This window comes from Rhizobium sp. WSM4643, assembly GCF_025152745.1.
GTDB lineage: Bacteria > Pseudomonadota > Alphaproteobacteria > Rhizobiales > Rhizobiaceae > Rhizobium > Rhizobium leguminosarum_I.
In genome coordinates, this window is sequence record NZ_CP104042.1 from 1 (window position 1) to 112,252 (window position 112,252).

General features: G+C 60.1%; 111 protein-coding genes and 7 pseudogenes (1 of these 118 cut by a window edge). 73 read left to right on the plus strand and 45 right to left on the minus strand.

The window, feature by feature from the left end; genetic code table 11:
- The 3 genes from repA (at window position 1) to repC (ending at window position 3,621) form a co-directional block, all read left to right on the plus strand.
- Entirely contained in the window at window positions 1-1,212 is a 1,212-nt protein-coding gene (gene repA, locus N1937_RS26825) for a plasmid partitioning protein RepA (RefSeq protein ID WP_026158447.1), read from the plus strand.
- A complete protein-coding gene (gene repB, locus N1937_RS26830; protein ID WP_164000535.1) occupies window positions 1,209-2,252 on the plus strand; it encodes a plasmid partitioning protein RepB in 1,044 nt (347 codons plus the stop codon). Before repA ends, repB begins: the two co-directional genes overlap by 4 nt.
- Before the next feature lie 154 nt (window positions 2,253-2,406).
- On the plus strand, window positions 2,407-3,621 hold the full coding sequence (gene repC / locus N1937_RS26835; RefSeq protein WP_164000534.1) for a plasmid replication protein RepC: 1,215 nt from the start codon (window positions 2,407-2,409) through the stop codon (window positions 3,619-3,621).
- Window positions 3,622-4,162: 541 nt separating this feature from the next.
- On the opposite strand, the gene N1937_RS26840 is transcribed toward repC, so the two are convergent.
- From N1937_RS26840 to N1937_RS26850, 3 genes and pseudogenes are all read right to left on the minus strand, one after another.
- Complete coding sequence (locus N1937_RS26840; RefSeq protein WP_164000532.1) at window positions 4,163-4,789, minus strand: hypothetical protein; 627 nt, start codon at window positions 4,787-4,789, stop codon at window positions 4,163-4,165.
- Between the two features lie 342 nt (window positions 4,790-5,131).
- Window positions 5,132-5,458: an MBL fold metallo-hydrolase gene (locus tag N1937_RS26845; RefSeq protein ID WP_260060004.1), complete on the minus strand. Its 327-nt coding sequence runs from the start codon at window positions 5,456-5,458 to the stop codon at window positions 5,132-5,134.
- Window positions 5,459-5,545: 87 nt separating this feature from the next.
- Window positions 5,546-6,044, minus strand: a pseudogene (locus tag N1937_RS26850) (ProQ/FINO family protein).
- A 158-nt stretch (window positions 6,045-6,202) separates the two neighbouring features.
- Between N1937_RS26850 and N1937_RS26855 the strand changes: the two are divergent.
- The 13 genes from N1937_RS26855 to N1937_RS26915 all read left to right on the plus strand — a co-directional run bounded on the left by N1937_RS26855 (window position 6,203) and on the right by N1937_RS26915 (window position 20,615).
- The gene (locus tag N1937_RS26855) at window positions 6,203-6,556 is read left to right on the plus strand and encodes a hypothetical protein (RefSeq protein WP_164000529.1); all 354 of its coding nucleotides are present in this window, start codon (window positions 6,203-6,205) and stop codon (window positions 6,554-6,556) included.
- Entirely contained in the window at window positions 6,557-6,919 is a 363-nt protein-coding gene (locus N1937_RS26860; protein WP_260060005.1) for a hypothetical protein, read from the plus strand.
- Window positions 6,920-7,298: 379 nt separating this feature from the next.
- Window positions 7,299-9,428: a ParB/RepB/Spo0J family partition protein gene (locus N1937_RS26865; RefSeq protein WP_260060006.1), complete on the plus strand. Its 2,130-nt coding sequence runs from the start codon at window positions 7,299-7,301 to the stop codon at window positions 9,426-9,428.
- Between the two features lie 104 nt (window positions 9,429-9,532).
- Window positions 9,533-10,189, plus strand: coding sequence for a hypothetical protein (locus tag N1937_RS26870; RefSeq protein WP_260060008.1), 657 nt, complete (start codon window positions 9,533-9,535; stop codon window positions 10,187-10,189).
- A gap of 71 nt (window positions 10,190-10,260) precedes the next feature.
- Window positions 10,261-11,451, plus strand: coding sequence for a DUF932 domain-containing protein (locus N1937_RS26875; RefSeq protein ID WP_260060010.1), 1,191 nt, complete (start codon window positions 10,261-10,263; stop codon window positions 11,449-11,451).
- Between the two features lie 98 nt (window positions 11,452-11,549).
- Complete coding sequence (locus N1937_RS26880) at window positions 11,550-11,804, plus strand: DUF6117 family protein (RefSeq protein WP_011654502.1); 255 nt, start codon at window positions 11,550-11,552, stop codon at window positions 11,802-11,804.
- 129 nt (window positions 11,805-11,933) lie between these two features.
- A complete protein-coding gene (locus N1937_RS26885) occupies window positions 11,934-16,310 on the plus strand; it encodes a strawberry notch family protein (RefSeq protein WP_260060013.1) in 4,377 nt (1,458 codons plus the stop codon).
- A gap of 13 nt (window positions 16,311-16,323) precedes the next feature.
- Window positions 16,324-17,373 (plus strand): DUF7146 domain-containing protein, encoded by a 1,050-nt coding sequence (locus N1937_RS26890; protein WP_260060014.1) that lies wholly within the window; start codon window positions 16,324-16,326, stop codon window positions 17,371-17,373.
- 378 nt (window positions 17,374-17,751) lie between these two features.
- Window positions 17,752-18,693, plus strand: coding sequence for a DUF2493 domain-containing protein (locus N1937_RS26895; RefSeq protein ID WP_260060015.1), 942 nt, complete (start codon window positions 17,752-17,754; stop codon window positions 18,691-18,693).
- Between the two features lie 73 nt (window positions 18,694-18,766).
- A complete protein-coding gene (locus tag N1937_RS26900; protein ID WP_100773314.1) occupies window positions 18,767-19,027 on the plus strand; it encodes a type II toxin-antitoxin system prevent-host-death family antitoxin in 261 nt (86 codons plus the stop codon).
- Window positions 19,017-19,436 (plus strand): hypothetical protein, encoded by a 420-nt coding sequence (locus N1937_RS26905; protein WP_260060016.1) that lies wholly within the window; start codon window positions 19,017-19,019, stop codon window positions 19,434-19,436. The genes N1937_RS26900 and N1937_RS26905 overlap by 11 nt, the downstream gene beginning before the upstream one ends.
- Before the next feature lie 466 nt (window positions 19,437-19,902).
- A complete protein-coding gene (locus N1937_RS26910; protein WP_025398107.1) occupies window positions 19,903-20,226 on the plus strand; it encodes a DUF736 domain-containing protein in 324 nt (107 codons plus the stop codon).
- Between the two features lie 56 nt (window positions 20,227-20,282).
- Entirely contained in the window at window positions 20,283-20,615 is a 333-nt protein-coding gene (locus N1937_RS26915) for a hypothetical protein (protein WP_260060019.1), read from the plus strand.
- Between the two features lie 63 nt (window positions 20,616-20,678).
- Here the strand turns inward: N1937_RS26915 and N1937_RS26920 are convergent, their stop codons facing one another.
- A complete protein-coding gene (locus tag N1937_RS26920; RefSeq protein ID WP_260060020.1) occupies window positions 20,679-20,957 on the minus strand; it encodes an HU family DNA-binding protein in 279 nt (92 codons plus the stop codon).
- A 415-nt stretch (window positions 20,958-21,372) separates the two neighbouring features.
- On the opposite strand from N1937_RS26920, the gene N1937_RS26925 reads away from it, so the two are divergent.
- Complete coding sequence (locus tag N1937_RS26925) at window positions 21,373-21,537, plus strand: hypothetical protein (RefSeq protein ID WP_260060021.1); 165 nt, start codon at window positions 21,373-21,375, stop codon at window positions 21,535-21,537.
- A gap of 198 nt (window positions 21,538-21,735) precedes the next feature.
- Here N1937_RS26925 and N1937_RS26930 read toward each other — a convergent pair whose 3' ends face one another.
- Window positions 21,736-22,011, minus strand: a complete 276-nt coding sequence (locus N1937_RS26930) for a WGR domain-containing protein (RefSeq protein WP_100773305.1) — start codon at window positions 22,009-22,011, stop codon at window positions 21,736-21,738.
- A 506-nt stretch (window positions 22,012-22,517) separates the two neighbouring features.
- Between N1937_RS26930 and N1937_RS26935 the strand changes: the two genes are divergently transcribed.
- Window positions 22,518-23,003, plus strand: coding sequence for a hypothetical protein (locus N1937_RS26935; protein WP_260060022.1), 486 nt, complete (start codon window positions 22,518-22,520; stop codon window positions 23,001-23,003).
- Between the two features lie 1,068 nt (window positions 23,004-24,071).
- Here N1937_RS26935 and N1937_RS26940 read toward each other — a convergent pair.
- A pseudogene (locus N1937_RS26940) lies at window positions 24,072-24,182 on the minus strand (LysR family transcriptional regulator); the annotation flags it as partial.
- Between the two features lie 186 nt (window positions 24,183-24,368).
- Here N1937_RS26940 and N1937_RS31605 point away from each other — a divergent pair.
- Window positions 24,369-24,887 (plus strand): acyl-homoserine-lactone synthase, encoded by a 519-nt coding sequence (locus N1937_RS31605; RefSeq protein ID WP_441005678.1) that lies wholly within the window; start codon window positions 24,369-24,371, stop codon window positions 24,885-24,887.
- 3 nt (window positions 24,888-24,890) lie between these two features.
- Here the strand turns inward: N1937_RS31605 and N1937_RS26950 are convergent, their stop codons facing one another.
- On the minus strand, window positions 24,891-25,331 hold the full coding sequence (locus N1937_RS26950; protein WP_222387721.1) for an RbsD/FucU family protein: 441 nt from the start codon (window positions 25,329-25,331) through the stop codon (window positions 24,891-24,893).
- A gap of 198 nt (window positions 25,332-25,529) precedes the next feature.
- Here N1937_RS26950 and N1937_RS26955 point away from each other — a divergent pair, with 198 nt between their 5' ends.
- From N1937_RS26955 to N1937_RS26970, 4 genes are read left to right on the plus strand one after another with little or no spacing between them, the layout of a single operon-like run.
- Complete coding sequence (locus N1937_RS26955) at window positions 25,530-26,528, plus strand: LacI family DNA-binding transcriptional regulator (protein WP_222387720.1); 999 nt, start codon at window positions 25,530-25,532, stop codon at window positions 26,526-26,528.
- Complete coding sequence (locus tag N1937_RS26960) at window positions 26,525-28,042, plus strand: sugar ABC transporter ATP-binding protein (RefSeq protein WP_260060023.1); 1,518 nt, start codon at window positions 26,525-26,527, stop codon at window positions 28,040-28,042. The genes N1937_RS26955 and N1937_RS26960 overlap by 4 nt, the downstream gene beginning before the upstream one ends.
- Window positions 28,042-29,085, plus strand: a complete 1,044-nt coding sequence (locus N1937_RS26965) for an ABC transporter permease (protein WP_260060024.1) — start codon at window positions 28,042-28,044, stop codon at window positions 29,083-29,085. Before N1937_RS26960 ends, N1937_RS26965 begins: the two co-directional genes overlap by 1 nt.
- A 53-nt stretch (window positions 29,086-29,138) precedes the next feature.
- Window positions 29,139-30,128, plus strand: a complete 990-nt coding sequence (locus N1937_RS26970) for a substrate-binding domain-containing protein (RefSeq protein WP_260060251.1) — start codon at window positions 29,139-29,141, stop codon at window positions 30,126-30,128.
- 115 nt (window positions 30,129-30,243) lie between these two features.
- On the opposite strand, the gene N1937_RS26975 is transcribed toward N1937_RS26970, so the two are convergent.
- Window positions 30,244-30,636, minus strand: coding sequence for a hypothetical protein (locus N1937_RS26975; protein WP_260060025.1), 393 nt, complete (start codon window positions 30,634-30,636; stop codon window positions 30,244-30,246).
- A 55-nt stretch (window positions 30,637-30,691) separates the two neighbouring features.
- Between N1937_RS26975 and N1937_RS26980 the strand changes: the two genes are divergently transcribed.
- From N1937_RS26980 to N1937_RS26990, 3 genes are all read left to right on the plus strand, one after another.
- The gene (locus N1937_RS26980; RefSeq protein WP_222387715.1) at window positions 30,692-31,078 is read left to right on the plus strand and encodes a hypothetical protein; all 387 of its coding nucleotides are present in this window, start codon (window positions 30,692-30,694) and stop codon (window positions 31,076-31,078) included.
- Between the two features lie 423 nt (window positions 31,079-31,501).
- On the plus strand, window positions 31,502-32,068 hold the full coding sequence (locus N1937_RS26985) for a sugar transferase (RefSeq protein WP_222387714.1): 567 nt from the start codon (window positions 31,502-31,504) through the stop codon (window positions 32,066-32,068).
- Between the two features lie 123 nt (window positions 32,069-32,191).
- On the plus strand, window positions 32,192-34,207 hold the full coding sequence (locus N1937_RS26990) for a polysaccharide biosynthesis protein (protein ID WP_260060027.1): 2,016 nt from the start codon (window positions 32,192-32,194) through the stop codon (window positions 34,205-34,207).
- Between the two features lie 29 nt (window positions 34,208-34,236).
- Here N1937_RS26990 and N1937_RS26995 read toward each other — a convergent pair whose 3' ends face one another.
- From N1937_RS26995 to N1937_RS27005, 3 genes are all read right to left on the minus strand, one after another.
- Window positions 34,237-35,511, minus strand: a complete 1,275-nt coding sequence (locus N1937_RS26995; protein ID WP_260060028.1) for an O-antigen ligase family protein — start codon at window positions 35,509-35,511, stop codon at window positions 34,237-34,239.
- A 392-nt stretch (window positions 35,512-35,903) separates the two neighbouring features.
- Complete coding sequence (locus N1937_RS27000; RefSeq protein ID WP_222387711.1) at window positions 35,904-36,155, minus strand: hypothetical protein; 252 nt, start codon at window positions 36,153-36,155, stop codon at window positions 35,904-35,906.
- A 44-nt stretch (window positions 36,156-36,199) separates the two neighbouring features.
- Complete coding sequence (locus tag N1937_RS27005) at window positions 36,200-36,598, minus strand: DUF2934 domain-containing protein (RefSeq protein WP_222387710.1); 399 nt, start codon at window positions 36,596-36,598, stop codon at window positions 36,200-36,202.
- 225 nt (window positions 36,599-36,823) lie between these two features.
- Here N1937_RS27005 and N1937_RS27010 point away from each other — a divergent pair, with 225 nt between their 5' ends.
- Together N1937_RS27010 and uxuA are read left to right on the plus strand one after the other, a co-directional pair.
- Window positions 36,824-37,546, plus strand: a complete 723-nt coding sequence (locus N1937_RS27010; protein WP_222387709.1) for a GntR family transcriptional regulator — start codon at window positions 36,824-36,826, stop codon at window positions 37,544-37,546.
- A 41-nt stretch (window positions 37,547-37,587) separates the two neighbouring features.
- Window positions 37,588-38,775 (plus strand): mannonate dehydratase, encoded by a 1,188-nt coding sequence (gene uxuA, locus N1937_RS27015; protein ID WP_222387708.1) that lies wholly within the window; start codon window positions 37,588-37,590, stop codon window positions 38,773-38,775.
- A gap of 68 nt (window positions 38,776-38,843) precedes the next feature.
- Here uxuA and N1937_RS27020 read toward each other — a convergent pair whose 3' ends face one another.
- Window positions 38,844-39,491 (minus strand): TetR/AcrR family transcriptional regulator, encoded by a 648-nt coding sequence (locus N1937_RS27020; protein ID WP_162116613.1) that lies wholly within the window; start codon window positions 39,489-39,491, stop codon window positions 38,844-38,846.
- 136 nt (window positions 39,492-39,627) lie between these two features.
- Between N1937_RS27020 and N1937_RS27025 the strand changes: the two genes are divergently transcribed.
- Together N1937_RS27025 and N1937_RS27030 are read left to right on the plus strand one after the other, a co-directional pair.
- The gene (locus tag N1937_RS27025; protein ID WP_260060031.1) at window positions 39,628-40,812 is read left to right on the plus strand and encodes an HlyD family secretion protein; all 1,185 of its coding nucleotides are present in this window, start codon (window positions 39,628-39,630) and stop codon (window positions 40,810-40,812) included.
- 24 nt (window positions 40,813-40,836) lie between these two features.
- Window positions 40,837-42,426, plus strand: a complete 1,590-nt coding sequence (locus N1937_RS27030) for a DHA2 family efflux MFS transporter permease subunit (RefSeq protein ID WP_170256986.1) — start codon at window positions 40,837-40,839, stop codon at window positions 42,424-42,426.
- A 39-nt stretch (window positions 42,427-42,465) separates the two neighbouring features.
- On the opposite strand, the gene N1937_RS27035 is transcribed toward N1937_RS27030, so the two are convergent.
- Both N1937_RS27035 and N1937_RS27040 read right to left on the minus strand, forming a co-directional pair.
- Window positions 42,466-43,335 (minus strand): aldose 1-epimerase family protein, encoded by an 870-nt coding sequence (locus tag N1937_RS27035; protein ID WP_170256985.1) that lies wholly within the window; start codon window positions 43,333-43,335, stop codon window positions 42,466-42,468.
- Window positions 43,336-43,440: 105 nt separating this feature from the next.
- Window positions 43,441-43,770 (minus strand): DUF6665 family protein, encoded by a 330-nt coding sequence (locus N1937_RS27040; protein WP_032986043.1) that lies wholly within the window; start codon window positions 43,768-43,770, stop codon window positions 43,441-43,443.
- Window positions 43,771-43,974: 204 nt separating this feature from the next.
- Here N1937_RS27040 and N1937_RS27045 point away from each other — a divergent pair, with 204 nt between their 5' ends.
- The 4 genes and pseudogenes from N1937_RS27045 to N1937_RS27060 all read left to right on the plus strand — a co-directional run bounded on the left by N1937_RS27045 (window position 43,975) and on the right by N1937_RS27060 (window position 46,961).
- A complete protein-coding gene (locus tag N1937_RS27045; protein WP_170256984.1) occupies window positions 43,975-45,597 on the plus strand; it encodes an ABC-F family ATP-binding cassette domain-containing protein in 1,623 nt (540 codons plus the stop codon).
- 104 nt (window positions 45,598-45,701) lie between these two features.
- Window positions 45,702-45,959: pseudogene (locus N1937_RS27050) on the plus strand (VOC family protein); the annotation flags it as partial.
- 147 nt (window positions 45,960-46,106) lie between these two features.
- On the plus strand, window positions 46,107-46,697 hold the full coding sequence (locus N1937_RS27055) for a hypothetical protein (RefSeq protein WP_170256983.1): 591 nt from the start codon (window positions 46,107-46,109) through the stop codon (window positions 46,695-46,697).
- A gap of 99 nt (window positions 46,698-46,796) precedes the next feature.
- Window positions 46,797-46,961 (plus strand): DUF1328 domain-containing protein, encoded by a 165-nt coding sequence (locus N1937_RS27060; RefSeq protein ID WP_162116620.1) that lies wholly within the window; start codon window positions 46,797-46,799, stop codon window positions 46,959-46,961.
- A 77-nt stretch (window positions 46,962-47,038) separates the two neighbouring features.
- Here N1937_RS27060 and N1937_RS27065 read toward each other — a convergent pair whose 3' ends face one another.
- Window positions 47,039-47,398 (minus strand): EF-hand domain-containing protein, encoded by a 360-nt coding sequence (locus tag N1937_RS27065; RefSeq protein WP_170280648.1) that lies wholly within the window; start codon window positions 47,396-47,398, stop codon window positions 47,039-47,041.
- Between the two features lie 20 nt (window positions 47,399-47,418).
- On the minus strand, window positions 47,419-47,667 hold the full coding sequence (locus N1937_RS27070) for a hypothetical protein (RefSeq protein WP_170256981.1): 249 nt from the start codon (window positions 47,665-47,667) through the stop codon (window positions 47,419-47,421).
- A 589-nt stretch (window positions 47,668-48,256) separates the two neighbouring features.
- Here N1937_RS27070 and N1937_RS27075 point away from each other — a divergent pair.
- On the plus strand, window positions 48,257-48,778 hold the full coding sequence (locus tag N1937_RS27075) for a DUF992 domain-containing protein (RefSeq protein ID WP_017969341.1): 522 nt from the start codon (window positions 48,257-48,259) through the stop codon (window positions 48,776-48,778).
- Window positions 48,779-48,877: 99 nt separating this feature from the next.
- Window positions 48,878-48,976, plus strand: a pseudogene (locus N1937_RS27080) (GNAT family N-acetyltransferase); the annotation flags it as partial.
- Between the two features lie 56 nt (window positions 48,977-49,032).
- On the opposite strand, the gene N1937_RS27085 reads toward N1937_RS27080, so the two are convergent.
- The gene (locus N1937_RS27085) at window positions 49,033-49,803 is read right to left on the minus strand and encodes a hypothetical protein (protein ID WP_170280649.1); all 771 of its coding nucleotides are present in this window, start codon (window positions 49,801-49,803) and stop codon (window positions 49,033-49,035) included.
- Between the two features lie 189 nt (window positions 49,804-49,992).
- On the minus strand, window positions 49,993-50,922 hold the full coding sequence (locus N1937_RS27090; RefSeq protein ID WP_162116624.1) for a LysR family transcriptional regulator: 930 nt from the start codon (window positions 50,920-50,922) through the stop codon (window positions 49,993-49,995).
- Window positions 50,923-50,995: 73 nt separating this feature from the next.
- On the opposite strand from N1937_RS27090, the gene N1937_RS27095 reads away from it, so the two are divergent.
- From N1937_RS27095 to glpK, 10 genes are all read left to right on the plus strand, one after another.
- Entirely contained in the window at window positions 50,996-51,913 is a 918-nt protein-coding gene (locus N1937_RS27095; RefSeq protein WP_170280650.1) for a DMT family transporter, read from the plus strand.
- 97 nt (window positions 51,914-52,010) lie between these two features.
- The gene (locus N1937_RS27100; protein WP_017969345.1) at window positions 52,011-52,784 is read left to right on the plus strand and encodes a DeoR/GlpR family DNA-binding transcription regulator; all 774 of its coding nucleotides are present in this window, start codon (window positions 52,011-52,013) and stop codon (window positions 52,782-52,784) included.
- 122 nt (window positions 52,785-52,906) lie between these two features.
- Complete coding sequence (glpD, locus tag N1937_RS27105) at window positions 52,907-54,421, plus strand: glycerol-3-phosphate dehydrogenase (RefSeq protein WP_170280651.1); 1,515 nt, start codon at window positions 52,907-52,909, stop codon at window positions 54,419-54,421.
- A 41-nt stretch (window positions 54,422-54,462) separates the two neighbouring features.
- Window positions 54,463-55,542, plus strand: a complete 1,080-nt coding sequence (locus tag N1937_RS27110; RefSeq protein ID WP_170280652.1) for an ABC transporter ATP-binding protein — start codon at window positions 54,463-54,465, stop codon at window positions 55,540-55,542.
- A gap of 9 nt (window positions 55,543-55,551) precedes the next feature.
- Window positions 55,552-56,622: an ABC transporter ATP-binding protein gene (locus tag N1937_RS27115; protein ID WP_162116626.1), complete on the plus strand. Its 1,071-nt coding sequence runs from the start codon at window positions 55,552-55,554 to the stop codon at window positions 56,620-56,622.
- A gap of 2 nt (window positions 56,623-56,624) precedes the next feature.
- Window positions 56,625-57,491 (plus strand): carbohydrate ABC transporter permease, encoded by an 867-nt coding sequence (locus N1937_RS27120; protein WP_162116627.1) that lies wholly within the window; start codon window positions 56,625-56,627, stop codon window positions 57,489-57,491.
- Window position 57,492: 1 nt separating this feature from the next.
- Window positions 57,493-58,404: a carbohydrate ABC transporter permease gene (locus N1937_RS27125; protein ID WP_170280653.1), complete on the plus strand. Its 912-nt coding sequence runs from the start codon at window positions 57,493-57,495 to the stop codon at window positions 58,402-58,404.
- Entirely contained in the window at window positions 58,404-58,700 is a 297-nt protein-coding gene (locus tag N1937_RS27130) for a DUF2160 domain-containing protein (RefSeq protein ID WP_003552210.1), read from the plus strand. Before N1937_RS27125 ends, N1937_RS27130 begins: the two co-directional genes overlap by 1 nt.
- An 81-nt stretch (window positions 58,701-58,781) precedes the next feature.
- Window positions 58,782-60,506 (plus strand): ABC transporter substrate-binding protein, encoded by a 1,725-nt coding sequence (locus N1937_RS27135; RefSeq protein WP_162116629.1) that lies wholly within the window; start codon window positions 58,782-58,784, stop codon window positions 60,504-60,506.
- 150 nt (window positions 60,507-60,656) lie between these two features.
- A complete protein-coding gene (glpK, locus tag N1937_RS27140; RefSeq protein WP_170280654.1) occupies window positions 60,657-62,159 on the plus strand; it encodes a glycerol kinase GlpK in 1,503 nt (500 codons plus the stop codon).
- A 78-nt stretch (window positions 62,160-62,237) separates the two neighbouring features.
- On the opposite strand, the gene N1937_RS27145 is transcribed toward glpK, so the two are convergent.
- The gene (locus tag N1937_RS27145; protein ID WP_260060067.1) at window positions 62,238-63,164 is read right to left on the minus strand and encodes an alanine--tRNA ligase-related protein; all 927 of its coding nucleotides are present in this window, start codon (window positions 63,162-63,164) and stop codon (window positions 62,238-62,240) included.
- Between the two features lie 90 nt (window positions 63,165-63,254).
- Between N1937_RS27145 and N1937_RS27150 the strand changes: the two genes are divergently transcribed.
- Window positions 63,255-63,686 carry an antitoxin Xre-like helix-turn-helix domain-containing protein gene (locus tag N1937_RS27150; protein WP_170280656.1) on the plus strand — a complete coding sequence of 144 codons (432 nt, stop codon included), beginning with the start codon at window positions 63,255-63,257 and terminating at the stop codon, window positions 63,684-63,686.
- On the plus strand, window positions 63,683-64,165 hold the full coding sequence (locus tag N1937_RS27155; RefSeq protein ID WP_170280657.1) for an RES family NAD+ phosphorylase: 483 nt from the start codon (window positions 63,683-63,685) through the stop codon (window positions 64,163-64,165). The genes N1937_RS27150 and N1937_RS27155 overlap by 4 nt, the downstream gene beginning before the upstream one ends.
- Window positions 64,166-64,491: 326 nt before the next feature.
- Here the strand turns inward: N1937_RS27155 and N1937_RS27160 are convergent, their stop codons facing one another.
- The 7 genes from N1937_RS27160 to N1937_RS27190 all read right to left on the minus strand — a co-directional run bounded on the left by N1937_RS27160 (window position 64,492) and on the right by N1937_RS27190 (window position 70,226).
- On the minus strand, window positions 64,492-64,725 hold the full coding sequence (locus N1937_RS27160; RefSeq protein ID WP_260060068.1) for a hypothetical protein: 234 nt from the start codon (window positions 64,723-64,725) through the stop codon (window positions 64,492-64,494).
- A gap of 58 nt (window positions 64,726-64,783) precedes the next feature.
- On the minus strand, window positions 64,784-65,191 hold the full coding sequence (locus tag N1937_RS27165; protein ID WP_170280658.1) for a type II toxin-antitoxin system VapC family toxin: 408 nt from the start codon (window positions 65,189-65,191) through the stop codon (window positions 64,784-64,786).
- Entirely contained in the window at window positions 65,191-65,445 is a 255-nt protein-coding gene (locus N1937_RS27170) for a type II toxin-antitoxin system Phd/YefM family antitoxin (protein ID WP_011649626.1), read from the minus strand. Before N1937_RS27170 ends, N1937_RS27165 begins: the two co-directional genes overlap by 1 nt.
- 169 nt (window positions 65,446-65,614) lie before the next feature.
- Window positions 65,615-66,601, minus strand: coding sequence for a 4-hydroxythreonine-4-phosphate dehydrogenase PdxA (gene pdxA / locus N1937_RS27175; RefSeq protein WP_260060071.1), 987 nt, complete (start codon window positions 66,599-66,601; stop codon window positions 65,615-65,617).
- Between the two features lie 29 nt (window positions 66,602-66,630).
- The gene (locus N1937_RS27180) at window positions 66,631-67,764 is read right to left on the minus strand and encodes an iron-containing alcohol dehydrogenase (protein ID WP_260060072.1); all 1,134 of its coding nucleotides are present in this window, start codon (window positions 67,762-67,764) and stop codon (window positions 66,631-66,633) included.
- A gap of 357 nt (window positions 67,765-68,121) precedes the next feature.
- Window positions 68,122-69,309 (minus strand): sialidase family protein, encoded by a 1,188-nt coding sequence (locus N1937_RS27185; RefSeq protein ID WP_170280661.1) that lies wholly within the window; start codon window positions 69,307-69,309, stop codon window positions 68,122-68,124.
- A gap of 11 nt (window positions 69,310-69,320) precedes the next feature.
- Window positions 69,321-70,226, minus strand: coding sequence for a dihydrodipicolinate synthase family protein (locus tag N1937_RS27190; protein WP_170280662.1), 906 nt, complete (start codon window positions 70,224-70,226; stop codon window positions 69,321-69,323).
- A 322-nt stretch (window positions 70,227-70,548) separates the two neighbouring features.
- Here N1937_RS27190 and N1937_RS27195 point away from each other — a divergent pair, with 322 nt between their 5' ends.
- From N1937_RS27195 to N1937_RS27225, 7 genes are all read left to right on the plus strand, one after another.
- Window positions 70,549-72,183: an ABC transporter substrate-binding protein gene (locus N1937_RS27195; protein WP_170280663.1), complete on the plus strand. Its 1,635-nt coding sequence runs from the start codon at window positions 70,549-70,551 to the stop codon at window positions 72,181-72,183.
- A 130-nt stretch (window positions 72,184-72,313) separates the two neighbouring features.
- Complete coding sequence (locus tag N1937_RS27200) at window positions 72,314-73,270, plus strand: ABC transporter permease (protein WP_026154671.1); 957 nt, start codon at window positions 72,314-72,316, stop codon at window positions 73,268-73,270.
- A 2-nt stretch (window positions 73,271-73,272) separates the two neighbouring features.
- On the plus strand, window positions 73,273-74,229 hold the full coding sequence (locus N1937_RS27205; RefSeq protein WP_017969147.1) for an ABC transporter permease: 957 nt from the start codon (window positions 73,273-73,275) through the stop codon (window positions 74,227-74,229).
- Window positions 74,226-75,233 carry an ABC transporter ATP-binding protein gene (locus N1937_RS27210; protein WP_170280664.1) on the plus strand — a complete coding sequence of 336 codons (1,008 nt, stop codon included), beginning with the start codon at window positions 74,226-74,228 and terminating at the stop codon, window positions 75,231-75,233. The genes N1937_RS27205 and N1937_RS27210 overlap by 4 nt, the downstream gene beginning before the upstream one ends.
- Window positions 75,233-76,225: an ABC transporter ATP-binding protein gene (locus N1937_RS27215; RefSeq protein ID WP_222385988.1), complete on the plus strand. Its 993-nt coding sequence runs from the start codon at window positions 75,233-75,235 to the stop codon at window positions 76,223-76,225. Before N1937_RS27210 ends, N1937_RS27215 begins: the two co-directional genes overlap by 1 nt.
- Entirely contained in the window at window positions 76,222-77,286 is a 1,065-nt protein-coding gene (locus N1937_RS27220) for a four-carbon acid sugar kinase family protein (RefSeq protein WP_170280666.1), read from the plus strand. Before N1937_RS27215 ends, N1937_RS27220 begins: the two co-directional genes overlap by 4 nt.
- Before the next feature lie 24 nt (window positions 77,287-77,310).
- On the plus strand, window positions 77,311-78,075 hold the full coding sequence (locus tag N1937_RS27225; protein ID WP_260060075.1) for a FadR/GntR family transcriptional regulator: 765 nt from the start codon (window positions 77,311-77,313) through the stop codon (window positions 78,073-78,075).
- A 78-nt stretch (window positions 78,076-78,153) separates the two neighbouring features.
- On the opposite strand, the pseudogene N1937_RS31610 reads toward N1937_RS27225, so the two are convergent.
- Both N1937_RS31610 and N1937_RS27235 read right to left on the minus strand, forming a co-directional pair.
- Window positions 78,154-78,231: pseudogene (locus tag N1937_RS31610) on the minus strand (DUF421 domain-containing protein); the annotation flags it as partial.
- A pseudogene (locus N1937_RS27235) lies at window positions 78,229-79,348 on the minus strand (protein-L-isoaspartate(D-aspartate) O-methyltransferase); the annotation flags it as partial. The pseudogenes N1937_RS27235 and N1937_RS31610, both read right to left, overlap by 3 nt.
- A gap of 579 nt (window positions 79,349-79,927) precedes the next feature.
- Here N1937_RS27235 and N1937_RS27240 point away from each other — a divergent pair.
- Entirely contained in the window at window positions 79,928-80,809 is an 882-nt protein-coding gene (locus N1937_RS27240; protein WP_260060252.1) for an alpha/beta hydrolase, read from the plus strand.
- A 250-nt stretch (window positions 80,810-81,059) separates the two neighbouring features.
- Here the strand turns inward: N1937_RS27240 and N1937_RS27245 are convergent, their stop codons facing one another.
- The 10 genes from N1937_RS27245 to N1937_RS27290 form a co-directional block, all read right to left on the minus strand.
- Window positions 81,060-81,938, minus strand: coding sequence for a glycosyltransferase family 2 protein (locus N1937_RS27245; protein ID WP_260060081.1), 879 nt, complete (start codon window positions 81,936-81,938; stop codon window positions 81,060-81,062).
- 40 nt (window positions 81,939-81,978) lie between these two features.
- Window positions 81,979-82,728: a class I SAM-dependent methyltransferase gene (locus N1937_RS27250; RefSeq protein WP_260060083.1), complete on the minus strand. Its 750-nt coding sequence runs from the start codon at window positions 82,726-82,728 to the stop codon at window positions 81,979-81,981.
- Window positions 82,725-83,177 (minus strand): GNAT family N-acetyltransferase, encoded by a 453-nt coding sequence (locus tag N1937_RS27255; RefSeq protein WP_260060084.1) that lies wholly within the window; start codon window positions 83,175-83,177, stop codon window positions 82,725-82,727. The genes N1937_RS27250 and N1937_RS27255 overlap by 4 nt, the downstream gene beginning before the upstream one ends.
- A complete protein-coding gene (locus N1937_RS27260; protein ID WP_260060085.1) occupies window positions 83,174-84,145 on the minus strand; it encodes a hypothetical protein in 972 nt (323 codons plus the stop codon). The genes N1937_RS27255 and N1937_RS27260 overlap by 4 nt, the downstream gene beginning before the upstream one ends.
- Entirely contained in the window at window positions 84,142-85,110 is a 969-nt protein-coding gene (locus N1937_RS27265) for a glycosylase (RefSeq protein WP_260060087.1), read from the minus strand. Before N1937_RS27265 ends, N1937_RS27260 begins: the two co-directional genes overlap by 4 nt.
- A 69-nt stretch (window positions 85,111-85,179) precedes the next feature.
- Complete coding sequence (locus tag N1937_RS27270) at window positions 85,180-85,878, minus strand: WbqC family protein (RefSeq protein ID WP_260060089.1); 699 nt, start codon at window positions 85,876-85,878, stop codon at window positions 85,180-85,182.
- A 1-nt stretch (window position 85,879) separates the two neighbouring features.
- Entirely contained in the window at window positions 85,880-87,022 is a 1,143-nt protein-coding gene (locus N1937_RS27275; protein WP_260060091.1) for a DegT/DnrJ/EryC1/StrS family aminotransferase, read from the minus strand.
- 132 nt (window positions 87,023-87,154) lie between these two features.
- Complete coding sequence (locus tag N1937_RS27280; protein WP_260060093.1) at window positions 87,155-87,520, minus strand: hypothetical protein; 366 nt, start codon at window positions 87,518-87,520, stop codon at window positions 87,155-87,157.
- Between the two features lie 91 nt (window positions 87,521-87,611).
- The gene (locus N1937_RS27285; RefSeq protein ID WP_260060095.1) at window positions 87,612-88,514 is read right to left on the minus strand and encodes a proline iminopeptidase-family hydrolase; all 903 of its coding nucleotides are present in this window, start codon (window positions 88,512-88,514) and stop codon (window positions 87,612-87,614) included.
- 65 nt (window positions 88,515-88,579) lie between these two features.
- Window positions 88,580-89,377, minus strand: a complete 798-nt coding sequence (locus N1937_RS27290) for a helix-turn-helix transcriptional regulator (protein WP_026154676.1) — start codon at window positions 89,375-89,377, stop codon at window positions 88,580-88,582.
- Window positions 89,378-89,535: 158 nt separating this feature from the next.
- Between N1937_RS27290 and N1937_RS27295 the strand changes: the two genes are divergently transcribed.
- From N1937_RS27295 to N1937_RS27315, 5 genes are read left to right on the plus strand one after another with little or no spacing between them, the layout of a single operon-like run.
- The gene (locus tag N1937_RS27295) at window positions 89,536-90,426 is read left to right on the plus strand and encodes a proline iminopeptidase-family hydrolase (protein WP_260060097.1); all 891 of its coding nucleotides are present in this window, start codon (window positions 89,536-89,538) and stop codon (window positions 90,424-90,426) included.
- 51 nt (window positions 90,427-90,477) lie between these two features.
- The gene (locus N1937_RS27300; protein WP_017969169.1) at window positions 90,478-91,416 is read left to right on the plus strand and encodes an ABC transporter permease; all 939 of its coding nucleotides are present in this window, start codon (window positions 90,478-90,480) and stop codon (window positions 91,414-91,416) included.
- The gene (locus tag N1937_RS27305; protein ID WP_222386006.1) at window positions 91,413-92,264 is read left to right on the plus strand and encodes an ABC transporter permease; all 852 of its coding nucleotides are present in this window, start codon (window positions 91,413-91,415) and stop codon (window positions 92,262-92,264) included. The genes N1937_RS27300 and N1937_RS27305 overlap by 4 nt, the downstream gene beginning before the upstream one ends.
- Window positions 92,261-93,970 carry a dipeptide ABC transporter ATP-binding protein gene (locus tag N1937_RS27310; protein ID WP_260060100.1) on the plus strand — a complete coding sequence of 570 codons (1,710 nt, stop codon included), beginning with the start codon at window positions 92,261-92,263 and terminating at the stop codon, window positions 93,968-93,970. Before N1937_RS27305 ends, N1937_RS27310 begins: the two co-directional genes overlap by 4 nt.
- Window positions 93,971-93,989: 19 nt before the next feature.
- On the plus strand, window positions 93,990-95,504 hold the full coding sequence (locus N1937_RS27315; protein WP_222386008.1) for an ABC transporter substrate-binding protein: 1,515 nt from the start codon (window positions 93,990-93,992) through the stop codon (window positions 95,502-95,504).
- An 84-nt stretch (window positions 95,505-95,588) separates the two neighbouring features.
- On the opposite strand, the gene yghU is transcribed toward N1937_RS27315, so the two are convergent.
- Entirely contained in the window at window positions 95,589-96,464 is an 876-nt protein-coding gene (yghU, locus tag N1937_RS27320; RefSeq protein WP_260060102.1) for a glutathione-dependent disulfide-bond oxidoreductase, read from the minus strand.
- Window positions 96,465-96,678: 214 nt separating this feature from the next.
- Between yghU and N1937_RS27325 the strand changes: the two genes are divergently transcribed.
- Both N1937_RS27325 and N1937_RS27330 read left to right on the plus strand, forming a co-directional pair.
- Entirely contained in the window at window positions 96,679-96,927 is a 249-nt protein-coding gene (locus N1937_RS27325; RefSeq protein WP_017969174.1) for a type II toxin-antitoxin system ParD family antitoxin, read from the plus strand.
- Window positions 96,924-97,214, plus strand: a complete 291-nt coding sequence (locus tag N1937_RS27330) for a type II toxin-antitoxin system RelE/ParE family toxin (protein WP_017969175.1) — start codon at window positions 96,924-96,926, stop codon at window positions 97,212-97,214. The genes N1937_RS27325 and N1937_RS27330 overlap by 4 nt, the downstream gene beginning before the upstream one ends.
- A gap of 11 nt (window positions 97,215-97,225) precedes the next feature.
- Here N1937_RS27330 and N1937_RS27335 read toward each other — a convergent pair whose 3' ends face one another.
- Window positions 97,226-98,077, minus strand: a complete 852-nt coding sequence (locus tag N1937_RS27335) for an NAD(P)-dependent oxidoreductase (protein ID WP_260060105.1) — start codon at window positions 98,075-98,077, stop codon at window positions 97,226-97,228.
- Between the two features lie 199 nt (window positions 98,078-98,276).
- Between N1937_RS27335 and N1937_RS27340 the strand changes: the two genes are divergently transcribed.
- The 3 genes from N1937_RS27340 to N1937_RS27350 all read left to right on the plus strand — a co-directional run bounded on the left by N1937_RS27340 (window position 98,277) and on the right by N1937_RS27350 (window position 100,102).
- A complete protein-coding gene (locus tag N1937_RS27340) occupies window positions 98,277-98,744 on the plus strand; it encodes a universal stress protein (RefSeq protein ID WP_260060107.1) in 468 nt (155 codons plus the stop codon).
- A 117-nt stretch (window positions 98,745-98,861) separates the two neighbouring features.
- Entirely contained in the window at window positions 98,862-99,776 is a 915-nt protein-coding gene (locus N1937_RS27345; protein WP_260060109.1) for a J domain-containing protein, read from the plus strand.
- A gap of 2 nt (window positions 99,777-99,778) precedes the next feature.
- The gene (locus N1937_RS27350) at window positions 99,779-100,102 is read left to right on the plus strand and encodes a chaperone modulator CbpM (RefSeq protein ID WP_260060111.1); all 324 of its coding nucleotides are present in this window, start codon (window positions 99,779-99,781) and stop codon (window positions 100,100-100,102) included.
- A 14-nt stretch (window positions 100,103-100,116) separates the two neighbouring features.
- Here the strand turns inward: N1937_RS27350 and N1937_RS27355 are convergent, their stop codons facing one another.
- Genes N1937_RS27355 through N1937_RS27365 form a run of 3 tightly spaced genes read right to left on the minus strand, consistent with a single transcriptional unit; the run spans window position 100,117 to window position 102,289 of the window.
- Window positions 100,117-101,046 carry a phosphatidate cytidylyltransferase gene (locus N1937_RS27355; RefSeq protein WP_260060113.1) on the minus strand — a complete coding sequence of 310 codons (930 nt, stop codon included), beginning with the start codon at window positions 101,044-101,046 and terminating at the stop codon, window positions 100,117-100,119.
- Window positions 101,043-101,663: a lysophospholipid acyltransferase family protein gene (locus N1937_RS27360; RefSeq protein ID WP_260060114.1), complete on the minus strand. Its 621-nt coding sequence runs from the start codon at window positions 101,661-101,663 to the stop codon at window positions 101,043-101,045. The genes N1937_RS27355 and N1937_RS27360 overlap by 4 nt, the downstream gene beginning before the upstream one ends.
- Complete coding sequence (locus tag N1937_RS27365; protein ID WP_260060253.1) at window positions 101,660-102,289, minus strand: CDP-alcohol phosphatidyltransferase family protein; 630 nt, start codon at window positions 102,287-102,289, stop codon at window positions 101,660-101,662. The genes N1937_RS27360 and N1937_RS27365 overlap by 4 nt, the downstream gene beginning before the upstream one ends.
- Window positions 102,290-102,497: 208 nt before the next feature.
- On the opposite strand from N1937_RS27365, the gene N1937_RS27370 reads away from it, so the two are divergent.
- From N1937_RS27370 to N1937_RS27395, 6 genes are read left to right on the plus strand one after another with little or no spacing between them, the layout of a single operon-like run.
- Complete coding sequence (locus N1937_RS27370) at window positions 102,498-103,484, plus strand: BMP family protein (RefSeq protein ID WP_130705739.1); 987 nt, start codon at window positions 102,498-102,500, stop codon at window positions 103,482-103,484.
- 8 nt (window positions 103,485-103,492) lie between these two features.
- Window positions 103,493-104,905, plus strand: coding sequence for an amidase (locus N1937_RS27375; RefSeq protein WP_260060117.1), 1,413 nt, complete (start codon window positions 103,493-103,495; stop codon window positions 104,903-104,905).
- Window positions 104,902-106,434, plus strand: coding sequence for an ABC transporter ATP-binding protein (locus N1937_RS27380; protein WP_260060254.1), 1,533 nt, complete (start codon window positions 104,902-104,904; stop codon window positions 106,432-106,434). The genes N1937_RS27375 and N1937_RS27380 overlap by 4 nt, the downstream gene beginning before the upstream one ends.
- The gene (locus N1937_RS27385) at window positions 106,424-107,473 is read left to right on the plus strand and encodes an ABC transporter permease (protein WP_260060118.1); all 1,050 of its coding nucleotides are present in this window, start codon (window positions 106,424-106,426) and stop codon (window positions 107,471-107,473) included. Before N1937_RS27380 ends, N1937_RS27385 begins: the two co-directional genes overlap by 11 nt.
- On the plus strand, window positions 107,470-108,414 hold the full coding sequence (locus tag N1937_RS27390) for an ABC transporter permease (protein WP_260060119.1): 945 nt from the start codon (window positions 107,470-107,472) through the stop codon (window positions 108,412-108,414). The genes N1937_RS27385 and N1937_RS27390 overlap by 4 nt, the downstream gene beginning before the upstream one ends.
- A 25-nt stretch (window positions 108,415-108,439) precedes the next feature.
- The gene (locus N1937_RS27395; RefSeq protein ID WP_260060121.1) at window positions 108,440-109,729 is read left to right on the plus strand and encodes an amidohydrolase family protein; all 1,290 of its coding nucleotides are present in this window, start codon (window positions 108,440-108,442) and stop codon (window positions 109,727-109,729) included.
- 61 nt (window positions 109,730-109,790) lie between these two features.
- Here N1937_RS27395 and N1937_RS27400 read toward each other — a convergent pair whose 3' ends face one another.
- Complete coding sequence (locus N1937_RS27400; protein ID WP_260060123.1) at window positions 109,791-110,489, minus strand: ribonuclease activity regulator RraA; 699 nt, start codon at window positions 110,487-110,489, stop codon at window positions 109,791-109,793.
- A gap of 27 nt (window positions 110,490-110,516) precedes the next feature.
- Window positions 110,517-111,302: an SDR family oxidoreductase gene (locus tag N1937_RS27405; protein WP_260060125.1), complete on the minus strand. Its 786-nt coding sequence runs from the start codon at window positions 111,300-111,302 to the stop codon at window positions 110,517-110,519.
- Between the two features lie 95 nt (window positions 111,303-111,397).
- Here N1937_RS27405 and N1937_RS27410 point away from each other — a divergent pair.
- Window positions 111,398-112,252: pseudogene (locus N1937_RS27410) on the plus strand (LysR family transcriptional regulator); it runs 17 nt beyond the window's last position.

Below are 112,252 nucleotides of genomic sequence, written 5' to 3' on the forward strand. Positions count from 1 at the left end.
ATGCCCAAAATCGCTGCAAAATTACCGCCAAAAGATGAAGACCTGATGGGGTTGATTGAGCGCCATTCTCGTTCCTTGTCGGCGCAACTGCAAGAGCATCAGCTCGCGACCTTTCCCCCTACGGCGGAAAAGGGCATCCGCACGTTTCAGCCAGCGGAGGCAGCAAAGCTGGTCGGCGTGAAAGAAGTATATCTGCGCCAGCTCGCAAACGAGCTCGAAGGTCTCCAGGTCAGCACCAGTCCGACCGGGCGCCGGTCGTATTCCGTTGAGGACATGCACAAGATCCGCAAGCACCTCGACCAGGTGGGCCGTGGCAATCGCCGCTATCTTCCACACCGCCGCGACGATGAAGCGTTGCAGGTTATCTCGGTCATGAATTTCAAGGGCGGGTCCGGCAAAACCACGACTGCCGCTCATCTGGCCCAGTATCTCGCGCTTCGCGGCTACCGGGTGCTCGCTATCGATCTTGACCCGCAGGCGAGCCTGTCCACACTCTTTGGCAACCAGCCAGAAACCGATGTCGGCGTAAACGAGACGCTTTATGGTGCGATTCGATACGACGACGCTCGCCCAATGGCCGAGATTGTTCGCGCGACCTACATTCCTGATCTTCATCTGATACCCGGCAACCTCGAACTTATGGAGTTCGAACACGATACGCCGCGGGCGCTGATGAAGCGGAAGATCGGCGATACCATGTTCTTCCACCGGATCAGCGAGGTGCTTGACCAGGTGGCACCCAATTACGACGTTGTGGTGATCGACTGCCCGCCACAACTAGGCTACCTCACCCTCTCCGCCCTGACCGCAGCCACCTCGGTTCTGATCACCGTGCATCCGCAGATGCTCGACGTCATGTCGATGAATCAGTTTCTGTCGATGACATCGGATCTGCTCCGGGAGATCTCATCGCACGGTGCACGCTTCGACTATAACTGGATGCGCTATCTCGTGACGCGGTTCGAGCCGAGTGATGGGCCACAGAACCAGATGGTCGGGTATCTCAGGGCGATTTTCGGAGAAAATGTTCTAAACTTCCCGATGCTGAAGACAACGGCCGTTTCCGATGCCGGTCTCACGAACCAGACCCTTTTCGAGGTGGAAAGAGGCCAATTCACCCGGGCCACTTATGATCGCGCGCTTGAGGCGATGAACAACGTCAACGACGAGATCGAGTCGCTAATCAAGAAAGCATGGGGAAGAAAGTCATGAGCAGGAAGGACATCCTCCGCACCCCCAAGCCAACCGCCGCCGTCGCGGCGCCGGTTGAAAGACCGATTAAGAGCCGAAGCATTCTTCCGCTCATGGGCTCCCCACCAACGGAAGGAGCGACACCGGCATCATCGCGTCTCACTAGCCAGGTTGGCGGTGCTTTCGCAGAAGGTAAGGCGAGGTTTGAGCGCGCCGAAGAAATCGAAAAACGCCTGGCTGAGGGCCAAACCATCATCGAACTCGATACGGATACGGTCGATCCATCTTTCGTTCAAGACCGCATGCCCGGTGATATTGCCGGTCTTGTTGAAGCGATCCGCGAACAAGGCCAGCAGATCCCTATTCTGGTGCGCCCTCACCCCGAGGCACCGGGGCGCTATCAAGTCGCATTTGGGCACCGTCGTTTGCGCGCAGTCTCGGAACTCAACCTGCCCGTCAAGGCGGTTGTCAGGGAACTTACAGACGAGCAGCTCGTAATTGCCCAAGGTCAGGAGAACAATGAACGCCAGGACCTGACATTCATAGAAAAGGCGCGGTTCGCCTCCCGGCTGACCGAGCAATTTTCACGAGATGTCGTGATGGCAGCATTGTCCGTCTACAAAAGCGATCTCTCGAACATGCTGTCGGTGGTGACCCGCATCCCCACGGAAATTGTCGACGCAATCGGCTCGGCGCCCGGGATTGGCTTGAAAAGTTGGGTGGCTCTCGCCGAGCTTCTCACGCGCGACGATGACCTTGAACAGGCTTCGACTTTCCTGCGATCGGCCGAGGCGAAAGCCCTGCCCTCGCCCGACCGGTTCAAGTCGCTCGTCGCCAGCCTCAAACCTACACCAACCAAGCGCGGACTACCGGATCTCCTGACAACGCCCACGGGGCTACGTTTGGCCCAGGTAACGAAGAGCAAAACCAAGTTGGACCTGTCGATCGATCGGCGCGAGATGCCAGATTTCGCCGCCTTTGTCCTGGAGCGTTTGCCAGCGCTCTTCGAGGAGCATCGCTCCAGGAACACTACTCAAGACCAGTTGAACAACGGAGATTAAGCGGAAAAAGAAAAAGGCCCCCAAAACGTCGCCGTCGTGGAAACCTCTTTCAGATCTAAGCAACCTGAGAATCGCACTTCCACGGATATTCGTCAAGAGTCTTGGCACCGATTTGGTGAGCCGATTTCTTTTGCCTTTTGAAAGGTGAAAGAGCATGCAAACAGGAAGTGTGACGACGCCCTTTGGGCGGCGGTCTATGACGCTTGCTCTCGTGAAGCGACAGGTCGCTACAAGAGAGATTAAGGCGGGAAAGTCGGTCGAAAAGTGGAAGGTCTTCCGGGACGCTTCAGAGGCTAGGGAAGCGCTCGGCCTGCAGTCGAGCAGCCTTGCTGTGCTCGACGCGCTGCTAAGTTTCTACCCGGAGAACGAATTGCGCCAGGAGGCACAGTTGGTGGTGTTTCCATCGAACGCACAATTGATTCTGCGCGCCCATGGCATGGCCGGAGCAACACTTCGCCGTCATCTTGCATTGCTGGTGGAATCCGGGCTGATCGTTCGGAAGGACAGCGCGAACGGCAAACGCTTCGCGCGCAAGAACAATGCTGGTGAAATCGAGAATGCCTTCGGCTTCGATCTCTCACCAATGCTCGCCCGATCCGAAGAATTGGCTCTCATCGCGCAGAAAGTCGTTGCCGCGCGTTCCGCATTCCGGAAAGCCAAGGAGAACCTGACGATCTGCCGCCGTGACGTTCGCAAGCTGATTTCGGCAGCAATGGAGGAGGGTGCCGAGGGCGACTGGCTAACCACTGAAGCGATCTATGTTGAACTCGTTGCCCGTCTTCCCCGGTCCCCGACCATGGAAGACGTAGCGGGTGTTCTGGACGAAATGGAGCTTCTTCGCGACGAGATCATCAATCGATTGGAAGATCAGCAGAATTCACAATTTAGTAGCACCAATGATGCTCAATTTGAGCAGCACATACAGAGTTCAAATCCCGAATCCATCTATGAATTTGAACCTAGCTCTGAAAAAGAGCAGGGCGTGAAGCCGAGCAAACCCGACAAGCCAAAGGTCGAGCCGCTGAAGGCTTTCTCTCTTGGTGTGGTGCTGAAGGCCTGTCAGCAGTTGGCTGACTATGGACCGGGCGGAGCTGTCGGTAGCTGGCGTGATCTTATGTCGGCAGCGGTCGTGGTGAGATCGATGCTGGGAATCAGCCCATCTGCTTACCAAGATGCGTGCGAGGTCATGGGGCCGGAAAATGCCGCGGTGGCAGTCGGTTGCATTCTTGAGCGCGCAAATCTGATCAATTCCCCAGGTGGATATCTGCGGGATCTCACGCGGCGAGCCGAGCGGGATGAGTTTTCTCTCGGTCCGGTAATCATGGCGCTGCTCCGCAACAGTGTTGGCAGGCTGCCTCAAGCAGTTTAGATCGCGGTTAGTTGCGACTAACCGCGCTAAGGGACTGAAATAAAAGGTGTTTCTGAATTGCTTGGCGTTTCCCTCGTCTAACCTGCGAATTTCGCGGTTTGGCAGCGAAGTTCGTTCTGCTGCAGTACAGGCATCGCTGACGGGAGCTTATTGGCCGTTAGTCCCGACTAACCGCCTCAAGCGACTGAAATCAGATCGGTTTTCACAGATGTTGACCAACGGTCTTCGCCGCCAGGTTCTTCGAGTTGAGCGGCGCGCCGGCAATGAGTCCCTGGGTTTTCGAGAGGGTCTTGGATCCCCAGGTGCTGCGTACTTCTGAGTTGCGTCGGATGCCGCCTCAAGGTCATCGGGTTCATAAGCGATCATCCTGCGTGTCCACGAACGCGTCGCACGATCGGCTGGCGGGCGCGGATCAACCCTACGCACCCGCCACCGGGTCGTTCCTCACGGTCTTAACACATGCTCAAAGCTGCTCGCCCGGCGAGAAAGAGGGAAGAAGAGTGGCCAGTGCCGTTTGGAGCATAGCCTTACCGTCGGCCGCCTAAGCCAGGCTGCGTTCGCAAGTGACTGAGAAACGACTTAAGCGTTCATCGTCGATGACTCGGGTACGAATACCCCGCAGTTCCACCGCGCCGAGCGTCTCTCTCAGGCGAGAGACGCGGTTTTGGGCTTCGAGGGTCGTAGCAAGCGCGAACCGCAATCCTCGGAACCCAAGGATGTCTGGATGAAAATTGTTCGCCCAGCCATGACGTGGCAATGTCATGACCGCAATCCGGTCACTAATGCCATCAGTTGACCAGAGGAAGCGGCCGTAGGGTGGTTCTTCCAGCGAGGAGCACCACTGCCGGGACGGATCTGTGTGCCTTGAAGTTGCGACTACCCGTTGAGATAACGGCCCAGAGTAAAGTGACATCGAAATCGCATTGTGTCCTCCGGCGAAATGCCGGTTGTAGATTTCGACCAGCCGCTTCGCACTTTCGATAGACCGTAGGTGCTGAAGCAGCGATTTGAAGAGCTTTGCCTCTTCATTTCCCCGGAAACCAAGCGCCTTCTTGATGTCCCTAAGAAATCGCTTTCGGGCCAGATCGTCGAATCCAATCGCCGTGCGCCATGCGTCACCTGTAAAGGCTTGCCACTCCAGTTGGAGATACGAACCGGATGCAGCCACAAACGCACCGCTTTGCGTCTCTCGTGCTGTCGGATCCGAGGAGTGAGCTTTCCAGCGATCAGCCCATGTGGCGCACGCATGTAAGTCGCCAGTCTGTTTGCCGATGAGCCTTTGGACGAGGCGTCATCAAGTCGTATTCGGTGTCCAGCGGACGAATCGTCGATCGGACCGTCGGGTTCTGCGCCACGGGGAGGAGGGACATCGTCGGGCCTGCCCGGCTGAAGGAATATGACTCGCTCTACACCTCTCCCGAGCCACCAGGCTACAGGGTTCTCAAAGTAGTCGAGTGAAGATCGGGAGGCCGCACCGCGGTCGAAATCGGAAAGAACGAAAGCAGGCGCTCTACAACATCCAGGAAGGAACGATGACCGTCTTCGCTGGCGCCATTGCCTGCAGACGATCGATGCCGTTGATGTGATCAGCATGGAGATGTGAAACAAAAAGCACGTCCGTCTTTCCGTCGCATGCTGCCCGGTAGAGCGACATTTCACTGTTGAAAGCGTCGCTTCGTTCCGAGCCGCAGTCATAGACATAGGAAAAGCTTGCGACGGGGCGCTCATTGGCAGAGCGCACGCCGTCGGGCGACCCCTCGACAGTCGAGATAAATCCGGAGTGAAAGCCGCCATGGCCGACCGGGTGCTGGGTACGTGTAATTTTTGCGTGTTGCATCTACGTCCGGTTTTTTTGGGTGAAGATCCTCGTTGGCAGTCGAGGGTCTATCGTTTGAGAAGCGATTGGGGTGGTGGCGACGTCGGCTCAAGACGAGATGGACGAGGTGTGCTGCATTTTTCCGCGGCCGAGAAGGCTCGCACGGATCTGCTCTGATTTTGTCGCGCCTGACGTCGAGGAAGGGGAGGGTGAAGACGGCTCTGAGTTTCGCTAACCGCCAATTGCCTTTTGCTTCAAACCTAGAAAACGGTTCTGCGCCGTCATGCGATCATCCTCGCTCAGGGCTTCCAGCGGCCTACCGTCCAGATCATGGCGAACGGAATTGGGCTGGGCGCTCGCGAAATAATATCGCTTGGAGTGGACAAAGGCAGCAACCGCGCGGCGCAACGTCGTCATGCCAACACCGGGTTTCAAAAGCGGGCGAATTTCCTTAAAGAGCCCGACGGCAAAGGGTCGGATAGGATCGCCTGGCCTTACCGGCAGGATCCCGATCGGGCATACTAGCAAAACGTTTATGGCGTCTGCTTTCTGGATGTCGATCTCCGAAGCTACTCGGGCCGCGGCTGACTGTCCAAGGTTTTGTCATAGGTTCCAACCCAATCTTTTCTTTCCCTGCGAGGCTGGGATCTACATCGTCTAAGCTGTTCTTGTTCCAGAAATGCATATTGCGGCAGCCGATCTCAAGGCCCGACTGCGCTTCATACGTCTGTTTGGTACAGAACAGTCTGCGCATGAGCTATGGAAATGCTCGCCCTCGTCTCCGCGGGAGTGGCGGCCCTTGGCAGAATCCTCTATATTGCAAACATGAGCGACGAACAGACCATATCGAAATCCACCAAGTCGGCCGTTGAGAAGGTCCTCCGTGATCGCCTCGGCCAAGCAGGGTTTTCTGGCGCCGACATTCGGGCCGATCGAGACAGCGATGGCGATCCGATCCTGCTCGTCGACGTGAATTATGCCTATTCGGACAAGCCGATCAGTTCGAAACTCACTTACGGTCTTTCGACTGAGGTGCGAAAGGCTTTGAGCGCCCTTGGAGAGACGCGGTTTCCGCATATTCGGCATCATTTCGACGAACAGCAGAAGATCGCAAGCTAAGTGTCGAATGATTTAATCGCCACCGCTCGGCGGCTCGCCAAGGCCAGCCCCAAGCGTCCACGCCAGTCCGACCTCAAACGTGGTGTCAGTACAGCTTACTCTGCGCTGTTTCATGCGCTGGCTCGCGATTGTGCCGATCTACTGGTGGGGACAGGCGATACGCGCAGTGAGCCGGCATGGGCGCAAGTCTATCGGACTCTCGAGCACGGTGTCGCGAAAAATTCCTGCAAAGCAGCGGCAAGCCGCGGCTTTCCAGGCAATATCGTCTCATTCGCCGATACGTTTGTCATCCTGCAGGAAGAACGTCATCGCGCCGATTACGACCGCTTGCGCGTTATGTGCGGGCAGAAGTCCTCGTTCTAATCGACAACTGTGAGCAGGCAATCAGAGATCTTGCATCGGCGCCGCGATCGGATCGCAAGGCATTCGCGGTATGGGTTCTGCTCCAGAAAAAAAGATAACGCCCTCTCTTGGAGTTGGCGGCAGAACAAATCAAGAACAAAAATAGTTTTCGAACATGAGGTCTGTGTGCAACGCTCAGCCTGGCTGCGCCAGTCGTACCCGAAGGGTTTAATCCCTGGCCCAGTATTGCCGGCTCCAGGGCGCAAGGGAGGCTTCGCTTGCCGAAGAGACGGTGGGACATGGTGGGGAGGCGATAGAGGGAGAGGAGGGAAGGGGAAAGCTGTGACGGATTGAGAGGGTTGGAGAGAGGCTCCGCCCGGTTCGTCATGGAGAAACCGACATGGCCCAGGCCATTCAGAAAATCACCCTCAGCGCAGCCCGGGATATTCCCTTCAACAAGCTGGTGCTCAGCCAGCAGAACGTCCGCAAGATCAAGGCAGGCGTCTCGATCGAGGACCTGGCGGAAGACATCGCCCATCGCGGGCTGCTCACCAGCCTCAACGTCCGCCCCGAACTCGACGACGATGGCAACGAGACGGGAAGTTATCGGATTCCGGCCGGCGGGCGCCGTTATCGCGCCCTTGAGCGCCTTGTCGCGCAGAAGCGATTGGCCAAAACCGCCGGCGTTCCCTGCATCGTCAGCAAAGGCGAAACCCTCGAAGTCGAGGACTCGCTCGCCGAAAACGTCCAACGCGTCAGCCTTCATCCGCTCGATCAGTTCCGCGCCTTCCAGACCTTGCGCGAGCAGGGGCTTGGCGAAGAGGAGATCGCCGCGCGCTTCTTCGTTTCGGTCGCGACGGTCAGGCAGCGGCTTCGGTTGGCATCCGTCTCACCGCGGCTTCTCGATCTTTATGCCGAGGATGAGATGACGCTCGAACAGATCATGGCGTTCTCAATCACCAACGACCACGTTCGCCAGGAGCAGGTCTGGGACACGATCTCGCGCTCCCATAGCCGCGAGCCCTATTACATCCGCCGGCTACTGACAGAAACCGCGATCCGCGCCAACGACCGCCGCGCCGTCTATGTCGGCATCGAAGCCTACGAGGCCGCAGGCGGTGTGACGATGCGCGATCTGTTCGACCAGGATCAGGGTGGCTGGCTGCAGGATCCGGCGCTGCTCGAGCAGCTTGTGATGGAAAAGCTCAAGACTGACGCCGAGGCGATCCAGGTGAGCGAAGGCTGGAAATGGGTCGAAGCCGCGTTCGATTTCCCCTATGGCCACACATCCGGCCTGCGCCGCTTCTACGGCGAGCAGGCCGAAATGACTGAAGATGAACTGGCCCGCTATGACGCCACCCGCGCCGAATACGACAAGCTCGATGCAGAGTATGCGGAGGCAAACGAATACTCGGAAGCGACCGAACAGAAGCTCGAGGAACTCGGCAGCGAACTCGACCGGCTCAACGACCGGCCATTCGTCTTCGATCCTCAGGATATTGCTCGCGGCGGTGTCTTCGTGTCGCTCGGCGCCAGTGGCGAGATCAAGATCGAACGAGGCTTCGTGCGTCCCGAGGACGAGCAGCAGGCTGAGGCCGATCCGTCGACTGATGGCGGCGACGGTCGTGCCGATCATGGCAGTGCTCTTACGGTAACCGGCGCGGCCGGCGGCGAGGACACCCAACCGGACGACGAGGACGAAACGATCAAGCCGCTTCCCGACCGCCTGGTTCTCGATCTGACGGCGGCGCGCACCGTCGCGCTGCGCAATGCATTGGCAAACAATCCTGTCATCGCCTTTATCGGCGTGCTGCATGCCTTCGTCCTGAAGACCTTCTACGTCTATGGTTCCGATTCGTGCCTGGAGGTGACGCTGCAAAGCGCTCGCTTCAGCCAGACGCCCGGCCTCGGCGATACGGTCTGGGCGAAGGAGATCGATCAAAGGCAGGAAGGCTGGGGCCAGGATTTGCCCAAGGATCCGAACGATCTCTGGGATTTCCTGATCAAGCTCGATGAGGTCAGCCGGCAGGCCCTGTTTGCGCATTGCGCCTCGTTGTCGGTCAACGCGGTGATCGAACCCTGGAACAAGCGGACCCGGGCGATCGCCCACGCCGAGCAACTGGCCCGCTCCATCGGTTTCGACATGGTGGAAGCCGGTTGGACGTCGACCGCCGACAACTATCTCGGCCGTGTCACAAAAGCGCACATCCTGCAGGCGGTTCGTGAGGCAAAGGGGGACCAAGCAACGGAGCTGATCGGCCATCTCAAGAAAACCGACATGGCCCGCGAGGCCGAGCGGCTGATGACAGGCTGCGGCTGGTTGCCTGAACCCCTTCGCATGACGATCGGGGAAGGCACGATCGAAAGCGACGCTATCGCAGATAGTGCCGTCCAGCCCGATGAGGTTGAGCCTGTATTCGAAGCTTCAGACCTGCCGGCCTTCCTGCTCGACGAGCCGGAAACGTCGGACGACGACACCGGCGATACGGAGAGGGGAATCGACGGCGAGCATCTCGCTGCCGCCGAATAGTGTCACGAGCATCACATCAGCCTGACCCGATCGCATTTGCGGTCGGGTCTGCTTTCCCAATAGCCCGGCCATCGCGCCGGGCTTTTCCGTTTCAGGAGGCCCCTATGCCTGACTTCACCATCGAGACCACCTATCACCTGCCGGTCTTCCGGCATCGCACCTATGAAGCTGACACGCTGGACGAGGCGTGCCGTGCTGCCATCGAAGATGACAGTTGGGATATTGCCGAGAAGGACGTCGATTCTTCGGGCGCAATTCATATCACCGGCATCTGGGACGGTGCACATGCGGCCTATGCGGGGCCGCCGCTCCAGATCCCCCAGCAATTCGACGAACCTGTCCAGCGCCGGGCGCGTCATTTCGAGATCCTGCTCGGACTGTTGAAGATCCTGTTCGATGACATCCGTGCGGCCCGGCCACCGTCGCTCGATTGGCTCGCCCGATCCGCGTGGGCGATTGCCCGAGGAGAAGCCATTCTCGCCGGAGACCCGGATCCTGAAGAGCCGGTCGACCCACCAAAGCCTTCCCACGTGCTGGTCAGGCTGCAGGAGGATCGCGTGCGCGACGCTATCAGGGCGGTGCTCGAAATAGATCCGAGCTTCGAAGCTCTTCCGCCCGAGGCGGTGACCGACGACGAGGTCCACGTCGCGTGCCTGTCTATCGCCACCACGATGGACTTTTCCGACGTGGTCGGAAACGCCGAATTTCAGGCGGCGCTCTTGGCAATCCGGTCGGCGCACCGCCGGCTGGCTTCCGATTGACCCTCTTCCCAACATCCTTCCCAACCTCGCCCGGCCATCGCGCCGGGTTTCCGCTTTTAAGGAGACAGCTTATGACCACTCTCACCTCCAACAACCCGTCCGCCCGTTCCGCCTTCAAGGTCGATATCTCCCGCGGCGAACGGATCGGCCGCGTTTCGTCGGAATGGTTTTCGCGCCCCGACGATGAACGCTTCCTGTCGCTGAGCGATCTCTACGACACCGTCCGGTCCCGCGCCGAGCGCGCCCATGCCCGCACCATCGAAAGCGCTGCGATCCGCGTCGAAGCAACGCGCGACAATGCGGAGCGGCTTGAGCTTCTCGTTCCCGGTCAGCGTCAAGCGATCGCACCGACCCACTGGAGCTACGGCCAGCTTTGCAGTCTCATTGGCGCACCCGCCACCTATATGCGGCAACTGCCGGCGCCGCTTGCGGCGATCAACCTGCAGCATGGCCTGCTCAACCATCGTGCCGAGCTCGTCAAGACGCTTGAGATGGATGACGGCCGGCTGGAACTGCGCGCAGTGACCGGACCGGAATACGGTCGGATCTGGGATCATGAACTGGTCTCGTCGGTTATGAAGATCGCCGGCAACGGGACCGGCGACACGATGTGGAAAGTACCAGGTGTTCTCGACTGGGCGACGATGACCCACAATCCCTTCGTCGACATCACCAAGGACACGACCACCCTTTATGCCAGTGATCGAGACGTCTTCCTGTTCCTGGTCGACGACACCCATCCGATCGAAGCCGGACGCCTGCCGAACGGTGAGCCCGACCTCTATTTCCGCGGCTTCTACGCCTGGAATTCGGAAGTTGGATCGAAGACGCTCGGCATCGCCTCCTTCTATCTGCGAGCGGTCTGCGCCAACCGCAATCTCTGGGGCACGGAGAATTTCGAGGAAATCACCATCCGCCACTCGAAGTTCGCCGCCCAGCGCTTTGCGCATGAGGCGGCGCCTGCGTTGACGAGTTTCGCCAATTCGTCACCGGCGCCGTTCATCGCCGGCGTCAGGGCGGCGCGCGAGCGGATCGTCGCGCGCGAGGACGACGACCGCGAAACCTTCCTGCGCCGGCGCGGCTTTTCGAAAGGCGAGACCGGCAAGGTGATCGAGATGGTGCTGTCGGAGGAGGGACGGCCACCGGAGTCAGTCTTCGATTTCGTGCAGGGCATCACCGCGCTGGCGCGCACCAAGACCAATCAGGAGACGCGTCTCGAACTCGAAGGCAAAGCGAAGAAGTTGCTCGAGAGTGCCTCCTGACGCGCCTCGAGACAGATCAAAACTAACCTCAACATCAACATCACCATCACCGTCAGCCCGGCCGCCGTGTCGGGCATTTTCTTTCATGGAGAACTGCAATGGCTATCCCCGATCATGCCAGCACGAATTTCGATACGCTGTTGCGCGCAGCAGCCGACGGCAATCTGGCGCTCATGGAGTGTCTCGACGCGGTGACGCGCGAGCCGCGTTACGTGCTCTGCGCCGTCGGCCGCACTGACGGCGAATACGTCTTTACGCCATTCGGCCATCTCGCCGATGGCAATCCTTACGATGCCTATCTGCCGCCCGATCCCGATGATCCGACTGGCTTGCTCGTAAGCCCGGCGACCTAGACGCTGACGATAACCGGCGGTTTAAGCCGGCGATCCCCGATCCTGCCCTGGCAGCCCAATTTCGTTCCTCCGCCCTTCGGCAGGACGCTGGGTTCCCCTGTTCTTTCCTCACTCTTGGAGCATCCTTCGATGAATATCATCTCGCATCCGCAAATCGTTTCCAGCTCTCCACGTCTTGAGACCAAAACCGGCGCTGACGCACTTATGAATGCTGGCGGTCGGATCACGCCGCTGCTGGAGCAAGGTAGAGTCCTCGGCACAGCTGACCTGCGGCAGATCATGACCGAGGTTTTCGGCGGCAGCGACGCCGAGGGCGTCTGGCTCTGGAAGGAGGCCTATGAGGCGACCGAGATCGCCCAGGTGCTGTTTCTGCGCAAATTCCGCGCGATCGTATCCGGAACCCAGTCGCCCCAAGCGACGCTCGCGATGCTGACGAAAGTGGCAAACCTCATGCCGACCCATACACGCCGATCCGAGGAGAGCCAGGCATTACAGCAATTCTCGACCCCGATCCCGCTTGCCTACGTCGCATCTCGTGCTGCCGCCATCACGGCCGATGACGTGGTTCTTGAACCGTCGGCTGGAACCGGCCTCCTGGCGATCTTTGCGGAGCTCGCAGGCGCTCGCTTGGCGCTCAACGAATATGCGGTGGTCCGGCACTCGCTGCTGGGGCCGCTCTTCGCCGGCGTTTCGGTCTCCCAACACGATGCCGCGCATATCGACGATTACCTCGACCGATCCATTCGGCCGACCGTGGTGCTGATGAACCCGCCTTTCTCAGCGGGCGTTCAAGTCGAAGGTCGAGTGGCTGATGCCGCCTGGCGGCATCTGGCCTCCGCATTCGCGCGGCTTGCTCCCGGTGGGCGGTTGGTCGCGATCACCGGCGCGAGCCTTTCTCCCGACAGTCCCGCCTGGCGGGACGCTTTCGTACGGCTGCAGGAGAAGGGTACGGTCCTGTTCACCGCGGCGATCGGCGGGAGCATCTACACGCGTCATGGAACGACGATGGAAACGCGCCTGATCGTGATCGACAAGATCCCGGCGATCGATCATTCGAAGCTGGTGACGTCGAAGGGTACAGCGCACGATTTGGAAAGACTGCTCACCTGGATCACCGGCCTTCCACCCCGCGCGTCCGCGGCGGCGTCGAACTCCATCGGTAGCCTACGCTCGGAGACGATGCGACCAGCAGCGGTTGCCGCACCGTTGCATCGCCCTGCGGTCGGCGGGCAGGCGAAGCCTTTACCAATGGCCCGCCCTGTACCCCTCGATGACGAGATCATCGAACTCTCCTACGAGCTGCGGGGCGCTCAGCCGAAGGATGAGGCAAACGCTGCCGACGGCATATACGAGACCTACCGGCTGCAATCGATCCACATCCCCGACGCAAAGCCCCATCCTGATACGCTGGTCGAATCGGTTGCTATGGCCTCGGTCGCACCGCCGAAGCCGAGCTATCGCCCGTACCTGCCGAAGCGCATCGTCACCAGCGGCGATCTTTCCGACGCCCAGCTCGAAAGCGTCGTCTATGCCGGCGAAGCCCATTCCGGTTACCTCGCTGGCCACTGGAGCGTCGATGCCTCCTTCGACAATCCCAAGGCCGTCGCACCCGACACGGAGCATGCCGTTCGTTTTCGCCGCGGATGGTTTCTCGGCGATGGCACGGGCGCGGGAAAAGGCCGCCAGGCTGCCGGTATCATTCTCGACAACTGGCTCAAGGGCCGCCGTCGCCACGTCTGGATTTCCAAGTCAGACAAGCTGACCGAGGACGCGCAACGCGACTGGAGCGCGTTGGGCCAAGAAAAGCTGCTGGTCACACCCCTGTCTCGCTTCCGGCAGGGCAAGCCAATCAACCTGAAAGAAGGCATCCTCTTCACCACCTTTGCGACGCTGCGCAGTGATGAGCGCGAGGGCAAGCGATCACGGGTTCAGCAGATCGTCGACTGGCTCGGCGCCGACTTCGATGGTGTCATCGTCTTCGATGAAGGCCACGCCATGGCCAATGCCGCCGGCGGCAAGACCGAGCGCGGCGACAGGTCAGCGTCACAGCAGGGCAGGGCGGGACTTCGCCTGCAACGCGCGCTTCCGGATGCCCGTATCGTCTACGTCTCGGCGACCGGCGCAACAGACGTCGAATCCCTTGCCTATGCCGAGCGCCTCGGTCTCTGGGGCAGCAGCGACTTTCCCTTTCCCACACGCTCCGAGTTCATTGCCGCGATCGAAGATGGCGGTGTCGCTGCCATGGAAGTTCTCGCAAGAGACCTGAAGGCGATGGGCCTCTACGCATCGCGGTCGCTCTCCTTCGAAGGCGTTGAATACGAAATCCTCGAGCACGAGCTGACCGAGGAACAGGTTCGCATCTACGACTCCTATGCTGAGGCCTTCCAGGTCATCCATAATCATCTCGACGCAGCCATGGAGGCATCCGGTATAACCGGCAAATCCGGGACATTGAACAAAAACGCTAAGGCCGCCGCACGCTCGGCCTTCGAAAGCTCGAAGCAGCGCTTCTTCAATCATCTTCTGACCTCGATGAAGACGCCGGCCCTTCTCAAGGCGACCGCTGCAGATCTGAAAGAGGGTCACGCTGCGATCGTCCAGCTCGTCTCGACGGGCGCGGCTTTGACCGAGCGCCGGCTGGCACAGATCCCGACCGAGGAATGGGGCGATCTGCAGGTCGACGTCACGCCGCGGGAATATGTCATCGACTACCTGATGCACTCCTTCCCGGTGCAGCTCTTCGAAGAATTCTCCGACGCCGAGGGCAATCTCAGTTCCCGTCCCGTCCATGACGCAAACGGGAACCCGGTGATCTGCCGGGAGGCCGAACGCCGACGCGACGAGCTGGTCGAAACTTTGGGCAGCCTGCCGGCGATCCCGACGGCGCTCGACCAGATCGTCCAGCACTTCGGAACCAGCCAGGTCGCCGAGATCACCGGCCGCTCGCGTCGCATCGTCCGCCGTGAGGACAGCACGTCCATCGCCCGCTATGCGGTGCAGAACCGGCCGGGCAGCGCCAATCTCGACGAGGCCCGCGCCTTCATGGACGACGAGAAAGGCATTCTCGTCTTCAGCGATGCGGGCGGGACCGGGAGATCGTATCATGCCGACCTCGCCGCCAAGAACCAGCGCCTGCGTCTTCACAACCTTCTGGAAGCCGGCTGGCGCGCCGACGTGGCGATCCAGGGGCTTGGCCGCAGTCACCGGACCAATCAGAAACAGCCGCCGCGCTTCCGGATGATTGCTACCAACGTCAAGGCGGAGAGGCGGTTCTTGTCGACCATCGCCCGGCGTCTCGACACGCTTGGCGCCATCACCCGTGGCCAGCGTCAGACCGGCGGGCAGGGCATGTTTCGCAGCGAGGACAATCTCGAATCCCAATATGCCCGCGACGCGCTGCGGCAATTCTACGGACTGCTGTATGCCGGCAGGATCGAAGGCTGCTCGCTGGACAAGTTTGAGAGCATTACTGGTTTGTCGCTCACCTCGGAGGAGGGCGGACTGAAGGATGAACTGCCGCCGATCCAGACATTCCTCAATCGGATGCTGGCACTGACCATCACCATGCAGAACCTGCTGTTCGAGGCCTTCGAGCAGCTGCTGGCCGCCCGCATCGAGGGGGCGATCGCCGCCGGCATCTATGACAAAGGCCTGGAGACGATCACCGCCGACAGCATGACAATCGCCGACCGGCGGCTGATCTACACGCATCCGGTAACCGGCGCGCAGTCGCACCTGTTGACCATCGAGCGCAGGGATCGCAATGCACCGATGTGGCTCAAGAACGTTCAGAGTCTCGTGACGCAGGATCCGCGCGCCAAGCTGATGATCAACGGCAAGTCGGGCCGGCCGGCGGTGATGGTCCCGACCCGCTCGATCATGCTGGACGATGGCTCGGTCCAGCCGCGCGTGTCGCTGATCCGGCCGATGGACGAGCTCCGCTTCGAAGTCCGCCAACTCGAAGAGACGAATTGGGAGGAGGCTGACGAGCAGGCTTTCGTCCTCGCCTGGAATACCGAAGTCGCTTCCGTGCCGGAATTCTCGACCTCGACGATGCACATCGTCAGCGGGTTGTTGCTGCCGATCTGGAAACTGCTGCCACAGGATTTCTGCCGGGTGCGGCGTCTGCAGACCGATGACGGCGAGCGGATCGTCGGCCGCGTCATTGCTCCGGATCGGCTCGCTGGCCTTTGCCGCAACTTCGGGATCGATCAGACGCAAGTGCTGAGCGGCGACCAAGCCTGGGCGGCGCTGGTCGACGGATCCTCGATTATCGGTCTTGCCGGTGACATGACGCTCCGCCGCGTGCGGGTGATGAACGAGTACCGCGTCGAACTGACCGGCTTTACCGAGGGCATGCGCGACTGGCTGCGGTCGATCGGCCTGTTCTCCGAGATGATCAATTGGAAGCTGCGCTTCTTCGTGCCGCTGACAGATGAGGGTGCAGAAATTCTGTCGAAGCTGGTTCAGCGCCATCGCCTCGTCGACATCGCACGCCGGTCATGATGGAGGCCTGCCCATGCTCTCCGCCTCCGATCTGGCGGTCCGTCTCGCGCAAGACGCGGAGGCGGTCTGCCGTCACTACCTCTCCGCTGGCCGCCGCGCCGGCAACTACTGGCTCGTCGGCGATGTCGCCAACAACAAGGGCCGGTCGCTCTACGTGCATCTGGCCGGCCCGCGTGCTGGCCGGTGGACGGATGCGGCGACCGGTCAGTTCGGTGACCTGCTCGATCTCGTCCGCGAGACCTGTGGCCTCGTGGACTTCCGGGACGTTGCCGAGGAGGCGCGTCATTTTCTCAGTCTGCCACAACCCGAACCGGTGTCGGACGTCAGGGGCGACGTCGGTGATGCCTCTCCGGTCGAGCGGCCGGCGACGGAGCAGGCACGACGGCTGTTTCGAATGACGCAGCCGTTGGCGGGTACGCTCGCCGATATCTATCTGCGCGAGCGTGGCATCTTGCGGGCGTCGACCCACGCGGCGCTGCGCTTCCACCCGTCATGCTACTATCGCAATTTCATGACTGGCCGGACGACGAGCTATCCGGCCCTGATCGCAGCCGTCACCGACGACGCCGGAGTGATCACCGGCGTGCACCGCACCTATTTGTCCCCGGGGCTCGACCCGAGCGGAGTCGGCAAGGCCAAGCTGGACGATCCCCGCCGCGCGCTCGGCGGACTGCTCGGTAATGGCGTCCGTTTCCGCTTTTCGGTCAATGCGTCCGCGCCTGTCCTGGTGGCAGGTGAGGGCCTCGAAACCATGCTGTCCCTCTCACACGTGATGCCCGGCATGCCGATGGTCGCGGCCCTGACTGCTAATCACCTCGCGGCTTTCAACGTCCCGCCCGAATGCCGGCGCCTCTACATCGCCGCCGACGCGGATGCGGCCGGCCGGCATGGGATCGAGGGATTGAGCCGCAGGGCGCAGGAATGCGGGATCCTGCCGTTGGTGCTGTCGCCGGAACTCGGCGACTTCAACGAGGATCTGCGCTGGCTGGGTCCGGACCAGATGACCGCAAGTCTGCGGCTTCAACTCACTCCGGAAGATGCGGTGACCTTCCTGCCCCGATGAGCCTTGCCGGAAGGCGCAGGAGGGCGGGACGCAGGCGGCGTGGGGAGAGGACGGTCCGTGGTGCCGGCTCCCCGTGTGGATACGCGCCCGCGGGCCTGCCGAGAGGCGACCCTTACCACGGGGGCCTCCGGGCCTTCAGCGGGTCGGTTGGGTTTCTTCCCCTGCCGGGCCATTTCCGCGCATCGGCTCTTCCGAAAACCGATTCCCACTTTTCGGCCGATGCGATGGCCCGTCATTCCTCGCGGATCAAGAAACCCTTCCTCCGCCGCCCGGCGCTTCGCTGGGCCGCTGCGCTTCGCTCGCGGTTCCGGCCTCGGCCCGCGTGACCGGGTTCGCCGTCAGGCCGCGAGAGGCGCGGCCCACGAAACGGAGACCACTATGGACCTGATCCTTTTCCCCGACGACGGCTTCGAGCCCCATCACGCGTCCTCTCCGACCGACCGCTTCATCTACGAGATGCAGGTCTTCGGCTATCGCCCCTTCCAGGACGAGCCCGACCCGCGGCCATTGCCGGAGGAACCGCAGGTCCAGTCATCGATCATCGCGATCTTCGAAGCCTTCGCCGAGATGCTCGGCGATACCCGGCTGGAGCCCGATCTCGAAGACCTGTTCTGGTCGATCCCCAATCTCTTCCATCGCGCCGGCGAGCGCATTCAGCGCGAGCTCGACCGCAACGAGGAGGCACAGCTCACCGGCCAGCGCGAGCAGGACGGCTCGGAGGTGAAGAGTGTCGAACTTGAGCGCCTCATTGCCGAGGGCATCACGCTCTTGGAGCGCCGCAACGCATTCGAGTTCATGCGCGACTACGCGGCCGACTTGTTCGAGGCGCAGACCGGTTCGTCCTGGCGACCGCGCACCGGATCCAAGGTAAATCATGCGAACATGACGGCGGCGATGATCGACAGCCGTGACTTCCTCTCGGCCAGACGCCGCGCCGAGACCGAGGTGCTAATCCCGGCCGGCACCAAGATCGCTTTCGCCGGTGGCATGGACTATAACGATCATGAGCGGATCTGGGCCAAGCTCGATCAGGCGCATGCGAAGTATCCTGACATGGTATTGCTGCACGGTGGCGCGCCGAAGGGTGCAGAACGCATCGCCGCCTGCTGGGCTGAAGCCCGCCGGGTGACGCAGATCACCTTCAAGCCCAACTGGACGAAGCACGCCAAGGCAGCGCCCTTCCGCCGCAATGACGATATGCTGTCGGTCATGCCCTCCGGATTGATCGTCTTTCCCGGAAACGGCATCACAGGCAATCTCGCCGACAAGGCACGCCGGCTCGGCATTTCGGTCTGGCAGGCATCAGGAGACGGCGCGTGAGCGCCGCTTTCCTGAATATATGGAAAACATGGAGAAGATGGATTATATGGAAACTGAAGTGGAGATGATAGCGATGAAGCAATTCACGACAGGTGACTTGAATAAACAAATCGGCGATATCACCGACGCGGCGAGCCGCGAGCCGGTGATGCTCACCCGGCACAAGAAGCCGCGTTTCGTGCTGATGAGCTACGAGCACTATGAGCGCATGCGCACCGGCGGCGATCCGCGCCGGGCCCATCATATCTCGGAGATGCCCGCCGAGCATGCAGAACTGTTCGACGAGGCGCTCGATAAGTTGGCGCGCGGCGAAGGCTACGACGATGAGCCGTGAATTCCACCCCGGCGAGGTCATCTCCTATCCCTACCTATGGTCCTGGCAGCAGCAGCGCGGGGAAACCGAGGGCCGTAAGCAGCGCCCCGTCTGCGTCGTGATCGCCATCCGCAATGCCGCCGACGGAAACACGCACCTTGCCCTTCTCGCCATCACCACCCAACCGCCGCAGACGGGCCGGATCGCTCTGGAGATCCCGGAGATCGAGCGCAAGCGTGCGGGCTTAAGCGATCTGAAGCAGTGCTGGATCATGGTCGACGAATACAACTACGATATCGTCGAGCGCTCCTGGTACATTGAGCCCGATCAGGACATCCTCGGCCGCTTCAGCAAGTCCTTCATGGTGAAGATCGCCAGACTGTTTGCCGAGGCGCGCGGCCGAACCGGCCGGGTCAACCGCCTCGACTGAGACTTGCCGCATCCCCGCCGGGCGGTGGGGCGACATCCCTTGAAATCACGTCTGTCACTCGATTGCGCTCTGCAGAACTGCAGTCGCGTCACGGAAGACCGAGGATTCGGGCCTCACGCCACCGAAGGCCATCTTTGACGATGAGGATGGGATCGGGACTGTGCCGATCTCTCGCGATGTGCCCGACTGGTTGACGGCCAGCGTGTGTTGACCCGAACACCACCAACGCATGTCACGAGCGCGGCACTCCGCGCGGCAGCAAACGGGCGCCACGGCGAGGTCTCCTGACGACGTCGCAATCAAGGACCATTCCCGTTCTTTATGTCGCCTTTCTAAGGGACCGGCCGCGATTAGCGTCAACCCCGCAAGGGGGTTTCCCTTCGCTACGCTGCGGTGACGCCTGCGGCGCAGCCCCTTCTTCGGGCGCCATCGGGAATGGTCCCGATGCAACGAAGGAGACAATCCCATGGCTACCACGATCGCAACCCTCACCGAAAAGACCGACGGCACTCTCGAAGGCGTCTTCGCCACCATCCGGGTCAACGCCCCAATCGCCCTCGTCCCGAACGCCAGCAAGGCGAGCGAAGAAGCCCCGGACTACCGCATCATCCATCGCAAGACGGGCTTTGAGATCGGCGCGGCCTGGAACCGCATCTCCCGCCAGACCGGCGAGGAATACATCTCTACGAAGCTCGAAGCGCCCGAGATCGGCGTGATCTTCGGCAACGTCGCCCCGGCGCCCGGCGGCGAGCCCGGCAAGAAGGTCATCCTCTGGAACAGCCCTGCCTGAACCGGACCGCCGGCCCCGAAATCGGGGCCGGCCTCCCCGTTCCAAAGGAGGCCGCCATGAGCCGCTACACAATTACCGTCACCAGGACCGCATCCCGCCACTCCGACCCGGATGCCATTATCGGCTACGACCGCCCGCTTCAGACGTTCTTCCTCCAGGCATTTCCGGACGCAGGTGGCGAGGATCTTGAACTCTGGCTTGGCACAGACATGGGGGAGTTCGAAACACTGTCGCAACTGCGTACCGCAGCAATCGCACGCGGTTTCGACTTCATACCCTTGGCATCCGGCATTCTTCACAAGCTGCTGGACGACCATGCCCGCGAAGCGCATGACGCGGTCAGCGACACGATCATCCAGGATCTTCTCAACGGAACATCCGCCCTCTGACGCAAACCCAAAACGAAAATAGCCCGCCACGGCGCCGGGCTATTTTTTGCTTGGCTGACAAGATTACTTGTTCAGCGCATCCTTCAATGCCTTCGCCGGCGTAAAGGCTAGCTTTCTGGCCGCGGCAACCTTGATCGTCGCGCCGGTCGACGGGTTACGAGCCTCGCGCTCCGGCGTTTCCTTCACCTTGAACTTGCCGAAGCCGGGGAGGGAGGTCTCGTTGCCAGCCACCGCGGCTTCGGTGATGGACGCGATCACCGCTTCGACGATCGCCTTTCCCTGGGCCTTGGTGAGGCTGTGTTCGCCGGCGATCTTGTCGGCGATTTCATTCGTGGTGGTCATGTCAATTCTCCGCATCAACGTTAATGCGAGAATCCCTGACAGGGGATCAAAGCGCTGTCATCGACGCACCGCGTCAAGATCAACGATTTGCCCATTTTTCCACAACTACCAAGGACTTTGAGGCATCTCCGTGGGTCTGCATGGTGGATCCGCAAGCGGGCATCGAGCCCGCTTGCGGATCTCTGGTGCCATACCTGAGGAAATGTCTGCTCAGTCCCTCCGAGGGTGTCATGGGGGCATGACGGCCTCAAGGACGAGCGGTGCCCCCAATTTTGCCTCCGCTCCGGTTCCCTGCACTCCGACAAAATCGGCACCCCCACTCGCCGCCGCTGGCGGTCGCGTTCCGCGATCCCTGACCCCGCCACGCCCCCCATGACCGCGCGCGTCGTCTTTCACAAACGTCAAGGAGACGACGATGGTTCTGGAACAACACATTGAAGAGCTTCGCCTCGAACTGCGCGAAGCAATCGACCCCGTCGAGCGCCGCGAGATCGAAATCGAACTGGAGCTGGCTCGCGCCGAGCTGGCGGTGATCACCGCAGAGCAGGAGGGCGCAATTGACGCCGAGCCACCCTTCTGAGGGTGGCTTTCGCCATGTCGCCTGGCCTGACGCGCCGGATCGACCGGCGCTTCAGGCCAGCTTCGCTCGCCATCGGCAGGTGCCAGAACTTGCGGAGGCTCTTGCGGGAAGGGCGGAAGCGATGGGATACCCCAACTCCTGTTTCGCTCCCATGCCATCGACATGATGATGGCATCCGCCTCCACGGCACTTCCTTCGCTATCGATCACCCGATGCATCTTGCCGTATATGCGGTTTCGGCCTGTATCCGCGTGACCGTCTCTTTCGCAAAAGTTGGAGGAAGAGCCTGACCGCCTCTTCCTCCCGCGCGAAATGATGCTCCCGCCTTTGACCTCTTGCGCCGATACGACCCCATCGACGGATGAGACAGGCCTCGCCGAACAGGTTGGGCTCGATCGACATGGCATAGTAGCGGGCCATGTTTTTCGAAGCGTCGGTGCGTTCGACATAGAGCTGGTAGCGTTGCGCAATCATGGCACGGAGAATCGAGCAAGGCGGTCTCGGCGTCCAACGACATATTTGAATCGGTCGGTCTCGATTGATTCATGGCGGTGATGGGTTGTCGGCGGATGATCCGGGCGAGCCGCCTGCGGCGGACGGTGCTATTCGCCGTCGCTCACGGAGCCCGCAAAACGGTCTCCGCCCATTCGGGTCACGCCCCTCTCGCGGTTGTCGCATCGGCGGCGGGAATGTTTCACGCCGACGGCCGATGATAGGCTGCATGGCCGGCTGCGCTCGGCAAACGGACACGGCGCCTGGCGGCGCCGTGGTCTATCTCTCTCTGACGTCCCATTGTGCACCCGCCACTCCGGCGTCAAGGACTGCGCGGCCCCTCCAATTTTCAGTCGCCGTCCCTTCGGGCCATCACCAGAAAATCGGTTCCTCCGCTTGCCGCCGCTGGCGGTCGCGGTCTGCGATCCCTGACCCCTCGCGGCTACGGTGCGGGCTCCTTTCGTCAGAGACAGAAAGGAGACACTACAATGTCCGATGACTGGTACTACGTCCATCAGCTCGCAGTGCTTGCGGGCTTCAGGCTCACCCTGCTTGCAAATCGCATGAGTTGCGAGGATGAATTCCTATTGGAACTGAATGACAGGCTCATCGAAGGACTGGCATGTGCAATTGCGCGGGTGCAATCCATCACGGCACTGGAGCGCCAGCTTGCCAACGAGCCCGACGAGGGAGGCCTCGCCGCTTTCCAGCTTCACGGCGAAGAGGAGTGCTTTGCGCGTTTCCGGATCACCTTGCTCGACGAGCTCGAAATGGACTTCGACACCCACGAGTACCGTGTGAACCGCGGCGAATGGCACTATGCGCTTTCTGCTGACTGCGACGGCGTCAAGATTAACTATCCGAGGCTTGTCGCCCTCACCGACGCCGAGTTGGGCACGCTCGCCCCGATCGTCCGCGCCATCCGGAGCGAGGTGGGCATCGGTATCAATGTCGCACGCGCCGTCTACGATTGATGCGCCGGTGAGAGACGGACGTGTCCGTCTCTCACCTCTTCCGCTGGTTTGACCGCTTGCGGGCGTCGAGCCTGCGCGCGGTCTTGAGGGGAGAGACTTGCCGCCTCTCCCCTCAATCTCCCCTCAATCTCCCCTCTCCCTGCGGTGCGGGTCGAGACCCGCCCGGCCTTTAGGGCCGGTCAAGCGGACGCTGCCGCGACTTCCCCAAACAAGACGGAGAGGACGTGCACCTTGCGCTGCGCCCTCATGCTTCGGGCATCCGCTCCAGGTGCACGTCCTCTCCTGCGGTGCGCTCGCCGTCTCATCGTTCGCCTGCCATCGATGCCCGCTCCCTTCGGTCACGGACTTCCCGGCAGCTCACGACGACGGCTCGCTTCAGCATCTCAACCAACCGGGCTGGCCACCGCGCTGTTCCTCCGGCGCGGATCATAGGCCACGAGCCTGTGATCGCTGTTGCTTTGTCTGACGACTCGAAACCGCATGGCGCGTCGGGCACGGTGGCCAGCCCGGTTGGTTGAGAGATGGCAGGATAGGCTAACGGTATACCGTTAGCCGTTTCGCCCGAGGGGCGATTGCCGAGACGGGTAATGCCCGAATCCCTCCCCGCTTATTCGCAAGTGGAGGGTCTTCCCGGGTATGGACTTGGTAGAGGTCGTTCGGCGGCAGAAAGAGGCACCTCCTCACGGCGCCACCTTGAATCGCTGGTCGGTGAATCGGCGGACGGGCAATTCCCCCGCTTCGCCAATCGGTCAATGAGAGATCCGGCGTTCTCGCGTTTCGGCGGTTGGGCTGGTCGGTGGAGCAGCGAATAGGTTCGTCAGCGATTGTGCGACTGGCATAATAGGCGAGGGAGTGCTTCGCCAACTCCGCGCATCGGCGAACCGGCGATCGCGTTTATTACTCATCGACGATTTCGGCGAATAGGTGGTTGAGCAAATCGGCGTTTTGCAGATTGGGAGTATGAACCGATAGGTGATTTCGCGAATCCGAAGTTCGGCGATTGCGCTGATGAGCGATCTTGCGAATGAACGTCGAGGCTGCTTTTAGCGGGGAGGCTCTTACCTGCCATTTGCCAACGTAAGCCGCCAGTCCATCGGGCATTCCGTTGGCAACCGTCTGCTTGAGAAATTGCAGGAAAGCTGTCAGCCGAGCGCTGAGCAGACGTCGCGACGGATAGAGCGCCGACGCACGCCGAGAATCTCGAGTCGGCCCGACTTGTCCGGCTGACCCACCCAGCACCTGCCGATCGGCTGGAATAGGCGGGGATACCAACGCTCGGATCAATTCTGTTACCTGCAAAAGGTAGGGGCCTTTTTGTGAAAGTTGGGAGCTCCCAACTTCTTCCTGACAACGCTTCGAACGACTGTGCCAGATGACCGGGAATTGCCACGCGTCCAGCGTGGTACTGCCAGCCATCGCCCGTCTTTGCGGACCGGCCCGCCTGGAAGGCCTCCAGATCCCGGCTGCGCGCGGCGGCTACCGACCGTCAGCCCTACCATGCAAGAACGCGTCTTCCCCCAACTTCTTTTGACGTGGCGGCTCAACGCACATCTGTCCATGATCGAAACTTCGCGCTTATGCGTTGATGCGGCGTGTCCAGTGAAGTCGGGGGAGGTTGGCTTTATACGACGTGACGTTCGGTATGTTTGCAGCGCGCCGGCTGGGCGCTACAGGGCCGTGGCTACCGATCATGATCAACTAAACGGTGAGAGTGGTGGGTCACCGCATACGATTTCGAGCGCGTCCGGCTACAGGCTTACCATTCCGCATCAGCCCCCATCGACAGCATGCGGCATAGGCAGACTGCCGCGATGTTGCCAACGCAGCAAGTCGATCACTGGGAATGCGACCCCCGTAAGGGCGTTCGGCAAGAAGAAGACCTGACCATCATACCACGCCCTTCTTAAGGATGAAGTTCCCATAGGCGCGCGATTCAGCCGTCTGGATGACTGCAAATGATCGCATCGCGATGGGATAGTATGCAAACCTCTCGACAGGTTGGCTCGCTATCGAACGCCCCTCTGCCTCACTGCAAACCGCGAGGACGTCTTTGTGTACGTCCAGCAACTCGCCTGGCGCATCGACGGCCTCCATGTGCATCAGAGGCGTTTTGATGAACGTGTCCAAGGGCATCATCTGAAGGATCCCGCGGACTGCAGTCGGTGCATCGACGCCCTCCAAGATGAGAAGCTTTCCGCTCGTGGTTTGGGTCGCCACACGAAAACCGGAGAAGTTTCGATCTACGATTGCCAGTTCGTCGCCATGACCCATGGAGGCCATGACCCACAACACGTCGGCCGTAATAAACGGCGGCACACCCTTCAGCATGGCATCTCCCTCCCAAGAGATTTCACCGACAAGAAGGATGAACGATTAGCAGAAAAAAGCGATTGCGCAAACGTTTCGATGGCGCTAGCGTGACGACATAGCGGATCCTGGGAGAGCCTCTGGAGGTTGGAATTCCGCTTGGGAGGATAGATTGAAAAACGTGTTTGTTGCGCTGCTGGCGAGAGCTGGAGTGCGCTCATGACAACTATTTCCGAGGTGGCAAAGGCGGCTGGGGTCTCAGTCTCCACGGTTTCGCACGTTCTCAATAAGACGCGCTACGTCTCACCCGAGAAGGTCAAGCTCGTCATCGAGTCCGTGGAGGCAATCGGATACATCCCCAATACAGTCGCTCGCTCGCTCAAACTGTCATCGACAGGCACTGTCGGCCTCGCGATTTCCGCGATTTCGAATCCTTACTTCAGTGACATCATCTGCGCGATTGAGGCCGAGTGTTCCAAACGAGGCTTAATCGCGTTCCTCTGTGACACGCAGGATGATCCGATCCGGGAGCTGGAACTGATCCAGCATCTGCATCAGCGCCGCGTCGACGGGATTATACTTGCGCCTTCGGGCGATCCTAAAAAGGCGCTGGACTATCTCATCCGGTCCGACCTTCCCTGTGTGCTTGTTGACAGGCTGTCGGACAACCGTTTCGACCAAGTCGGGACGGATAACGTCGCCGCAATACGAATGCTCGTCGATCATCTCGTCACGCTGCATCATCGGCGGGTTGGGATCATTCTCGGTCAGCCCGGCTTTGCGACGACTGTGGAGCGCGCAAAGGCCTTCCGCACAGCGATGACGGAGAAGGGAATAGAGGTAGAGGATAATTTAATCAGCGACGGCAATCGCAGCACCGCCGACGCCACCGCTTCGACGCACCGTTTGCTGGGGCTGAAGGAGCCGCCGACAGCGATTCTTGCTTCGAACAATCTGGCGATGATCGGGGCTATGAGAGCTATCCGAGAGCGGAAGCTGCGTGTTCCCGCGGACATTTCTGTCCTTGGGATCGATGATTTCGAATGGGCAGATTATTTCGAACCGCGCCTGACGCTGATGGCCCAGCCTTGCGATGAGATTGGCAGGAAGGCGGCGGACTTGCTGATCGAGCGGATCGGCAACAAGCGCCGCCCCCACGAGACCATTCGACTGTCGCCAGTTTTGCGAGTGCGTGAATCGTGTGGAGAAGCAGCATGAGCCACGTCGTTCTTTCAGCGAAAGGTGCCGTCAAGCGCTTCGGCGGCGTCCAGGCGCTTCGCGGCGTGGATTTCGACCTAAAGGTTGGCGAAATCCATGCGCTGCTTGGTGAAAACGGTGCAGGAAAATCGACGCTGATAAACCTGCTGTCCGGTGTGAATACGCCGGACGAGGGAGAGATCTTCATCGACGGCAAACCGGCGCGATTTCACAGCCCGCGTGATGCACAAGCAGCCGGGATCGCAACGATCTTCCAGGAGCTGGACCTCGTTCCGAGCCTGACCGTGGCTGCCAATCTCTTCCTCGGGCGCGAACTTGTCCATCGGCACGGCATGCTCGATGGGAAGGCCATGCTGCAAGAGGCGCGTAAAAGACTAGAAGCGATCGACCGATCTATCGATCCCGCCCAGTTCGTGAGTGAGCTTTCCATCGGCCAGCGCCAGGTCGTCGCCATCGTCAAGGCGCTTTCCTACGCATCGAGAGCCCTCATCATGGATGAGCCGACGGCTGCCTTGACTGTTGGCGAAGTGGATCGACTATTCGACATCATGCGTGGCCTGGCAGCGTCGGGCGTTGGCATCGTCTATATCTCGCACCGCCTTGAGGAAGTGCCGCAGATCGCTCATCGCGTTACGGTCATGCGCGACGGCAAGGTGGCTGGCGTCACCAAACCAGATGCGCCGCAGGCCGAACTGGTGCAGCTTCTCGTTGGACGTCCTTTGAACGAGCTTTATCCCCGCCGCGCACCGAGTGTTGGTGACGTGCTCCTGCGGATGCGACAGGCTTCCTTCCGCCCGTACCGCGTGTCACCCGGGTGGCAGGCGCCAATCAAAGTCGATCTGGATGTTCGGCGTGGCGAAATCGTCGGGCTCGCCGGCGTTATGGGGGCGGGTCGAACCGAGCTTTTGAGCGCTCTATACGGAACAGGCGTGCCCGGCCAATGGCACGGGGACATTACGATTGGTGGCAGGCCGACCAGGCTTAAATCGATCGCGGCTGCTCGCAGGGCAGGACTGGCATTTGTAACTGATGACCGGCGTGGGGCCGGTCTCATGTTGCGTATGTCTGTAGGTCTCAATCTGGTGATGTCGATCATCCGCTGGATATCACCAAAGGGCTTGCTGTCGGCGCGGCGCCAGGAGGATGCGATCAAGAGCTCTTTCGGCCAATTCGACATTCGTCCAAAGAATCCCGGCATCGCGGTCGGGGCACTCTCTGGGGGCAATCAGCAGAAGGTCGTCCTCGCAAAGGAAGTGCTGGGCAATCCGCGCTTGTTGCTTCTCGACGAGCCGACACGTGGCGTCGACGTCGGCGCAAAGGGAGAAATCTATGCCCGCTTGCGCAAGCTGGCTTCAGAGGGATTGGGCATTCTTGTCGCTTCTAGCGAGATGCCCGAACTGATCGGCCTATGCGATCGCATAGTGGTTTTGCGCAACGGCAGCAGCGTTGCTGAGTTTTCTGGCGGCGTCGACGAACACGAAGTCCTGGCGGCCGCCAACGGGAGGGAGGCCTGATGTCCGAACAGCAAATCGCATCCAATCCAGCGGTTCAGCCCGCCAAGCGGATTGATCCGCTCGCGGTGTTGGTCCGCTTCCAGAGCTTGATCGGCCTTATACTCGTTTTCGCTGGAGGCATCATTTTCTCACCGCGTCGGCACGGTGTCATTCTGTTCATTCAACCCGACAACATCGCAAACATCGTCCGCGCGGTGTCCGAAACTGGCATCATTGCGATCGGAATGACGTTCGTGATCATCACCGCCGGGATTGATCTCTCGGTTGGGGCCACACTTGGTCTTGCGAGCGTCGTAACGGCAACATTGATGGTCTCAGGCGGTTTTGGGCTGGTCACGACGGTGCTGGCAGTGCTGCTGATGGGCACTTGTTTCGGGTTGGTCCAGGGAGCGATCTCAAGCAAGTTTCGGCTTGAAGCGTTTATCGTCACTCTTGCCGGCTTGCAGGCAGCCCGGGGGCTTGCACTCGTTGTGTCGGACAATCAGTACATCAATATTTCCTATGGTGATGGTCCTGGGCTTGCTCCACCCATCTTTGCCATTCTCGGCGGTCGGCTATTCGGTAACGTCGTTCCCGTCGCCACGATCGTCTTCTTGATCTTTGCCTGCATCGCCACGCTCGCGCTGAACACGACGAGGTTCGGCCGTTACGTCTATGCCGTCGGCGGCAACGAGCGCGCAGCCCGCATCTCAGGTGTTCCGGTCTCGGCAATCAAGATCGCCGTTTACGCCATTACCGGCTTTGCATCCGCACTTGCTGGCATCGTCCATGCCGGACAATTCAATTTTGGGAGCGCCAATGATGGGACCGGATATGAATTGACGGCCATCGCGGCTGTCGTCATCGGAGGAACCAGCCTGTTTGGCGGGTCGGGTTCAATGGTCGGAACAATCGCCGGTACGATCATGCTCGGCGCTTTGGCCAATATACTGCAACTGAACAACATCACGCCCGCCATGCAGTTGCTTGCGACAGCGGCAATTATCGTTCTGGCGGCAGTCCTTCAATCCCTCGTTCGTCGCCGCGAAGGATTGGGCAGGTAGTGTGGCGGCATCACCCGGAGGGTGGATCCGGGATCAATGTGGAGGAGAAAGTAATGACACAGAATGCACTTCGAATGTGGCATGCCGGGCGCATGGCACTCCTGGCCGGCTCATGCCTTGCTATTGCCAGCGTGGCTCACGCTGCCGATCCGCTCGTGAAGGCTTGTGCCAAGGATGGCGAGTTCGTCATCGGCTTCTCGCAGGCCAACAATGCGGAGCCCTACCGCCAGCACGTCAACGATGAACTACAGGCCGCCGCCAAGGCAGTCCCGCAGTTCACACTGCAGATCGCTGACGGCGCGGGCAACGTCAACACTCAGACATCGCAAGTCGACAATTTCATCACCCAAAAGGTTGACCTTCTGTTGATCTCGCCTTTCGAGGCGGCTCCGCTTACGCCCGCCGTCAAGCGGGCAATGGATGCGGGTATCCCGGTCGTCGAACTTGACCGCAAGACGAACGGTGAGGCTGGCAAGGACTATACAGCCTTCATCGGAGGAGATAACTACAAAATCGCGTTGGCCGCCGGCGAATATACGAGCAAGACGCTTCTGCCGGACGGCGGCGAGGCAGCCGTACTGCAGGGCCTGCCGAGTTCCACACCGGCCGTCGAACGGCTGAATGGCTTCAAGGATGGCGTGAAATCCAATTCCAAGATCCAGATCGTGGCAGAACAAGCGGCAGACTGGTTGCCGGATAAAGCACAGACCGCGTTCGCTGCGATGCTGCAGGCTCATCCCGATATCAAGATGGTCTATGCCAGCAACGATATGATGGCGGCGGGTGCGCTGCTTGCCGCGAAAGGTGCCGGCAAGAGCGTGAAGATCATCGGCACTGATGGCTTGCCAGGTCCGGCAGGCGGGATCGAGGCAGTCGCAAAGGGCGACTGGTCCGCTACCTTCACATATCCGACAGGAGCCAAGGAGGCGGTCGATATGGCTAAGTCGATATTGCTGGACTGCGCATCGTCGGTGCCAGCAACAGTAACGGTCGATACCACCGCCATCACGCCCGATAATGCGAAGCAGATGATGGGTAAGTAAAGCTCCAGACTCAACCCGGCCAGACGCGACTGTCCAGCCGGGTTGAACCATACCAATTGGCTGGCGTGCCCGAACTCCTTCGCCGAGCGCATTCTTAAATAGCAGAAGACCCGCTTCAAGGCGCTATCGTGCTCGCGGCTGTATTGTTCAAAGAGTTTTTGACCTCTTCTGTTACAATGCCGGCGGCGTCCGACGCAAATCTGGCATTGATAGTCAGGGTTTTCCCAACCTCTTTCGCGTAATCGAAAGCCGCATCGCGGCAATAGTCGCTTATTACATCGAAGGTATCATTGGTCTTTTGCGCTGCGATGATGTCGTCCATCAGCTTGATGTCGCGTTGAAAACGGTGCTGAAGAAACGATAGACCTTCCACTTGATAGCGAAGCAATGCTTTCGCGATGCTTGTCGGCATCTTCAAGGCGGAATCGGCCAGTTTGTTGCTGTCGCTCAACGCCGGGAATAAAGCTGGCGGAAAGTCGAACCCCGATTTTGACGCTTGTTTTTGCACGGCCTGTCTCCTTATTGCGTGAGATATTGTTTGATGCGCTGCAAAGGCGCGGATGATGGCAGCCGCGATGATAGCGGCGGAGCCAATTGGGAGCGCTCCGGCGGGGCTCGCAGCGATATTGCTGCACGCCCCGATAGCCAACGGCCGCCAAAGGCTGTCTAACGCAAGTTACGCGTGGTTGCGGCTCACTGACTTCCAAGAGACTTCCTTATGCATTGCTTCGGAAACTTGCATAGTTCTATCGTCCGTTGAACGGATGGAAGCTTATCGCGCCGAAATGAAAATCACTTTGATCGAGGTCAAAAGACCGTTCATCGACGCAATCGGCGCCTACATGATTATCGCGCCAGCTGCGTGCGAGTATTCGCTGTGCATCCTTTGCAAGGCGAGCTTGGTCGGGCTTTATCATGAAACCCTGTTCGCCGTTGATGAGATTTGGTGAGCCGCGATCCATTGCCCTGAAGAATGCGAAGAAAATGTAAAACGAAAATGTGACGACGCCCTTCGGGCGGCGGCCGATGACACTTGGAAGCTTGGCTAGCCGGACGTCTGCCCGCAAAGTCGTGCACGGCCGACAAGTTCACAAGCTATCGTGCCCTGTGCGAGGCCAAGCGGCTGCTCGGCGCATCACCGACCCGAGCGCTGGCCATCTTGGCATGACTTGTTGAACTTTTATCCCACGGGAGAGCTCTCCGAGGAAACGGGCTTGTGGTGTTCCCTTCCAATGCACCGGTCGATAATCGACCAAGCCGGCACATGATAAAACGCCGTGCCCTACAGTTGACGCGAAACGCTTTTTGACGATACGGCAAACGACGGCGGCGAATGCCGTATGGTCGATCGATGGGCGGAAGAACTTCGGAATATGGATTTGAAACGGGCGATGGATTTCTTCTTGGCCTTGATCGCGTCGGTGATCCTGCTTGTGCCAATCCTTATCGTCGCTCTTTGTGTTCGCCTTACCTCGCGGGGACCGATTCTTTATTGGTCAAAACGTGTCGGCCGTTTCAATCAGATCTTCCTGATGCCGAAATTTCGCAGCATGCGCGTCGACACACCAACGGTTGCCACACATTTGCTCGAAAACCCGGATCGGTTTCTGACACCCATCGGCTCGTTCCTGCGCAAATCCAGCCTCGACGAACTGCCGCAGCTCTGGTGCATTCTCGAAGGGAAGATGAGTTTCGTCGGCCCGCGGCCGGCACTCTACAATCAATATGATCTGATAGAGCTGCGGACGGCCCATGGTGTCGACAAGCTGTTGCCTGGACTGACGGGATGGGCGCAGATCAACGGACGTGACGAATTGCCGATTCCGGAGAAGGTAAAATTCGATATCGAATATCTCGAACGTCGCTCCTTCGGCTTCGACATACGCATCCTGTTTAGGACTGCCGAGAAGGTCATCCGCCGTAAGGGAATAAGGCATTAAGTTACCTACTTCTGATAGATAAGCGGCGCGGGAGACCTTACTTTCCGATTATTTCAGTTGCGCTCGTTGCAGAAAATGACAAGAAGGTGGTTGTCTGATTGATCCGCGAGACGCTGGTAAACAATGCCCGAAAATACCCCCACTGAGACGCCGCGCTCAGGATGGTTCTTAATGCCGATGCAAGCGCTCGTCGCCCCTCTGCTGGCGATGCCGCGGGTTGCCAAACGTGCTCTGGCTTTGCTGGTGGATTCCAGCTTTTGTGTTCTGACGATCTGGCTGGCCTATTGTTTCCGCCTGAACGAATGGACGGTGCTGACCGGCGTGCAGTGGCTGCCGGTCTTCGTTTCGCTCTGTATGGCACTTCCCATCTTCATAGTCATGGGCATGTATCGGGCGATCTTCCGTTATGCCAATATGGCTGCTTTCATTACCGTTCTAAAGGCCATTGCGATCTACGGCGTCGCCTTCATGACGATATTTACCGCCCTCAGCGTTCCCGGCGTTCCCAGAACCGTCGGCATCCTCCAGCCCTTCCTTCTGTTGATTGCGATCGGCCTGTCGCGATTGGGTATCCGCTACTGGCTCGGCGATGCTTACCAGCGGATCCTTCACAAGAATATGCTCGCCAAGGTGCTGATCTATGGGGCAGGAACGGCCGGGCGGCAACTCGCCGGTGCCTTGATCAACAGTGCGGAACTCAATGTCGTCGGCTATCTGGATGATGATCCGCGTCTCAAGGGCGGGGTCATGGGTGGTTTGCCGATCTACGACCCCTCGGATCTTCCGGTGCTTGCCGAATCTCTCGGCGTGCACAACGTGCTGCTTGCTCTTCCATCAGCAACGCGGCAGCGTCGCAATGAAATCCTGGAGCATATCCGCAAAGCCAGGGTGAATGTTCGCACATTGCCCGATCTCACGGCCCTGGCTCAGGGGCGTGTCACCGTCTCCGACATCCGCGAGCTCGAGATCGAAGATCTGCTGGGAAGAGAAGCGGTCGCGCCGCGCCAGGAGCTACTCGACAAGTCGATGGGCAACAAGGTGGTGATGGTCACCGGTGCTGGCGGCTCGATCGGCGGCGAGTTATGTCGTCAGATTTTGCGCACCGGGCCTTCCAGCCTGATCCTCATCGATCAGAATGAGTTTGCGCTTTATAATATTCATGCCGAATTGCAGAAGCTGGCCGAGCTGTACAGACATGAAAATCTGCAGATCGTCCCAATCCTCTGTTCCGTCCGCGATCAGGATCGCATGGAACATGTCATGCAGAACTGGCGACCTCAGACGCTCTATCATGCCGCCGCTTACAAACATGTGCCGCTTGTCGAACACAATGCCGTGGAAGGTATCAAGAACAATGTCATGGGTACGCTGGTCACGGCGCGCGCAGCGATTAAATGCGGCGTTTCGAATTTCGTGCTGATCAGCACAGACAAGGCCGTGCGTCCGACAAATGTGATGGGCGCCAGCAAGAGGCTGGCAGAGATGCTTCTGCAGGCGCTCGCAGCAGAACCGACGACCGACAGAATGCGAACGAATTTTTCCATGGTCCGCTTCGGAAACGTCCTCGGCTCCTCCGGATCCGTCGTGCCGCTTTTCCGCCAGCAGATCAAGGAAGGCGGCCCCGTTACGCTGACACATCCCGATATAACCCGCTATTTCATGACCATTTCGGAGGCCTCGCAGCTCGTCATCCAGGCCGGCGCCATGGCTGACGGCGGCGATGTTTTCCTGCTCGACATGGGCGAGCCCGTTCGCATCGCAGATCTCGCCCGCAAGATGGTCGAGCTTTCCGGATTGACGGTCCGCGACGAGAACAATCTCGAAGGGGATATCGAGCTTTCCGTTACAGGTCTTAGGCCCGGCGAGAAGCTTTACGAAGAACTGTTGATCGGGGATAATCCTGAAACAACCGAACATCCTCGGATCATGAAGGCGCGTGAGGATTTCTTGTCCTGGCCGGAGCTGTCGAAAAGGCTGAACTCGCTCAACGCCGCACTGGACCGGAACGATATGATCGCTGCACGCGCAACGTTGGCGGAGCTTGTTTCCGGCTATTCGTCAACGGGTGAGGTCTCGGATATGGCTTTCGCCGGCGCCGAGCCAATACGTCTGCCTCAGACAATTCAAAGAACGCTGTAAGGGTCTGCAGGCTCAAGGGATGCTGGACGTCAGCTCCGAACGACGGGCGCAAAGCACGTGCTGCCGCGATCCACACAAATAAGGGCGACCATGTAAGCGAAGATCGGATCCAAGGCTTTCTGATTGAACATGATGCCAAAGCTGCCCGTTATGACGTAGCTGCTGACAAGCAGAAGAGCGAGTGCAATCGCTAAATCCCGGCCCGGTCCCGCTTCCTTTCTCCACGCGCCTATCAGGGGCGTCAGCAGCATCAGCGAAAGCGCTGCAATGCCGAAGACGCCGGCGTCGATTCCCGCGGTGAGGAAACCGTTGTGGACATGCGAGTAGGGCAGTTGCGGCCGTATGTTATCGGGCAGCTCTGCCAAAACCGAAGCCATCCGGTTTTGCGGACCATAACCCGTCAACGGGTCCTTACTGATTGCCGATAGTGCGCCTTTGTACAATGCGAACCGCGCACTGAGCGACGTGATCTCGCCGTCGGTGCGTTCGAGCGTCGTCAGATTTTCCTGCAGCGCCTGGATGCGATGGAGGATCTGGCCGCTGCCCAGGGCGATAAGTCCCGCCAACAGCAAGGAACTGGTAATAGCAAGGCTGCGCAAACTCAGATGGAAGCTATGTTTGCGGAAATACCAGAGAAAGATGACGATATGGACGGGAATGACCAGCCAGGCCGAACGTGTCCCCGAAAGCAGCACGCAGCCTAGGCCGGCGGCGTATCCCAATATTGCAATTCTTTGCTCCACGCTTCTGGGAGATTGAACGTTGAGAAGCGCGATGCCGCCGAAAAGAATGCCTATGACGCCTAGGAGTGCAGCGTTCGAAGTTCCAGCCTCTGCCCTTTCCATCAGAAACATGATCTGCAGGAGACTGAAAACAAAGGTGACGATCATGCCAATGCCCGCGCCGAGGATAAAGAGCGGCACGAGACTGCCATCGGGAGATTGGCGCATCCGCGGCAATATCAGCCAGGTTGAAAAAAAAGGCAGGAGCCGGAATATCCAGTCTAGTTCTTCGGAGTAAGGCGGATTGATGAAGATGCTGGCGATCATCACCAGCGGGTAGATCGACATGCCAATGGCAACCAGCCGGTCGGATCTCGACAGGTTCAAGGCGAGGCTGCCCGTGGCCAGACAGTAGGCGCCCCATACCATCGACGCGAGGAGGATGAAGGAGTTAAAGTTCGGCGAAAGCCCTGGAAGGATTGCAAAGGCAAAGACCGCAAGGCGGTTGTTTCGGTCGAGCGCGCTTCCGGTCTCATTCCCGGGATAAAGCACTGCCATCTTGAGTTGCCTAAGATAATTCACTTTGCCGGTCCTGACCGTATCGATGCTGCCTCGCTAAGGATCGTGATCACGGCTGTCAAGCGGTGATGAGGATGCAATCTGTGGCTTTATTCGACGTGGTATTCCAGCAACAGGCGTCCGGACAGACGTGGTTCTCGTCGATGAAGAGCGGCAAATGGAAAAGACGGTAAGAACGGCTTCAACGGAAAACACGCCTAAGGTGCGGGCTTGATTTGAAGATTTGCTCGTCCAGCGGCCGACGAAAGCGTTTCGCGGGGGGAGAAGAAAGCAACATCCGGACCGTCAGAGCTACAGCGCCGCGCGTCTTTTCGAACGCACAAAGGACGACGTAGCAATTTGAATTATGCAGTAATCGAAGAACCGACGCAGGTTTTTTATCGAAGCGGCCGCCGTTATCGCCAAGATGGGCGTGTCGAACCTTCCGCCGATGATCGACCAAGGAGATAGCCAAACCCGAATGCGATAACGCCGGTGGCGAGCAGCAATGCGCTTGCGGTGCGCGGGTGCTCTCTGGCGCCGGAGGCGACGGCATAAGCCTCACGCTTCATCTCTTTGGCGGCCGACTTCGCGACTTTGGTCAATCCCTCTGGCTGCTCAGCGGGTGTGCCGGTGAATCCGGCGCTCAAATTCTGTTTGTCGGCCATGTCGGGAACCTTCTGCAAGAGGTCTGAATTGGCGCGCGGAAAGTTCAATCCTGTTCGCGCGTACCGGGGGAGGCTTCGCGTTGATCCGCATCCTCGAGATCCGTCTTGACGAGGAATGCATCGGTATGTTCGCGCGAGGCCTCTCGCAGTGCTGCGAGATTTGGAGGGTTGTCGGCTTCGCCCTGCTGCGCATCGAGTTCATGCTCGGCGAGAGTCCAGTGACGCCCGTGCTTGCCTTCCGGTCTTCCTTCTTTCTCCCACAGGGAGTACGCCCTTTTTCGGATCTCCTCGTCGCGGCTGGCTGCTGGCGACCCGCTCTGCCTATCGATTTGGTTTGCGGCTCGCCGAGCCATTTTCCGTCCGCCTGCGTCCGCGGGTGGGGCTTCCGGCCGGCCGCCGTCGGTCGTACCTTTGCTTGTCTTGCGTCGTGCCGAGTTTTTCATAAGGGTCTCCTTTAAATCTCAACCAACTCGGCCGATCTAAGTTCCAAACAAAGAATGCTTCGGCGCAAAAGATCGGGCTTCGAGGCTTGTGCCGTTCGCCCGCGCATTCGCGAAGTGCCGCCCCCTCCCAGATGCAGTCATACCGCAACAGTCTGCCGGACGTCTTGGCAAGGTGATAAAACTGATATACTAGTATGTCACGAAGTCTTAACGCGCCGGTATGTCATGCGCCAGGCATTAGAAACCAAAGTTTCGGCAGTCGCGACGTCGCAGGAAGTCGGGAGCAGGCTGCGCCGCATCACCACAGCCGGCGTCATCTACGATCGCCTCTATGCCGACATCGTGTCGCTGCGGATGCCGCCTGGCATGCTGCTGCAGGAAAAGCGGATCGCCGATGAATTCGGTGTCAGCCGCACGCCGGTGCGCGAGGCACTGCTCCGGCTTTCCGAAGGCGGACTGGTCGATATCTACCCGCAGTCGGGCACCGTTGTATCGCGGGTGCCGGTCTCGGCGATCCCCGAGGCGGTCGTCGTGCGCAAGGCGCTCGAAGGCACGACCGTCGAGACCGCGGCTCGGACTGCGACTGCCGCCGATATCGCCCGTCTCGATATTATCATTGCCCGCCAGCGGGGGTATGCTGCGACCGGCAATGCCTCTAGCTTCCATGAGGAGGATGAGGCTTTTCATGAGGCGATCGCGCAGATCTCAGGTTATCCCGGCATCTGGACAATCCTGAAGACGGTCAAGGTACAGATCGACCGGGCACGGCGGCTGACGCTGCCGGTGCTCGGGCGCATGGATAACGTCGTGCACGAACACATGATGATCCGCGATGCGCTCGCCGCCCACGATGCGGCGGCTGCACGCAGCGCGATGATCCATCACTTAAGCGCCGTCATTCCCGATGTCGACGAACTGCGCGCGCGTTACCCCGACTATTTCTGCTGACGGCAGGCAACACGAAACGAAAGACTTAGGGAAGGAAGAAGATGCGACAGGGTTGGAGATGGTTCGGACCGGAAGCGCCGGTGACGCTGGATGAAGTCCGCCAAACGGGCGCGACGAATATCGTCTCTTCGCTGCATCAGGTGCCGATCGGCAGGGCCTGGACGGAAAGGGAAGTGCGCGAACGCCAGTCCCTGATCGAGACGACGCCCGGCGACCGTTCCCCGCTCGTCTGGTCGGTGGTCGAGAGCATCCCGATCCCCGACGCCGTCAAGCGCAAGGGCGGGGAGGCGAAGGCCGAGATCGAGGCGTGGATCGCCAGTCTCGAAGCGGTCGCCGCCTGCGGCATTCCGATCGTCTGCTATAATTTTATGCCTGTCGTGGACTGGACTCGCACCGACCTCGATTTCGTGACGCCGACAGGCGCTACCGCCATGCGCTTCGATCATGAACGCTTCGCAGCCTTCGATCTCTTCATCCTGGAGCGGCCGGATGCGGCGCAGCACTATTCACAGGAGGACCGCGAACGGGCGCGTGTCGTTTTCGAGGCTATGTCGGACGAGGAGATCGCCGACATCACCCGTATCATCACCTCGGCTCTGCCGGGGTCGACCACCGAACCGCTGACCATTCCGGCCTTCCGGGAAAAGCTGGTCGCCTATAGCGGTATCGATGCCGCAAGATTGCGTCGGCACCTGATCGAATTCCTGGAGGCGGTGACGCCGGCTGCCGAAGCGCGCGGTGTCAAGCTGACATTGCATCCCGATGATCCGCCGCGCTCGCTGTTCGGCTTGCCGCGCATCGCCTCGACGGCCGATGATTATGCCGCGCTCTTCGATGCCGTGCCATCGGCGGCAAACGGCATGTGTTATTGCACCGGCAGCCTCGGCGTGCGTGCCGAGAACGACCTGCCGGCGATCGCCCGGCGTTTTGCTTCGCGCATCCACTTCGCCCATCTGCGCGCCACGACGCGCGAGGGCGATGGCCGGACGTTCCATGAAAGTGCGCATCTGGAAGGCGACGTCGACATGGTCGCCGTTCTCCGCGAACTGGTTGCAGAGGATCGCCGCCGCGGCGCGCAAAACACCATCGTCTTCCGCTCGGATCATGGCCATCGTATGCTCGACGATCTCGACAAGGTCGTCACGCCAGGTTACCCCGCCATCGGCCGCATGCGCGGCCTCGCCGAACTGCGCGGCATCCTGCATGCGCTCGGCGTGCCGCCGAACTGAGTGCCGCCCCGGTTCGCGGCGTTCGCCCTTTAGCGGAAATCATCGCGCTCTGAAGCCCGAGCGGTGCTTCAGAGCGCGCAACCTTTCAGGAATAGATCGGCGCACATCTTCGCCCGAGCCGCAATCGTCTCGATCTTCGGCGGTGGCTCCTGACGCAGCATCGCGGCACGCTGCGGCTCCATGATCATCATGCCGCGCAGCATGCCGCAGGCCGCATGCGGATCATCAAGCGCAATCAGTCCGCGATCGATCTGCTTGTGAAGCCAGTTCTCCATCAGTGTATTGGTTCTGACGACCGCCTTTTCATAGAAGGCGTTGGCGATCTCGGGAAATCGATCAGATTCGCTGATGACAAGCCGGGTCACGGTGATCGTATCGACTGACAGCGTCAGCATGCCATAGGCCATCAGCATGCGTTCCAACCCCTGCCTGAGATCGGCCACGGCGAGTGTGCCGGGGTCAAGCGCCAACAAAAAACGCTCCGTGCGCTCCGTGATCATCTCCGAAAAGAGATCTGCTTTCGTCGGAAACAGGCGGTAGAGCGTCTTGGTCGAAATCCCGGCCTCCTGCGCGATCGCAGCGATGCTCGCCGCGGCATAGCCGTTCTGGTGGAACTGCCTGTTCGCCGCCTCGATAATCACGCTTCTCGTATCCTCGTCGCAGCGGACTTGCGGGCGTCCTCGCGGCTTCTTCTCGATTTCGTGATTTTGGACCATTACGATTTTCCAAATTTTCATTGACATCCATTTTCTAATACATATTTTGGAAAACATCAAGTTTCCTAAATAGGATTTCACTCGAATTCAGAGGCCGCAGCCCAAGAGACGGCGACCCGTCATCCGGAGAGAGACAATGACCATCAAGAAGCTGCATGCCTTGAACAACAACGATGTCGTCGAAACTGTTGCCGAAGCTGTCCCGGCAAGCCTTGACGCCGGCAAGACGCCGCGCATCGCCGAGGCCGCCGCCCCTGTTGCCGAGGAAAAGCCCGCCCGCAAGCGCGGCGGCCGCTCCCTGCTTTTCGGCGCCACCGCTCTCGTGCTGATCGCCGCCGGCGCCTATTACGGCCATGATTACTGGACGGTCGGCCGCTTCCATGTCTCGACCGACGACGCCTATGTGAAGGCCGACAGCAGCACCATCGCCCCGAAGGTAACAGGCTATCTCGCCGAGGTGCTCGTCATGGACAACGAGACCGTCAAGGCCGGCCAGCCGCTCGCCCGCATCGACGACCGCGATTTCAAGGCAGCCCTCGATCAGGCCAAGGCCGACGTCGCCGCAGCCGAGGCCACCGTCAACGCCAAGCAGGCTTCGCTCGATATCCAGCAATCGACGATCGCCGCCGCCCGCGCGACCGTCGGCGTCGACCGCGCCAACGAGACCTTTGCCGAGCAGAACAACAAGCGTTATTCGAACCTTGCCACCAGCGGCTATGCCCCGGTCCAGACGGCGCAGCAGGCCGCCTCGCAAATCGCTGCCGCCCAGGCCACCATTGTCCGCGACACTGCCTCACTCGACGCCGCCGTCAAGCAGGTCGACCTGCTGAACGCAGAGCTTGCCCAGGCGAGGGCGGCCCTTGCGCGTAGCGAGGCCGTCCAGCACCAAGCCGAACTCAATCTCTCTTATGCGACGATATCAGCGCCCGTCGACGGCACCGTCGGCAACCGGACGCTGCGCGTCGGCCAATATGTCCAGGCCGGCACCCAGCTCATGTCGGTCGTGCCGATGACGGCTGCCTATGTCATCGCCAACTACAAGGAAACCCAGCTCACCGACGTCAAGGCCGGCCAGCCTGTCGATATCGAGGTCGATATGTTCCCGGGCCGCACCTATCACGGCCACGTCGACAGCCTCGCGCCGGCAAGCGGCCAGGAATTCGCCCTGCTGCCGCCCGATAACGCCACCGGCAACTTCACCAAGGTCGTCCAGCGCATTCCTGTGAAGATCGTGCTCGACCGCGACGCCGCTGAAAACGGCGACCTGCGCCCCGGCATGTCCGTCCAGCCTGATATCAATACCAAGAACGACCGCAGCTAGGCCGGGGGACGAGGAGTTCGTGTCATGTCCACCATCGCAGCAACAACCATCGCTGTCCCGCAGCCGAAAACCGGCGCCAGCACCAGGGAATGGATCGCCGTTCTCGCCGGCATGATCGGCGCCTTTATGGCGATCCTCAACATCCAGATCACCAATGCCTCGCTGCTCGACATCGAGGGCGGCATCGGAACGGGCGTCGACAACGGCGCCTGGATCTCGACCTCCTACCTGATCGGCGAGATCGTCGTCATTCCGCTGACAGCCTATTTCAGCAGCGTCTTCTCGTTCCGCCGCTATATCCTCGTCAACTCAGTCCTCTTCCCGCTGTTTTCGATTGGCTGTGCCTTCGCCCACGATCTCGGCACGATGATCGTGCTGCGCGGCCTGCAGGGTTTTGCCGGCGGCGTGCTGATCCCCATGGCCTTCACCATGGTGCTGACCAAGCTGCCGAAGCACCAGCAGCCGCTCGGCCTTGCAGCCTTCGCGCTCTCGGTCACCTTCGCACCGGCGATCGGCCCGACCATCGGCGGCTATCTCACCGAAAATTACGGCTGGCAGACGATCTTCTTCATCAACGCCATCCCGAGCGCCATCATGGCGGTCGCCCTTGCCCTGACGCTCGACAAGCAGCCGATGCGGCTCGGCCTGCTGAGGGAAGGCGACTGGGCGGGGATCATCAGCATGGCGATCGGCCTCTCGGCGCTGCAGACGGTGCTCGAAGAAGGCAACAAGGAGGACTGGTTCTCCTCGCCCTTCATCGTCAAGCTGAGCATCCTCGCCTTCGTTTTCCTCGTCGCCTTCATCTGGATCGAGCTGACGGTGGAAAAGCCGCTGGTCAAGCTGCGCCTGCTGAAGCAGCGCAACTTCGGCATTGGCGTTGCCGTCAACGTGCTGGTCGGCGTCGCCCTCTTCGGCACCGTCTATATCCTGCCGCAATATCTCGGCCAGGTGCAGCGCTACAATGCCGAGCAGATCGGCAATGTGCTGGCCTGGACCGGCCTGCCGCAGCTGCTTTTGATCCCGCTCGTGCCGATGATGATGAAGCGCTTCGATGCGCGTTACATCGGCTTTCTCGGCATCTCGATCTTTGCGATCAGCTGCTTCATGAACATCACGTTGTCGGCCGATACCGCAGGCGACCAGTTCTGGATTCCGAATATCATCCGCGCCATCGGCCAGGCCCTGGTGCTGACGCCGATCACCGCCATCACCACCGCCGGCATCGCCCCTTCGGATGCGGCCGCCGCCTCGGGCCTGACCAACATGCTGCGCAATCTCGGCGGCGCCGTCGGCACGGCAACGCTCGGAACGGTGCTGACCAAACGTGAGCAGTTCCACTCGAACATCATTGGCCAGTCGGTGACGCTCGGCCGTGACGAAGTTCGCACTCGTCTCGACCAATTGACAGGCTACTTCCTGCAGCATGGCGTTTCCGATCATGCCGTCGCCGCCCAGAAAGCCGTCGTGGCGCTTGGTCAGCTCGTCAAACGCCAGGCCCTCATCCTCGGCTTTGCCGATACCTTCGCCGTCATCGGAGTGGTTCTTGCCGTTGCAGCCGTCGCCCTGCTGCTCACCCAAAAACCGCGGGCCGGCGGTGGCGCCGGCGCCCACTGAGATGTCAGCGCGCTCGCCCGGCTTGCCGCCGAGCGCTCTCTATCGCGGAATTTCGACCGTAAAGGCAAAGCGGGCCACAGCACCCGGTGCCAGGATCGTGGTCGACGGTCTCTTCGATAGCTCGCTCGAAGCTCCCGCTTCCGCAGCCGTTCCATGCCAAGGCTCGACGCAGAGGAAGGGCGCCCCCGGCTTGGTCCATAGCGCAAGATTGGGCAGGTTATCGAAATGGAAGTGCATGGCCGGCCCGCCTTCGGCGCCATAAGTCAGGCCTTCGCCCGCACCATCAGGGAAAATCATCGCGTCCTGCTCGAACATCGAATGATCGAGCACCAGCCGGCCGGTATCGAACGGCGAGGGCAGGGGCGCGGGATTGATGAGACCGCCTCCCAGCCGCACCAGCGCCGGCTCGCCTTTATTGTCGAGCATGACGATATGGTCGCGGCCGGCAGCATCGGGCAATGGCCAGGCGAAGGCCGAATGGAAGCCGAGGCCGAAGGGCATCGGCTTCGGGTCGCGATTGGTGACCTCCGCCGTGACAGTCAACGCGCGGCCCTCGACCGCATGCACGACGGCCAGCTGAAATTCGAACGGATAGACCGCCCGCGTCGCCTCCGAGGCGGCCAGTTCGAACCGACACATCGTCTCGGTGGAGGCCGCAAGGGCGAATTCGCTGCGGCGGGCAAAGCCATGCTGGGCCATTGGATAGACCGCGCCGTCAATCGCGATCTTGTCATCAGGCGCCTTGCCGACGATCGGAAACAGGATAGGCGACCGCCCGGTCCAGAAGGCTGCGTCGCCGGTCCATAACCACGAGCGTCCGTCGCTTGATGTCAGCGCCTGCATCTCGGCGCCGAGAGAGGAGACATCGATGGTGAGATCCTGATTCCCGATCCGGATGGAGATTGGCATCGCGCTTCCTTTCGCATTGGTGCGGCACCAAGCCATACCGTTCCGAACGGGGGATTTCCACCCAGTAGAGGGGCGGGACGGCAGCCACACCAGCCGCTGCCCTCGTCATTTCCTGATCGCGCCCAATCTCGCGATCACTTCGTTCGGGATGCCGTAGCGCTGGATGGCGTCGCGGTTGTTCCGCAAGCCGCAAATCTCACGCTGGATGAAGAACGCCCAGACGGCGTCGGAGGCTTCGTTGAGAAGCCTCTCGCGGTCTTCGGCGCTCTGGCGGTCGGCAGCCCAGGCCTTCAGGGCGGCAAGGGCTGCCTCCACCTTTAGCCCGTGCCGTCCGAGCGAATCCGCGCGCGCCGACATCAACTCGTATTCGAGGACGTTGAAGCCGTTTCTATCCTGCTCGGATTGTCTGAAGGATTGCGGCGGACGAACGCTCATTGGCACAGGTCTCCGTTGGCGCGAGCCACAATATTAGCCAATCCGGCCCAAAATTAAAGAAGGTGAGCATGATGTCGTCCGAAAACCGCTCACTGTTTCAGCATCATGCTCCCGACATCGAGAGGGTGGGAAACAGGCCTATCCTGCCGTGTCAACGCGTGGCATAAGGGCGCCAAAATCTCTTTCCAGGCTCCCGCGCAAACCATGATCCGTATCGAAAATATCAGCAAGCAGCTCAGCCACCGCATCCTCTTCATCGAGGCGTCCGCAGCGCTCAACAGAGGTGAGAAGATCGGTCTCGTCGGCCCGAACGGCGCCGGCAAGACGACCGTCTTCCGGATGATCAACGGCGAGGAGCAGCCCGACGAGGGGCAGGTCTCCTGCGAGAAGGGCGTCACCATCGGCTATTTCAACCAGGATGTCGGCGAAATGGCCGGCCACAGCGCCGTTGCCGAGGTGATGAATGGTGCAGGTCCTGTCAGCATCGTTGCCGGGGAATTGCGCGAGCTCGAGGCGGCCATGGCCGATCCCGAACAGGCCGACAACATGGAGGAGATCATCGAGCGCTACGGCGAGGTGCAGGCGCGCTACGAGGAGCTGGATGGTTATGCGCTCGAGGGACGCGCCCGCGAAGTGCTCGCCGGCCTAAGCTTCAGCCAGGAGATGATGGACGGCGATGTCAGTGCGCTGTCGGGCGGCTGGAAGATGCGCGTGGCGCTCGCCCGCATTCTGCTGATGCGTCCCGACGTCATGCTGCTCGACGAGCCGAGCAACCATCTGGATCTGGAAAGCCTGATCTGGCTGGAAGAATTCCTGAAGGGCTACGAGGGCGCGCTGCTGATGACCTCGCACGACCGCGAGTTCATGAACCGTATCGTCACCAAGATCATCGAGATCGACGGCGGCACGCTGACGGCCTATTCCGGCGACTACGAATTCTACGAGCAGCAGCGGGCGCAGAACGAGAAGCAACAGCAGGCCCAGTTCGAACGCCAGCAGGCGATGCTCGCCAAGGAGATTAAGTTCATCGAGCGCTTCAAGGCACGCGCCTCGCATGCCTCGCAGGTGCAGAGCCGCGTGAAGAAACTCGAGAAGATTGACCGGGTGGAGCCGCCCAAGCGCCGTCAGATCGTTTCCTTCGAGTTCCAGCCGGCGCCGCGCTCCGGCGAGGACGTGGTCAACCTGAAGAATGTCCATAAGAAATACGGCAGCCGCAGCATCTATGAGGGTTTGGATTTCGTCGTGCGCCGCCGGGAACGCTGGTGCATCATGGGCATCAACGGCGCCGGCAAGTCGACGCTGCTGAAGCTGGTGACCGGCTCCACCGCGCCTGATCAGGGCAGCGTTGCACTGGGCGCCAGCGTCAAGATGGGTTATTTCGCCCAGCACGCCATGGACATATTGGACGGCGAGCGCACCGTGTTCCAGATGCTGGAGGACCAGTTTCCCCAGGCCGGGCAGGGGCCCTTGCGCGCGCTGGCCGGCTGCTTCGGGTTCTCCGGCGACGATGTCGAGAAGCGGTGCCGGGTCCTATCCGGTGGCGAGAAGGCGCGGCTGGTCATGGCGATCATGCTGTTCGATCCGCCGAACCTGCTCGTGCTCGACGAGCCGACGAACCATCTCGACCTCGACACCAAGGAAATGCTGATCAAGGCGCTGTCGCAATATGAGGGCACGATGCTGTTCGTCTCGCACGATCGGCATTTCCTGGCCGCACTCTCCAACCGGGTACTGGAGCTGACGCCCGAGGGCATCCATCAATATGGCGGCGGCTATACCGAATATGTGGCGCGCACCGGCCACGAGGCGCCCGGACTGCGAAGCTGACGATTTTCTTTGCGCGGCATGTCTAAACCGTCAGCGTCGGAACGACAAGCGAGAGCCGGCCAGCGATATCGGTTGGCCGCTCGAAGCAACTCGATGCAGCGCAGGCGCATCAACTGGTCGAGCCGGTCGCAGTGTCAGCGCTCGGTTCGGGCGTACGCTTGCTGCTGACGATCAAGGTCGATGACGTCGATGCGGTTTTTGCAGAACTGCGCAAACTCGGGGTCACGCTGCTCAACGGCCCGACCGATCGCCCATGGGGCCGCCGCACCGCGGCTTTTGCCGATCCGTCGGGCCATGTCTGGGAGGTCGCGCGGAATTGCGCCAAAGCATGTCGCGCAAAAGTGTGCAGCGGTTTGCGATAACGACATGCGCAAAAATAAAGATTTAAAGCGACGCACTTTAGACGGCTGTTGCAGTACTCTGATGCCACCTTCGTATTTTGCCGTCATCGGCCGTACGGGCAGGCGGCTTCTTCCACGCAAAGAACGGATTCGGCGGCTGTTGCCACGATGATGACCAAATTCCGTGGTGTTCGGAGGCCTCTTCATGCAATCGGGGACGGGCGCATCGGCATGGACTGGATCAATCGCTACATCGATCAGCCGCTACTGCACGGCGCGGCGGGTTTGCTGCGGAGTTGGCATATCCGCACGCGGCAACCGCCGGAGCTGCTGGAGCCGACGTGGAATCTCGTTGTGCTCTCCTTTCTCCTGATCGCGAGCGGGCAGGTCATGGCCGGCGAGACTTTCACGCTCAGTGCTGCCGCGCTGGTCATGCTGGCGCTGCCGTCCGCTCGAAAGCTGCTTTCGGCTGTGAAGGCAGGGCAAGGCGGTTACGGCGCCCGGGAATACAAGTCGCTAAGAGCGCGCGCCATCGCTAAACGTGAGGCGGAGTGGTCGGTGCGGATCATCGTCCTCTTCGCATCCGCCTGCCTTCCGTTCATCGCCCGCATCGACGATCCGGTGGGAGCCTATTTCATGCTGGGAGCCAGCATCTGGTTCGTCCTGACCGGGCCGCTCAAGGCCTATCTCGACGCAGCCGAACCTCCCGAGCCGAATGAAGGCGACCGGATGTACAGCGGCGTCTTTCAGGTCGGCTGAATGGAGCTGATGCGACGCTGCATGTCCCGGCCATCAGACGGACGGGAACCAAATGGGGCTGCCTTCGTTATCACCGCAGCAACGTACAAGGAGATTGCGATGCTTTATTACGCTCTCGTGTTTCTCGTCGTGGCCTTGATTGCCGGCGTCCTCGGATTTGGCGGCATCGCAGGGGCTTCAGCTTCCATTGCCCAGGTTCTGTTCTTCATTTTCCTGGTGCTGTTCGTCGTCTCGCTCGTTATGCAACTGATGAGAAGAACCTAGTGCGAACAAATCGAGCATGAAACCCGGCGAACATTGCCGGGTTTTTCTTCATTGCCACATCCGGTTTGAGGCCTCCGTCACTGAAGGTTTCCGTCCCGGTCGTGGTCGGCTGTCGCGAAATCCGCCATCACCCGCTGCATGAATTCGCTGCGGCTGATGCGGCCGTCGTGGTTCGCGTCGGTCAAAGTGAATTGCGCGGCCGTCAGAATCTGCACCGTCTCATCGGACTGCAGGCTGCCGTCCTTGTTTTTGTCGAGACTTCCGAAAGCCGTGCCCATGAAGGTCTCGTATTCCGATCGGTCGACGGTCTTGGTGGTATTCGTGTCAAGCCGATCCATCTGGCCCTGATACATCGATCCGGGCTGTTGCTGTTGTTGCGCCACTGCCCCAACGCATTGGCACAGTATGAATGTGGTCACCAAAGCCAAGGTCTTCATCGCTTGTTATCCCTCTCCAATTAGCGGCAAGCCAGACGGTTGCCGACGTAACCGCCGCCGCCGATGCCGGCGCCGATAGCAAGCACTTGCCCGGTTCCGGCGCCGATCGTGCTGCCGATCAAGCCGCCGACAATCGCGCCGCCGACGGTTCCCGCAATGCAGCCGAATTCGGAATTACGATCCGAGACGGCCTGCGACGTCGGCCCGGACTGGCAGGCGGAGACGGCAAGGCATCCCGCCAGTATGATATTTGTCCTGCTTATGCCCATCTTTCCCTCCCGATAGATTGCCCGCCATCTCCAATAGAGATCGGCGGGCGTACGATTGTCCGCCCCCCGCGAAAATATCGCCTGATTATATTTCTCAAATTCAAACTTAGTTTCTGTTCGAACAGAAGCATAATTCCGGAAAGCAAGCGGAAATTCTGCGGCAATGCCAAGACATCATGCCGTTTCCTCTCCAGTTACAGTGCCGCATGGAGAGTATCTTCAAATAGTACAGATATCTATATGGCATGGCAACCTGCGCGATCATCGATCGTCTACGCAAATAGGGGTGCCTGCGATGTGCATGCTACCGCTCGTTGAGAGTTGGCGGCGGTCGGGACCGTGCCTTTCCAGCAACCATCCCTGACAACATCGTGAAATAACCGGATAACGCGAAAAGATGCCTTCGAAATGTCCCAATGGGGCTGAACCGTAAGCGTGTTTGTCGCCTGCGCCCTCCCACGCGCTTTGACATGCGATGCGTAAATGATGCCGGTTCGGGATCGTTTTGCGGTTTCGTCCCTTATCTGTTGCCGAATCTGGTGGCGAGTAGCCGGGTATGCTCCCGTCACGATTTGAGAAGGAGAGACTTATGAAGAAAATTGTTGCGACGGCGTTTGCCGCGGTATCGTTGACGCTTGTCGGTGCGGGGGCGGTCAATGCCGCTGACCTCGTCACGAGGACATATGAAGAGCCGGATCTGCGCAATGGCGTGAAAATCGGCTACCTCACCTGCGATATTGGTGGCGGCACGGGTTACGTGCTCGGTTCCTCCAAAGAGGCTGACTGCATCTTCCAGTCGACCGTCGGCAACGAACTTTCGGATCGTTATACCGGCGAAGTGAGAAAGCTCGGCATCGACATTGGCTTCACCACGCGCAGCCGCCTGATCTGGGCCGTGTTCGCGCCGACGGCCGGCTATCACCGCGGATCGCTCGCCGGCCTCTATGTCGGCGCTACTGCCGAGGCGACGCTCGGCGCCGGTGTCGGCGCCAATCTCCTGGTTGGCGGCACCTCCGGTTCGATCCATCTGCAGACGGTCAGCCTGACCGGTCAGCTCGGCCTCAACGTTGCGGCCGGCAGTGCCTCGATGACGCTGACGGCAGCGAATTGATATGCCTTTTGGCGCCTCCCGCCGCATGGCGGCAAGGGGCGCCACCTCTTCTGAGGAGCGATTTCGCGCCCTCGCACGCCCAAGCCGGATCACGACATCATGGATATTCGAATAGCAACGCCCGACGAGGACGAGGTCTTGGTTGGGAATTGTCGGAAGATCGGGGATGGCTACGGCACGCCGCCCGAGCACTATAGAGGGCGTAGCATTGGTTTCACATCAAACTACGCTATTTGAGAGCAAATAGAGGACGCTTAGGAAGCGTCCTCAGATAGCCAAATCCTCAGTTTGCCGACTGACCTGAAGCCGAGCTTTGTCATTTCGTTTAATGCTGCGCCACTGTCATACCCGACCAGCGGCACATCGGGTGAAAAGGCGATAGTGGCCAACGAAATGGCATCTGGGAAAGCCTGCGGCGAACCAGTCAAGCTAAAGATATTGGAGATCCCTACAGCTTGGGGTGATCGATTTACGATGCAGCCCGCATCAAAACCATCGCCGGCCCATCGGCCGTAGATATGCATGTTGGGATCGGAAAGCAGCGCCGGTGTGAAGACGTTGGCATCGGTCGGGCTACCAGCCTCTTTCCAGGAATGTTCCCAGCGATCCAGTGCCGCCGCATCGCGAATGCGTGCCCAATCTTGAGGCGTACGCGCTGAAAGTCTGTGAGGTTCAGCCCAAATCCATGATGCGGAAAACAACAACTGGAATCCCTTGTTGACGAGATCCAGCCTGGAAAACCCGTCTTTGAAACCAGGTCGCCGTCCTAGTCGATCTGTCAGTCGACCGATTTCAATCAGCTGTTCCTCTGTTGCGTCCGGGTCGAGTGTCGTCATGTTGGAATAGTAGGGGGGCGCGATCGCATCGCTTGACCAAAATGCACTGGTCCGCTGATCAGGCAGTCCATGGGCACGGAACATCGCCTGATAAAGGTCTGCATTGTTCGCGGCACAAATGCGCGCTTTTTCTGCATCGGATCGCACTGTGTGTTTCAGGATATTGCTTCGCGAGGAGCTGCGGATCATAAGAAATCCTATTGCTCGGAGGTCTGACATCTAGCCGGTGCATTCGCGATAAACAGTTGAGCGGCCCCGACTCTCTTGCCATCGAGTGGCTGGCGCCATGGTTTCTTTCCCTTCGCCCGCGTAGCGGCATGCCGTCGTTTGTCTGCTCTGAGATCAACTGGTTCGATTAGCGCGGGCCGTCCGTTCCGCCTACGCTTTTACTCGACCGGGTGCGATAAAAGTAGCGATCGTCGCCTCGTCATGGCCAGCCTCGCGCAGAAAGCGGCTGGCGAATTCGATGGCAGGGCTTCTAAGCGCATCGTCCGGTCTAATCAGGTGAAAGGCCACATGGTAATCGAGTGTCCGCTCCGAGACGGCTACGACGCGCCCGGTGGCCAGCGCGGCATCCGACAGCGGCGGGCGCGCGAGCGCGATGCCGAGCCCCTGCGCACAGGCATCGATCACCAGATTGTAGTCCTCGAAGCGCCGGTCGTGGCCGCGCGGCGTGTAGTCGACACCCTCACGGGAGAGCCAGCGGCGCCAGCCTTCAATATTCGAATCATGCAGGATCGGCATCTCGAGCAGCGAAAGGGCATCGGAGCGCTGCCCGAGCCGGTCCGCCAGCATCGAGGCGGCGATCGGAAACGATTTCTCCTGCCAGAGCGGCAGGGCACGCACGCCGGCCCACGGCCCCTTGCCGCAGCGAATGGCGAGATCCGTGCCTTCGCCGAAATCCGCCAGCCGGTGTTCGAGCGTCAACTCGACATGCAGCTCGTTTCCTTCGAGCTTCGGCAGGCGCTGAAACAGCCATAGAGAGGCGACGGAGGGCGTCACCGAAAGGCGCACCACTGCTTTGTTGCGACGAGGCAGCCAGCGCTCGCCGCTATTGCCGAGCAGCGCGAGCGCTTCCTCCGCCCGCGCGAAGAACCGCATACCTTCCGGCGTCAGGCGCACGCCCCGAGCTTCGCGCGCAAACAGCCGTACGCCCATCCAGCGCTCCAGGCGCGAGACCTGCCGAGACACCGCGCCGTGGGTGATGCCGCTTTCCTCCGCCGCGGCCGAGAACGATCCGAGCCGGGCGGCACGGGCAAAGGTCTCGAGCGTATCGAGCGGCGGAAGCACTGGCGAGCTGTGAACCATACGCACATTTGATCATCGATTGCGATGCTTTTCAAGCACGCATCGATGGCCTAATCCACTGTTGCAGGAACATGTGGAGGCGAAAATGAGCATGGCGGCAAGCGCACCGATTTCGACGAAACAGCAAGGCGGGTTTGATCTGGTGGCCTTTGCGGCGATCCTCGTCACCATCCTCTTCTGGGCGTCCTCCTTCGTGGTGATCCGGATCTGCCTCGGACCGCTGACGCCGATCGAACTGGCGACAGCCCGCTATGTGGCAGCCGGTGTCATCGCGCTCGTCTATCTCGTTATCTACCGGCCGATGCCGGAAAAACGCGATTTCGTTCGTCTCTCCGTTGCCGCCGTGCTTTTCATTGCTGCCTATGCGGTTCTGCTGAACACCGGCGAGCAGACCGTTGCCGCTGGACCGGCGAGCTTCATCATTAACACCATGCCGGTCTTCACCGCCCTCATCGCCACATTCGCGCTCGGCGAGCGCTTCGGCCGCTGGGGCTGGGCGGGCACCGCGATTTCCTTCGGCGGCGTGGCGCTGATTGCAGTCGCCTCCGACGGTGGTTTCAAGCTCGATCCAAATGCGGTCCTCATCCTTGGCGCAGCGCTTTGCTCAGCGATCGCCAGCGTGTTGCAGAAGCCGCTGCTCGGGCGGCTGCCGGCGCTTGCCGTCACTGCCTGGATCCTGCTGATCGGTTCCGTGCCGCTGTTTCCGGCCGTTCCAGCGACGATCCAGGCGCTTGCCGCCGCACCGGCGAAGGTGAACTGGGGGGTTGCCTATCTCGTCATCTTCCCAACCGCGATCGGCTACCTCACTTGGGCGATTGCCCTGAAGCGGTTGACCGCCGCCCGCGCCTCGAATTTCCTCTACGGCGTTCCGCCGGTCGCCACGCTGATCGGGTTCGTCTGGCTGAGCGAAACACCGACCATGCTCGGCGCAATCGGCGGCGTCATGGCAATCTTCGGCGTGCTGGTCGTCAACGTGATGCGGAAGCGGTAGCGTCGAATTCGGGCCGGGAAGGCGGCCCGGCAACAGATAGGCATTGCGCTGCGGTTCGCTTTCTCTAAAACGAAAGCAGATCGAAAGGCGCGCGCTCATGTTCTTGACCGACCGGCAAATTGAAATCGTGGCGATTGCGAAATCGAGCGGCAGGGTTCTGGTGGAGGAGCTCGCCTCCCGCTTTTCGGTGACGCCCCAGACGATCCGCAAGGACCTGAACGATCTCTGCGATGCGCAGCTGCTGACGCGCATCCATGGCGGCGCCACATTCCCGAGTGGGACGGAGAATGTCAAATACGAAGCGCGCCGCCAGATCGCCGCTTCCGAGAAACAGGCGATCGGCATTGCGACGGTCGAGCTCATCCCGAGCGGCGCCTCGCTCTTCATCAACATCGGAACGACGACAGAGGCGGTGGGCGAGGCGCTCGCCAACCATCACGAGCTGATGGTGATCACCAACAATATAAACGTTGCCAATAGGTTGCGCCTTTTCCCGGCAATCGAGGTGGTAATCGCAGGCGGGGTCGTGCGCGGTTCGGACGGCGGGATCGTCGGCGAGGCGGCCGTCGATTTCATCCGCCAGTTCAAAGTCGACTACGCCGTGATCGGCGCGTCTGCGATCGACATCGACGGTGCGCTTCTTGACTACGATTTTCGCGAAGTGAAGGTCGCTCAGGCAATCATCGCCAATGCCCGACATGTCATTCTCGTTGCCGATTCGACGAAGTTTGAACGCACCGCACCCGTCAGGATCGGCCAGCTTTCCCAGGTTCATACCTTCATCACCGATCACTGTCCGGTGCCGTCGATCCGCAGTCTCTGCCTCGAAAACAATGTGAAGCTGATCGAAACCAACGGCAGATTTCGTTAGACAGACATCTCCCCACCAAACATTCGTTTGACATTCGTATCTCTTTCGTTTTAACTGATGTTGCTTTCGCAATTGCGCAAGTTTTGTGCGATGCGAAATTGGGAGTGGGCTCGGAGGGGATATTGGGCCGGGAGATTTACGACATATTCGTCATCGGCGGCGGCATCAACGGCTGCGGCATCGCGCGCGATGCCGTCGGGCGCGGCTATTCGGTGGCGCTGGCGGAAATGAACGATTTCGCCTCGGGTACCTCGTCGGGCGCCACCAAGCTGATCCATGGCGGCCTGCGTTATCTCGAGCATTACGAGTTCCGCCTGGTGCGAGAATCGCTGATGGAGCGCGAGATCCTCTGGGCGATGGCGCCGCACATCATCTGGCCTCTGCGTTTCGTGCTGCCCTACCACAAGGGCGGCATCCGGCCGGCCTGGCTGATCCGGCTCGGTCTCTTCCTTTACGACCATCTTGGCGGCCGCAAGCTGTTGCCACCGACATCGGTGCTTGACTTGCGCCGCGATCCGGCCGGAAAGCCGCTGAAGGCGCTGTTTTCCAAGGCCTTTGAATATTCCGACGGCTGGGTCGACGATGCCCGCATGGTGGTGCTGAACGCCCGCGATGCCGCCGACAAGGGCGCGACCATCATGCCGCGCACCAAGGTGGTGTCGGCAAGGCGCGAGAACGGTCTGTGGCATATCGAGACCACCGACGTGGTCACCAGCCGCAACGATAGCCATCAAGCTCGTATGCTGGTCAATGCCGCCGGCCCCTGGGTCGACCATGTCATACGTTCTGCTTTCGGCCAGAACGAAGCCCACCATGTCCGCCTCGTCCAGGGCAGCCATATCGTCGTGAAGAAGAAATTCGACGATCCGCGCGCCTATTTCTTCCAGAATCCCGACAACCGCATCATCTTCGCCATCCCCTATGAGGGCGACTTCACCCTGATCGGCACCACGGATCGCGACTACACCGCCGATCCCAAGGATGTCAGGATTTCGGAGGAGGAGACGGTCTATCTCTGCAATGCTGCGTCGGAATATTTCAAGGAGCCGGTCAGGCCGGAGGATATCGTCTGGACCTATTCGGCGGTCCGGCCACTTTATGACGACGGCGCCTCGAAAGCGCAGGAGGCGACGCGCGACTACGTGTTGAAGCTGGAGGGCGAAGGAAATGCCGCGCCGCTGCTCAACGTCTTCGGCGGCAAGCTCACCACCTATCGTCGGCTTTCCGAACATGCGCTGGAGAAGATCGGCGCTGCGATCGGCGTCAAGGGCGCCCCGTGGACGGCCAAAAGCCATCTGCCCGGCGGCGACTTCCCGGTCCGGGGTTACGATGCCGAGGTCGCCGATCTGAAACGGCGTTATCCGTTCCTCGCCGATCGGCACGCCCGCCGGCTGGTACGCCGCTACGGCACCAGGGCCAAGATGCTGCTCGGCGAAGCCCGCGGCCTCGACGATCTCGGACGGCTGTTCGGCGGCGATCTCTACGTGGCCGAGGTAACCTATCTGGTCGAATATGAATGGGCCCGGCACGCCGAAGACGTGCTGTGGAGGAGAACAAAGGATGGTCTGCGCCTTTCGAAGGAGCAGGCCCAGTCACTGGAGGAGTACATGGCTGCCATACCGGCGATGGTCGGATAGGCGGCGTGTGGTCCCCGCTGCGTGGAGGCACGGGAACAGGAATGCTGGAACTGCGGAAGGCCGCAAAGATGGTGGGAGGAGACTATCATATCCACCCAACCGATCTTGTTTTTGAAAGAGGAACGCTAAACGTTCTGCTTGGGCCGACCTTGTCGGGCAAGACCTCGTTGATGCGTCTGATGGCCGGCCTTGATCGGCCGACGACCGGTACGATCCATTTTGATGGCGCTGACGTGACGGGTATGCCTGTCCAGAAGCGCAACATCGCGATGGTCTACCAGCAGTTCATCAATTATCCGGCATTGACGGTCTACGAGAATATTGCCTCGCCGCTGCGGATTGCCGGCAAGGATGCCAAGACCATCGATCTGGAGGTGCGCAAGGCCGCCGAACTTCTGAAACTCGGGCCTTATCTCGATCGCACGCCGCTCAACCTCTCGGGCGGCCAGCAGCAGCGCACGGCGCTTGCCCGTGCACTCGTGAAGAATGCGAGCCTCGTTTTGATGGACGAGCCGCTTGCCAACCTCGACTACAAGCTGCGTGAGGAACTGCGGCAGGAATTGCCGCGCATCTTCGCGCAGTCCGGCGCAATCTTCGTTTATGCCACGACGGAACCCTCCGAAGCCTTGTTGCTGGGCGGCAATACGGCAGCGCTCAGTGAGGGCCGGATCACCCAGTTTGGCCCGACGGTCGAGGTCTATCGTCATCCACTCGATCTGACGACGGCGAAAACCTTTGCCGATCCGCCGCTGAATTTCATTGATCTGGTCAAATCGGAGGGCAACTTCCTGCGCGATGGCGTTTTGCTTTTTGCAGTGCCGCCGCATCTTCAGAATGTGCCGGACGGGCCGGCCACCATAGCGTTTCACCCGCATCATCTTGCACCAACTGCCCAGACGGCTGGTTCGGCGCGGATGACGGCAAGGACGCAGGTTTCGGAGATCACCGGGTCGGAAAGTTTCGTGCATCTGCAATTTGCCGACACCCGCTGGGTGATGCTTGCGCACGGCATCCACAATGTCGACCCGGACACGGATCTCTCCGTTTTCATCGATACGCGCCACCTGATGGCGTTCGGCGCGGACGGCCGGGCGATCACCATTGCCAGGCAGAGGGGCTAGGAGAAGATCATGGCACGTATCACCCTCGATCATATTCGACATGCCTATGGGCCGAACCCGAAGAGCGAGAAGGACTACGCTCTCAAGGAAGTGCACCACGAGTGGAACGACGGCGGCGCCTATGCGCTGCTCGGGCCTTCGGGCTGCGGAAAGACCTCGCTGCTCAATATCATTTCCGGCCTCATTCAGCCTTCAGAAGGGCGGATTCTCTTCGACGGGCAGGATGTTACGAACCTGCCGACGCAGCAGCGAAACATCGCGCAGGTATTCCAGTTTCCGGTCATCTACGACACGATGACGGTTTACGATAACCTGGCCTTTCCTCTGCGCAACCGCGGCGTGGCCGAGGCGGAAGTCGACCGGCGCGTCCGCGAGATCCTCGAGATGATTGATCTTGCCGGCTGGGCCAAGCGGCGGGCGCGCGGCTTGACTGCGGACCAAAAGCAGAAGATTTCGCTCGGCCGCGGACTCGTGCGCTCGGATGTGAACGCGATTCTCTTTGACGAGCCGCTCACTGTTATCGATCCGCATATGAAATGGGTGCTGCGATCGCAGCTGAAGCGGCTGCATAAGCAGTTCGGTTTTACCATGGTCTATGTCACGCATGACCAGACGGAGGCGCTGACCTTCGCCGACAAGGTCGTTGTGATGTACGACGGCGAGATCGTGCAGATCGGCACTCCGACCGAACTCTTCGAGCGTCCAAGCCATACCTTCGTCGGCTACTTCATCGGTTCGCCGGGCATGAACTTTATGCCGGCCAAGGTAGAGGGCAGTACGGTTCGGGTCGGCGAGCACGCGCTGTCGCTCGACTATGCGCCAAAGACTTCGTCGGCGTCCAAGGTAGAGCTTGGCATCCGGCCCGAATTTATCCGGGTCGGCCGCGAGGGTATGCCTGTGACGATCAGCAAGGTGGAAGATATCGGCCGGCAGAAGATCGTCCGCGCGCAATTTGCCGGCCAGCCAATCGCAGTCATCGTTCCTGAGGACGAGGAAATTCCGGCTGATCCCCGGGTGACCTTCGAGCCATCGGGCATCAGTATCTATGCCGACTCCTGGCGCGCCGGACCGGAGGCTTAATCATGGAAAAAACCTGGAACAACAAAGCCTGGTTTCTGGTTCTGCCGGTCCTCGTGCTGGTGGCTTTCTCGGCTGTCATTCCCTTGATGACGGTTGTGAACTATTCCGTTCAGGACACTTTCGGAAACAACCAGTTCTTCTGGAACGGAACGGACTGGTTTACCGAAATCCTGCATTCCGACCGATTCTGGGCCGCCCTGCAGCGAAACCTGATTTTTTCGTTGATCATTCTCGCTCTTGAGATCCCGCTCGGTATCTTCATTGCGCTCAACATGCCGAAATCAGGCATCGGCGTGCCGGTTTGCCTGGTTCTGATGGCGCTGCCGCTGTTGATCCCGTGGAACGTGGTCGGCACGATCTGGCAGGTGTTCGGCCGCAACGACATTGGTTTGTTCGGCTATTACGTCAATGCCATCGGCATCGATTACAACTATGTGCAGGATCCGCTCGACGCCTGGGTGACGGTCATCATCATGGATGTCTGGCACTGGACGAGCCTGGTCGTCTTGCTCTGCTATGCAGGCCTCGTTTCCATTCCGGATGCCTTCTATCAGGCAGCCAAGATCGACGGTGCCTCTCGTTGGGCTGTGTTCCGCTATATCCAGCTGCCAAAGATGAAGCGCGTTCTTCTGATCGCCGTACTGCTGCGTTTCATGGATAGTTTCATGATCTACACCGAGCCTTTTGTCGTCACTGGTGGCGGTCCCGGCAACGCGACCACTTTCCTGTCGATCGATCTGGTCAAGACCGCCCTCGGACAGTTTGACCTCGGCCCGGCCGCTGCCATGTCGCTGGTCTATTTCCTGATCATCCTGCTGCTTTCGTGGGTGTTCTACACCGTCATGACAAGCCACGACGCGGAGAATTGAAATGAGCGCCTCCAACGAAACGACAGCGAGCCGAAAAATCTCTGGCGTTACCAGTGTCGCAAGCGGGCTCTCCGCCGATGAAGTCAGCCGTCTGATGCGCCGGCGCGGCGAGGAATCGCGCTGGTGGTGGCTGGTTCCGACGATCTATATCATTGTGCTCCTGCTGCCGATCTATTGGCTCGTCAACATGAGCTTCAAAACCAATGCGGAAATCGTCAATTCTCTGACGCTTTATCCTCATAACCCGACGATCGCCAATTACGTGACGATCTTCACGGAGAAGGCCTGGTATTCCGGCTACATCAATTCAATCACCTATGTCGTGATCAACATGGTGATCTCGGTGGCAGCCGCGCTGCCGGCGGCCTATGCCTTCTCCCGTTATCGGTTCCTTGGTGACAAGCATCTGTTCTTCTGGTTGCTGACGAACCGGATGGCGCCGCCGGCGGTCTTTGCCCTGCCGTTCTTCCAGCTCTACTCAGCCTTTGGGCTCATCGATACGCACATCGCCGTGGCATTGGCGCATTGCCTCTTCAACGTGCCGCTTGCGGTCTGGATCCTTGAAGGCTTCATGTCCGGTGTGCCGAAGGAAATCGACGAAACGGCCTATATCGATGGCTATTCGTTCCCGCGCTTTTTCCTGAAGATCTTCACGCCGCTGATTGCGAGCGGCATAGGTGTCGCCTGCTTCTTCTGCTTCATGTTCTCTTGGGTCGAGTTGCTGATCGCACGCACGCTGACGACGACCGACGCGAAGCCGATCGCTGCCACCATGACCCGTACCGTCTCTGCATCCGGCATGGATTGGGGCCTGCTCGCCGCCGCCGGTGTTCTGACCTTGATCCCAGGGGCGCTGGTGATCTGGTTTGTGCGCAATTACATCGCCAAGGGCTTCGCCCTGGGGAGGGTTTGATGAGCTTTTCGCTTCCCGATTTTTCATGGATGGCATGGACCTGGCCGACGGCCACTTTCTTCGTCGTCATCGCATTGCTGCTGATCGGCATGGGGGTCTGGGAATACGCCGCTCCGGGCGGCAATCCCCGGATCGGAATCCTGCGCTTCGAGACGACGCGCGGTGACCGGCTTTTCCTTTCGCTGCTCGGCAGCGCCTTTATCCATCTTGCCTGGCTTGGTCTCGCTGGATCAAGCCTCTGGTGGGCTCTCGCTCTCTCCGTTGTCTACGCCGTTGGCGTATTCCGTTACGTTTGAGGCAAACTGATGCAGACGGCCGGGGTTTTTCTGGCCGCCTGAGACGTGAAGACTGCAATCGCAAAACCCTGGGAGGATATCATGCGAAGGCATTTATTGACGACGACAGCAGCCGTGCTGCTGGCCATGACCGGGTCGGCCTATGCCGGCATGGACGAGGCAAAGACTTTTCTGGATAAAGAGATCGGCGACGTGTCGACGCTCTCTCGCGCCGACCAGGAAAAGGAAATGCAATGGTTCATCGATGCTGCGAAGCCTTTCCAGGGGATGGACATCAAGGTTGTTTCGGAAACCTTGACCACCCACAAGTATGAGTCCGAGGTTCTGGCTCCGGCCTTTACCGCGATTACCGGAATCAAGGTCACGCACGACGTCATTCAAGAGGGTGACGTTGTCGAGAAGATCCAGACACAGATGCAGACCGGTCAGAACCTTTATGACGGCTGGGTCAACGACTCCGACTTGATCGGTACGCATTGGCGCTATCAGCAGGTGCGCAACCTGACCGACTGGATGGCCGGCGAAGGCAAGGACGTTACCAACCCCGGCCTCGATATCGACGACTTCATCGGCACCAAGTTTACGACGGCACCGGACAAGAAGCTCTACCAGCTTCCCGACCAGCAGTTCGCAAACCTGTACTGGTTCCGATATGACTGGTTCAACGACGAGAAGAACAAGGCCGATTTCAAGGCGAAGTATGGCTACGATCTCGGCGTTCCGGTCAACTGGTCCGCTTATGAGGACATCGCCGAATTCTTCACTGGCCGCGACGTCAATGGCAAGAAGGTCTTCGGCCATATGGACTACGGCAAGAAGGACCCGTCGCTCGGCTGGCGCTTCACCGACGCCTGGCTGTCGATGGCTGGCAACGGAGACAAGGGTCTGCCGAACGGTCTTCCGGTCGACGAATGGGGTATCAAGGTCGACGAAAAGTCGCGTCCTGTCGGTTCGTGCGTCGCGCGCGGCGGCGATACCAACGGCCCAGCTTCCGTCTACTCGATCCAGAAGTATCTCGATTGGTTGAAGGCCTATGCACCGCCGGAAGCTCAGGGCATGACCTTCTCGGAATCCGGTCCGGTGCCGGCGCAGGGTAACGTCGCGCAGCAGATCTTCTGGTACACGGCGTTCACCGCAGACATGGTCAAGCCTGGCCTGCCTGTCATGAACGAAGACGGTACGCCGAAATGGCGCATGGCACCGAGCCCGCATGGTGTCTACTGGAAAGACGGCATGAAGCTTGGCTATCAGGACGTCGGTTCCTGGACGCTGATGAAATCGACCCCGACGGACCGTGCAAAAGCCGCGTGGCTCTATGCACAGTTCGTGACCTCGAAGACGATTGACGTGAAGAAGAGCCAGCTCGGTCTCACCTTCATCCGCGAATCCACCATTCGCGACAAGAGCTTTACGGAGCGCGCTCCAAAGCTTGGCGGTCTGATCGAGTTCTATCGTTCGCCTGCGCGTGTTCAGTGGTCGCCAACCGGCACCAACGTTCCCGACTATCCGAAGCTGGCTCAGCTTTGGTGGCAGGCTATCGGTGACGCCGCTGCCGGCGCCAAGACACCGCAGGAAGCTATGGATTCTCTTTGCGGCGAGCAGGAGAAGGTCATGGGTCGTATCGAGAAATCGGGCGTCCAGGGCGATATCGGCCCGAAACTCGCCAAAGAGCATGACCTCGCTTACTGGAACGCGGATGCGGTGAAGAAGGGCAACCTTGCGCCGCAGCTGAAGATCGAGAACGAGAAGGAAAAGCCGGTCACGGTCAACTACGACGAACTCGTCAAGAGCTGGCAGTCGAAGTAAGGCGGACCTCGGCCGGAGGCAACGAGGCTTCCGGCCATCACTTACCGCCACCGGCCGCAAGCCGGTGGCACCCATAATCTTTCTCTCATGAAATCTCCGCATCCGCCCTCTTTGCCGGGCGGAGCGGTTTCGTGCGAGCCGGAGACGGATATGAGCGGCTATATTCTTTCAATCGACCAGGGCACGACCTCCTCGCGCGCGATCGTCTTCGACAGCGACATGAAAATGGCCGGCTCGGCGCAGGCGGAGATCACCCAATATTATCCGCAGCCCGGATGGGTGGAGCACGACGCCGCGGAAATCTGGCAGTCCGTCGTCGATACTGTGCGCAGGGCGATCGCCGATGCCGCTATTGATGCCGCCGACATTGCCGCGATCGGCATTACCAATCAGCGCGAGACGGCGGTCATCTGGGACCGACGGTCAGGCGCGCCGCTTCACCGGGCGATCGTCTGGCAGGACAGGCGCACGGCCGAAATGTGCGAGAGCCTGAAGGCCGATGGATATGAGAAGCTGTTCAGCGCCAAGACCGGCCTGCTGCTCGACCCCTATTTCTCCGGAACGAAGCTCGGCTGGCTGCTCGACAACGTCGATGGCCTGCGTGAGAAGGCCGAGGCCGGTGAGGTCTGCTTCGGCACGATCGACAGCTGGCTGATCTACAATCTGACTAATGGACGCGTGCATGCCACCGATGCGACCAATGCGTCGAGAACGCTGCTCTATAATATCGATGACGGTGCCTGGGACGAGGAGCTTCTCGGCGTTCTCCGCATTCCGGCCGCCATGCTTCCTGACGTCAGGGAATGCGCCGATGATTTCGGCCGCGTCGCCAAGGCGCTGTTCGGCGCGGAACTTCCGATCCTTGGTGTGGCCGGCGACCAGCAGGCAGCGGCGATGGGCAATGCCTGTTTCGAACCCGGCATGATGAAATCCACTTACGGCACCGGCTGCTTTGCCCTGTTGAACACCGGCAGGGATCGTGTTTCCTCCTCCAACCGGATGTTGACGACGATCGCCTGCCGGCTCGACGGCGAGACGACCTATGCGCTCGAAGGCTCGATCTTCATCGCCGGTGCCGCTGTGCAATGGCTGCGCGACGGCCTCGGCATCATCGGCCAGGCATCCGAGGCCGGGGTGCTTGCCGCCAAGGCCGATCCCGGACAGCAGGTCTATATCGTTCCGGCCTTCACCGGCCTCGGCGCGCCCTATTGGGATCCGGCTGCGCGCGGCGCGATCTTCGGTCTGACGCGAAACAGCGGGCCGGCGGAGTTCGCCCGCGCCGTGCTCGAATCCGTCGCCTACCAGACGCTCGATCTGCTGGTGGCGATGAAGAAGGACTGGGGCGTCAACCAGCTGGAAACGGTGCTGCGCGTCGATGGCGGTATGGCGGCGTCGGATTGGACGATGCAGTGCTTGGCCGATATGACGGGAAACCCCGTCGACCGCTCGGCGATCCGCGAGACGACGGCGCTGGGCGCAGCTTGGCTTGCCGGCTCAAAAGTCGGCATCTGGCCCGGCAAGCGGGATTTTGCGCAGGCCTGGGCCTGCGACCGCCGCTTCAGCCCTTCGATGGACGAGACCGAGCGGCAGGGCAAGATCATCGGCTGGAAGAATGCCGTATCCAGAATGATTTCGGACGCCTCGGCGGGGTAGCAGCGCGGGGCCATCGCCACGAGGCTTCCATAGCGATGGCAAGGCCTCCCGCAATTGTCTCAGGAAGACTTGTCCCTGCTATTTGCCGATGATCTCCTGTATGTCGAAGAGATCGATGCCATGGGTGTCGAACCACCAGTCGGGACTCATCTCGGAATGGCGTTCACGCAGACGCAGATATTTGGCGCGCAGCCGCTTCTGGCGCTCGACCTCTTCCTTGAAGAAGGGGTGATCGAGCGTGCCGCCCATCTTGTGGATGCGACGGAGCAGTTTTCGCAAGACATATCCCTGCTCCTTATTACTCGGCCGGTAGCCGCTTTCCACGATTGTCATGACTGTCTCGCACAGTGTCCCAAGCGCATCGTCTTGCGGCGTGCCGTTGACGATCATGTCGAGCCGTTCTGCGCCGAAGCCGACGTCGATGCAGGTTCCGAGCGGATTGACGATGTTTCCGATCTCGGCGCCATCCTTGTAAAACTCGGTGCAGTATCCGCTGATGCTGCCATCGCTCCACATGCATTCCGGATCCGGCATGATGGGCACGCGCCCACCATAGAGCGGCGTCCATTCCACCAGGCGGTCCGGATGGATCGTTACATGATCCGGCACGAGCCCCAGCGTTCCCAGAAATTCGAGCCAGAAATCGATGGCGTTGCCGACGGTCATTTCCCTGAAGGAGAAAAGGCCGAGCATGGTGAAATGGAGAAGATGGGTTCCGTCGCCGATCTCGTCGAGGTCGCCCATGCGCAGGCAAGCCTGGCTGTTTGCGACGGTTCCACTATGGGAGGGATCGGAGAAGAGGGGCTTGTACTGCTGCATTCCAGCGCTGCAGAAGAGCGTGGTATCATCATGCGGCCGTACGGATTGGATGCGTATGAAATCGATGCCTTTGGAAAGGCAGAACTGTTGATATTGCTGGATCAGGCGTCCCGCGGTGACATAGGCAACCTCCTTCGTTGTTCGTGTGCCTTTGGAAAAGATAGTGGTCTCCGGCGTGCACGGCAACCTGCCGCTATCGAAGATAAGCCGAATGGCGCTCTTGAAGATTGGCTCACTTGAGACTAAATATAGCCTCAAGTGGGAAGGAGCTTTGCCATGATGGGATTTGCAGTCATCGCCGACGTTCTCGGATTGCCCGCCAGGGAACCCGCATCGCGCTCAGCCTTTGGCCTGCTCTCCAGCATTGAGGAAGGCTTGCCAGTCAAGGCGCTTGATCGCATGGCGCTGCTTCTGGCGCCTGATGATACCCAGTTCAAATATAGGCTCGTTCCAAAGGCCACCTATGAGCGGCGCAAGACCAAGCATCGGCTCTCCTCCGACGAGGGCATAAAGCTCGCCCGTCTGGCGCGCGTCTGGGGATCGGCGCTCGATGTCTGGCAGACCGAGACCGAGGCACGTGATTTCCTGTTTCGGCCGCATGCAATGCTGGAGGACAGGCGGCCAATCGACGTGGTCATCCAGAGCGAGATCGGCGGCGAGCTCGTGCTCGATATTCTCGGAAGCCTGAAATACGGCAGCGCTGCGTGAGCGCACAGGTTCTTGACCGCACACTGACATCCGTCCGCATCGGAGATCCCAACGGAAGCTATCCGATCTTCGACGCCACTGGCTCGACCATCGCGCCGGGACGGTGGAACATGTCGGGCAGCCCGATCATCTATACGAGCGAGCACTATTCGACGGCGCTGCTGGAAAAACTCGTCCATGGCAGCGGGCGGCTGCCGCCCAACCAGCACTATGTCACGATCACCCTGCCGCGTGGGCTAAGCTACGAAGTCTTCTCCGAGCCCGCGCTGCCCGGCTGGGACAGCATGCCGGCTGTTGTCAGCAAGGCTTTCGGCGAAAAATGGTGCCAGGAAAAACGCAGCGCCATCCTGCTGGTCCCAAGCGTCGTCGCCCGAGTCGACCGCAACATATTGATCAATCCGGCCCATCCGGAATTCGCCTCGATCGCGGTAAGCCTCCACCAACCGGTCTTCTGGGATCGTCGCTTGTTCGGCATGTGATGGGGAGGGCCCTTCAGTCAGCGCTCCTGCATCCCCGATCGGGATCACGCTCTGCAGCTCCTTTGCGGGCTGGCCTTCAAGCTGCTGTGCATCGGGCTCCGGAATGGCATCGGTCGCGAGCCCCGGCAATCTTACCGTTGAGGATGCCAGGCACTTAGTAAATTGGGAATCATGGACCGAAAAGAACCCATCGTCCGTTGTAGCAGAATGTACATTGCGCCTTGGCTTGCCATCGCGACCCCTGAAATTCCCGGTTAGATAAAACGAAATTTACTGCGACAATATAATCGCCCCACACGCGGTCAGCAGTACTCCGAATCCGAAAATCATGAACGGAGTACCGAAACAAACCCTTGATTTGTTCGATCTTTTTCGTCGGTTGAATCGCCATTATACAACCTAATCCCGACGTTGCTGTCTAAATCAAAGTTCCAATTATTTCTTTTATAGAATATAACCTCTCGAACTTCCTGAATAACCAAAAATAAAACCACACTCGACAAGATTATCGCGCCGACAACAACGCCACCGGTATCAAGATATTTCTCTGCTGAAAACATTTTCTTCCCTTTAGGTGCCGCCAGACTGGGTTTCTGCGGTGAGCGCTGCTTCGACTACTCACGCGTCCGTCTCCCATGGATTTATCACCGCTGCGCCGGTGTCATCGAAATCACCGACATTGCGAGTAACGACAATCAGATCATAAACGATCGCGGTTGCGGCGATCAGCCCGTCGATATCGCCACGCGGCCGGATGCCGGCGATACGGCCCCATTCGACGGCGATCTCGTCGGTCACCGGCAGGATCCGGTCGCCATGATCATAACGCAGCTTGCGTAGCCACTCGGCGAGATGCGCCGCGGTCTTCGGATCCGATTTCTGTTTGAGGGCAATGCCGCGCATGATCTCGCCAAGCGTCAGCGCGCTCAGGTGGATGGTGAGCGGATCGACGGAGCGCAGCCAGGAGACCGCCTGCGGCGTGCCGCGTCGCGCCTCCGAGATGATGTTGGTGTCGACCAGATACATCAGAAGGCAACGTCGCGGCTTGGCGTCTTGTTGCGTGCTTCGACCGCATCGGCGAACTCATCGTCCCAGGCGGGGCCACCGAGAAGGTCGTCGACGAGCGTCGGCCTGCCGGCGCGCAAGGCGTCATAGTCGCGGGCGGACAAAACGACGGCCGTGCGCTCGCCACGCACGGTCACTACCTGCGGCCCTTCTTGTCGGGCCTTCTGCACGACCTTCGAAAATTGGTTTTTGGCGTCCTGCAGTTGCCATTCCATCGATTCCGCTCCTAGCTAGACTGTCTAGCTATGTAGGCGCGGAATGCTTGTACGTCAACGGCGGGACGTTCCTGAACGACAGAGTCCGGTTCTGCTATGAGGTGTCATAACAAAGTTCGACATCGTTGTGTTGGTGATCGGCACCTGTCGGTCTTACTGGAAGCCGCGATCACGCTCTCTGCCGCGGCGAGCGGGCCATCAGCCTAGCATAGGCGATGGCCGAGAGCATGTTGGCGTGGTTTGCCTTGCCGGTGCCGGCAATGTCAAAGGCGGTGCCATGATCTACCGAGACGCGGTCGATCGGCAGGCCGAGCGAGACGTTGACCGCCGTGTCGAAGGCGACGAGCTTGATCGGGATATGACCCTGGTCGTGATACTGGGCGATGACCAGATCGAAGGCGCCGTTATACGCGCGGGCAAACACCGTATCGGCCGAGATCGGCCCGACGACGTCGATGCCCTTTGCCTGCGCCTGCTCGACGGCGGGCGCCAGGAATTCCGTATCCTCGGTGCCGAACAGGCCGTTCTCGCCGCAATGCGGATTGAGGCCTGCGACGGCGATGCGTGCCTTGCGGCCGAGCCGCAGGAAATGCCGGTGGCCGGCTTCGATAGTCGCCAGCACCCGCTCGGTCTTGGCGCGCTCAATCGCACCCTTCAGCGAGATATGGGTGGAGACGTGGATGGTGTTCAGCCGCTCGGAGGCAAGCAGCATGAAGGAGCTCTTCGAGCCGGTGAGATGCGCGAGCAGCCCGGTATGGCCGTCATGGTGATGGCCGGCGAGGTTCATCGCCTCTTTGTTGATCGGCGCGGTGACGATGACATCGGCTTGCCCCGACATGGCGAGATTGACGGCGCGGGTGATGTAGCGCACCGAGGCATCGCCGGCGACCGGGCTGACCTTGCCGATTTCGGGGAGGGCCGCGCCGAGCGCGACTTCGTCGACGGCGATCCTGTCGTCGCTGGTTATATCGGCAGCCCCGAACCGCAGTCCGGTGCCGCTGACACGGTCGGCGCGCTCCAGCGCTTCGACATTGCCGACGATCACGAAATCGCGGCGCTCCTCCCTTGGAAGGGCAGCCAAGGCCTTGACGATCACCTCGGGGCCGACGCCGGCCGGATCGCCGAGCGTTACCGCGACTTTCGCATTCCTGTCCATCAATCGAGTTCCTTCCAAAGACCCGTCGCCTAGAAGGCGGCCGCATAAATCGAGCGAATGTCGGCGCGCGTGAGATCGCGCGGATTGTTATCGAGCAGACGGCGAATGGCAAAGGCGTCTTCGGCCATGGCGTCGAGATCGCTTTCCGGCACGCCGAGGCCGGAAAGCTTCATCTCGATGCCGAGTTCGGCGCAGAAAGCGTAAGCCGCATCGAAGACGGAGGTGACGTTTTCGGAGGTTTCACGCCCAAGCGCTTCCATCACCGCCCTGGTTTTCTCAGGCGCGGATGGTGTGTTGAAGGCGAGAACATGCGGAAAGATCAGCGCATTGGCCGCGCCATGGGCCACATGCCAGCGCGTTCCGAGGGGGTAGGCGAGCGCATGGCCGCCGGCGGTGTTGACCGGGCCGAGGCAGAATCCGCCGTAAAGCGAGGCGAGCGAGAGGCCGGCACGCGCCTCGGCGTCATTGCCATCCCTGACGGCGCGGGCGAGATATTTGCCGACGAGCCGCGTTCCCTCGATCGCATAGATGTCGACCATCGGATGGGCCTTGCGGTTGGTGAAGGCCTCGACGCAATGGGCCATGGCATCGACGCCGGTTGCCGCCGTCGTGCGGGCCGGGACACTGAAGGTCAAAGCAGGATCGATGACGGCGATATCGGCCAGCATATGCAGGCTTTCGACGGCAAGCTTTGCCATCGTCGCCGGATCGGTGACCAGCGCGCGGATGCCGGCCTCGCTGCCGGTGCCCGATGTCGTCGGCACCTGAGCGAGCGCGACCTTGCGCGGCCCATGCACCCGGTTCGGACCGACGACCTCCCGCAGCGTCTGGGCGGAACCGGCAAGCACTGCGGCGAGTTTTGCCAGATCCATGGCGCTGCCGCCGCCGAAGCCGACGATCAGTTCGGCATCGGCGGCGTTTGCCGCCGCCAGGACCTTTTCGAGATTGGCCGTATCCGGTTCAGGCGTCACTTCGGCAAAGACGGTTACCTCGCCCTTCAGCTCCAGCACGTCGATGCGTGAAGCGTTGAAGGCATCGGAGATGACGAGCGTGCGCCGATAGCCCTTTTCATCAGCCCATTTGCCAAGCTTTCCCGCCGTGCCGACCCCGAATTCGATCAGATGCGGCCGAACTATCGTGATCGGCGAATCCAAGCTGGCCATGAACCAGTCCTCCCTGCAAGATCTTGCGGCACTATCGTCGCCCTCTTTAATGTAAAGTTGTAAGATCAATGTCAAGCCGACATTCCAGCAAGCGGAATTTTTTGTCGCCAGATTTGCGATCAATCGCACTTCAAGGCGGCGCTTCCATTCTAATATAGGTAAATATGTCAGTGATTTATGGAATATATCGATGAAAACGGCACGTCAGGCACCGCTGGCCATTATCCTTTGCGACGGCGGTGAATAATCCGATTCTGTTGTCATTTTCTTCCGTCAGTCAACCCGCAGGCGTTGTCATTCTACATCCTCTCGTATGCGGTCGGACGCAGGTTTACAATTTTCCGGCTGCCGCTTTGTTCACGGCAGGGATTTGGGGGCAAGACTGATATATTTGATGGCGCGCCGGTAGTAGGTGTAGGCGATATGGAGCGTGCCGTCGCTGCCCTGGACGATCGACGGATAGGAGAATTCGCGGTTCAGCGAATCCTTCGAATTGTTGCTGAGGCAGAAGCCGTCGCCGGTATCGAGGTCGATGCGATGCGGAAAGCTCTTGCCGCCATCCCTCGATATCGCAAGGCTCAGCGGCGCACGCGGAACACCCCAGACGGCCTTACGTGCACTGGTATCGGCCACGACGGCTGTCTCTCCAGCCTCGCCACCGTCGATTTCGTCGTAGAGAGACTGGCGCCGTGCATCCGACATGGCGGCATTCGAATGGTTGTAAACCATTGCGATTGCTCCATCATTCAGGACAGTGGCCTGGATCGAGGAATTGTTGTTCGGCAATTCGGCGGGCTCGGGCGCGCTCCATGTCTCGCCGCCGTCGGATGATCGGCTGGACAGGATGTTTTCGGCGAAACGGTTGCGGTAGAAGGCGATCATCGCGTCGCCGCCAAGCGGCAGGATGTTCATGTGCACCGCGCCAATACTACCTGGAATATCGCGCATCTGCCAGCTGGCGCCGCCATCACGCGACACCAGCACGGCCGCCGTATCGGCATCGCCGCTCCAGCGCTGGCCATTCAGGCCGACGCAGCGGAAGACCGGAAGCAGCCAGTCGCCTTTGCCGTTGACGACGATCTGTTGTCGAACGAAGGTGCCGGGACTGTCGCAAAGGATACGAACCGGGCCGAAGATCTGGCCGCCGTCGCCTGAAATCCGGCATTTGACAACTGAACCATCCTGATTTCCGGAAGTCTGCGACGTATAGAGCAGCCATATTTTTCCGTCCGGAGCCTTGAAAATCAACGGGTTCTGTTCGGATTTCTCCGGATCGTCGCTCATCTTTTCCGGCACCGACCAGCGCTCGGAGCCCGGCGCCAGCCGCGACATGTAAATCGAGATATCACCCATGCCCTCCATCGTGCCGCCGAACCAGACGCAGGTTAGCGTGCCGTCGGGCAGAAAAGCGAGATTTGCGGCATGGTTCTGGATGCAGGGGGAGGGCAGATAGGCATCCGCACGACCCTCGACCGTGGGGTGAGGGGCGATGACCCCGGTCATTAGGGCCGGAACGGCTTCCGGAGGCAGGCCGGTAAAACTCATGACGGATCTCCTCAAGGCAGCTTGGCGTAGCTTTCGGCGAGTGCGGCATAGTCGGCATCGCCGAGCGGCATCAACGGTGCGCGCGTGCGCTTCCAGGCGGGATTGCCGGTCTTCAGCCCCACCATCGCCTTGATGGCGGGTATCTGGACGTAGGAATTGGAAAGCGTGCGATAGGCGTTGATCCGGGCCTGTGCCGCCTCGACATCGGCGGCGCGCGCCTCGTCATGGACATGGTCGTAGACGGTGCGGAGCGAATCCGCCACGAGATTGGAGGTGGCCGTGATGCAGCCAGCGCCGCCCGCCTTCAGCAACGGCAGCAGCAGCGGGTCGGCGCCCGCTAGCACCGAGAAGCCTGGATAGGCGGCGATGATCGCCTGCATGTTATTGAAATCTCCGGCAGATTCCTTGATGCCGACGACCGTTTCCGGGAAGGCCGCAATCAGCCGCCCGATCAGCGGAATGGATAGCGGAACGCCTGAAACCTGCGGAATATGATAGAGGATGACCTGCAGGCGGGTGTCGGCGACTTTCTCCAGCACCTGCGAATAGGCGGCGAAGAGACCATCGTCGGAGACGCCCTTGTAGTAGAAGGGTGGCAGCATCACCACCTTGGTGACGCCAAGCGACAGCGCGTGCCGGGTCAATTCCACGGTCTCGGGAATGGCCACAACGCCGGTGCCCGGCAAAAGCCTGTCGGCGGGAATACCAGCCTCAAGTGCTGCTTCCAGAATGGCGCGGCGCTCGGCTCCGGAGAACGAATTGGCCTCGCCCGTCGTGCCAAGCAGCGCCACGCCATGGCATCCCTCGGCCAGCAGCTGTCGGCAATGATCGGTGAATAGTGCGAGATCGGGTGAATTGTCTGCAGTCAGCGGCGTTGCGGACGCGCTGAATACGCCTGTAATCCTGTGATGGCTCATTTTGCCCTCCTCGGCGCGTCCTGTCCGGGGATCCGTGTTCGAACGCCCGGCTGCGCATTCGATGTCATTCGTTTGTCGCCATGGAGAGCAAGAACTTTTCCATCGCCGCGCTTTTGTCAAGAAGACAAAACGCGGCGATGCAGCTGCTAAAACCTATTTGTCTGTTATCATTTGTATATTTTTAAGATAAAATTTTGATTGGATGAAAATAGAGATTTTTTGTTGACATATTTACAATAACGAGAGAACGATACGGAACGGATTGTGCTGCGCCTGGCAGGTGCAGGGAGAGCGCTGCCGAATTCACTCTGGGAGGAATGCCATGTCTGATCAATCGGATAAAACCAATATATCACGTCGCAACGCGCTGAAGCTCGGCCTTGCAGCCGGCGTCGGCCTCACCGTATTCGGGATGAATGCCCGCATCGTCATGGCCGATGAAGGCCAGGTCCTGAAGGTCGCGCATCCGGCCTTCGACCAGGACTGGTCGCCGCTGCGCGGCGGCGGCAGGACGTTCCGCTGGAATTCGATCTGGTGGGCATCGCCGATGTATTTCGACAGCAAAGGCAATATCAAACCTTACGTCTTCACCAGCTGGGAATCGGCTGACAACACAGTCTGGACCTTCAAGATCGACCCCAAAGCCGTCTTCTCCGACGGCAGCAAGATCACCTCGGCGGACGTCAAGGGATCGTGGGAAGTCGCCTCGATGCCGAACACCAAGAGCCAGCGCGCCGACCAGGTGCTGAGCAAGGTCAGGGGTTATGCCGAAATCGCCTCCGGCTCCGGCAACGAGTTGACGGGTGTCGCGACGCCCGACGATGGAACGGTCGTCGTGACGCTGGCAGCCGCCGATCCGATCTTCTTCATGCGCCTGGCAAACCACATCGCGCCGATCACCAAGGCGTCGCAGTCGCGCGGCAGCGACGGCGAGGAGATTATCGACTGGTACAAGCCTGACAGCAAGCCGGTCTTTTCGGGTCCGTTCAAACTCACCAGCATCGACATCGACGCAGGCAAGATCACGTTCGAGCCGAATGAAAACTTCTTCGGACCGAAGCCGAAGCTTGCGCGCATCGACATCACCTCGATCGAGGACAATGTCTCCGCGACGTCGCTGATCAAGTCGGGCGAGTTCAACGCTCATACCGAACTGATCACCTCGACCATCATCCAGGATCTCGGCCCGGAATTTTCCGCCGGCCCGCTGATCCCGACCAGCCAGCACTTCTGGTTCAACATCTCCCGTGCGCCGATGGACGATCCGAAGGTCCGCCAGGCACTGATCATGGCGGTCGATCGCGATGGCCTGTTCAAGGCGTCCTACCCCGACGGGCCGCACAAGAAGGCCGATCAGATTCTCAACTCGGTCCCAGGTGCGGAGAATTCCGGCTTCGAGCCATACCCTTACGATCCGGCGGCTGCCAAGAAGCTGCTTGCGGAATCGACCTATGGCGGCCCGGAGCGCTTGCCGAAGATCCTATTCGTCGGCATCTCGGGGCCGGCCATTCAGGCTGCCGCCCAGTTCATCGCCGAGCAGTGGCGCCAGAATCTCGGCATCACGGCCGTCGACATGAAGCCGCAGCAGGACGCCTATGCGGGTCCGGATCAGAATTCGATCCAAATCTTTCGCGACGACGTCGGCACCCGTGTGCCGGATGCCGTATCCTATCTGGCGGGCAGCATCGCCTCGACCTCGTCGAATGCGCAAAACAAGCTTGGCGGATACAAGAACGACAAGGTCGACAACGCTCTGGCCGAAGCCACGACCAAGGCTGCGGACGATCCGCAGCGTATCGCTCTCGCTCAGGCAGCCCAGAAGGCGTTCCGCGAGGATTGGGCTTTCATTCCATGGTATTCTCAGGCGATGTCGCGCTGGGCTACCAAGGACGTCAAGGGCCTGGAAAAGAACCTTGACTGGCAGGTCGTCGAACCCTGGAACATTTCCATCGGTTGATCCGGCGGAAATCGTTCCAATCGGCAATAACCCGCGCGAAGGCCGCAAGGCCTTCGCGCAAGTTTCAAGAAGAAGAGATGCGATCGCAGCCAAAAGCGGGAACGCATCGAACAACAGGTGGGAGGTGGCCTTGCTGCGCTACGTGCTAACCCGATTTGCCATCTGGATTCCGTCCGTTCTGGTGGTGATGCTGGCGGTTTACGCGCTGGCCTTCTATGGCGCCGGCGATCCGATCAAGCTGATCTTCCTGCGCGCGCCGGGCGACGTCGCCTATAATCCGCAGCGCATCGAAGCCATTCGCGAAAGTGCCGGCCTCAACAAACCCTTCATCATCCAGTTCGGCCTTTACATCTGGAACCTGCTGCACGGCCAGTTCGGCAATTCGCTGACCTCGGGCCGCTCCGTCTGGGCGATGGTCTCGGCCGCAGCCCCCGTCTCCTTCCAGCTTGCGCTCTGTTCCATCATCCTGACCGCCGTCGTCGCGATCCCGCTCGGCATGATCGCCGCGCTCAACCAGAATTCGCGCATCGACTATGCCATTCTGGGCTCCGCGCTCTTCCTCTGGGCGATCCCGGCCTATGTCGCCGGTCCGCTGCTGATGGTCGGCCTGATCGTGCTGCTGCCGGGTGCGAGCGTGCCCTATGGCTGGGGCGGCATCCTCGATGTCCGTATCCTGCTGCCGCTGCTCGTCCTTTCCTTCCAGCCGATCGCGCTGATCGTGCGTCAGACGCGCGCCGCCGTCATCGAGGTTCTGTCGGAGGATTTCGTCCGCACCGCCCGCGCCAAGGGCGTGCCAGAGATCATCGTGGCGCTGCGCCATATCCTGCGGCCGGTGCTGACGCCTGTCGTCACGCAGCTCGGCCTGATCATGATCACCATCGTCAACGGCGCGATCTTCGTCGAACTCGTCTTCGGCCTGCCGGGCCTCGGCCGGTTGACGGTGCAGGCGCTGATCAATTCCGATTATCCGGTCATTCTGGCTATCACGCTGATCGGGTCGTTCCTGGTGATGGTCTCGAACCTCCTGGTGGACGTGCTCTATCCGCTGCTCGACCCGCGCGCCAATGATTCAAGAAGGAGCCGCTGACCATGTCCGCCATCCCTCTTTCCACCATCGAAACCGTCGAAGAGCCGGTCAGCCTGTGGCGCGACGCCTGGCATCGGCTGAAGCGTAACAGGCTTGCCATCTTCGGCCTCGTCATCGTCCTGATCCTCGCCTTCACGGCGATGTTCGGGCCTTATCTCACGCCCTATGACTATCTGAGTCAGGATCTCAACGCCCGCAACGTCCTGCCGTCGATGAGCCACCTCTTCGGAACCGATGATCTCGGCCGCGACGTCTTCAGCCGGGTGGTTTTCGGCACGCGCACCGCTTTCCTCGTCGCCGTCATTGTCACCGTCTTCGCCGTGCTGATCGGCCTGGTGCTCGGGGCAGTCGCCGGTTTCTTCGGCAATCCGTTCGATCGCGTCATCATGTGGCTGACCGACGTGACGATGTCGGTTCCCAACCTGCTGCTCGTCGTCGTCATCAACGCCTCGCTGAAATCGCCGATCAGCAAATGGATGGAGGCGCGTTACCTCGCGACCCTCAATCCCTTCTACCGCGAAACCATGTGGGTGGATTTCATCCTCGTCTTCGGCTCGATGGCGCTGATCTCCTGGCCGCCTTACGCCCGTCTCGTCCGCGCCCAGGTGCTGTCGATCCGCAGCCGGCCCTATATCACCGCGGCCCAAGCGCTCGGCCTGTCGAACTGGATCATCATCAAGCGTTATGTCATTCCGAATGCGCTGGGGCCTTTGATCGTCTCGGTCAGCGCCGGCCTCGGCACAGCGATGGTGCTGGAAAGCGCCTTCAGCTTCCTGGGCGTCGGGGTCAATCCGCCGACACCGAGCTGGGGCAACATGATCTCCGACGGCCTGCGTGTCTGGCAGCATTATCCCCACCTTCTCGCCGCTCCGGCGGCCGTGCTCGGCCTTGCTTCGGTTGCCTTCAGCTTCCTTGGCGATGGCCTCAACGACGCGCTCAATCCGCGGGGCAGTAAATGATGGATACGAAAGACACCGACCGCCTGCTCGATGTCAGGAACCTCACCGTCGAGATCGACGGCCGCAACGGCGCCGCCATCGTCGTCGACGGCATTGATCTGCATGTCAACAAGGGTGAGACGCTTGGCGTCGTCGGCGAATCCGGCTGCGGCAAGAGCCTGACCATGCTGAGCCTGATGCGGCTGTTGCCGAACAAGATCAAAGTCACCAAGGGATCGGCGACATTCGATGGCCGCGACCTGCAGACGATGTCAAATCGCGAGCTGCGCAAGGTGCGCGGCGGCGATATCGGCTTCGTCTTTCAGGATCCGATGACCTCGCTCAATCCGGTCATGCGCGTCGGCGAGCAGATCTGCGAGCCGCTGATCTATCACCGCAAGATGCGCAAGGCCGAAGCGCGCGCCCGCGCCGTCGAACTCTTGCGTCTCGTCGGCATTCCCGGTCCGGAAGAGCGTCTGCAGGCCTATCCGCACGAGCTTTCCGGTGGCATGCGCCAGCGCGTGATGATCGCGATCGGCCTTGCCTGCAATCCGAAGCTTTTGATTGCCGATGAGCCGACGACGGCGCTCGACGTCACCATCCAGGCCCAGATCGTCGATCTGGTGAAGGATCTCAGGGCCAAGCTCGGCATGTCGGTCGTCTGGATAACCCATGATCTGGCGCTGATCGCCGGCCTCGTCGATCGCGTCGCGGTGCTCTATGCCGGCACGGTCGTCGAGGATGCGCCGGTCGACGAGCTCTATGCCCGCCCGAGCCATCCCTATACGCGCGGTCTGCTGTCATCGATCCCGAAGCTCTCGGACCCGCCAGCAAGCCGGCTGAGCTCGATCGGCGGCACGCCGCCGGAGCCTGGCCGCCGGCCGAAGGGCTGCCCGTTTGCGCCGCGCTGTCCGCTTGCCGAAAACATCTGTCACGAGAAGGTGCCGCAGCTCGAACCGTTGAGCGGCAGCGCCAATCACCGCGCCGCCTGTTTCGTCGTCCAGAGAATGCAGGAGGCCGCGTGATGGGCGCTCAACCGCTGCTCAAGATCGAAAACCTGGTCAAGCATTTCCACGTCAAGCTCGGCGCCTTCGGCGAACGCTCGGCGACCGTCTATGCGCTCGACAATGTCAACCTCGACATCATGGAAGGCGAGACGCTGAGCCTCGTCGGCGAATCCGGCTGCGGCAAGTCGACGACAGGTTTCACCATCCTCAACCTCTACAAGGCGACCAGCGGCAAGGTCGTCTACAAGGGCCAGGACCTCGCGACGCTCGATGAAAAACAAATGCGGCCCTTCCGCCGGGACCTGCAGATCGTCTTCCAGGATCCGTATTCGACGCTCAATCCGCGCATGACGGTGGGTGAGGCGATCGGCGAACCCATCCTTTTTCATAGGCTCTGCACCAAGGCCGAGCTGAAGGACAGGGTGGCAACGCTGCTCACCGATGTCGGCCTGCCCAAGCGATTTGCCCAGCGTTACCCGCATGAGCTTTCCGGCGGCCAGCGACAGCGCGTCGTCATTGCCCGCGCGCTCGCCTGCCAGCCGAAATTTATCGTCTGTGACGAGGCGATCTCGGCGCTCGACGTGTCGATCCAGGCGCAGATCATCAACCTGCTGCTCGATCTGCAGGAAAAATACGGGCTGACCTATCTGTTCATCGCCCATGATCTCGCAGTCGTGCGCCATATCAGCACCCGCGTCGGCGTCATGTATCTCGGGCGGCTCGCCGAACTTGCCACCCGCGAGGAACTCTTCGACAATCCGCTGCACCCCTATACCAGGGCGTTGCTGTCGGCCGTCCCGGAAACCGATCCGGAGCATGAGCGCACGCGCCAGCGCCAGATCCTGCAGGGTGATGTGCCGAGCCCGCTGAACCCGCCGTCGGGCTGCCGTTTCCACACGCGTTGCCCGATCGCCATGGACGTCTGCAGCAAGGTCATTCCCGCGTGGAAGGAGGCAAAGCCCGGCCATCTCGTCGCCTGCCACGCCGTCAACACCGGACAGACCGCATGACGCTGAAGGCGGCCATTATTGCCGATGATCTGACGGGCGCGCTCGATACCGGCACGCCCTTCGTCGAAGCCGGGCTTTCGGTTGCGGTCGCCGTCGATGTCGAGGCCGCAGAGGATGCGATCGCCACCGGCTGTGACGTTGTCGTCATCAACACCGCCTCCCGCGCGCTGGATGAGCGCGAAGCCGCCGAAAGAGTACGGTCGGCGGCAGCGGTGTTTCGTCGCGAGAAGCCGGCGGTCATCATGAAGAAGATCGATTCCCGGCTCAAGGGCAATGTCGCGGCCGAGAGCCTGGCGCTGGCGAAGGCATTCGATCTGAAGACCATCCTAGTAGCGCCCGCCATTCCCGATCAGGAGCGGTTGACCTACCGAGGGTGTGTCGTCGGCCGCGGCATCAACCAGCCGCTACCGATCGCTGAGCTGTTCGAAATCAGCGCGGACGGCGTCGTGATTGCCGATGCCGAGGACGATGGCGATCTCGACCAGATCGCGGAGGGGCATGACTGGCTGACGACACTTGCTGTCGGCGCAAGGGGCCTCGGGGCCGCGCTTGCCCGCCAGCTCGGCGAAATGGGACGACAGCCGCTGCCGGAATTTGCGGCGACCCGGCGCACCCTGTTCGCCTTTGGCTCGCGCGACCCGATTACTGCTATCCAGATGGACCGGCTCCAAGCCTCGGGTGTCCTACGCATGGTCGTGGACGCGCCGAAGGGGCAGGTCGAAGTCGGAGAGGGCATAGCGCTGCCGGCGCTGCTGCGTTGCACTGGCGATATGGCGGCCGATGCGGCACTGGTCGCTCGCCGTTTTGCGGCAGGCGTCAGAACGGTCATCGACGACACGAGGCCTGATATGCTGATGGTCGGCGGCGGCGATACGGCGCTTGCCGTTTTCCAGGCGCTCGGGGTCAGAGTTCTGGCGCCGAAGGGCGAAATCGAAGCCGGCGTGCCGTGGTTCGATGTCACGGCAGCCGACGGGCGGCATTTTCGGTGCGCCGTGAAGTCGGGGGGCTTCGGCAAGCCCGATAGTTTGTTAAGACTGGTTCTTTGGAATCGGGCGGCATAGCAAGATACCGCCGGGGAGAATGACGTGGCTGAAGTGAATGGCGAATCTTTGAACGCGGAAGCCGGCCCGCCGGGCAAGCCCGAACGCGGCAAGGCCGTCAAGCTGGTCGATCGCGTCTTCGACCAGCTGCTCGAGCGTATCCGCGGCGGAAACTATTCGCCGGATTCACGTCTTCCCGGCGAGCACGAGCTTGCCTCGATGCTGGGCGTGTCGCGGCCGATCGTCCGTGATGCCTTAGCGCGCCTGCGCGATCAGGGTATGGTCTATGCCCGACAGGGCGCCGGCACCTTCGTCAGCGCACATGGATCGCCGACGACGCAGCTTGCCTATTCGCCGGTGAAGACGATCGCCGACATTCAGCGCTGCTACGAATTCCGCCTGACGATCGAGCCGGCGGCCGCCTATTTTGCCGCCAAGCGCCGCAATGAGCAGGCGATCCAAAAGATCGCCAGCGCGCTTGCGGATCTGCGCGAAGCGACCAGCCATCAGCTTCACCGCACCGACGCCGATTTCCTCTTCCACCGCGCGGTCACGGAGGCTGCCAACAATCATTATTACACGGCCTCGATCGACGCGCTGAAGGCCCATATCGCCGTCGGCATGCATCTCCACGGCCTGTCTTTGCTCGGCCCCCGGCAAGGGCTGGAACAGGTCTACGAAGAGCATAATGCCATCTACAAGGCGATCGCCGATGGCCGGCCTGACGATGCACAGAGACTGATGAAGGCGCATCTCGAAGGCTCCCGGGACCGCTTGTTCGAGGGCAGGGTGCTCGACCTATCCTTCTGAAGCGCGTCCCACAGCTGGCAGCTCGAAATTGCCAGGGAGTTCCTGCCATACCGCGGGATGCTCCTTCGCTGGCAATTGTCAGCCGGATTTCTGCTTCTTGATGATGCTGATGTTGCCGCTCACTTCGAGGATGGCAAATTTTATCTCCGCAACGCTCGGTTCTGGCGGGTCGGCAGGAAACACATAGCCTATCCGGCCATCGCGCGCGAAGGTCGCCTTTTGAGGCGGATCGATGCCCTGGACCGAAAAGCCTTGAAGAAAGGCGGCAAGACCCTGTCTTCGGATGACGGTGCGAAGGTCACCGTCATGTCCTCGGGAGCATTCCATCGGGAGATGACGGGAAAATCCCCGGATCCTTCGGGCAGTATGAGTGATTGCCGTGAAAACGGACCGCCTCTTTCAAGCAAGCCCAGCAAGCAGGTCACTAGAAGAAGCGTGAAAACCATCCAGGAAATACGTTGAACAGCCCAGAATTTTTGCTGAAATTCACTATGATCGAGCACACTTTCCGGCAACGCGGGCAACTTGTGTATCTTTCCCATGCCCCTCCCTGTGCGTCTTGCGGAGAACTTGGCTCGGAGGCAACTGTTCCGGGCAAGCAGGGGGCCGTCGCCGTGTACATCGGATGGGTAGCGGTCCAGGCGTCTTCGCCGATCAAGGGAACGAAGATCACCCCGCCGAGATCTTCTTCTTCGAACGTGGTATCCCCGGTGCGCGTGAGCCGTTTCAGGCGCTGCCCTTCACCGCGGCCGACCGGGATGATCAGCCGCCCTCCGAAGCCCAACTGTTCTTTCAAGGCGGTTGGCACCTCGGGCGCGCTCGCAGAAACAATAATGGCATCGAACGGAGCGGCTTCCACCCAGCCTTTGCTGCCGTCGCCGACGCGAACGTCAATGTTGCGGTATCCCAGCTTCTCGAACCGTTCCTTGGCTTGAAGCGCCAGCCCTTCATGGCGCTCGATGGAATAGACATGCCTTGCTATCCGGCTCAGGAGGGCTGAAGCGTAGCCGGAGCCCGTTCCGACCTCGAGCACTGTGTCGCCGGCATCCAGATTGGCCTTTTCGAGCATCAGAGCGACGATGAACGGCTGCGAAATTGTCTGGCCTTCGCCGATCGGCAGCGGCGCATCCTCATAGGCGCATTCCTCGGTGCCTGGAGGAACGAATTTTTCGCGCGGCACCGTGCGCATCGCTTCGGTCACGCTCGGATCGCGAATGCCACGACGCGTAACGTGGTGCTCCACCATGCGATCTCGGATGCGCGTCTTATCCATGGATCAGCTCCACTGTCGCCGATTGCACCTTGGGCAAACTTCTGGGTGGCGCAGAATGTAAAACAAGTCAGCGCCTGGGGAGTTCCTGAGAGGAGCAGGTTTTCGGCAAGCGCCAAAGGTATGGCAAAGCGGCACCTAAGATCACCAAGGCGAAACATTGTAAACATTGGCATGCCGCAGTTGGAAATAGAATGCCGGCTACACAAATTTGCGGCGTAACGCATGTTATGGAACGAGATACATCTATGTCATTACAAAGACTTAAGTTCCGCGCTATCCTTTATAGCCGCAACTTTGCGGCTGCAACGTTGACGTGTCTTGCTTCTGCAAAGTTGGAATGTCACACCCGCGCGTTGAATAGCGCGGCCAGCGATCGAAGAACGAGACCGGCAGCTCGATAGCTCCGGATCTTCAAATCATGCCTGGAACCAGGTTAGATCAGCCTAGCCACGAAGCGCTTTCGCGGAAGTCTGGATATCAGCAAGCGTTGCACCAACCTTGGAAGCTTCGAAACCCACTAATGAACTGCACCAACATCAATTTCCCTTCTCCGATCCTCAAGCATCAGAAAACTTTCTCATGATCAATCATACCAGCGTCTATTCGATGCCCGGAACGTGTTTTTTCGATCTGGCTCCTGCTGCGGGCGGCGAGCCCTATCGCATATTCCTTTCCATTCCGGCGGAGAGACCGCCAATGGGAGGATGGCCGCTTCTCGTTCTGACGGACGGCAACGCCACTTTCCCCTTCGCGGTCGCCAGTTTGGTCACGCAGGCACCTTATCCGACGGGGACGAATGTCGGTTGGGGGGTGATCGCGGCGATCGGCTACCCGTCCGACGAGCCCTATGATCCGCTCCGCCGGTCTTGGGACCTGGGCCCTCCGCCGGTCAAATCCTATCCGCCGTTCGTTGAGGGCGGTCCGCCGGTTGTCATCGGAGGGACCGGCAAACTGGTGGATTTCATCGAGAACGAGCTTATCCCGCGGATTGCAGAGAGGGTGATCCTGGATCCGAGACGCCGATCGCTTTTCGGACATTCCTTCGGCGGCCTCTTTACTCTCTATGCCCTGTTCGAGCGTCCGGCTCTGTTTGCCAACTGGATTGCGGCCAGCCCCACCATCTATTGGGAGAACAGCGAAATCCTCAAGAACGAGGCGCAACGTCAAGAGGCACCGGGGAATGCACCCTTTCTGCATTTGTCCGCCGGAGAATACGAAGGCGATGAGCTGGCACCCTTCCAGTACCGGAACGAGGATGCCCCTGCGCGTCTGGAGAAGAGGAAGACGGAGCGGACCGTCCTCCTGGCGCGGGAGATGGCGGAGCGATTAAACGGCACTGCCGACGGATTGCGCACCGAATTCGAGCTTTATGCCGGCGAGACCCACATGTCCGTTCTTGCGGCGGCCGTGAATCGTGCAGTGAGCATCGCGTTCGCCGTCGAGGATTTGACCGATATGTGACGCTCTATACAAGGGTTTCACGACGCATCGATATACGTCGTTGCCCAGCCTGTGCTGCGCGTCTGCGGTAAACGGACGCCGCGATTTTCCACAGCCGAAATAAATAGACGAAAGCGATGATTTTTTCGCGCCTTGGCGCGTGCGGCCTTCGACTATAAGGGTTCCATCACGAAGGAAGCGCCCTTCGTATGTCGGTTAGGGCACCAGACGGAAGAGGGCTTCCACTCCCCGCGGGCGTGTCATTCCACCTCTATGTAAATGCATCTTCGATCTGTGCAATTCTTGCATTAAGCTGCGGGAATGAATTTTGCCAATAGCGGTAGGTATTCACGAGGTTGCGATATGATGCAGGTAAATCGCTTGCTGGCAGATAGCCTTTTTCAAAGGCAAAATTAAGCACATCCTCATAATAGGTGATCGCATAGATGAACTTCCAGTTGATCTGCGGGTTCGACGTGGCGTTCTCATGGCGCCTAAAGTACGAGAGCGGCTTGGGATGTATAACGAAATCGCCGAGTTGAGCCAATTCAACCCACGCCGACAGGTCAATCAAGCCTCGGAAGAGATCACCTTCCATGCGATACAACCGGAATTGTCCATCGCTATCAAATGCGTCCGCCTTGCGAAATAAGGCTGTTGTGTACTCCCCGACAAGATTCACATGATTGAGGGCCGTCAACCTTAGGAAATCTCGGCCGGAAACGATTTTCAGGCCGTCTCCGGAAGCATTGAAATGGTTGATGAAACCAGTCGTATGATTTCGGTCATCGATCAGATGGCGTGGAGAAAACGCAAGGCGCGTATTTCTATCCCTTGTCGCATCGAGTGCCTCCAACAGGAATTGCACGCAAAAAGGATGAAGAACGTCATCATCGAACAGGAATTTTATGTATTCGCAGTTCGCAATCTGCACCAGTCGACGCACGTTGCTCTCCGGCCCGGGATTCGGATTACGGCTATATTGAACAAACCGGTCATATTTCTTACATATTGCCTTAATCGCATCGGTCGGGCAGTCGTCTGACACAATAATTTCAACATCGACAAAGCTTTGGGCCAGCGCACTTCGAAGGCATAACTCGAAATAATCGGGGTTATATGCGGGAATACAGATCGATACACGCGGCATCGATACCCTCCGGACTTGAGAAGATTGAAGTTGGACGCAATTAGCGCGTCCCGCCAGCTTCGCACATAAGGAAAATACTGGCGCAAAGATCGGGATAGATTTGTCCCAGTTGATAACACCCCTCGAGATATTCGCTGGAGATAATGTCGGTCTGCAGCAGCCGATCCCACTGAAAATTGGCCAACGCTTTAAAGAAAATGCCAGAGCGATGCACCACATTTAGTTCCGCTAATTTAGCATCGCGCTCCAAGGTGTCCAACGAGTATGTGATCCGGTGACCGTGTTCCAACTCCGCTCGCGTTATTGCCGAATTGTGACTTATCAAACCCATTTTGACTGCGATCTGACGTGATGGAGCGTTCGCATTTGGGCAAACCAAGAAGAGCCTACCACCTTCCGACAACCATTCCTCGTTGACGCGTCTAAGCACTCCTACAGGATCATCCAGATGCTCGAGAACGTGCGTCAGCAGAATATTGTCGTAGCGCTTGGGCAACGTCACGCCTTCGAACACGTCGTTGATAAATATCGGCCCGTCGCCTAGATCGCGTTTTGCTATGGCTATCGCCTCGTCGGATGCTTCGACGCAGGTGATGTCGTCAAAATACGGCATCACTCGTTTGGTGAAATCACCTCGAAAACTTCCAAGCTCAAGTAGACTCCCCGGACGAAAGAATGGAATAAAGGACTGCAGCATATAATGATGCATTACATCGAAATCGAAATTGTAAGCATAACGATGATCACTGGTGTCTTTTATTTCATTGTTATAGTCACGCCTGTCAGTCACTTTTTTGCCCCCAATTCCAGCTTCATCATGAGCGTTGACTGCCCGCCACCGAACGGCACAAACCCAAATTTTCCATAGACCGCGACTGCGGCCATATTCCCTGCCTCGACTTCAAGGCGTATTGTGTCGAAGCCTTTTGCGTCTGCGTGAGCGATGCATTGCTCAAGCAACGTCCCCCCTATTCCACGGCCTCGCCAATCCTGAAGCACACTCACATTCGTAATGAATGCCGACTTCTGCTTATCGTCGTTGCAATACATAGCCAAGAATCCGACTAACATGCCGTTCGACCATGCCTCGAAGCGCTCGGCATTTAGAAGAATTTTCTGCGCATAGATCCCAATGTCGATTCTTGCACTGAGCCCAGTTACAAAATTCCCGCCGCACTCATTCAGATGTCGGGCTATCTCGCCTACCGAAGCGAAGTTGCGGCTCCAATTTGGGGTCAAGCGGTCCGCTCCAAGATCGCGGCGCCGAATCCATACCGGCCGAACTGGTTTCCATTGTACAAAAGGTAAATAGCACCGTCTGACTCAAATACATGCGGATAGCAAAGCATGTCAGAATCCCACTCGCCGCTGGTTCCTTCAATTGCTAGTTCGACGTCATCGCGCGACCAGTTGATCAGGTCGTCCGAACAGGCGTGGCCGATTTGATAGCCACGGCTTTTATTCGTGCGAAAATCTGACGATTGCCGGTAGCAAAAGAACATATGATGGCGCCCCTCGATCTCAATGACCGTAGGTAAAGCCTGGCTTTCATCGGGTCCAAGCCGATCAGCGATAATCTGCCGGGCTTCTTCCTTCTGCCAATTGATGCCATCCCGGGATGTTGCGTGACCGATTTTATAGGTGCGGTCTGGCGCGGCTTCGGAGGAATATACTTTCCATCCAGTTCCGAAAATGTACCACATGTGGAAGGCGCCGTTGATGAACTTTACGAAGCCATCGCCGACCAAGCAAGGCTCTCCGAGCGACGCAGACAAAACTGGCCCATCGCCGATCCTCTTGAACGACGACCCGTCGTCATCGCTGACGGTGAGGCCGATTGCAGTGTCAACCGATACCGCAACCCTTCGATTCCAACCGCATGAGTAGCCGTAGATCTTTCCTTCATGTCGTATCACGTTCATGGGAAAGATGCCGTGCTCGTCGAAACAGCCTAGTTTCCCAAGCTCTATAACGGGCTGGTCGGAAACTCGAAAGATCCGATCCATTGTCTTATCCATATCAACGAAAGCAATATGGCTGAGATATTTGCCATTCGTGTCAACGGCGCGAGTTGAGAAGTATATTCGGATAAAGTCGTCGAAAACGAGCGCTTGAGGTGACTGCGCATATTCGACACATCCTGCCGGCAGCTGATGGCGGGTGGGATCGAAGATCTTACCCAACTTCTTCCAGCGCATCTTCGTCATACATCACCCAACTTTCCGTCGAGAATAGCAAGACCGAAGCCATTGCGACCGACCTGATTGCCGAGATAAGCCATGTAGGTCTTGCCATCGATCTCAAAGACGTGCGGATAGCTGACCATCTCGTCGTCCCATCCCGAATCCGATACAGTTAGGCCAGCTTTGGCATCGTCGCGATGCCAGTTGATCAGATCAACGCTCGATGCATAGCCGATTCGATAGCCTTTTTCTTTGCCTCTATAATTCGTGCTAAACCGGTAACAGAAGAACATGTGGTACTTCCCGCCGGCAAAAATCACATCGGGGCTGGCCTGTGCTTCATCAGCTTCGACAACGCTGTTGATCAGGTTTCTATTTAGCTTTGTCCAACGGATGCCGTCTTCCGATGTAGCGAGCCTTATTTTGTAGACAGGCTCAGCGCGCCCGTCGGCCATCTTCCACTTGGAGCCAGCGATGTAAAAGAGGTACCAGGTATTGTTAAAGCGCCGGATTTTGGGACCGCTCAAAACAAACGGCTCATCGGGCGAATATGGCAGCACTGGCCCACGACCTGCCTTCACGAAGGTTCGACCTTCATCGGTACTTAGTGCCAGGCCGATTCCGACGTTGAAAGGCACGGACTCGCAACGAGTCCAGCCGGCATAATAAGCCCGAACGATATCGCCATCTCTTGCTACGGAAATCGGATAGGTACCAAATTGGTCAAATTCACCAAGGCTACCCAATTCCAGAACGGGACGTTCGCTGATGTGCCTGACTTTGAACAAATCAGCTCTGTCCACGTCGATATAAGCGGAATGCGACACATATTGCCCCGATTCGTCTGCCGGTGGCCGGCAGGAAAAGTATACGCGCACAAAATCATCGAAAATCAGAGTTGCTGGCGCCTGAGCAAACTCCTTGAGCCACGGCCGATCCGTCACATCTTGCGGCGTGAACACCTTGCCCAGCTTTTGCCATTTAAACATCTACGTCACCGACTGGATTTCTTGATGGAGTCCGGACTGCCGAGTGCGGCACCCTCTCCGCGACTACGGTTAAATAAGCTCATATTCGTTGAGTATCTTCGTCTGGATACTCTCTGCTGAGTTGAACATGATCACGTCGATGATCGATAACCAAGGCATGAATTCCGCTCCAAACTGGGGATATTCGAAAGGCTTCGATTTGATGAATTTTAGGTCAATGTCACGCGCATTGAATGTCTCGCGCGAATAGAGTTCCACTCCCCCGATAGCGTTTATATAGACGCTTGCACCGGCCTCTTCACAAAGAGCCAAAACCTTTGTCTCTGCCTTAAGACCGTGATCTATTTCCATTTTGGAAGAGACGATGAATTCTGTCTTGATGCCGAGATAATCGCAAATTTTCGCGATTGAATTGAATATGTAGGAATAGAGGTTGCTGTCTTGGAAGCGAATCGCCTGTTCTATCACCGGAAAAGCATCTGAAAAAAATGGTGCACGACGATAGGCGCCTTGAATTTGATTGACCAGCTTATTGCGATCAAACTCTGTCGACAGCATGCGGTCGCATATATCTAAGCTGTCCGACGCGGACTTGATTGGCAGAGAAAATGTAAAATCTTCACCATTCCGCAGTATGCGGTTTCGATTAATCCAACCCTTTTTTGTATATTTTATATTGTCGTAGACAACAAACTTATCGACCGCGTGGATCAGCTGAAAGTAACCAATATAGGGGAAGAAATATGGCTGCATGATAGCCAGTTTCATCTCATATATCCCTGCTTGCCGTGAAAGCACCTGTGCTCAATGAGGCAATGAGCGCGCAGACCTTGTCAACGATCTCCATCTCCATGTCCGGATAGATGGGAAGGCAGAGCACCTGTTGTGCCGCCTCGGTTGCGACCGGCAGATTCGAGGGCTGCGAGGAAGGCAGGCTGCGGTACATCGAGAAGCTTGAAATCAGCGGATAGAAATAGCGGCGCGGATGAATGCTGTTTTCCTTCAACAGTTCATAGAGCCCATCGCGTGAAATGGGATAGTCAGGGCGTACGAGGATCGGGAAATAAGAGAAGTTGGAGACGGTCTCGCCGGAACGCTCCAGGCATTCTATGCCTGCCACGCCGCGGAGCCGCTCACGGTATGCACTGTCGATGAGTCCACGCCTTTCAAGGACGAATTTGATATATTTCAGCTGCAACAGGCCGAGCGCAGCGTTGAACTCGCTCATCTTGCCGTTTGTGCCTGGTGCCACCACGGTCACTTCGTCGACGTAACCGAAGTTCTTCAGCTGGTCGATTCGGGTCTTTGTCTTGATATCAGGGCAGATGATGGCTCCGCCTTCGAATGTGTTAAAAACCTTCGTCGCGTGGAAGCTCAGGATCGAAAGGTCGCCGTGATTGAGAATGCTTCCCCGCTCGTCTTCCACGCCAAAGGCATGGGCAGCGTCATAGATGACCTTGAGATTGTAGAGATCGGCAATCTTCTGGATCGCATCGACGTCGCAAGGGTGGCCGTAGCAATGCACCGGCATGATCGCCGTTGTCTGCTGCGTGATCGCCGCCTCGATCTTCGCCGGATCGAGATTGAGCGTCACCGGGTCGACGTCGACGAAGACGGGCTTCAAGCCGTTCCAGAGAAGCGAATGCGAAGTGGCCACGAAGGAATAAGGCGTGGTGATGACTTCGCCCGTGACGCGCAGCGCCTGAAGCGCCGTCAACAGCGCGACCGTGGCGTTGGAAAAGAGGCTGATGTGCTTCACGCCGAGATGGCCGCAGAGCTCCTGCTCCAGCTGCTGGTGGAATGGCCCGCCATTGGTCAGGATGCGGTTGTTCCAGATCGCTTCCAGCGACGGAATGAATTCTTCGAGCGGCGGCAGGCTGGGCTTCGTTACATAGATCTTTTCGTTTTTCATGACGCCGTCGAGGAGGTTGGGCATTATCGCGCAATGGGCCTGGTCCGAACATCACGGCTTAACCTGTTCCCAAGCTGACCAGAGCATGATGCCGAAAAGTGTGAGTGGTTTTCGGATGACATTATGCTCTAATTATATTCGGGAGATCGCCTTCGCGGGATCGCGGCCGAGATCGATCGCAGCCCGATGGAAAAGATCCTTGCTGATCTTCAGCCGCAGGATCATGCATTCGCGGTCGTCCTCCCAGACTCCATCAAGGCCGGCTGGCACCACGTCGGTATCGCCATGCTTCTGCAGTCGGCGATGCTCCCGCCCGTCACAGCGGCATTGGGCCCGCACCGGCCGGCCGACATGGATTCCGAGGCGATGATAGGGCGTGCCTGAAATATGCGTGCGGCCAGGCGGGATGCGCACAAGATCGGCCTCCAGACCGCGCCAGCCGCGTCCCGCGCTTGATGCGAGGATTGTCGCGCTCCCTGCCTGCGGATGATCGTTCATCGGTCCGTTCCGTCGTTCTCGAATGGGACCAAGACTATCCCAAGCGTCGCCTTCGCGGCAAGAAACGGTGTTGCGGCGTGGGCGGGTTTTCTCAGTCGTGCCGGGACAGGAAACCGGAAACGGTCGCCAGGCAAAGCTGCTTTTCCTCGACATGCGGCATGTGGCTGGAATTTTCGAAGAGCACCCATTCGCAGCCCGGAACGCGTTCGAGATAGGGCCTGACCACCAAGGGTGTCGCCTCGTCGTATTTTCCCGAGATCAGCAGCGTCGGGGCTTCGATGCGGTCGAGCCTGTTCTCGATCGTCCAGTCCTTCATCGTGCCGATGACGTGAAATTCCGTCGGGCCATTCATGTTGCGGTAGACGGTGTTGTCCTCGTCCATGATCGCAAAGGTCCGCGCCACTTCAGGCGGCCACGGCACCACCCGGCAGACATGGCGGTCATAGAAGACACGCGAGGCGGCGATATATTCCGGGTCGGCGAGGCTTCCTGCCAGTTCATGCTTCAGCAGCGTGTCCTGCACCTCTTTCGGCAGTTCCTGCCTCAGCCGGTACGCCTCCGAAACCCAGGTATGCATGTTGGCCGGCGAGTTGGCGATGACAAGCGCCTTCAGGCCTTGCGGCCGGCGCACTGCGTGTTCCGCACCCAGCATGCCGCCCCAGGACTGGCCGATGAAGGCATAACGATCCCGAATGCCGAGATGGGAAAGCAGGGCATCCAGTTCCTCGAGGAACAGTTCGACGGTCCAGAAATCCGGGCCCTTTTCCGGAAGTCGGGTGGAATTGCCATTGCCGAGTTGGTCGTAATGGATGACGGGACGGCCGTCGAGGGTGGCGATATCCTTGAAGGAATCGACATAATCATGGGTGCAGCCGGGCCCGCCATGGGCGACGACGAGGGGCAGCTTGCCGTTCTCCAGCGAACCGGTAACGCGATACCAGGTGCGATAATCGCGAAAGGGCAGATAGGCTTCGTTGGTTGTGACTTCGCCCACGGGCGTCTCCATCTCTTGGCGTCATGAAAAAAATCATAACGCGGCGGCGACGGCCAAGGCAGCTATCACAAGTTATAGGGTGGCCAATTATGGGTCGGCCGGTCTTCGAGCAGGCGGTAATGGGTGGCACGCACCACCGCCTGGGTGCGGTTGCGGGCGCCAAGTTTCTTTGCCGCGGCGTTCAGATGCATCACGACCGTCGGTACGGAACGGTCGATGATGCGGGAAATTTCCTTGGCGGAATAACCTTCCGCCGAATGGCGCAGGCATTCGCGTTCCCGCTCGGTCAGGCGGATCGTGCCGACGCTTTTCGCCCGCGTGTCGAAAAGCGAATAGGCGGTCTCATGGAAAACATGGGCAAGCAGGTTGAAGTCGGCGATATATCGCAACGCGTGCCGTTCGAACTCTTTGTTCCGGCCGAAGCGGATGCCGGTGACGGTCGCATAGTCGCCGCGTGGCATATGAACCGGCACGGTGACGCCGGTCGACATATCGCGTTCGCTCAGATAGCGGGTCACCGGCGCGGTGTCGTCGTTCATGAAGCGGTTGATCAGCGTGTCGGCGTCCGGGTCATAGTTCCAGAAGAAGGGTGCGGAGGTGCGCAGCGCCACCTGCTGCACCGGATCGATACGGAAATAGCCGCGATTGAACCAGTAGTCGTGCATGTCGTCCGAGATATTCCGCAGCTTCAGCAGCGACGGTATCATGATCGCGCCATCGAGATCGTAGGGCACCGGGGTATAGTCGTAGATCAGCGCCTCGAAGCCGATCTGCTTCATCGCCTCGAAGGCCTGGTCGATCCTGCCGTCCAGCGTTTCATGTACTGTAAACTGCCGTCTGATCGTTCCGATCTCGTCAAGAATAGGGTCGTCACGAATGGGGTCGTCAAGCATGGGCTGCTCCCAGGTTCGGCATGGCGCCCACCCTATCACTTCTTATAGCTGGCACAGAATGGGATTTGAGGTAAAAATTTAGCCATGCCCAAATATTGAGCAAGCGAAATCTTCTGCCGGAGCGATCAATGTGGCGTGAAATACGGCCGGACCAGCGATTCGAGATCGATGTCGATGGCTATCGCGTCGTTGCCTATAGTTTCGGAACCGGCAGCGAGACGGTTTTTTGCCTGAACGGCGGGCCGGGTCTGCCCTGCGATTACCTGCGCGAGGCGCATTCCTGCCTGACCGACAAGCGCTATCGTGTCGTCGCCTTCGATCAACTCGGCACTGGCGCTTCCGATCGTCCGGACGATCTCTCGCTCTGGACGATCGGCCGTTACGTCGAGGAGACGGAGACCGTGCGCAAGGCGCTGGGGCTCGGCAAGGTCCACATGCTCGGCCATTCCTGGGGCGGCTGGCTGGCGATTGAATATGCGCTGACCTATCCCGAGAACCTGAAGACACTGATCCTCGAGGATACCGTCGCCGACATGCCGCATCTGATTTCGGAACTGGAACGGCTGCGCGCGGCACTCGGTCCCGAAACCGTGTCGATGATGCAGAAGCACGAGGCGCAGGGCACCTACAATCATCCGGAATATCTCGCCGCCGTCACCATCCTCAACTATCGCCATGTCTGCCGTCTGCCGGAATGGCCGGCGCCGGTGCGCCGCTCGCTCGACGATTGGAACATGGCGCCCTACGAGACGATGCAGGGGCCGAACGAGTTTCTCTATATCGGCAACCTCAAGGATTGGAACCGCATCCCCGATCTGCCGCGACTGACGCTGCCGGTGCTCATCACGTCGGGAGAGCATGACGAGCTGACGCCAGCCTGTGCGCTCAGAATGAAGCTTGCGCTGCCGAATGCCGAACTGAAGGTATTTGCCAATGCCAGCCATATGCCGTTCTATGAGAACCCGCAGGATTATTATCCCGCGCTTCTCGATTTTCTCGACCGGCACAAGGCAGGCTGATGCAAGAGGCAGCGGACCGAACCCGACGAAGACAAGGGGGCGATCGCCGTCATGCATCGCTATAAATTCGTTCTGATGCGACCGCTGCAGTTCCTGCCCGTCATCTTCGGCATCAGCGTCATTACTTTCATTCTGGTCCGGCTGATCCCCGGCGATCCGGCGCGCAACATCCTCGGCACGCGCGCGACTCCGGCAGCCATTGCCAGCATCCGCGCCCAGTACGGCCTCGACCAGCCGATGTGGCTGCAATATGTCTATTTCCTCAAGAATCTCGCCAATGGCGAGATGGGCAAGTCGATCCTTTACAAGATCGACGTGCTGAAGCTGATCGTCACCCGTATCGAGCCGACGCTTGCGCTCGTGGTCTCCAGCGTCGTGCTTTCGGTCCTGATCGCCGTGCCGATGGCGGCGATTGCCGCACGCAATGCCGGCCGGGCGCCGGATCATGCAGTGCGCATCGTCTCGACCTTCGGCATCGGCTTTCCGCCCTTCTGGCTGGGGTTGATGCTGATCATCCTCTTCAGCGTCGAACTCGGTGTGCTGCCGGTTTCGGGCTATGGTGCAACGATCGGCGAAAAGCTGTCGCATCTCGTGCTGCCGAGCCTGACGGTCGCGCTGTCGCTCTCGACCGTGCTGACGCGCAGCCTGCGGGCTGCGATGATCGAGCAGCTGAAATCGGATGTCGCAACGGCGGCGCGCGCCCGCGGCATGCCGGAAGGGATCGTCTTCTGGAGGCATGTTCTGCCGAATTCGCTGGTGCCGACGATCAATCTGCTTGCCGTTAATATCGGCTGGCTGATCGGCGGCACCGTGGTGGTCGAGAGCGTCTTTGCGCTGCCCGGCATGGGACAGTTGCTCGTCAGGGCAATCTTCTCGCGCGACTACATGGTGGTGCAGGGCGTCGCCATGGTCTTTGCCTGCGCCACCGTGCTCATCAATTTCATCGCCGACATCGTCACTGTCGCCGTCGATCCGAGGGTGAAGCTATGAGCATCGAGGCGATCGCCCCGGCATCTCTTGGCTGGCGCCGGTTCTTCGGCCGGCGGCCGATGCTTGTTCTCAGTGCCGGCCTGCTGCTGTTCTTCGTCCTGCTGGCGATCGGCGCACCCATTGTCGCGCCTTACGACCCGATCATGCAGAACGCCGAGGTGCGCCTGCAGGCGCCTTCGCTGTTGCATCCCTTCGGCACCGACAATTTCGGCCGCGATATCCTTTCCCGCGTCATCTGGGGCGCCCGCCTCGACCTGCAGATGGCGCTGATCGGCGTCATCTTCCCCTTCGTGATCGGCACGACGGTCGGCACGATCGCCGGCTTTTTCGGCGGCATCGTCGATGCGCTGTTCATGCGCCTCGTCGATATCATCCTCGCCTTCCCCTTCCTCGTGCTGATGCTGTCGATCATCGCGATCCTCGGCCCGGGCCTCGGCAGCTTCTACATTGCCATGGCGCTGGTCGGCTGGGTCTCCTATGCGCGGCTGATCCGGGCGCAGATGCTGGTGCTGAAGGGCAGCGACTATGCCGTTGCCGCCGTCAGCCTCGGCTTCAGCCGCCCGCGCATCATGTTCCGCCACCTGCTGCCGAACGCGATCGCCGGCTCGGTCGTCTTTTCGATGTCCGACGCGACGCTGGTGCTGCTCAGCGGCGCTGCCGTCAGCTATCTCGGCCTCGGCGTCCAGCCGCCGATCGCCGAATGGGGCGTCATGGTCGCGGAAGGACAGAGCTTCATCACCACGGCATGGTGGATCACGTTGTTTCCCGGCCTCTCCATCGTCTGCCTCGCCTTCGGCTTCAGCATGCTGGGCGACGCGCTCGGCGAACTGCTGGGGGTGCATGAATGAGCGGCTCGGTGCTGTCCGTCCGTGATCTCACCGTCAGGGCACATGTCGATTCCGGCCCGCGCACGCTGCTCGATGCGGTCTCGCTCGACCTCGGCAAGGGCGAGATTCTCGGACTCGTCGGCGAGAGCGGCTCGGGCAAGAGCCTGTTTTGCCGTTCCCTGGTGCGCCTGCTGCCCTCCTCGCTGCTGAAGATCGAAGGCGGTAGCGTGCTGCTCGAAGGGCGTGACCTCATGCGGATCGACGATAGCGAGATGCTGAAGGTGCGCGGCGGCGAGATCGGCATGGTCTTCCAGAACCCGACCAGCCATCTTGACCCGGTGATGCGGATCGGCGATCAGATCGCCGAGGGCATCCGCTATCACCAGGGCCTCGGCGCCCGCGAGGCCCGCACTGCGGCGACGGAAATCCTGGCGCAGGTCGGCTTCCCCGATCCGAAGCGCCAGTACGACAATTATCCGCACGAATTTTCCGGCGGCATGCGGCAGCGGGCAATGATCGGCGTGGCGCTGTCCTGCAATCCGAAGATCCTGATCGCCGACGAGCCGACCACGGCGCTCGACGTGACTATCCAGGCGCAGATCCTGCGGCTGTTGATTGACATTCGCGATCGGCGTGGCCTGTCGATCATTCTGATCACCCACGATCTCGGTATCGTCGCCCAGACCTGCGACCGCATCGCCGTGCTGCGCGGCGGCAAACTGCTCGAAGAGGGGCCGAAGCGGACGATCCTGGCGCGGCCGCAGCATCCCTATACGATCAACCTGATCAACAGCCACCCTTCCCTGCCGGGCGCAATATCAGCGCTGTTGCCCGAGATTGCCGAAGCCAGCAACCCGGCGAGACCGTTGCTCGAAATCGACGATCTCCATGTGCGCTTCAGAGCCGGCGGCGCCCTGCTTAGGGGCGGTGCCAAGACGGTCAGCGCCGTTGCCGGCGTCAGCCTGCAGATCATGGCGGGCGAGACGGTCGGCATCGTCGGCGAATCCGGCAGCGGCAAGAGCACGCTTGCCCGCGCCGTGCTCGGCCTCACGCCGCTTTCCTCGGGCCACGTCACCTTCGACGGCGTCGATCTGGCGCTGCAGAAAAGCGCTGGCCTGGCAAAGCTCAGGCGCGAGACGGCGATGGTGTTTCAAGACCCCTATAATGCGCTCAATCCACGGCTGACGATCGGCCAGATGCTGGCCGAGGTGCTGAAGGTGCAGGGCAAGGTCGCCAGGGCCGATATCCCGACTCGGATCGGCGAACTGCTCGATCTCGTCGGTCTCGAACGCGAATTCGCCGGCCGCAAACCGCGCAGCATGAGTGGCGGCCAGTGCCAGCGCGCCGGCATTGCCCGGGCGCTGGCCGTCGATCCGAAGATGATCATCGCCGACGAATGCGTGGCGGCCCTCGATGTCACTATCCAGGCGCAGATCATCGAGCTTTTCCGCGAGCTCACGGCGAAGATGAACCTCACGCTGATCTTCATCGCCCATGATCTCGCAACCGTCCGCAATCTTTGCGAACGCGTCGTCGTGATGTATCGCGGCGAGATCGTCGAGGAAGGCCATTCCGAAGAAGTCTTCGCGCGCCCGAAGCACCCCTATACGGCGGCGCTGATCGCCGCCATTCCCGACATCGATCCTGACAAGCGGCTGCTTCCAGACGCCGTCGGCAAGGACGATCCGCATTCGATGCCGATTCAATCAATCAAACGCATGCCATAACAACGAAGGGAACGAACTCATGACAAACAGGTGGAAATCAATCGGGCTTGCAGCCTTGCTCGCCGGTCTGACGCTCAGCGCAAGCTATGCCGAGGCCGCCGGTGTGCTCACCATCGGCCGCCGCGAGGATTCGACGACATTCGATCCGATCAAGACCGCGCAGAACATCGACAACTGGGTGTTCTCCAACGTCTACGACGTGCTGATCCGCGTCGACAAGACAGGCACGAAACTGGAGCCGGGCCTTGCCGAAAGCTGGACCGTCTCGGATGACGGACTGACCTACACGTTCAAGATCCGCGACGCAAAATTCTCGGACGGTTCGCCACTGACGGCGGAAGACGCGGCCTACAGCCTGCTGCGCATCCGCGATGACGCTGCCTCGCTCTGGAGCGATTCCTATAAGGTGATCGACACGGCCGTGGCGACCGACGCGCACACGCTGACGATCAAGCTCAAGAACCAGTCCGCGCCGTTCCTGTCGACGCTGGCGCTGCCGAATGCCTCGGTCATCTCCAAGAAAGGCATGGAATCGCTGGGCGCCGATGCCTATGGCGAAAAGCCGATCGCATCCGGCGCCTTCGTGGTCGAGGAATGGCGGCGCGGCGACCGCGTCATTCTCAAGAAGAACCCGAACTTCTGGCAGGCCGACCGCGTCAAGCTCGACGGTGTCGAGTGGATCTCGGTGCCTGACGACAACACCCGCATGCTGAACGTTCAGGCCGGCGAGCTGGATACGGCGATCTTCGTTCCCTTTTCTCGCGTCGAGGAGTTGAAGAAGGATCCGAACCTCAACGTCGATATCGACGCTTCGACCCGCGAGGATCATCTTCTGATCAACCATGCTCATGGCGCGCTCGGCAAGAAGGAAGTCCGCCAGGCGCTGGATCTCGCAATCGACAAGAAGGCGATCGTCGATACCGTCACCTTCGGCCAGGGCACGGTCGCCAATTCCTATATTCCGAAGGGCGCGCTCTATTATTATGCCGACAATCTGCAGCGGCCTTATAATCCCGAAAAGGCAAAGGAGTTGCTGACGGCCGCCGGCGCCTCCGACCTGACGCTGAACTATCTGGTGCGCGCCGGCGACGAAGTCGACGAACAGACGGCTGTGCTCGTCCAGCAGCAGCTGCAGAAGGCCGGCATCACCGCCAATCTGCAGAAGGTCGACCCGAGCCAGGAATGGGACATGACGGTCGCCGGCGACTACGATATCTCGGTCAATTACTGGACCAACGACATTCTCGATCCGGATCAGAAGACCACCTTTGTCCTCGGCCACGATTCCAACAACAACTATTCGACCAATTACAAGAACGAGGCGGTGAAGGAACTGGTGGCCAAGGCGCGCCTCGAGCTCGACCCGAAAAAGCGCGAAGCGATGTATGTCGATCTGCAGAAGATGGCCAAGGACGACGTCAACTGGATCGACCTCTATTACAGCCCCTATATCAACGTCTCGCGCAAAAATATCGAGAACTTCTACCAGAACCCGCTCGGCCGCTTCTTCCTGGAAGACACGGTCAAGAACTGAGTTCGGGCAGCTCGTAGATGCTCCGCCGCCGTAAAGGCGGCGGAGCTTCATTTATTGCTGCGGCAGGTGGCTGGGGTCGCTTGCTTACTCGGCGGCCGCGAGCTTGTCCTGCGTCCTGGTGTCGAAGTCGCTGGCGTCATGGCGCTCGTGCAACTGGCTCGATGGCTCGCCGGAAAGCCGGTTGACCATCCGGCCGCGTTGCACGGCCGGCCTGCTGTGGATGGTGTCGGCCCAGCGCAGAACGTTCTTGTACTCTTCGACCTGCAGGAATTCGGCTGCACCGTAGGTCCAGCCCTTCACGAGGCCGCCGTACCAGGGCCAGATGGCAATATCGGCGATCGTATATTGACTGCCGGCCACATATTCGCTTTCGGCAAGGCGGCGATCGAGCACGTCGAGCTGACGCTTCACTTCCATGGCGAAGCGGTCGATCGCATATTCGATCTTCGTCGGCGCATAGGCGTAGAAATGACCGAAGCCGCCGCCGAGATAAGGCGCGCTTCCCATCTGCCAGAACAACCAGGACAGGCACTCGGCGCGGGCGGCCGGCTCTGTCGGCAGGAAGGCACCGAATTTTTCGGCGAGATAGGTGAGGATAGCGCCGGATTCGAAGACACGGATCGGTTTTGCCCCGCTGCGGTCCATCAGCGCCGGGATCTTGGAGTTGGGATTGACCGCGACGAAGCCGCTTCCGAACTGATCGCCATCGCCGATCTTGATCAGCCATGCATCGTATTCGGCACCGCTATGGCCAAGCGCCAGCAGTTCCTCGAGCAGGATGGTGACCTTCTGGCCGTTCGGGGTGCCGAGCGAATAGAGCTGCAATGGATGCCGGCCGATCGGAAGCTCCTTGTCGTGCGTCGGTCCCGCGATCGGGCGATTGATGCTGGCGAACTGGCCGCCATTCGCCTTGTTCCAGGCCCAGACTTTCGGGGGTGTATATTCGGAAGAACCGCTCATCTTTCAAACTCCTGGCATTGGTCGGACAGAGCGCGACGCCAATCGGTTTGGCCACCGCATTTTTCCTCACATAGCAGAGGCGATCAGGTTTCGTCAGAGGTGTCGGAGCGGCTTCACACAATTGTCAGAGTTGGCCAGGGATCAGATTCACGCTGTGAAGACTAGGTTTTGTTATGTACCAAAAATTGGTATATTGGCTTAAAGGAGATTCAGCATGGCCAGAAATACGTCCATATCGCTCGGCGAGCATTTCACCACCTTCATCGATACGCAAGTTCAGGCTGGCCGCTATGGTTCAGCCACTGACGTTGTTCGGGCCGGCCTTCGCCTCCTTGAAGAACACGAAGCCAAAGTGAAGGCATTACAGGATGCCTTGATTGAAGGCGAGGAATCCGGCCCTGCCACGCCCTTTGATTTCGATGCGTTCAACGCTCGCAAACGGGCGGCGTTCAAGGCGAAATGACCGACATCATATTTTCTCCCGCTGCACAAACCGATATTGACAAGATTTGGGATTACACAGCGACGAGTTGGAATGTCGATCAGGCAGAGCGTTATATTCAGGACATAAGAGACGCCTGTCAGGATCTGGCGGAGGGAACACGGATGAGCCGCCCCTCAGATATTCGGAAAGGGTACAGAAAGGTCTCCGTTGGCTCTCATTTTCTGTATTTCCAAAGCAATGATGCGGGCCAGATCATCATCGTGCGCATCCTTCATCAACGAATGGACGTAGCCAAGCACCTGTAAGGCTATTTCGGTCAGCGATCGAAGTCGGGGCGCGCGAGGATTTCGTCCAACTGCCCGACGAGCACGCGGCTGCCCTCCACGTCTCCGGCCATCCTGGAGAAAACGTCCGCCATGCCGCGGAAGATGGTCGCGGCCGGATCATCCTCGCCGAGGAAATCGGCGATCTCCTGCATTTCGGCAACCCACCGATAGGCTTTCGGATACATGTCAGGTATGGATCTCGACAGCTTGCGGTCGACGTCGGGAAGGCTTTCGGAGAGCTCGGCTTTCAGGCTTTCGGCAGCACCGGAACGCGATGCGGCAAGCAGCATGGCGGCGCCAAGGCCGATAAATCCCTTGTTGATGCCGGCATAACACATCTTCAGTGCCGAGGCGGCGCCGAGCGGTCCGTCGAGCCTGCGGATCCTGAGGCCGCAATCCTCGAGCGGCCGGCTTCGCCCCGCGGTATCGCCGCTGATATAGATGGTCGGACCTGATTTGCCGGGGACCGGCGGCCCGCCGATGATGGCACCGTCAAGCACCTCCACGCCGCTGCCTTCGAAGCGTGCTGCCAACGCCCGCATCGTTTTCGGCGCAATCGCGTTGAGGTCGACGAAAGGCGGCGGCGCCGACATGGCGGATGATATGTCCGCGACGAATTCGGCGACCTTGATCGCCTCCGCCGGTGGAACGATCGACAGGATCAACTCGGCCTTCGTCAGCTCCTGGCGGCCGACAGGCACCATGCCGGCTACCTTTGCCCGCGCTATCGTCCGCTCGCTTCTGCCCTCGAGGTAAGTCAGCACCGTGGAGCCGTGGTCGATCAGTCGTTTGGCAACGGCACTTCCCATCGCACCCGATCCGATAATCGCAAAATTCGGCATGTGAACCTCAATCAGTGACGACATCAGGTGAAAAATGTTGCTGAGGGCCCTGCCGTCAAGCCGGAGGTCCGTTCCGAAGCAGCTGGCCGTTTCATGCGCGCTGCCGTTGCGGCACTTTTAGCTTGATATTCGTCAATGTCGGGACGGTCGACACCGGTATGATCGGTGCTATCATTCGCATTCAAGGATATGGATTTCAATGTATCGGACGATCATCTGCGGCATCGGCATGGGTTCCAGGGAAACGGCAAGCCGCCTTCTGCGCCGGGCTGCTGCGCTGGTGGACGAAGGTGGAAGCATCGTCGTCATGCACGTCATCGAGAATATCCCGCGCCGTCACCTGACGGAGCTTCCCGAGGAATTCGAAACGACCGCCATCGTCGACGCAGAAAAGAAACTTGCATCGCTCTGCAAGGAGATGGGAATTCCGGCGACGATCGAGGTGCGCGTCGGCGTTGCCGCCTCCCTGCTCGTCTCCGTCGCAAGGGAGAAGTCGGCCGATCTCATCCTGCTTTCATCCCATGTGACGGATATTACCGACTACGTCTTCTCCTCGATCGTCGACAAGGTCATGCGCCACGCCGGGTGCTCGGTTCTCATCGACCGGCGACCCGATCCCACGCATCAAGGCTCGGCGCCTCAAGTGGAAGACGCGGCGTTGCTCTAGCTCCGCTGCGGATTGATGAAGTCGATCACGAACGACCTCCCCTCCCCGGGGCCGGCCCGACAACCTATATCATCCCCAAGCCAACCAGCAGTATTCGCTGCCTGACCGGAGAGATGCATGAGCCAGGATCCATATGAGCTTCTGGGCGTAAAGCGGGATGCGACGCAAAAGGACATTCAAAGCGCGTTCCGCAAGCTCGCCAAGAAACTTCACCCCGACCTCAACCCCGGCGACAAAAAAGCCGAGGCACAGTTCAAGGAAATTTCAACCGCCTACGAGATCTTGAGCGACGAGGAAAAACGCGGACGCTTCGATCGCGGCGAGATCGATATAACAGGTGCCGAGCGGGCGCAGCGCAATTATTACCGTGACTATGCCTCGAAGAGCGGCCCTGGCGACCCCTATCACAACAGCGCAGGCTTTGCCGATTTCGGTGATGCCGACGATATCTTTGCCAATTTCTTTTCGCGACGTACCGGCGGCGGCCAGGCCCGCAGTCGTGGCCGGGACAGCCATTTCTCGATGGAAGTCGGCTTTCTCGACGCCGTCAACGGCACCAGGACTGAGATCAAGCTGCCGGAGGGCCTAGCGCTCGATGTACAGATCCCGCCGGGAACGCGCGACGGCCAGACTTTGCGGCTGCGCGGCAAGGGCGAGCCGGGCTTCGGCGGCGGGCCGGCGGGCGATGCCCTCATCGACATCCGTGTGCGGCCGCACCGCTTCTTCACGCGCGACGGCGACGACATCCGGCTCGAACTGCCGATCTCGCTCGGCGAGGCCGTGCTCGGCGGCAAGGTTCGTGTGCCGACGCCGTCAGGACCTGTCAATCTGACGCTGCCGCCTCATTCCAACACCGGCAAGGTGCTGCGTCTCAAGGGCAAGGGTGTTGCAAAACGCGGCGGCGAACATGGCGACGTCTACATCTCCCTGAAGATCGTGCTGCCCGATGCCCCGGATGAACGACTGAAGTCCTTCATCGAGGAATGGGCGACGGCTAACCCATACGATCCGAGAAAGAACATGGAGGCCTGATCATGGATGATCTCGAATTCCGTCTTTACTTGAAAATCGATATCGTCCAGCTCGACCTCTGGGTCGAAGAGGGTTGGCTGATCCCGGAGACGTCAGGCGGCCAACGGCAATTTCGGGACGCCGATGTCGCACGCGCCCGGTTGATCCTGGATCTCATGGGAAACATGGGTGTCAACGAAGCCGGCGTCGATGTCATCATGGACCTGGTCGACCAGTTGCACGGCCTGCGGGGCACGATGGGCAAGCTGATGACCGCCATCAGCATGCAGGAGCGGGATGTTCAGCGCCGGCTGTTCGATAGCCTCGAGGAGATCGACCGGTTTTAGCCAGAACCAATTTTCTACACGGTGAACCAATAGCGGATGATATGAAAGAACAGCGGCGCTGCGAAGGTGATGGAATCCAGACGGTCGAGCACGCCGCCGTGACCCTCGATCACATAGCCCCAGTCCTTGGCATTGAGATCGCGCTTGATGGCGGAGAGCACGAAACCACCGAAGAAGCCGGCGACGACGATGACCGTGCTGATGGCAGCTGCCTGCAGCGGCGAGAACGGCGTCAGGCGATATAGCAGTGTTCCCACGAGGATGGCCGAGGCGCCGCCTCCGACCAGCCCTTCGATCGTCTTCGACGGGCTGATGTTCGGCGAGAACCGGTGCTTTCCGAGGAGCTTGCCCCAGACATATTGGAAGACGTCGCTGAGTTGCACGACCACGACCAGATAGACGAGAAGAAGTGCCGGCGGGGTACCGGTCTCCAGCATGAGGAGGGCGGGAGCATGGCTGATCGAATAGACCGTCAGCATCAATCCCCATTGCACCCTTGCGCTGCGGGCGAGGAATTCGTTGACGTCGCCGGTCAGGGTCGCCACCGCCGGCAGGATCAGGAAGGCATAGACCGGGATGAAGATGGAAAAGAGGCCGTACCACTCGGTTCCGAGCAACACGTAATGGATCGGCAGGACCACGAAGAACGACAGGAAAAGCGCCACATGATCGCCGCGTCGCGATGGCGTCAGCGTCCAGAATTCGCGAAGCGCCATGAAGGATAGAAATGCGAACAGCGTGACCGTCGACGTTTCGCCGAACAGGATCGCGCCGCCAAAGACTGCGACCATGATCCACCAGGAGCGGATGCGGGCGTTCAGATTATGGACGGTGGCGACGGAGCCGGGCTCCGTCGCGCGTCGCTGAAGGATGAAACCGATGGAGGAGGCGACGGCTAGCAGGCCGAGGATAGCGGCCAGCACGAGAGAGAACATACTGGTCATGCCGTGTGTCCCCCATCCGCGAGTTCGATGACGGCGGCACGGGCGCGCGCCAGGAATTCAGCCTTTTCCTCGCCCGGTTCGACGCGCAGCGGTTTGCCGAAGCGTGCCGTGCAGGTGATCGGCACGATCAGCATGCTTCCCTTCGGCAGGATGCGCTGGAGGTTGTCGAGATGGATCGGCACCAGATCGACATCGGGCAAACGGCAGGCAAGGCGAAAGATGCCGCTGCGGAACGGGGCGATCTCATCGGTGGTGCTTCTCGTTCCTTCCGGGAAAATCAGGACTGAGCGCCCCTCCTCAAGCAGGCGCTCTATCGGAGCCAGGGGGTCGGTATCGGGCAGAGGCTTGCGGTCTATCAAGACGGCGCGCAGGCCTTTCTCCGCGATGAAACGGCGAAAGGCGCTCGTTCCCCAATAATCGCGCGCCGCAACCGGATGGGTCATCCGGCGCACCGGCCAGGGCAAGGCGGCCATGACGGCGACGGTATCGATATGGCTGTTGTGATTGGCGAAATAGATGCGGCGGCTGGGATCGGGCGCGCAGCCCCGCCACTCGCTTCGGGCGCCGACCAGGATACGGACGAGCAGCACGAGAAACCGACGGATAATCGCGATCATAGTCTCTCCAGGGAATGTTTCAGCCTCAACGTGCGGGTGATGCAGGTGACGAGGCTGCCGGCCGCGATGATCGCGGATGCAAGGATCAGCGACCAATGGCTGGGGGATATCAGCGTCTCAACGCTCTGGGCAAGGAGACCCGCTGTCAGCACGGCCATGCGGCGTTGCTTGGCCATGATGCCGCTGAAATCCTGCGGCAGGCCCACCGATCCCCCGAACACCCTGATATAGGCAGTAAGGGCTGCGAGCAGCGCACACAACCAGCCAAGCCAGCCAAACCCGCAGGCATAACCAGCCGCGATCAGAAACAGGCTGTCGGCGACCCGGTCGGGGAATTCGTTGTAGATCGGCCCGCTCTTGGTTTTCTTTCCACCCTCGATCGCGACCATTCCATCCAGCAGATTGCAGACGAGCCGCAGTTGTACCGAGATCGCGGCACAAACCATGGCAATCGGATGTGTTGTGAAAACAATGAGCGCTGCGCCTATACCCGCGAATACGACCGATAAAAGCGAAATGCCGTTCGGTGTCGCGCCGCTCCGCGCCAGCCACGCGCTGAGGCCGATGGCCCAGGACGACGACCGGCTCGCGATCGGTCGCCGAGAGGCGTCCTCTTCTTCCCCCATTTCATGTCCCCCAACCCCAATGATGCTTGCATATCCTGCCGATGTCCTCACGCCAAGATATAACACCTTGTAAATCCAGCCCATCGCCTCAGCGCTTCGGCGAGCATGGGTCGAACAGCCTGATTTTTAAGCCCGTTTACCGCTTGACACATTTTTGGGCGCTACTATGATTTTTGAACCAAATGGTAAAAAAAAGGGGAGCAAAACAATGACCAAAGACATGCTGATCTCACGCCGGGCAGTGATTGCGTCGGGCATTGCGCTCGGCGTCAGCGGCTTCGCCCCGCTGGCAAGGGCGGCTGCGCCACTGAAGGTTGCCGGCATTCATGCGTCGCCGGTGGAAAATGCTTGGAATTCCTGTCTGCACAAGGCCCTGCAGGACGCGGCTAAGGAAGGCATGATCGAATATGTCTTCTCCGAAGGCGTCTCCGGCACCGATTATCCGCGCGCCATGCGCGAATATGCCGAACAGGGCAACAAGCTGATCATCGGCGAGGCCTATGCGGTGGAAAAAGAGGCCCGGCAGGTCGCAGCCGACTATCCCGATACCGCTTTCGTGCTGGGTTCGAGCGGTGAGCAGGCCGGCGACAATTTCGGCGTCTTCGGCACCTGGAACCATGACGGCGCCTATCTTGCCGGCATGCTGGCGGGCAAGATGACCAAGTCGAATGTCGTCGGTTCGGTCGGCGCCATTCCGATCCCCGAGGTCAACATGCTGATCAACGCGTTCGCGGCGGGCGTCAAGGCGGTCAATCCCGATGCCAAGCACCTCGTCTCGTTCATCGGCACATTCTTCGATCCGCCGAAGGCCCGCGAAGCCGGTCTTGCCCAGATCGATGCCGGCGCCGACATCCTGTTCGGCGAGCGCATCGGCACGGCCGATGCCGCCAAGGAACGCGGCATCAAGTCGGTCGGCTCGCTGATCGACTATACGCCGCGTTATCCCGATACGGTGTTCGCCAACGCCATGTGGTATTTCCGCCCGATCCTGAACGCCGCCATCGCCGATGTCGCGGCCGGAAAGCCGGTCGGCAGGAACTACACCTCTTACGGCCTGATGAAGGAAGGCGGCAGCGACATCGTCTTCGTCAAGGGTGTGGCGCCCGCCGATGCCGAGGCTGCGATGGAAGCCAAGCGGGCGGAGATCAAGGCCGGCACCTTCGAAGTTCCGAAGATGATGGACGAGCCGAAGTAATTCGGATCATGCAGGGCGATGCGACGGATCTGGCGGCGGCGATCAGGCGTGGCAAGCTGAGCGCTGCGGAGGCGATGCAGGCTTCTCTTGCCGCAGCCGTGCTGCAGGAGCCACTCGGCGCGGTCGCCTATCTCGATGCCGCCATGGGCCTCGCTTCGGCCGATGACCGCGACAGTGAGCGGCAAAGCGCGCCCGATCGCTTTGCGGCAAGGCCCTTTGCCGGCGTGCCGACCTTGGCAAAGGATCTTGGCGGCCCCTTCGCCGGGCTACCGGTCACGGCCGGTTCCTACCTCTTCGAAAGAAAGGGCAGCGAAGCGGATTCCGATCTCGCTGCTCGTTTCCGCGACGCCGGCTTCTGCCTATTCGGCCTGACGACCAGCCCAGAATTCGGCCTGTCGCTCGCCAGCGAACCGGCGATCGGGCCGATCTGCCGCAATCCGCTCGATCCGGCACGGACCGCGGGCGGCTCTTCCGGCGGTGCGGCGGCAGCCGTTGCCGCCGGAATCGTCGCCATCGCGCATGCCACCGATGCCGGCGGCTCGATCCGTGTGCCCGCCGCCTGCTGCGGCCTCGTCGGAATGAAGCCGACGCGCGGCGCCATTCCAGGCGGGCCATCCTTCGGCAACCACTTGGCCGGTATCGCGAGCGAACTCGCGGTCTGCCGTTCGGTGCGGGATACGGCGCTGATTTTCGACAGGCTGAGCGGCAAATCGCGAGGACCTTTTCCCGACCCCTCCCCTGTCGATAGCGATAACGGCCGTTTGCGGATCGGCCTGCTTGCCGATACCGGCTCGGCCTATCCGACCGACGGTGATCGGCTCGCAGTCGTCGAGGCTGCGGCCCGTGCGCTGGAGAGCGACGGACATGAGGTCGTTCCGCTCGCCTGGGCCGAGTTCGAATGGAGCGTCGCCGCCGGCGGCCGCGCCTTCGCCGATATCGTCTCCGTCAATCTGGCTGCACTTATGAAGGCGACAGCACTCGATGAAAGCAGGGCCGAGCCGCTGACGCAGGCCTTTGCGGCGCGCGGACGGGCGCTTCCGGCGACATCACTCTGGAACAGTCTGAACGATGCCGTTCTGGTGAGCCGTAACCTCTGGGCGCTGTTCGACAGGGTCGATTGCATCCTCATGCCGATGCTATCTTCCGCACCTCTTGTGATCGGCTCCTTTCCATCCGATCATGCCGACACGGATCTGCATCTCGAGCGGATGACGGCATTTGCGCCGCTTGCCTGCCTCGCCAATATTTCGGGTTTTCCTGCTTTGACACTGCCTTTCGGACAGGATGAGCATGCTATGCCGCTGCCGGTGCAAATCATGGCGCCGATGGGTCACGAGCCGCGTCTGCTGTCGCTTGCCGCACGCCTGGAGGCCGAGGGGCGATGGCAGCACCGTTTTCCCGTTGCGGGATTGCCGTCATGACCGGGCCTGTGCTGGAAATTATCGGCGTCAGCAAGCGCTTCGGCGACAATCTGGCCAATGACGATATTTCCATGACGCTTGCCAAGGGCGAGGTCGTGGCCCTGCTTGGCGAGAATGGTGCCGGCAAGACCACGCTGATGAGCATCCTTTTCGGCCATTACATGCCGGATGCCGGGCGAATTCTGATCGAGGGTGCGGAGGTTCCGCAGGGCAAGCCGCGTGCGGCGATCCGCGCCGGCATCGGCATGGTGCATCAGCATTTTTCGCTGGCGCCGAATCTGACCGTTCTCGAAAACGTCATGACCGGCACTGAAAGACTGTGGTCCTGGCGCTCGGGAACAACAGCGGCGCGGAAGAAGCTGCTCACAATTTCCGAGCGCTTCGGCCTCAAGGTTGATCCGGATGCCCGCCTTGGCGACTTGTCGGTCGGCGAGCAGCAGCGCGTTGAGATCCTCAAGGCGCTCTACAACGATGCCCGCATCCTGATCCTCGACGAGCCGACGGCGGTGCTGACCAACATCGAGGCCGAGCGGCTGTTCACGACGCTGAAGGAAATGGCCCGCCAGGGGCTGTCGCTGATCTTCATCTCGCATAAGCTCGACGAGGTCATGGCAGCGGCCGACCGCATCGTGGTCTTACGCGGCGGCAAGATGGTCGCCGAGCGCAGGGCGTCGGAAACCAGCAAGGCGGAACTTGCCGAACTGATGGTCGGACGCCGCGTGACGCGGCCGGTGCGCGAGCCGTCGACACCGGGCGCCGTTGCCCTCGAAGCCGCCGATGTGACGGTGCGCATCGGCGGCATCGATCGGCTGAAGTCGATCAGCTTCCGGCTGCACCAGGGCGAGATCCTCGGCATCATCGGCGTTTCGGGCAATGGCCAGGCGACATTGGCGCATCTTCTCTCCGGGATGCTGGCGCGTAGCGGCGGCGACCTCATGTTGTTCGGGGAAGCCATCGGCAATCTTGGTGTTTCCGATGTCGTCGACGCCGGCATCGGCCGCATTCCCGAGGATCGTAACGAGGAGGGCGTGATCGGTGAAATGGCGATCTGGGAAAACGCCGTGCTGGAGCGCATCGCCTCACCGGGTTTTTCGCGCCGTGGCCTCGTCAACCGCAAGGCGGGCATGGCCTTTGCCAGGGAAATTATCGACGGATTCGATGTCCGCGGCGGCGGCCCGGCCATGCGCACCCGGCTGCTCTCGGGCGGCAATATGCAAAAGCTTATTCTCGGCCGGAACCTGCATCGGCGGCCGCGCATCCTGATTGCCGCGCAGCCGGCGCGCGGTCTCGACGAAGGGGCCGTGGCGGCTGTCCACGCCCGCCTGCTCGAAGCCCGCCGCCAGGGTACCGCCGTGCTGCTGATCTCGGAAGACCTCGACGAGGTGATCGCGCTTGCCGATCGCATCCAGGCGATCGTCGGGGGGCGCCTGTCTCCGCCCGTCGAGGCCGAAAGCGCCGGTGCCCGCAAGCTGGGGCTGATGATGGCCGGCGAATGGCAGGAAACCCCAGAGGCCGGCCATGCGATTTGAGCGCCGCGAGCACCGTCCGCTTTACCTGCTGATCGTCACGCCTGTGATCGCGGTGATTGCCGCGCTGGCGCTGGCCGGCATCCTGATCGCTATTGCCGGCGCACCTGTTCTCGATGCCTATTGGCGCATCCTGACCGGTGCTTTCGGCTCGCGCCTCTCGGCAACCGAAACGCTGACGCGGGCAACGCCGCTGATGCTGACAGGACTTGCCGCCGCCGTCGCCTTCCGGGCGCGGCTCTGGAATATCGGTGCCGAGGGTCAGTTCTATCTCGGCGCCATCGCCGTTGCCGCGGCAAGCTCGAAGCTGTTCGGCGATCTTCCCGCCCCCATCCTCATTCCGCTGCTGCTGCTGGTCGGCGCCATTGCCGGCATGGTGCTGATCCTGATCCCGCTCTGGCTCAGGCTGCGCTTCTCGGTCGATGAAGTCGTCACCAGCCTGCTCCTGAACTTCATCGCCGTGCTGTTCGTCTCGATGCTGATCGATGGCGTTCTCAAGGATCCGCTGGCCTTCGGCTGGCCGCAGTCGCAATCCGTCAGCGATCACGCCATGCTGCCGAAGCTGATCGCCCGCTCGCGCCTGCATATCGGCTTTGCGATTGCAATCGCGCTGGCTGTTGTCGTCCATTTCATCCAGTCGCGCACCGTGTTTGGCATGCAGTCGCGCGCCGCAGGCCTCAATCCCACCGGTGCAGTCTTTGCCAGCGTCCCGCTCGGCAGAACGCTGGTGAAGGTCGCCTGTCTCTCCGGCGGGCTTGCGGGGCTCGCTGGAGCGATCGAGGTCATGGGCGTCAAGGGTTATGTGACGACCGACCTGTCGCCGGGCTTCGGCTATGCCGGTATCGTCGTCGCCATGCTCGCCAACCTCGATCCACTCGGCGTTGTCTTCGCCGCCATTTTCACCGCCACCATGTTCGTGGGCGCGGATGGTATGAGCCGCGGCCTCGGCATCCCGACCTATATCGCCGATGTCACGGTGGCGCTGTCGCTGCTGACGATGCTGATCGCATTGTTCTTTACCCAATACAGGATCCGGCAATGATGCAACTGTTCGACATCATCGCTTCATCAGGGCTCTGGGCGGCAATCCTGCGGATCGCCACGCCGCTGATTTTCGGCACGCTCGGCGCACTGCTTTGCGAGCGCGCCGGCGTGCTCAATCTCGGCATCGAAGGCATCATGACCTTCGGTGCGATGATCGGCTGGCTTTCGGTCTATCACGGCGCCGATCTCTGGACCGGCCTGCTGATTGCGGCGGTGGCCGGCGGCGTCTTCGGCCTGCTGCATGCGGGGCTGACGGTAACGCTCGGCCTCTCCCAGCATGTCTCCGGTCTCGGCGTCACGCTGTTTGCCTCCAGCTTCAGCTATTATGTCTTCCGGCTAATCGTGCCGCTTGCCAATACCCCGCCCACCATCATGCCGTTCCAGCCAATCGCCATTCCGGGTCTCTCGACATTGCCCTTCATCGGGCCGGCCTTCTTCACGCAGACGGCGCCGACCTATCTGGCGATCGGCATCGCCCTGCTGATGGCCTACGTCATCTTCCGCACGCCCGTGGGGCTTGCAATCCGCATGACCGGCGAGAACCCGCATGCAGCCGAAGCCCAGGGCGTCAATCCGATGAAGGTGCGCTATGGCGCGGTTATCATGGGAAGCGCGCTGATGGGAATGGGTGGCGCTTTCCTGACACTGTCGGCCTTCAACAGCTTCTTTCCCACAATGGTGCAGGGACGCGGCTGGATCTGCATCGCGCTCGTCGTCTTCGCCTCCTGGCGGCCGGGCCGCGCGCTGTTCGGCGCCCTGCTCTTTGCCTTTTTCGACGCCTTTCAGCTTCGGTTGCAAACCGCACTCAGCGGGCTCGTGCCCTATCAGCTATTTCTGATGACGCCCTATATCCTTTCCATTGCCGCCCTTGCCGTCATGGCCCGCCGCGCCCGCGTTCCACAGGCGCTGATGCAGCCCTATCGGCGCGGCGAACGCTGAACCTATCCTTTCCAATGAGGCTCCGATGCTCGATCTGATCGTCAGAAATGCAAATCTCCCCGATGGCCGAAAGGGTATCGATATCGGCATCCAGAGCGGCAAGATCATCGCTGTCGAGCCCAATCTCCAGGCGCAGGCAGGAGAAGAGATCGACGCGACCGACCGGCTGGTCAGCCCGCCCTTCGTCGATCCGCATTTCCATATGGACGCCACCCTGTCGCTCGGCCTGCCGCGCATGAACGTATCCGGCACGCTGCTCGAGGGCATTGCGCTCTGGGGAGAGTTGCGCCCGATCGTGACGAAGGAGGAACTGGTCGATCGTGCGTTGCGCTACTGCGATCTGGCGGTGACGCAGGGGCTGCTCTTCATCCGCAGCCATGTCGATACCAGCGATCCGAGGCTGGTGACCGTCGAGGCGATGATCGAGGTTCGCGAGAAGGTCGCGCCCTATATCGATCTGCAGCTGGTCGCCTTTCCCCAGGACGGTTATTACCGCTCGCCGGGCGCAATCGATGCTTTCAACCGCGCCCTCGACATGGGCGTCGATATCGTCGGCGGCATTCCGCACTTCGAGCGGACCATGGGCGAAGGTACGGCGTCGGTCGAGGCGCTCTGCCGCATCGCCGCCGATCGCGGCCTGCCGGTCGACATCCATTGCGACGAAACCGACGATCCGCTCTCTCGCCATATCGAGACGCTGGCTGCGGAAACCATCCGCTTCGGCCTGCAGGGACGTGTCGCCGGCTCGCATCTGACCTCGATGCACTCGATGGACAATTATTACGTCTCCAAGCTCATTCCGCTGATGGCGGAGGCTGCGATCAACGTCATCCCCAATCCGCTGATCAACATCATGCTGCAGGGCCGGCACGACACCTATCCGAAACGCCGCGGCATGACCCGCGTGCGGGAGCTGATGGATGCCGGGCTCAACGTTTCCTTCGGGCACGACTGCGTCATGGACCCCTGGTATTCGATGGGATCGGGCGACATGCTGGAGGTTGGACATATGGCAATCCATGTCGCGCAGATGGCCGGCATCGACGACAAGAAGAGGATCTTCGACGCGCTGACCGTCAATTCGGCGAAGACGATGGGACTTGCAGGCTACGGCCTGGAAAAGGGATGCAACGCCGACCTCGTCATCCTTCAGGCCAGCGACACGCTGGAAGCGTTACGGCTGAAGCCGAACCGACTGGCGGTGATCCGCCGTGGCGAGGTCATCGCCCGCTCGGCGCCGCGCATTGGCGAGCTCTTCCTCACCGGGCGCCCGGCACGGATCGACGGCGGCCTGGATTACGCACCTCGTTATTGAAAGGCGGCGGAAAGAAGGGGGCTGGAAGTCGCGACCTCCTCAATCCGTCTTTGCCAGGAGCCTATTTCTTCGAAGCCTCATAGAGCGCCTTGGTTTCGGCGCTCATCGGATAGAGGCCGGGCAACGGCGTGCCTTCATCGATCCTGGTCATGATCCAGGCTTCCATGCGCTCCTGTTCCGGCGCTTCGGTCAGCACGGCGTCGAGCAGATCGGCCGGGATCAGCACCGCGCCGTCCTGGTCGACGACGATGATGTCATCGGGGAAAACAGCCACGCCGCCGCAGCCGATCGGCTGCTGCCAAGCGACGAAGGTGAGGCCGGCGACTGAAGGCGGTGCTGCGACGCCGCTGCACCAGACCGGCAGGTTGGCATCGAGCACGCCGGCAAGGTCGCGGACAACGCCGTCGGTGACGAGTGCGGCAACGCCTCTCTTCTGCATGCGGGCGCAGAGGATATCGCCGAAGATGCCGGCATCGGTGACGCCCATCGCGTCGACGACGGCGACACAGCCCTCCGGCATCGCCTCGATCGCGGCGCGCGTCGAGATCGGCGAGGCCCAGGATGCCGGCGTCGCCAGATCTTCGCGGGCCGGCACGAAGCGCAGGGTGAAGGCAGGGCCGACGATGCGGGGCTGGCCGGGCTTCAGGGGAACGGCGCCGCGGATCCAGACGTTTCGCAGGCCCTTCTTCAAAAGAACGGTCGTCAGGGTCGCCGTCGAGACGGCCTTGAGGGTTGCTATCGCTTCAGCGCTGAGAGCCATCGGTTATCGGTTCCAATTCGGTTTCTGTCAGATGCTCTGGATCATGCCGCCATCGACGCGGATCACCGAGCCGGTGAGATAGGAGGCAGGTTCGCTCGCCAGGAAGGTGACGACATTGCCATATTCTTCGGGCCGGCCATAGCGGCCGAGCGGAATGCTGCCGGTGCTTTCTGCGACGACGTCATCGATGGAGCGGTTTTCGCGTTTGGCCTTCTGCTCGTCGAGGAAGGTGATGCGGCCGGTGGCGATCCGGCCCGGCAGGACGATGTTGACGGTGATGCCGTCGCGCCCGACCTCGCGCGCCAGTGTTTTCGACCAGCCGACCAATGACAGGCGCAGTGCCTTCGAGATGCCGAGATTGGGGATCGGCGCGACCACGCCCGACGAGGTCGAGGTGACGATGCGCCCCCATTTGCGCGCCCGCATCTCAGGCAGCACACGATCGGCAATGGCGATGACGGAGAGCACCATGCTCTGGAAATACTGGTTCCAGAGCGTCGGATCCTGGCCGGAGACGGTGGTCGGTGGTGGGCCGCCGGTATTGTTGACAAGGATGTCGACCGGTCCGAACTGCCGTTCGATTGCAGCGACATGCGCATCGATTGAATCGAGATCGGAAAGATCCCATTGTAGTGCCAGCGCCTTGCCACCTTCGGATTCGATCGCAGCCGCGGTCTTCTCAGCGGCGGCGAGGTCGATATCCGCTGCGGCAATTCTGGCGCCTTCGCGCGCAAGTTTGACGGCAATCGCGCTGCCCAGTCCGCCGCCGGCGCCAAGCACCAGGGCGGTCTTGTCCTTCAGGCCGAAATCCATTCCATCCGTCTCCTCAATGATCGGCCATCCTTCGGAGCAATGGACTATAAATAAAATATCGCTTCTGCTTCGTTCAAGAGATAGAAAAACTATCGATGGACACGCGTTTTCTCGAAACCTTCATTGTCGTTGCCGAGCGGCACTCGCTGGCGGAAGCCGCCCAGCGGCTGAACCTCACGCCTGCGGCCGTCGCCCAGCGCATCCGCGCATTGGAGGCTGAGCTCGGGGTGCGGCTGCTGGTGCGCTCCGGCCGCGTCATGCGGCCGACGGAGGCGGGTTTTGCCATTCTCGAACGCTGCAGGGATCTGGTGCGCGATACACGCGACCTGAAGGCGATGGCCGGCACCGCGACGATTTCGGGCGAGATGCGGATCGGGGCGATCAATACGGCGCTAACCGGTCTTGTTCCCGACATTCTCCACCGTCTCGCCCAGGACTATCCGCTGATCGAGATCTTCCTCAAGCCGGGCGCTTCGATGGACCTCTATGCCGAGGTTTTGAACGGCGGGCTGGATGCGGCCTTCATCATCGAACCGCGATTTCCGATACAAAAGACGCTGACTTTCAACAAGCTGCGCCAGGAACCCCTGGTGCTGATCGCTCCGCGGGACTGCGAAGGCGCGGATCCGCTCGAACTCCTGCAGACCCTGCCCTTCATCCGTTACGACCGCAACCAGTGGGGCGGCCACATCGCCGAGGAATATCTGCGCGAGATCGGCATCCATCCGGTCGAGCGTTATGAGCTTGACGCGCTGGAGGCGATCGCGGTGATGGTAGACCGTGGTCTCGGGATATCGATCGTGCCGGTTGGGCGCCGCCCTGGCCGGCTGGGCTTAATATCCTCAAGCTGCCCCTGCCCCGCTCGTCCGCCGTGCGCACCGTCGGCATCGTGGTGACGCGATCCTCGCCGAGGACAAATCTCGTCGCCGCGCTTCTGGAAACCAGCCGCG

Excerpts from the sequence above, each read along its gene's own strand:
- repA (WP_026158447.1), top strand. The coding sequence starts at position 1 with ATGCCCAAAATCGCTGCAAAATTACCGCCAAAAGATGAAGACCTGATG.
- repB (WP_164000535.1), top strand. The coding sequence starts at position 1,209 with ATGAGCAGGAAGGACATCCTCCGCACCCCCAAGCCAACCGCCGCCGTC.
- repC (WP_164000534.1), top strand. The coding sequence starts at position 2,407 with ATGCAAACAGGAAGTGTGACGACGCCCTTTGGGCGGCGGTCTATGACG.
- N1937_RS26845 (WP_260060004.1), bottom strand. The coding sequence starts at position 5,458 with ATGCAACACGCAAAAATTACACGTACCCAGCACCCGGTCGGCCATGGC.
- N1937_RS26855 (WP_164000529.1), top strand. The coding sequence starts at position 6,203 with ATGCTCGCCCTCGTCTCCGCGGGAGTGGCGGCCCTTGGCAGAATCCTC.
- N1937_RS26865 (WP_260060006.1), top strand. The coding sequence starts at position 7,299 with ATGGCCCAGGCCATTCAGAAAATCACCCTCAGCGCAGCCCGGGATATT.
- N1937_RS26870 (WP_260060008.1), top strand. The coding sequence starts at position 9,533 with ATGCCTGACTTCACCATCGAGACCACCTATCACCTGCCGGTCTTCCGG.
- N1937_RS26875 (WP_260060010.1), top strand. The coding sequence starts at position 10,261 with ATGACCACTCTCACCTCCAACAACCCGTCCGCCCGTTCCGCCTTCAAG.
- N1937_RS26880 (WP_011654502.1), top strand. The coding sequence starts at position 11,550 with ATGGCTATCCCCGATCATGCCAGCACGAATTTCGATACGCTGTTGCGC.
- N1937_RS26885 (WP_260060013.1), top strand. The coding sequence starts at position 11,934 with ATGAATATCATCTCGCATCCGCAAATCGTTTCCAGCTCTCCACGTCTT.
- N1937_RS26890 (WP_260060014.1), top strand. The coding sequence starts at position 16,324 with ATGCTCTCCGCCTCCGATCTGGCGGTCCGTCTCGCGCAAGACGCGGAG.
- N1937_RS26895 (WP_260060015.1), top strand. The coding sequence starts at position 17,752 with ATGGACCTGATCCTTTTCCCCGACGACGGCTTCGAGCCCCATCACGCG.
- N1937_RS26900 (WP_100773314.1), top strand. The coding sequence starts at position 18,767 with ATGAAGCAATTCACGACAGGTGACTTGAATAAACAAATCGGCGATATC.
- N1937_RS26905 (WP_260060016.1), top strand. The coding sequence starts at position 19,017 with ATGAGCCGTGAATTCCACCCCGGCGAGGTCATCTCCTATCCCTACCTA.
- N1937_RS26910 (WP_025398107.1), top strand. The coding sequence starts at position 19,903 with ATGGCTACCACGATCGCAACCCTCACCGAAAAGACCGACGGCACTCTC.
- N1937_RS26915 (WP_260060019.1), top strand. The coding sequence starts at position 20,283 with ATGAGCCGCTACACAATTACCGTCACCAGGACCGCATCCCGCCACTCC.
- N1937_RS26920 (WP_260060020.1), bottom strand. The coding sequence starts at position 20,957 with ATGACCACCACGAATGAAATCGCCGACAAGATCGCCGGCGAACACAGC.
- N1937_RS26925 (WP_260060021.1), top strand. The coding sequence starts at position 21,373 with ATGGTTCTGGAACAACACATTGAAGAGCTTCGCCTCGAACTGCGCGAA.
- N1937_RS26930 (WP_100773305.1), bottom strand. The coding sequence starts at position 22,011 with ATGATTGCGCAACGCTACCAGCTCTATGTCGAACGCACCGACGCTTCG.
- N1937_RS26935 (WP_260060022.1), top strand. The coding sequence starts at position 22,518 with ATGTCCGATGACTGGTACTACGTCCATCAGCTCGCAGTGCTTGCGGGC.
- N1937_RS26950 (WP_222387721.1), bottom strand. The coding sequence starts at position 25,331 with ATGCTGAAGGGTGTGCCGCCGTTTATTACGGCCGACGTGTTGTGGGTC.
- N1937_RS26955 (WP_222387720.1), top strand. The coding sequence starts at position 25,530 with ATGACAACTATTTCCGAGGTGGCAAAGGCGGCTGGGGTCTCAGTCTCC.
- N1937_RS26960 (WP_260060023.1), top strand. The coding sequence starts at position 26,525 with ATGAGCCACGTCGTTCTTTCAGCGAAAGGTGCCGTCAAGCGCTTCGGC.
- N1937_RS26965 (WP_260060024.1), top strand. The coding sequence starts at position 28,042 with ATGTCCGAACAGCAAATCGCATCCAATCCAGCGGTTCAGCCCGCCAAG.
- N1937_RS26970 (WP_260060251.1), top strand. The coding sequence starts at position 29,139 with ATGACACAGAATGCACTTCGAATGTGGCATGCCGGGCGCATGGCACTC.
- N1937_RS26980 (WP_222387715.1), top strand. The coding sequence starts at position 30,692 with ATGGCAGCCGCGATGATAGCGGCGGAGCCAATTGGGAGCGCTCCGGCG.
- N1937_RS26985 (WP_222387714.1), top strand. The coding sequence starts at position 31,502 with ATGGATTTGAAACGGGCGATGGATTTCTTCTTGGCCTTGATCGCGTCG.
- N1937_RS26990 (WP_260060027.1), top strand. The coding sequence starts at position 32,192 with ATGCCCGAAAATACCCCCACTGAGACGCCGCGCTCAGGATGGTTCTTA.
- N1937_RS27000 (WP_222387711.1), bottom strand. The coding sequence starts at position 36,155 with ATGGCCGACAAACAGAATTTGAGCGCCGGATTCACCGGCACACCCGCT.
- N1937_RS27005 (WP_222387710.1), bottom strand. The coding sequence starts at position 36,598 with ATGAAAAACTCGGCACGACGCAAGACAAGCAAAGGTACGACCGACGGC.
- N1937_RS27010 (WP_222387709.1), top strand. The coding sequence starts at position 36,824 with ATGCGCCAGGCATTAGAAACCAAAGTTTCGGCAGTCGCGACGTCGCAG.
- uxuA (WP_222387708.1), top strand. The coding sequence starts at position 37,588 with ATGCGACAGGGTTGGAGATGGTTCGGACCGGAAGCGCCGGTGACGCTG.
- N1937_RS27020 (WP_162116613.1), bottom strand. The coding sequence starts at position 39,491 with ATGGTCCAAAATCACGAAATCGAGAAGAAGCCGCGAGGACGCCCGCAA.
- N1937_RS27025 (WP_260060031.1), top strand. The coding sequence starts at position 39,628 with ATGACCATCAAGAAGCTGCATGCCTTGAACAACAACGATGTCGTCGAA.
- N1937_RS27030 (WP_170256986.1), top strand. The coding sequence starts at position 40,837 with ATGTCCACCATCGCAGCAACAACCATCGCTGTCCCGCAGCCGAAAACC.
- N1937_RS27035 (WP_170256985.1), bottom strand. The coding sequence starts at position 43,335 with ATGCCAATCTCCATCCGGATCGGGAATCAGGATCTCACCATCGATGTC.
- N1937_RS27040 (WP_032986043.1), bottom strand. The coding sequence starts at position 43,770 with ATGAGCGTTCGTCCGCCGCAATCCTTCAGACAATCCGAGCAGGATAGA.
- N1937_RS27045 (WP_170256984.1), top strand. The coding sequence starts at position 43,975 with ATGATCCGTATCGAAAATATCAGCAAGCAGCTCAGCCACCGCATCCTC.
- N1937_RS27055 (WP_170256983.1), top strand. The coding sequence starts at position 46,107 with ATGATGACCAAATTCCGTGGTGTTCGGAGGCCTCTTCATGCAATCGGG.
- N1937_RS27060 (WP_162116620.1), top strand. The coding sequence starts at position 46,797 with ATGCTTTATTACGCTCTCGTGTTTCTCGTCGTGGCCTTGATTGCCGGC.
- N1937_RS27065 (WP_170280648.1), bottom strand. The coding sequence starts at position 47,398 with ATGAAGACCTTGGCTTTGGTGACCACATTCATACTGTGCCAATGCGTT.
- N1937_RS27070 (WP_170256981.1), bottom strand. The coding sequence starts at position 47,667 with ATGGGCATAAGCAGGACAAATATCATACTGGCGGGATGCCTTGCCGTC.
- N1937_RS27075 (WP_017969341.1), top strand. The coding sequence starts at position 48,257 with ATGAAGAAAATTGTTGCGACGGCGTTTGCCGCGGTATCGTTGACGCTT.
- N1937_RS27085 (WP_170280649.1), bottom strand. The coding sequence starts at position 49,803 with ATGATCCGCAGCTCCTCGCGAAGCAATATCCTGAAACACACAGTGCGA.
- N1937_RS27090 (WP_162116624.1), bottom strand. The coding sequence starts at position 50,922 with ATGGTTCACAGCTCGCCAGTGCTTCCGCCGCTCGATACGCTCGAGACC.
- N1937_RS27100 (WP_017969345.1), top strand. The coding sequence starts at position 52,011 with ATGTTCTTGACCGACCGGCAAATTGAAATCGTGGCGATTGCGAAATCG.
- N1937_RS27110 (WP_170280652.1), top strand. The coding sequence starts at position 54,463 with ATGCTGGAACTGCGGAAGGCCGCAAAGATGGTGGGAGGAGACTATCAT.
- N1937_RS27115 (WP_162116626.1), top strand. The coding sequence starts at position 55,552 with ATGGCACGTATCACCCTCGATCATATTCGACATGCCTATGGGCCGAAC.
- N1937_RS27120 (WP_162116627.1), top strand. The coding sequence starts at position 56,625 with ATGGAAAAAACCTGGAACAACAAAGCCTGGTTTCTGGTTCTGCCGGTC.
- N1937_RS27125 (WP_170280653.1), top strand. The coding sequence starts at position 57,493 with ATGAGCGCCTCCAACGAAACGACAGCGAGCCGAAAAATCTCTGGCGTT.
- N1937_RS27130 (WP_003552210.1), top strand. The coding sequence starts at position 58,404 with ATGAGCTTTTCGCTTCCCGATTTTTCATGGATGGCATGGACCTGGCCG.
- N1937_RS27135 (WP_162116629.1), top strand. The coding sequence starts at position 58,782 with ATGCGAAGGCATTTATTGACGACGACAGCAGCCGTGCTGCTGGCCATG.
- glpK (WP_170280654.1), top strand. The coding sequence starts at position 60,657 with ATGAGCGGCTATATTCTTTCAATCGACCAGGGCACGACCTCCTCGCGC.
- N1937_RS27150 (WP_170280656.1), top strand. The coding sequence starts at position 63,255 with ATGATGGGATTTGCAGTCATCGCCGACGTTCTCGGATTGCCCGCCAGG.
- N1937_RS27160 (WP_260060068.1), bottom strand. The coding sequence starts at position 64,725 with ATGTTTTCAGCAGAGAAATATCTTGATACCGGTGGCGTTGTTGTCGGC.
- N1937_RS27165 (WP_170280658.1), bottom strand. The coding sequence starts at position 65,191 with ATGTATCTGGTCGACACCAACATCATCTCGGAGGCGCGACGCGGCACG.
- N1937_RS27170 (WP_011649626.1), bottom strand. The coding sequence starts at position 65,445 with ATGGAATGGCAACTGCAGGACGCCAAAAACCAATTTTCGAAGGTCGTG.
- pdxA (WP_260060071.1), bottom strand. The coding sequence starts at position 66,601 with ATGGACAGGAATGCGAAAGTCGCGGTAACGCTCGGCGATCCGGCCGGC.
- N1937_RS27180 (WP_260060072.1), bottom strand. The coding sequence starts at position 67,764 with ATGGCCAGCTTGGATTCGCCGATCACGATAGTTCGGCCGCATCTGATC.
- N1937_RS27185 (WP_170280661.1), bottom strand. The coding sequence starts at position 69,309 with ATGAGTTTTACCGGCCTGCCTCCGGAAGCCGTTCCGGCCCTAATGACC.
- N1937_RS27190 (WP_170280662.1), bottom strand. The coding sequence starts at position 70,226 with ATGAGCCATCACAGGATTACAGGCGTATTCAGCGCGTCCGCAACGCCG.
- N1937_RS27195 (WP_170280663.1), top strand. The coding sequence starts at position 70,549 with ATGTCTGATCAATCGGATAAAACCAATATATCACGTCGCAACGCGCTG.
- N1937_RS27205 (WP_017969147.1), top strand. The coding sequence starts at position 73,273 with ATGTCCGCCATCCCTCTTTCCACCATCGAAACCGTCGAAGAGCCGGTC.
- N1937_RS27210 (WP_170280664.1), top strand. The coding sequence starts at position 74,226 with ATGATGGATACGAAAGACACCGACCGCCTGCTCGATGTCAGGAACCTC.
- N1937_RS27215 (WP_222385988.1), top strand. The coding sequence starts at position 75,233 with ATGGGCGCTCAACCGCTGCTCAAGATCGAAAACCTGGTCAAGCATTTC.
- N1937_RS27220 (WP_170280666.1), top strand. The coding sequence starts at position 76,222 with ATGACGCTGAAGGCGGCCATTATTGCCGATGATCTGACGGGCGCGCTC.
- N1937_RS27240 (WP_260060252.1), top strand. The coding sequence starts at position 79,928 with ATGATCAATCATACCAGCGTCTATTCGATGCCCGGAACGTGTTTTTTC.
- N1937_RS27245 (WP_260060081.1), bottom strand. The coding sequence starts at position 81,938 with ATGCCGCGTGTATCGATCTGTATTCCCGCATATAACCCCGATTATTTC.
- N1937_RS27260 (WP_260060085.1), bottom strand. The coding sequence starts at position 84,145 with ATGACGAAGATGCGCTGGAAGAAGTTGGGTAAGATCTTCGATCCCACC.
- N1937_RS27265 (WP_260060087.1), bottom strand. The coding sequence starts at position 85,110 with ATGTTTAAATGGCAAAAGCTGGGCAAGGTGTTCACGCCGCAAGATGTG.
- N1937_RS27270 (WP_260060089.1), bottom strand. The coding sequence starts at position 85,878 with ATGAAACTGGCTATCATGCAGCCATATTTCTTCCCCTATATTGGTTAC.
- N1937_RS27275 (WP_260060091.1), bottom strand. The coding sequence starts at position 87,022 with ATGAAAAACGAAAAGATCTATGTAACGAAGCCCAGCCTGCCGCCGCTC.
- N1937_RS27280 (WP_260060093.1), bottom strand. The coding sequence starts at position 87,520 with ATGAACGATCATCCGCAGGCAGGGAGCGCGACAATCCTCGCATCAAGC.
- N1937_RS27295 (WP_260060097.1), top strand. The coding sequence starts at position 89,536 with ATGTGGCGTGAAATACGGCCGGACCAGCGATTCGAGATCGATGTCGAT.
- N1937_RS27300 (WP_017969169.1), top strand. The coding sequence starts at position 90,478 with ATGCATCGCTATAAATTCGTTCTGATGCGACCGCTGCAGTTCCTGCCC.
- N1937_RS27305 (WP_222386006.1), top strand. The coding sequence starts at position 91,413 with ATGAGCATCGAGGCGATCGCCCCGGCATCTCTTGGCTGGCGCCGGTTC.
- N1937_RS27310 (WP_260060100.1), top strand. The coding sequence starts at position 92,261 with ATGAGCGGCTCGGTGCTGTCCGTCCGTGATCTCACCGTCAGGGCACAT.
- N1937_RS27315 (WP_222386008.1), top strand. The coding sequence starts at position 93,990 with ATGACAAACAGGTGGAAATCAATCGGGCTTGCAGCCTTGCTCGCCGGT.
- yghU (WP_260060102.1), bottom strand. The coding sequence starts at position 96,464 with ATGAGCGGTTCTTCCGAATATACACCCCCGAAAGTCTGGGCCTGGAAC.
- N1937_RS27325 (WP_017969174.1), top strand. The coding sequence starts at position 96,679 with ATGGCCAGAAATACGTCCATATCGCTCGGCGAGCATTTCACCACCTTC.
- N1937_RS27330 (WP_017969175.1), top strand. The coding sequence starts at position 96,924 with ATGACCGACATCATATTTTCTCCCGCTGCACAAACCGATATTGACAAG.
- N1937_RS27335 (WP_260060105.1), bottom strand. The coding sequence starts at position 98,077 with ATGCCGAATTTTGCGATTATCGGATCGGGTGCGATGGGAAGTGCCGTT.
- N1937_RS27340 (WP_260060107.1), top strand. The coding sequence starts at position 98,277 with ATGTATCGGACGATCATCTGCGGCATCGGCATGGGTTCCAGGGAAACG.
- N1937_RS27345 (WP_260060109.1), top strand. The coding sequence starts at position 98,862 with ATGAGCCAGGATCCATATGAGCTTCTGGGCGTAAAGCGGGATGCGACG.
- N1937_RS27350 (WP_260060111.1), top strand. The coding sequence starts at position 99,779 with ATGGATGATCTCGAATTCCGTCTTTACTTGAAAATCGATATCGTCCAG.
- N1937_RS27355 (WP_260060113.1), bottom strand. The coding sequence starts at position 101,046 with ATGACCAGTATGTTCTCTCTCGTGCTGGCCGCTATCCTCGGCCTGCTA.
- N1937_RS27360 (WP_260060114.1), bottom strand. The coding sequence starts at position 101,663 with ATGATCGCGATTATCCGTCGGTTTCTCGTGCTGCTCGTCCGTATCCTG.
- N1937_RS27365 (WP_260060253.1), bottom strand. The coding sequence starts at position 102,289 with ATGGGGGAAGAAGAGGACGCCTCTCGGCGACCGATCGCGAGCCGGTCG.
- N1937_RS27370 (WP_130705739.1), top strand. The coding sequence starts at position 102,498 with ATGACCAAAGACATGCTGATCTCACGCCGGGCAGTGATTGCGTCGGGC.
- N1937_RS27375 (WP_260060117.1), top strand. The coding sequence starts at position 103,493 with ATGCAGGGCGATGCGACGGATCTGGCGGCGGCGATCAGGCGTGGCAAG.
- N1937_RS27380 (WP_260060254.1), top strand. The coding sequence starts at position 104,902 with ATGACCGGGCCTGTGCTGGAAATTATCGGCGTCAGCAAGCGCTTCGGC.
- N1937_RS27385 (WP_260060118.1), top strand. The coding sequence starts at position 106,424 with ATGCGATTTGAGCGCCGCGAGCACCGTCCGCTTTACCTGCTGATCGTC.
- N1937_RS27390 (WP_260060119.1), top strand. The coding sequence starts at position 107,470 with ATGATGCAACTGTTCGACATCATCGCTTCATCAGGGCTCTGGGCGGCA.
- N1937_RS27395 (WP_260060121.1), top strand. The coding sequence starts at position 108,440 with ATGCTCGATCTGATCGTCAGAAATGCAAATCTCCCCGATGGCCGAAAG.
- N1937_RS27400 (WP_260060123.1), bottom strand. The coding sequence starts at position 110,489 with ATGGCTCTCAGCGCTGAAGCGATAGCAACCCTCAAGGCCGTCTCGACG.
- N1937_RS27405 (WP_260060125.1), bottom strand. The coding sequence starts at position 111,302 with ATGGATTTCGGCCTGAAGGACAAGACCGCCCTGGTGCTTGGCGCCGGC.